This window comes from Dolichospermum planctonicum (genome assembly GCF_005402965.1).
GTDB classification, from domain to species: Bacteria; Cyanobacteriota; Cyanobacteriia; order Cyanobacteriales; family Nostocaceae; genus Dolichospermum; species Dolichospermum planctonicum.
This window is the reverse complement of sequence record NZ_BJCF01000007.1, coordinates 1-115,343: the sequence shown is the minus strand read 5'-3', so window position 1 is coordinate 115,343 and position 115,343 is coordinate 1. Positions and strand designations below refer to the sequence as shown.

The window sequence follows — 115,343 nt, the reverse complement described above, 5'->3', positions numbered from 1 at the left end:
AAAGGGTATTAGTAAAAATGATATTGAACAGGTTTTATTGGTGGGAGGAAGTTGTTTAATTCCCGCAGTTCAACAACTAATTATATCTTATTTTGGTAAAGCTAAGGTAAAACTAAATAAACCTTTTGATGCTGTCTCTCATGGTGCATTAGCAATAACACAAATTACTGAAATAGATGATTTTTTACGTCATAGTTACGCAATTCGTTTATGGGAAAGTTACAGCAAAAGTTATATTTATCATCATTTATTTACTAAAGGTGACAAATATCCTTGTCAACGTCAAGAATGGTTAACTTTACAAACAGCAAATAATGGACAAACAGAAATTCGTTTAGATATTGGTGAATTAGCTGATATGACACAAACGGAAATAGCTTTTGATGCTTGGGGAAGAATGACTTCTAGCACTCTTCAACATCAAGAAAGTTACCGTTCTCTAGATACTCAACATCAACAGGTATGTGTTGCTAAACTTAACCCACCAGGTGAGGCAGGTATTGATAGAATATCTGTGTTATTTGAGGTAGATTCTCGACGGACTTTATTAGCAACTGTGAAGGATTTATTGAGAGGAGAGATATTAGTTGATAGGGGAGAAATTTATAAATTGAGCTAAAATTATAAGAGAATTATATTCTCATTATACAGCGAGTAGCTTTGAGTGAGATACACTTTATGCGGGCAAGATGCCCGCACCACAAGAGTTTTATTATTAATATCTGTACTTCATAATACCGGGAACTGCTGTATATTAGCCACTGTATCTATCAAACCCTCCAAAACTTGTTGTAAATCACTCGTCAACTCAGCTACACATTGTTTAGCAGCAACTCGACTACTTTTATAAACAGGATAACGTTCAGAAACAGAAATTGGTTCACCCACAGTTATCTTCACCTGCTGCTTACCCAATTGGGGACGATTTAAGGTCATATTTCCCTTAATTTTATTAACCATATCCCATAAAAGTAAAGTTGTTTCTGCAAATCTTTCTACCGTTGGTTTTTCGCGGATATAAATCCCAGAAACAGCTACAAAACTCTCAACTAATCTCATGTGCCACATCCGAAAATTTGCTTCTTCAGCAATTCTATCTCCTAAACTTTTCTCAATGGTTGATAATAATTTAATATCCTTAAAATCTTCCCTAAATATGTAATTCCAACCGGCTTGTTCTACCCGTCTACATCTATCATTCCAATGACCTCTAGATGGTAAATCAAAATATTGTTCCGCAATAAATAAAGCAATATTCATCACAGATTGTAACCGATAAGCTAAAGCCTCATTTCTATCTGTAATTTCCCCATTGGTAATTTTTTCATCTGGTAATTTTTGATGATAGAACTTAGTGTAAAATTGCTCCATTATCCCTAACAAATGTTCGGCTAAACTTAATAATCGGGGATAAAGTACAGTAAAAGTAGCCTCTGTTTTTTCCTGATTTATCAATAAACCACTGGCTGCTTCTAATTCAGTTAATAAATTTGCTATATTATCCCAAGGCTCATTCACATAACTATATTTAATCCCAATTGGTAAAATTAAAACTTCCTCTTCTCTTCCGGCTTTTTGTAAATCCTCTACACACCAAAAACCCATCTGGGCTATACCCGGTTCTAAAGGACTAATAATCTCTGATAAACCATTTGTACCACCTTCCGGCGCAGCAGCCATGGGAAACCGACCATTAATATACAAATCTCGCGCAGAACGCAAACCAGTCCAGTCAGCTTTACCACGTTGAATGGGAGTTCCCCCTAAATGGGAAATGACCCAACCTACATGATCTCCTGCCCAGAGGGGAATGCCCCGATCATAGATAAAATGAGCATGAGGTGGATATTGTAGCTGTATACCCCCAACTCGTGCTACTTTAGGCAAGATTTGGGACAGTAAATAAGTTAAACAAAGCGGGTCTGCTGTTTGCGGATGACGAAATGCTAACATAAACCGGATTTTACCATCCTGAAATCGTTGATAGCAATTGGCTAAAGTTTCAACGTTGTTTGCTTCAATGTTGCTAATGGGTGTTTTCCACTGCATCCAGTTAGGTAAAACTAAATGTACCAATTTTAACAATAAAGGGTTAAAAGCTGGTGGGATAAATTCTAAAGGTGGTTGGGCTTGATATATTGCTTTGGACAAAGTAATTATCTCCTCAAGTTATAGCAGGTGACAGGTGACAGGGAACAGGTGACAGGTGCTACGCCATGGTGACCAAAAAATGCTTAAAAGTCCTTCTGTATCTGGGGTGGATTTTCACTGATTTGAAAAATTAGTAAGTAAAGGTAAAGGTAAAAAGAATGCGGTTATCACAAATGTTATTTGTTACACTAAGAGATGATCCGGCTGATGCGGAAATCCCTAGCCATAAATTACTACTCCGTGCTGGTTATATCCGTCGCATTGGTAGTGGGATTTATGCTTATCTTCCCCTAATGTGGCGAGTTTTGCAAAAGGTTTCTCAAATTGTGCGCGAAGAAATGAATGCTACTGGCGCACAAGAATGTTTATTACCGCAGTTACAACCGGCGGAATTATGGCAAGAGTCGGGAAGATGGGATACTTATACTAAGGCTGAAGGAATTATGTTTTCTTTGGTTGATAGAAGAGAACAACAATTAGGATTAGGTCCAACTCATGAGGAAGTAATTACTACTGTTGCTCGTGATATGATTCGTTCATATCGTCAATTACCTGTACATTTATATCAAATCCAAACTAAATTTCGTGATGAAATTCGTCCCCGGTTTGGTTTAATGCGCGGACGAGAATTTATTATGAAGGATGGTTATTCTTTTCATGCTGATGAGGAAAGTTTGCAGAAAACTTACCGGGAAATGTATACTGCTTATAGTAATATGTTGCGGCGTTCTGGTTTAGCTTTTCGGGCTGTGGAAGCTGATTCTGGCGCTATTGGTGGTTCTGGTTCGACGGAGTTTATGGTGTTAGCAGATGCAGGAGAAGACGAGGTTCTCTATACTCAAGATGGTAAATATGCAGCCAATGTAGAAAAAGCGGTTTCTTTACCAGCAGCAGCGGAAATTTCACCTTTTACAAGTTACGAGCAACGGGAAACTCCGGGAACTGATACTATTGAAAAACTTTGTAGTTTCTTGAAATGTTCTCCTACTCAAGTGGTCAAAAACGTTTTATATCAAACTGTTTATGATAATGGTTTAACGGTTTTGGTTTTGATTAGTATTCGTGGAGATCAGGAAATTAATGAAGTTAAGTTACAAAATGAATTAACTAAATTAGCTCCTGGATTTGGTGCTAAAACGATTCTGACTTTAACTGTACCAAATGTTGAAGCGCAAGCAACATGGCAAGCTAAATCTTTACCTTTAGGTTATATCGCTCCAGATATTAGTGATGATTATATTGGGGTTAATAAACAGGTAAATTCTCAGTTTGTCCGGTTGGTAGATAAAACTGCTGTGGAGTTAAAGAACTTTGTCACTGGTGCTAATACTGGCGGTTTCCACGTGGTTGGTGCAAATTGGGGTGAGCAATTTACATTACCTGCAATAACCGTAGATGTTCGTAAGGCTAGACCAGGCGATCGCTCTGTGCATGACCCAAACCAAAGCCTACAAACAGCTAGAGGTATCGAAGCTGGTCACATCTTCCAACTCGGTACAAAATACTCTCAAGCCATGGGTGCAACTTATACCAATGAACAAGGGGAAGAAAAGCCTTTAGTGATGGGTTGTTATGGTGTGGGTGTGTCACGGTTAGCACAATCAGCGGTAGAACAATCCTATGATCAAGATGGCATAATTTGGCCAATAGCGATCGCCCCCTATCACGCCATTATCACAATTCCTAACATTAAAGATGCCCAACAAATCGCCGTTGCTGAAAAACTTTACACAGAACTTAATCAAGCAGGAGTAGAAACCTTATTAGATGATAGAGATGAACGAGCGGGTGTTAAATTCAAAGATGCGGATTTAATTGGTATTCCCTTCAGAATTGTCACCGGTCGCGCCATTACAAATGGTAAAGTCGAAATAGTCAAACGCGCAACTCGTGAATCTCAAGAAATAGCCATTGAAGAAGTCGTTAATACATTACAACAATGGATTAAGGACGCAATAGCAGGTTAAGACTCAAACCTTGTGGGGTGGGCATCTTGCCCGCCATATCAAGTCAAGACTCAAACCTTGTGGGGTGGGCATCTTGCCCGCCCTTTGATAAATATGACGACTTGTGGTAATTTATTTTCATACCCATACAGGTAGTAAGTTTTATGTCAGAAGAAGCTGAATATCAAAAACTTCAGGGGGAAAATAGAAAACCATCTGGAAATTCTTCAGGGTCAAACCCACCTCCCATAAAACGCAGACAATTTTTAATTTATGCTGGTTTAGGAGGAACAGGTTTAGTTACCACTGTTGTATTTAGTCAGATTTTTCAGGTACAACCTAAATTATTAACATTTGAGTTTGAAACGGTAACAGTTGACAAAACAGGAAAAATAGTTAATCAAGAGAATCATCAAGCTAAATATTTTAAAGAAGATTTAGGTAATGGTATCACCCTGGAAATGGTACAAATCCCTGGTGGTTCTTTTATGATGGGTTCACCAGCATCAGAAAAAGGTCGGCGTGAAAGTGAAAGTCCACAACATCAGGTAAATGTACCTGGTTTTTCTATGGGTAAATTTGTTGTGACTCAAGAACAGTACCAACAAATCATGGGTAACAATCCCTCTAGTTTCTCAGGAGCAAAACGTCCTGTGGAACAAGTATCTTGGAATGATGCTGTAGAGTTTTGTCAAAAGTTGAGTCAAAAGACAGGACGGGAATATCGTCTACCCAGCGAAGCAGAATGGGAATATGCTTGTCGTGCGGGGACGACTACACCCTTTCATTTTGGGGAAACGATTACAACTGAGTTAGCTAATTATGATGGAACTGACACTTATGCTTCTGAGCCAAAAGGTAAATATCTTGAACGAACAACAGATGTAGGTAGTTTTCCCCCTAATGCTTTTGGATTATACGATATGCACGGCAATGTCTGGGAATGGTGTCAAGACGATTGGCATGATAATTATATAGATGCGCCTAAAGATGGTGGAGCTTGGACAAGTCGAAGCGGTGATATAAAGTTGCTGCGGGGCGGGTCTTGGGTCTACGATCCTCAAGACTGCCGTTCTGCGTCTCGCGACGTCAACTATGGGGACGTGCGCGGCTACATCTACGTCAATATTGGTTTTCGTGTTGTCTGTGGTGCTGCGTGGACTTAGTAGCCCTTTGCACTCTTGCGCTTTTGCTCTTTGCTCTTCTTCTTTTACCCTTGAGAGGGTAGTGGAACGAAGCGATCTAAAAATTTTTTTTGAGGATTATCCTTGGAAACAGAATCTAAGTAGGTGGGCGTTAAAAATTGTCGTTATGACAAGGGAACTCTTAACTGGGAACTCTTAACTGGGAACAGGGAAGAGGCTTCGCCGTGAGCGTCAGCCGAACGGTTTTGGGCAACTTTACTTTTCGTTACTTATGTCGGTTTTTTTTCCGTTCACCTACTTAGTTTAAACTTCAATTCCCGCATCTCGCAATCGTTTCTCCAACTCTGCTAAACGTTGTAAAGCAGCTTCCTTTTCTCGTCGTTCCTGCTCAACCGACTCAAACCCCCACAATAACAAATTACCCTGTTTATCCCACCACCGTAACCAGTAACCATCACGGTTTTCGCGCTTTCCTGACCACACACCAATAAATAATTCCATCTCCTCTAACCAATAACGGTTATTTTCATCAGGAGAACGTAATTCATATTTTCCCGAATTTTGTAACCGATGTACCTCCAAAATGCCCGTGTCAGGTGCAAAAATCAGGTAATTGGCAACTTTTAAAACTTCTTCATAAAAAAACCATTTACCGGGGGGAAAAGTCCGTTTACTGGAATATTCACTCCCATTTGTATCCGAAAGAAATTCCATCACCACAATCGGTATTTCACCCTGTTTGTGAGGAGTATAACTACGTTGTACTTCCTCTCTAGATACGGTAATTTTCGGTATATAAGCCCAATCAGGTGCTTTGATCACAATTTTGTTGTTAACTGTAGCACAGATGCCATAATTAGTCGTAGCCAGGGCTGTTTCTGGTAGTTTCCCCGCCAATTGTAGACTTTCGGTCAGCGCCGCAGCTAAAGAGGGTTGATTGACATTATCCACAGGTTCATCTTCTAAAACAAAATCTTCAGGTAAGAGTTCCCAGGTAATCTTGCAGGTCGAAGCAGTAACAACCATAGCCACCACATCAGAGGGATTCATGAATTATACTATAACTAATCAACTTATTTTTCAGGAAACCTGCAAAAATTACATTTCTTAAACTTTTACCCTAACTCTTACCCTCCGCGCCTCTGCGCCCCTGGGTGAAAAAAACATAAATTATACTTTTTCATCTGGTAAAATAACTAATATTTATCACCAACTGACTTGTACAAGTAAGTGAACGGAAAAAACCGACACAAGTAACGAAAAGTAAAGTTGCTCAAAACCTCTTCCCTGTTCCCTGTTCCCAGTTAAGAGTTCCCTGTTCCCAGTTAAGAGTTCCCTGTTCCCTTGTCATAACGACAATTTTTCACGCCAACCTACTTACCACATTTTGCCCAATTTTAATTTAAATCTTTTTTCAAGAAATCATGGAATTTAGATCAAGAGATAGGTGACAGACCCCAAAGGATAACTCTACAATTGGAGTGAAAAGGGGCAAAACCAGCAAGAGTAGTTTATGTATAAATCAAAGCCAAAGATTTGTACCAGAGATATAACCTCTATAAACAGGCTACTTATATACTTATATTACGAATACTATTTCAGTCCTTAGTCAACTAGGTTTTAGATATGAATGACCAACAAAGAACTAACAGTATTTCTTCCGGTCTAGTAGCAGCCATTTCGGTAGCAGTGGTAGCGGTAAGCGGTGGAGTAGCTTGGTTTTCTTCCCAGAGCGCCAATACTCCCACACCTACCAACCCCTCGGAAATCATTAAAAAGCCAATACAGGAATCGAACAGCCAACAGGGTAATGAACAAACTGCTAATATATATTGGCTCAGGTCTAAGGAAAATCGTTTTGATTTAGTTCCCCAACCTCTGAAAATTGCTGCTACCCAACCGGACCAAGTTTTAGAAACAGCATTTAAAACTTTATTAGCCGGACCTCCTCAAGGAACAGACTCTACTACTATTCCCCAGGGGACCAAACTACTGGGACTCAAAGCCGAAAATAATGATGTTCACGTCAACTTATCTGAAAACTTTACCACTGGTGGCGGTAGCAGTTCCATGATCGGAAGAATTGGACAAGTTGTATATACTGCTACTAGTTTAAACCCTCAAGCTAAAGTTTACATTGAAGTCAACGGTAAACCCTTGGAGGTTTTAGGTGGTGAAGGTGTGGAATTAGAACAACCACTCACCCGGGAAAGTTTTCAGAAAAATTATCCCCTTTAGTCAGTTTCCCTGTTCCCTGTTCCCAGTTAAGAGTTCCCTGTTCCCTGTTCCCTGTTCCCTATTTAATAATTAATCGGGGTTAATTCTCATCAAAGGTTGACCATATTCTACTGGTTCACCATTTTGAACTAAAATTTCCATCACCTGTCCAGAGACTTCGGCTTCAATTTCGTTCATAAGCTTCATTGCTTCAATAATACACACACTTTGACTAGATTTGACGCGATCGCCCACTTCCACAAAGGGACTTTCTCCTGGTGCTGGGGCGCGGTAAAATGTCCCCACCATAGGAGATAATACGTCAACCAATTTTTGATTAATGGGTGAAGGAGAAACAACAGGTTGAATTATGGAATTATCCACAACTTTATTTATGACCATTTCTGGTGAAGTTGTAGATCCCAAATGGGTTACACCAGCACTCACCACACCACTAACTATTCCTTGGGCATTATTGCTAAAACTGATAGCTTTGCGTACCGTTAATTCAAACTCATTATTTTTGAGTGTAACTTCCGCAATATCAGTTTGGGCAATAGTTACCAGTAGTTGGCGGATTTCATTAAAGTCTAATGTCACAATTATTTTACCTCGACCTAACCGTTAAATTAAAATTCTAAGTAAGGCAGGGATTTAATCCCTCTATAAAAAAGGGATTCAAATCATGATTACCAAGGGTTTTAGTCTTCACTACTCCCAGTTGGTATCAAAAAAATAGGAAAATTATTCCCTGCCTAAATACTTATCTTCTCTGGTATCAATCTTGATGCGCTCCCCTTGAGCAATAAACAAGGGAACCATGATAGTTGCTCCAGTTTCTAGAATTGCAGGTTTAGTACCACCTGTAGCAGTATCACCCTTAACACCAGGATCTGTTTGCACAATTTCCAAGACTACAGAATTAGGTAGTTCAACTTCTAGCACCTGTTCGCCCCAGCGAATCACATTCACTTCCATACCATCTTTGAGGTACTTGACGCGATCGCCAATTTGCGCTGAAGTTAATCTACCTTCTTCATAAGTCTCCATATCCATAAAGATAAACTCATCACCTTCTTTATAGGTATGTTGCATCGTTACCTTTTCCAGAGTAGCCTGGGGGACAGTTTCCCCAGCCCGAAAAGTTTTTTCTAATTGTTTCCCAGTTTGGACATTTTTCAGGGTTGTCCGCACGAAAGCAGAACCCTTACCTGGCTTAACATGAAGAAAATCTATCACGCGCCAGACCGAACCATCTAATACAATTGAAACACCAGGTCGAAAGTCGTTACTAGAGATCATGAAACTTTCAAATTTTGCAAGACAATCGGCATTCATTGTACCCTTCTAGGGTCATTAATGGTTAGTTATTCAAGAAGAGGTCATGGGTCATGGTAAATTCTCCCCTGCAACTCCTGTGCTTCACCTAATTCTTTTGCTTCCCCACTGTCTTCAATCTCCAGACTCCCAATGTGGGAAGATAATCAATAAGTTACTTCCAATCAACACTTTGATACTAAAGAAAGAGAAATTTGATGTTGAACTTATTAAAGTCCTGGGTGAAGAACAGTCTCAAACTAATATTGTTAATAACAATATTTTTAGGCATAAGTACGGCTGGGTGGACTCCCACTAGTAACGCCGGCTTACCAGCGGGAAACGCAATTACCGACGGAAAGGCCTTGTTACGCTATGCACTCCCGATAGATAATCAACCTGTACGTAAACTACAAGCCAGTTTAGAAGACATTTCTAACCAACTGCGAGCGAATAAGCGGTGGAGCGCGGTTAATAATGATCTCAAGCAAGCATCGCGGATACTCGATAAACCTTCCCAAATATTAGCAAGTATTCCGGAAGAACGCCAAGCTCAAGCTCAAGCTTGGATGACTGAATTGAAATCTGGGATAACAGAACTGCAAGAAATAGTTAAAACTAAGCGAAAGGAAGCAGTTCTTGAGGGAAGAGCCAAATTACTCGATCTTGTCAGCTTGTTAGAAGAATCAATGGTCAAGGAATTTCCCTTTGCAGTTCCGGCTGAGTACAGTAATTTACCCCAACTCAAAGGACGCGCTACCATTGCTTTTAAAACTAATAAAGGCGATCTTACCGTAGTGGTAGATGGCTATAGCGCCCCTGTCACTGCTGGTAATTTTGTAGATTTAGTACAACGCGGTTTTTATAATGGTTTAGAATTTACCCGTTCGGAAGAATCTTACTTTTTACAAACTGGAGATCCTGTTGGTCAAGAAGTTGGTTTTATTGACCCGGAAACTAGCAAATATCGGGCTATTCCTTTAGAGATTTTAGTCCAAGGTGAAAAAGAACCAACCTACGGTATTACGCTCGAAGAATCTGGACGTTATTTAGATATGCCAGTTTTACCTTTTTCTTCTTTTGGCGCTTTAGTTATGGCCCGGCCAGAAAATGAACCTAATGGTGGTTCTTCTCAAGTTTTCTTCTTTCTGTTTGAACCAGAACTTACCCCCGCAGGACGTAATCTTTTAGATGGTCGTTATGCTGTATTTGGTTATCTGACTGAAGGGAGAGAGATTTTAGATAAACTCAAAGCTGGTGACAAAATTGAATCTGCGACTGTTATTCAAGGTGTGGAAAATTTAGTTCAGCCGCAAGCAGTTTCATAAAAGATTAAAATCAAAAGGTAGGGATGTTTGAATTTGGTAAACATCTCTACTTTCTCAAAGCGACTTTAGCTCTTTCCGCTTGCGGTTAGTAGTAATAACGTCTTTCAATTAATTTTTGAGTCTATCCATTATTTTCCTTAATTTAGCTAGAACCTTTTTTTCTAAACTTGTAGACCAACGATAGTTATAATCTTTATGCTGGTATATACTAACCTTTTCCTTGAGGTTTTCTATATATTGGATCAGTTCTACCAAATCTTTTTCAGTTTTAACACCCCTAATAATACCAGCAGTCTTGAGGTAATAACTCGCTATTACATCTGCTTCTGCTTCTGAAGCATTATGATCTTTACGGTAATGGCGGATTTTACCATTCATTTCTTCAAAATACGAGGCTAGACTTCTGATAAGAGCAAAATCTAGTTCATCTAGTTTTTTAGGTTCATAATTAATTTTTTCCTGAACTGATTTAGGAGGAGTGTCTGGTTCATAAATAAAAGCAGAAGTTTGGATTGGATCTGAATTTTGAGACTCAGCATTACTAAAGATATACTCTAGAGTTTTTACGCAGTCCAAGAAAGATGAGATATTGCGGGCAATTACCTGTTTTGTGTGAGTAGTGATAATGGCATAGCCAGAACCTTCATTGACTACAGCATATTGCCCTTGTACTGTCACATAGGCGTTTGTGTCTATTCTTTTGGTGTCGCTCATTTGGGAAACTAAAAAGACAACTGTTTTTTAATATACTCTAATTGGAACATGATTTGGCATAACTAGATATTGAAACCAGGTGCAGATAAATTAAGCTATCATGGGTTCTCCTAATCGTTTTAAAATTTGTGGGTTTGATCTAAATTAATATGCGTAAGCGTTGCGCTCTGTAGGAATCACCTATTTTTGAAAATATAAATATTAAAACCTCAAATCCAGTCAGTGTAAGGTTTTTAGGGATATTTTACCGAAAATATCATCAAGGTATCGGTAGAGCCATTTATATTTTTAATATAAGCAAATTAAAATTAAACTTCCCAACCTTCAAACTGTAAACCATTTACCCGGCTAAATTCCTTGACATTATGCGTCACCAAAATCAAATTATTTGCGATCGCAATAGCTGCAATTTGTAAATCATAGGGACCAATTGGCGTACCACTAGCAGCTAATTCCGCCCTAATGCGCCCAAAAATACTAGCAGCAGCATCATCAAAAGGTAAAGACACAAAAAGCTTGAGAAATCTTTCCTGTCCAGCTAAAGTTTTAGATGGATTGTAGCATCAATATTTACCAGGTGATTGTTACAAGAGTAATCAGAAAATTTGATGCGTTCTTGGTTAGTTTTTAAGTATAGCGTTGATATCTGACATCCTTCCGAATTATATGGGGTCTCAACCTGAGTATCTAAAAGCTGGAACTCGGTAATTGAATTAGACCAAAATGCAGACAAACTACTATGTTCTAGCCGACAATTCACATATCCCTGCTTTACTCGGTGACAAGTGATAGTATCAGAAATACTAATTGGTGACCACCACATTATGTAACAAATAAATAATAAAAGTGTGACGCATCCAGAACAACCTGGAGATTTAGACAGATTTGTTAACTCCTGAATTAATCCTTTCAAACTTTTTCTAAATTGTGATTTGATGCTTTTCTGTAAAACACATAGCAGTACCTTTCTCGTAATAAGCAGCTTCATTGATAAAGACAGGATAAACCGTAGAGTTTCCTTGATAGCTAATTATCTGACCATCAAATGTTAAAAACATAGGATCACCGGGATGTAAAACTTCATAATCTTGAAACTGAAGATGAGGATGGATCATAGCTTGAATTTCTCCCTGTTCGTTTCTCGGATAATCAATTTTTTCTAGATATTCATAGCAGATTAGGTTATTTGAAAAAGATGGAACTTTTTCCTGGTTGTACAGTTCCAAATAATCTAAAATTGTGTATATTATGGCTTCAGTTTTCAGAAAAAACTCTGCATTTAAAACACCTTGAGGAACAGATCCCACCTCAATACAAATTCCAAATCTGCCAAGCGATCGCAGTGAATCATGACTGCGACCAGAGTTTCCCAAATTACAAACCTTGATTGCAGGATTAATATAATTAAGATAAGCGGCTAATTGCAAATTGAATGGTTCATCATTATCTACAATTATGGTTATGCCCATATTAGCAGTGGTACTATGTAAATCAACGATAAAATCAACAGGAGTTTTACCATTTTTTCCAAACAGATAGTTAATCTCTCTAGCTCGTAAATCCTCATAACTAGATAGTGTTAAATCTTCTAAATTGTGGCGCAGGAAGCAGCGATTCAAATCTTTGTTGATGTATCGTCTTACTGCTGTAAAGGCTTGAGGATTAGCCAACAAAGTCAGTGTTTCAAAACTGGATCTATTAATTAATTGCGGGAATTGCTCAAACTTTTTAATTAAGTATACTCCAGTAAACTCATTCCCGTGAGTTCCACCGACAATTAACACCCGACTGAGTTGATGATCATACTTCATTTTTGGTTCTCCAGTGACAAGTGGTTGTGTTGTTCTGAATATATCCGAGAAAACCATGATACAATCACCTTATTTATGCAACATTCCATGACTAAAATATCATAATGCTGAAAAAACAAGAATTTTTAACCATGATGACTAACAGCACACACCCCTATCATATCAGGTCTAATTGGGATGAAATAGAAATACGTCATCTCAATTATGCGATCGCTGTTAATGATAAGCAGGGATTTACCAACGCTGCTGCATATCTGGAAATTGATCAGGGATTTCTGAGTAAGCAAATAAAATGGCTGGAGAAAAAAATTGGATTTCAAATATTTGATCGTCACCAGCGCCCATTAAAATTAACAGATGCTGGCAATGAGTTTTTGCAAGCAGCCCGTCAAATTCTCCATCAGATTGAACAATCAATTGAATTAGGTCAACGATTAAGTCGGGGTGAAAAAGGAAGATTAAATATAGGAATCAATACCTCCATTGCTAATAGTAAACTAACCGACATTCTCAGAGCATTTCATGATAAATTTCCAGAAGTAGAATTGGTACTACAGGAGTTAGCTTCTTATGAGCAAATTGACAAATTGCGAAACCAAAAACTTGATTTAGGTTTCTTTCACCTCCATAATTTGCATATTATTAATAACGATAATGATCATGTTTTGACTTCTATCCCTGTTCTTCAGGAATCCCTAGTCATTGTTTTACCTGAAAACCATCGTTTTGCAAGACGAACTAGTATTTCACTTGCAGCACTAGCAAATGATCAGTTTATTCTTCCACCAAATAACCTGTTATATAATTTGCGTGAGCAAATTAATGATCTTTGTCTGGATGCAGGTTTTCAGCCAAAAGTTAAACAAGAAGCTGCATGGATATCAACTGTTCTCAGTTTAGTTGCGGGTGGAATGGGAATTTCGCTACTTCCAGCAAATGTACAAAATTTGCAACGACATGGTGTAATCTATCGTTCTATACAAGGAAAATCCCCATTATTAGAACTTGTTGCTGTTTGGAGAAGTGATAATGTGTCTATAATTTTGAAAAATTTCCTGGAAGTAATTTCTAATTTAGTCTAAATTATCATCATTAAGGCTAAATAAAATCTGACATTATTTGATCAATATTGAATTGATCAATATTTAACAATCGTAAATCGAAAATCCAAAATAGTAAAATTATGAATAGTGATTTATCTTCCCTGCAAATTCGAGATATTGGTGAACAAGGTCTTTTAGAAAGATTACAACGCTTTTGTCCACCAGGTATGATTGGTGATGATGGGGCAGTATTAGTAACGGAGTCTGATAAATGTTTAATAGTTACCACTGATATGCTCGTTGACGGCGTGCATTTTAGTGATGTTACCACCTCTGCTCAGGATGCTGGTTGGCGGGCTGCGGCGGCGAATTTATCTGATTTAGCAGCAATGGGGGCAACTCCCATGGGGATAACTGTGGGATTGGGTTTACCCGGAAATGTAACTGTAAGTTGGGTTGAGGGATTATATGCGGGCATGACAGAATGCTTGGCAAAGTATCATATTCCCATAGTTGGTGGTGATATTGTGCGATCGCCTATTACTACTTTAGCTATTACGGCATTTGGTCAAGCTCACCCTAATTTGATTATTCGTCGTGGCACTGCTCAGGTAGAAGATGCTATTGTCCTGACAGGGGTACATGGAGCGTCCCGTGGGGGCTTAGAATTACTTTTACATCCCGAAATAGGTCAAAATCTCAAAGCTGAAGCCAAGACGGCTTTAATTACCGCCCACCAGCGTCCCAACCCCCGGTTAGATGTCTTACCTATTTTGTGGGAAATTGTAGAATCCCAATGCAAAATCCCAAATCTCAAATCTCAAATTACCGTTGCTGGTATGGATAGCAGTGACGGTTTAGCAGATGCAATATTACAAATTTGTCGAGCCAGTCAGGTCGGTGCAGTGATAGAATCCAGTAAAATACCATTACCAGCAGCCTTTGGAGGATGGTTAACTGAGGAGAAATGCTTAGAATATGCCCTTTATGGTGGGGAAGATTTTGAATTAGTCCTGTGTTTACCAATAGAACCGGCATTAAAATTGGTAGAACAACTGGGAAATGGTGCGGCAATAATCGGTAAAATTACCCCAGGCTCAAAAGTAATTTTAGAAGATCAAAAAGGAGAAATACCCGACCGAGTTCTTAACCTCAGTCAGGGATTTCAACATTTTTAATTAGTTAGGGAATAGGGAATAGGGAATAGGTAATAGGTAATAGGTAATAGGGAATAGGTAATAGGTAATAGGTAATAGGTAATTTGCTTTTTTCTCTGTCCCCGTGGCGTAGCGCCTGTTCCCTGTTAAGAGTTCCCTCTCACCTGTCACCTCTGGCCTGTCACCTCTGGCCTGTCAACTATCACCTCTGGCCTGTCACCTGTCACCTCTGGCCTGTCACCTCTGGCCTGTCACCTCTGGCCTGTCACCTCTGGCCTGTTCCCTGTTCCCTGTTAAGAGTTCCCTGTTCCCTGTCACCTAAATTAAACCCATTTTTCAGCTACTAACTCAGCCAAATCGAGAACACGTTGGCTATAACCCCACTCATTGTCATACCATGCCATGACTTTCACGATGTCACTGCCCATAACGATAGTCAAATTGGCATCAACAATAGAAGATTCGTCTGTACCTTGATAGTCAGAAGAGACAAGTTCCAATTCGCTGTAACCCAAAATGCCTTTTAGAGGACCTTCAGCGGCAGCTTTAAGAGCTTGGTTAACTTCTTCAGCAATGGTGCGCTTCTCAGTTTGAACTACAAAATCCACCATAGAAACGTTAGGGGTAGGTACGCGCAAAGCCACACCATTGAGCTTACCCTTCAATTGAGGAAGAACCAAAGCCACCGCTTTTGCAGCACCAGTGGAGGTGGGTACAATATTGATAGCTGCTGCTCTTGCCCGACGCAAATCACGGTGAGAAGCGTCTAATAAACGCTGATCACCTGTGTAGCTGTGGGTAGTAGTCATTACGCCTTTGATGATACCAAATTTTTCATCTAATACCTTAGCGATGGGAGCCAAACAGTTGGTTGTACAACTAGCATTACTGATGATGTTATGGATGTTGTGGTCATAATCATGATGATTGACACCGACGACAAAAGTACCATCTTCATTTTTGCCAGGGGCGGTAATCAAAACCTTTTTAGCTCCAGCATTTACGTGCCTCATTGCCCCTTCTTTGCTGGTAAAAACCCCTGTTGATTCGATAATCAGGTCAATTTCCCATTCTTTCCAGGGTAAGTTATCTGGGTTGCGATCAGATACACATTTAATGGTTTTACCATTAAGAGTGATGGAATTATCATCAGCGGCAATGTCCACACCTTGTAATTTGCCTAGCATAGAGTCATATCTAAGCAGGTGAGCATTAGTTCTGGGATCAGATGTGTCATTAATAGCAACCAATTCGATCTTGCTATTTTCTCTGCCCACCCAGCAGCGTGCAAAGTTGCGTCCAATGCGCCCGAAACCGTTAATTGCAACTCTAATCACAGTGTGTTCCCCTCTGTATTTATGCCTATAAGTTGATATCGTTGACCATAATCATATCGCAAAGGGGGAATCTGTTTATAACGATAAAGTTTTAGATTCACAAAAAATTACAGAATTTATTTATAAATTGTTGGAGGTGAGGGAGCGGCTGGTAGATTTCTGACTTATGACTAATGACTAATGATGATTTCTCTAAATTGAATAATAGTTGCACTACCAATGTAATATTGTAGTCAATTCCGACAGAGGCTTTAGGCAAGTGATGCAAGTTGCTGTGCTTCAAGCTATTTTACTTAGTTTTAAAAAAGACACAATAAAATGTATTTAAATTTACACAATTTTCTTTCCCGATGTAGCAGAAATTTTCAGAATAATCTTATGAGCAGATTAGAATTGGTCAAAATGTTCGGATGGGGGATCATTTGGCTTAGGAGACAAAACCAAAACCAAAGTCAAAATTTAATCATTCAACAGGAATGAATATTTTGGATGGGATAGTTAGTTTCTGTAAAAATCAGAATCCTGTTATGATCCGCGTGTCTGATATGGTTCTGGTGTGGTGTAAGAGGAGAATAAAATGAGTAATTCTATAGATTTTAGTGGCAGACCATTTCATTTCATTGGCGTTGGAGGTATCGGAATGTCTGCTTTGGCTTATGTTTTAACCAAACGTCAATTACCAGTATCTGGTTCAGATTCGCGTCCTAATCATATTACGCACAAATTAGAATCTCTGGGTGTTCACATTTTTAGTAAACAAGAAGCCAACAATCTGGAGTTTTTTCTGCCTCAAGTAGCTAGTGATGAGGTATTATTAACTAGAGCAAAAACCAATTTGCCGCAGGTGATTTGTTCCACAGCTATTAATGCGAATAATTTGGAATATAAAGCTGCTTTGGAATTAGGTTGCCCGATTTTGCATCGTTCTGATGTTCTAGCTGCTTTAATTGCTGATTATTACAGTATTGCTGTAGCAGGCACTCATGGGAAAACCACCACCAGTAGCATGATTGGTTATATGCTATTGCAAGCTGGACTTGATCCGACGATTTTGGTTGGTGGGGAAGTCAAAGCTTGGGAAGGTAATGCGAGAATGGGGGAAAGCCGTTATTTAGTAGCAGAGGCTGATGAGTCTGATGGTTCTTTGGTGAAACACGCTCCTGAGATTGGAATTATCACTAATATTGAATTAGATCATCCTGATCATTACGAGACTTTAGAAGAAGTAGTTGATACCTTTCAAACCTTTGCTCGAGGTTGCAAAACCTTGGTAGGGAGCATTGATTGTGACACAGTGCGCCATCGCTTGAAACCAAGTATTAGCTATAGTCTTGACCCAGATCAAGGTGCTGACTATACCGTTAGTAATGTCAATTATCGGGCGGATGGGACAACAGCTTTGGTGTGGGAAAAAGGTCAAGCTTTAGGTGTATTAAATTTACAGCTATTGGGTCGTCATAACCTGAGCAATTCCTTAGCAGCAGTGGCGGTGGGTAGATTCTTAGGCTTAGAATTTGGGCAAATTGCTGAAGGTCTTGCGACTTTTGAAGGTGCAAGACGAAGGTTTGAGTTCCGAGGTGAAGCTGCTGGGGTGACTTTTATTGATGACTATGCCCATCATCCTAGTGAAATTCGTGCTACTCTAGCCGCAGCTAATCTTCAATCTAGACCTGGACAAAGGGTAGTGGCTATTTTTCAACCCCATCGTTATACTCGGACATTAACGTTTTTAGAAGAGTTTGCTGAGTCTTTTGCTCATGCTGATCTGGTTGTGCTAACTGATATTTACAGTGCTGGTGAACCTGATTTGGGTCAAGTCAGTGGAGAAGATTTAGCCACTGCAATTAGTAAACACAACCCTCAAGTAGTTTATCAACCAAATTTACCTTTAGTTAGTGAATTTTTACTGGAAAACCTGCGTTCAGGAGATTTAGCACTGTTTTTAGGTGCTGGTAATTTAAATCAGACTATTCCTGAATTGATTACCACCATGAGTAAACCAGCAAAAAGCTACATCTGAGAAAGATAACTGCATCTAGCAGTGGGGTGATAAGTTAACTGCAAGACCGGATTTTTACGGTAAATAAATCACATAAGTCAAAAATTCACCAATTGAAGTAAAGATGATAACTTCCCAGGAACTTGGCAAAATCTGTAATTTTTCTGATTTGACCCCGCAAAGACAAATTAAAGATCATGGGGATAATGGTAAATCAATTTACTTACCAGGGACTGATTGTTCTCTCAAGACTCATACTTCCTTGTCAGGGTTTACTTCTTATCGAGTTGGGGGGGAGGCTGAATACTATGTTTCTCCTCAGAATTTAGAGGCTTTAAAAGCAAGTATTGAGTTTGCCAAAGAGAATTATTTAGCGATAACAATCTTAGGCGCTGGTTCTAATTTGTTAGTGAGCGATCACGGTATACCTGGATTAGTCATTGCCACTCGTCATCTCCGCTCTAAATATTTTAACCCAGATACAGGTCAATTAACCGTATCTGCGGGAGAATCGATTCCTGCTTTAGCATGGGACGCTGCTGCTTTGGGATGGGAAGGATTAGAATGGGCTGTGGGTATCCCTGGAACGGTAGGGGGTGCGGTGGTGATGAATGCTGGGGCGCATAGTAGCTGTATTGCAGATATGTTAGTTAGCGCTCAAGTTCTTTGTCCTGATGGAACTTTGGTAACTCTCACCCCGGAGGAATTAGGCTATACATATCGGAGTTCACGGCTACAAGGTGGGAAATGGATTGTGACTCAAGCGACCTTGCAACTGCAACCAGGGGCAGATCCTGTGGTAGTGACAGATAGAACCAAAGACCATAAAAAACACCGACTCAGCACCCAACCATACAGCTACCCCAGTTGTGGTAGTGTGTTTAGAAATCCTCAACCCTATACTGCGGGTTGGTTAATTGAACAAACTGGACTCAAAGGCTATCAATTAGGGGGAGCGCAAGTTGCCCAACTCCATGCTAATTTTATTGTCAATCGGGGGGGAGCTAAAGCCAGCGACATTTTTTCTCTCATTCGTCATGTTCAAAATCAGGTGCAAGAACGCTGGTCAATTTGGTTAGAACCAGAGGTAAAAATGTTAGGTGAGTTTCCAGCGGTTTTCTAAAGGGAATAGGGAATAGGGAATAGGGAATAGGGTTTGAAACTGTAAGTTAAATTCTAGCCAGATATAGACAAACTTGCCGAAATCTACTATTTTAGATTAAATAGTAATCAAAACATTGGAGGTTTAACAATCCATCTATAATTGAATTTGATTTGTCAGTAATCGTACAGCGGATAACCAGTTATGACAGGAAAAGGACAGGGATTTGGCTTTGGCTTAGGCAAAATGAAAGAATTAGCCGAAGCTTTTAAAAAAGCGCAGCAAGTTCAAGAGGGTGCAAAACGTCTTCAAGAAGAATTAGAGGAAATGGAGATTCTGGGAGAATCTGGTGGTGGACTGGTTAGGGTGATTGTCAGTGGCAACCAAGAACCCAAACGAGTGGAAATTGCTCAATCTGCTTTAGAAGAAGGTGCAGAAGTGCTTTCTGATTTAGTCGCTGCGGCCATGAAAGATGCTTATAAAAAGTCTACCGAAACCATGCGGGAACGGATGGAAGATCTAACCAGTGGATTGGAGTTACCTGGATTGTAGTCAATAGCTAGTGGTCAGTGGTCAGTGGTATAAAGTAACTGGCAACTGACACAAAAAATCAAAATAGATGACTTATAAGTTACTGTTTGTCTGCCTTGGTAATATTTGTCGCTCACCGTCGGCTGAAAATATTATGAATCATCTGATTTCGCAAAGGGGTTTAACTAAAACAATTCTTTGCGATTCTGCAGGTACTGCTGGTTATCATATTGGTAACGCACCGGATAGACGCATGAGCGCCGCAGCAGAGAATAAGTTAGGATTTAAACTCCAAGGCCGAGCGCGTCAATTTCAAAGCTCCGATTTTCAAGAGTTTGATTTGATTTTGGCCATGGACCGTAGTAATTATGATGATATCCTAGCTCTTGATCCTTCTGGGCAATATCATTCTCAAGTTAGGCTGATGTGTGATTTTTGCTCTCAATATACCCTCAAGGAAGTTCCAGACCCTTATTATGGAGGAGTTGAGGGTTTTAATTTTGTGATTGATTTACTGATGGATGCCTGTGAAGGTTTACTAAAGTATATTACTGAGAAGTAATCCAAAGTATCATATTTCTTAGATCCTCGATTTATTGACAAAATCGGGGATTTAACTTTTGGATTTGGGGATTTGGGTTTTTTAGATTAACTAACCACAGAGGACACAGAGGACACGGAGTTAGGAAGAAAATACAGCTTTGATTCTCACTATTTCAAAGTTTAAAATTTTGTAAAATATTTTCTTTTTTTGTCGGGGTAGTTGACTTTCCCCCGTGGGCGTGATATTGTGATAATGGGAATGCGTCCCTCAATAAAAATTTTGCTCACACTCCATTATATTTATATGACTATAATACCACGCCGAAAGCGACTGAAACCCTAAAAATAAATTTTTTTTTAATTTTTTTCAAAAAAACTTATTTAAAATGGTGTTTAGATAAATAAAACTTATGAGTTGTGTAAAAGTTCAGTTTTTTGGTAGATATTGTAAATTCTGAGTCGGAAAATATCTGAAAATAAATAATTAATATTCAATATTCTAGTTGGCCATGAAAAGTGAAGATTGTCAACGGGTAGAAATATTTCTGCAAAAGTGGAAAGGTTCTCAGGGGAACGAGAGAGCAAATTATCAGGGTTTCTTTTTAGAACTTTGTGATGCTCTGGGGGTAGAGCGTCCATCACCTAAAGGCAGTATAGCAGGCGATCGCTATTGTTTTGATAAAGATATCAAAATTTTTAACAAAGATGGAGTTACCACAAACTTTGCAGACTTCTATAAAGAAGGACATTTTTTAATTGAAGCCAAACAAGGGGGAAACGCAAATAAACGGGGTACAGCCAAACGAGGGACAAAAACCTACGATATAGCCATGGAGAAGGCCTTTTATCAAGCACAAAGCTATACACCTTTTCTACCTAGTAAACCTCCCTTTTTAATTACCTGTGATATTGGTTCACATTTGGAAATTTGGATGAGTTTTAGTGGTAACTATGGTGGTTATGGAGCGCGGGAAAAAATTGATCTTGATCAGCTTTTACATGAGAAAGTATTTAATCGATTTGTTGCTATATTTAATGATCCGCAAAGTTTAAACCCGGAAAAATATCGAGCGCGGGTAACAAGAGAAGTTGCGGATACCTTAGCTAAATTAGCGCGGTGGTTAGAACAACAAGGACACGAACCGAAAGAAGTGGCAAATTTTCTCATGCGCTGCATTTTTACCATGTTTGCAGAAGATGTAAAATTATTGCCAGGAGAAGTTTTTACTAAAGCATTAAAAGAACGTTGGTTGGTTGAACCCAAGACATTTAAAACCCAGATTGAAAGACTGTGGAAAGTGATGAATACTGGGGGGGAATTTAACTTTGATGAAATTCCCCAATTTAACGGCAGCTTTTTTGCTCATGCAACAGCTTTTGATTTACCCAAAGAACAGTTAGAAGTGCTGTATGAAGCTGCAAATAAAGATTGGACTGAGGTAGAACCGGCGATTTTTGGCACATTATTAGAACGAGCTTTAGATAGTAAAGAACGGAAAAGTTTAGGAGCGCATTACACACCCCGATCCTATGTTGAGCGGTTAGTGCGTCCCGTAGTCATAGAACCTTTGCGGTCAGAATGGTTATTAGTGGAATCGGAAGTTAATCGCTTTTTAACTCTGAAAGAAACACAGCAAAAACCGACAAAGACACAAATAGAAAAAGCTGAAAATGAGATTCGGGGATTTTTAGAGAAATTACAACAAATTCGTATTCTTGATCCTGCTTGTGGTTCGGGTAATTTCTTATATGTAACATTAGATTTATTAAAGACATTGGAGCAAGAAGTACAGACGCGGTTACTGGATGTTTTGGGAGAGGTAACAACGAATTTATTAGAGGAATTTGATCCGCGTTTAGCAGGAAGAAAACAGGTAAATCCGTCGCAATTTTTAGGGATTGAAATTAATCCTAGAGCGGCTGCTATTGCAGAGTTAGTAATTTGGATTGGTTATTTACAATGGCATTTTAAACGCTATGGAAGTACACCACCACCAGAACCGATTTTACAGGATTTTCATAATGTTGAACATCGTGATGCGGTGTTAGATTATGATGGGAAGGAGTTAGATATTGATACTAAAACTGGTCAGGTAAAAACGCGCTGGGGTGGAAAAACGATCAAGCATCCTGTGACGGGGGAAGATGTTCCAGATTCGAGTGATCAAGTTCCTATTTATCGTTATCTTAATCCTCGTTCTGCTATATGGCCAGATGCAGATTATATTGTTTCTAATCCTCCTTTTATTGGTAATAAGAGGATGAGGGATAGATTAAGTGATGGTTACGTTGAAGCGCAACGAAAAGTTTATCAAGACATACCAGATACAGTTGATTTTGTCATGTATTGGTGGTATCATTCAGCTAAATTAGTTGTTGAAGGTAAACTAGAAAGTTTTGGTTTAATTACAACTAATAGTATTACTCAAACATTTAATAGAAAAGTTTTAGTTAAATATCTAGTAGGTAAAAGTCCAATATCTCTTACATTTGCAATTCCTGATCATCCTTGGATAGATACTACAGATGGTGCAGCAGTGAGAATTGCCATGACTGTGGTAAAATCTGGAAAACATGAGGGAGTTTTAGGAAAAGTAGTTAAAGAAGTGGAAAGTGATGATGGTGTAACTATTGTTGATTTAGCTATATCCAAAGGATTTATTAATGTAGATTTAAGCGTTGGTGTAGATGTGGTATCAGCATTTAAGTTAACAGCAAATTCTAGATTAAGTGGACAAGGTGTAATTGTTTTGGGTGAAGGTTTCCACCTAAATGAAGGAGAATATTTAAAACTTATTCAACAAGAACCGACAGCAATTCATTTAATTAAACGATATCGTAATGGTAGAGATATTACAGATAAATCTCGTAATTTACGAATTATTGATTTATATGGTCTAAATGAATCTCAGGTTATGCAATATCCATATATATATCAGAGAATTTATGAACTTGTTCGACCTAAACGTTTAGAAATGAAAGATAAAGCACGTCGGGAACAATGGTGGCTTTTTGGACGTTCTAACCAAGAAATTCGTAATGCAATAAATGGTTTAAAACGCTATATAGTTAGTTGTCGTACCGCAAAGCATCGAGTTTTTATGTTTGTAGAAAATGACATTTTACCTGATGCTAAATTAATTGCTTTCGGATTAGATGATGCTTTTTATCTTGGTGTTCTTTCATCAGTACCTCATATAATATGGTCATTAAAAACAGGTGCATGGCTTGGAGTTGGTAATGATTCTAATTATAACCATTCTGATTGTTTTGGAAAATTCCCTTTTCCAAATCCTACACCAGAACAAAAACAGAAAATCCGAGAATTAGGAGAAAGATTAGACTCCCACCGTAAACGAGTACAAACACAACATCCTGAAATCACAATTACGGGAATGTATAACCTGCTAGAAAAACTCCGCAAAGGAGAAACATTTACCGAAGCAGATAAAACATATAATAATAAAGCCTTAGTTTCCACCCTCAAACAAATTCATGATGAATTAGATCACGCCGTTTTTGATGCTTATGAATGGCAAGATTTAAAAGATAATCAAAAAACAAAAGCCGAAATTGAGGAAATAATTTTATCAAGATTAGTCGCGCTCAATGCTGAACGTGCAGAAGAAGAACGTAACGGAATAATTCGCTGGTTGCGTCCCGAATATCAAGCACCAAATGAAGTTACCCAACAACTACTAACGGAAGTTATGGAAACAGAAGAAACTGTGATTATTCCCACAGAACAAAAAACTTTTCCCAAACAACCAAAAGACCAACTTGCAACTATCCGCGATTTACTTCGCACCAATACCAACGAGTGGACTGTGGAACAAATTGCTGCTCAATTTAAAAATGGTGGAAAATATAAAAATACTATTACCGAAAATCTGGAGAGATTAGAATGGTTTGGGATTTTAATGTGTCGAGAAATAGGAGAAAGTAAATATTGGCAATATGTGGAAATATAGTAGAATGTCTGATAGCGAAGCGTGGCCTTAGCTATATCAGGATTTCCAGGATTTCAGGATTGACAGGATCTTTATTTGTGTTATAATTCTGTTATCCGAAACTTGATGGTCAGCGGTTCGAGTTTCCCAAAAATTTTAAAAAATTAAATAATTCTAAAAAAATTCTAAAAATTTTAAAAAAAATTTCTTTTTTTTGGTCTTAACCGATTGACTTGCGCTGCGCGGCATGATATTCTGATAATGGGAATGTGTCCCTCGATAAAAATTTTGCTTACACTCCATTATATTTATATGACTATAATAACACGCCGAAAGCGACCCGAACCCTAAAAATAAAAAATTTTTTTCAAAAAAACTTATTTAAAATAGAAAATCTATAACTTTAACTTATATATATCCCATATATTAATGGTTACAGAGGTTGGGGAGCTAATATTTTATTTGTCTAAATCAGGATTGACAGGATGCTTATTTGTGTTATAATTTTGTTATCTGAAACTTGATGGTGAGTGGTTCGAGTTTCCCGAAAAATTTGAAAAAATTAAAAAATTCTCAAAAAAATTCTAAAAATTTTAAAAAAAATTTCTTTTTTTTGGTCTTAACCGATTGACTTGTGCCGCGCGGCATGATATCCTGATAATGGGAATGCGTCCTTCAATAAAAATTTTGCTTACACTCCATTATATTTATATGACTATAATAACACGCCGAAAGCGACACGAACCCTAAAAATAAAAAATTTTTTTCAAAAAAACTTATTTAAAATAGAAAATCTATAACTTTAACTTATAAATTAGTCATAACATGAATATAAATTACCATTACAGCGGATTAATATAAGGGTGAGGTACACTTTTGGCGGGCAAGATGCCCGCACCACAAGAGTTTTATTATTAATATCTGTACTTCATAATATCGGAAACTGCTATACATCACCATTTTATTATTAACTGATTACAAGAAAAAGAAAAAATGTAACCGTGGTAAATTACCCAAATACATGAATAATTAATCACAGATTGAAAATGAAGAGGTAAAGAAATGCGGGCTTTTGTGACTGGTGGTACAGGGTTTATTGGTTCTCATGTGGTGCGATCGCTGTTACAATCAAAATACCAAGTTACAGCTTTAGTCCGTCCTCATAGTAACCTGAACAATTTACAGGGTTTGGCTGTAGATATTGTTAAAGGTGATGTAAACGACGCGAATATTTGGGAACAGATGCAGGGGTGTAATTACTTATTTCATGTTGCTGCCCATTATTCATTGTGGCAAAAAGACCGGGATTTGCTATATTTGAATAATGTACAAGGGACGCGCAATATTTTAGCAGCAGCGCAAAAAGCGGGAATTGAACGTACAGTTTATACTAGTTCCGTTGCGGCTATTGGTGTGGGAAAACCTGGGGAAATTGTGAATGAGACCCATCAAAGTCCGGTAGAAAAATTGGTGGGAGATTACAAAAAATCGAAGTTTTTAGCCGAACAAATAGCAATATCAGCAGCTAATCAAGGTCAGGATATTGTGATAGTAAATCCTAGTAGTCCCATTGGTCCATTAGATATTAAACCCACACCAACCGGGGATATTATTTTACGGTTTCTGCGGCGACAAATGCCCGCTTATGTAGACACAGGGTTAAATTTTATTGATGTGCGGGATGTAGCTAAGGGACATTTACTAGCATTAGAAAAAGGGAAAAAAGGCGATCGCTATATACTAGGTCATGAGAATCTTAGCTTCAAACAACTTCTAGAACAACTTGCCCAAATCACCGATTTACCTGCACCACAAACGTCTATACCAGCTTGGATACCTCTAACAGTCGGTTGGGTAGAAGAAAAAATCCTCGCACCTCTAGGGAAAACCCCAACAGTTCCCATAGATGGTGTTCGCATGGCACAACAACCAATGTATTATGATACTTTTAAGGCTATCCGCGAATTAGGTTTACCTCAGTCCCCCCTGAGTGTAGCGCTCAAGGATGCTGTAGATTGGTTCGTGTCTAATGGTTATGTGAATAGGTGACAGGTGATAGGTGACAGGTGACAGGGAACAGGTGATAGGTGATAGGTGATAGGGAACAGGTGATAGGGAACAGGTGATAGGTGATAGGTGATAGGTGACAGGTGACAGAAATTAACTACCAATTACCAATTACCAATTACCAATTACCCATTACCAATTACCCATTACCCATTACCAATTACCAATTACCAATTACCAATTACCCATTACCCATTACCCATTACCAAACAAATTGAGGAGTGTTAGTTTCATGGCGATTAATCTACAACAAGCAATAGATATAGGTAAGTATTTAGTTACACAACGCTTATTAGGGCGGAAACGGTTTCCCCTGGTATTAATGCTAGAACCGCTGTTCCGGTGTAATTTAGCCTGTACAGGTTGCGGTAAAATCCAGCATCCAGTGGAGATACTCAAGCAAAATCTCACCCCAGAACAGTGTTTTGCAGCGGTGGAAGAATGTGGCGCACCAGTTGTTTCCATTCCCGGAGGAGAACCATTATTACATCCCCAAATCAGGGAAATTGTTGAAGGTTTAATTAAACGCAAGAAATATATTTACTTGTGTACAAATGGTTTATTACTAGAAAAGAGTCTCGATAAATTTCAGCCTTCTCCCTATCTCACCTTTAGTGTACATTTAGATGGAATGCGAGAATGGCATGATAAATGTGTAGACAGAAAAGGGGTTTTTGATACTGCTGTCCAAGCAATTCGCGCCGCTAAAGCGAAGGGTTTTCGTGTCGCTACCAACACGACCATTTTTGAAGGTTGTAATGTTGAAGAAATGCAGGAGTTTTTCGATTTTCTGGAAACATTGGGAACTGACGGGATGATGATTTCTCCTGGTTATAGTTATGAATGGGCTCCAGATCAAGATCATTTTTTACAAAGAGAACAAACCCGCGCTTTATTCCGGGAAATTCTCATACCCTACACCTCTGGAAAGAAAAACTGGAACTTTAATCATAATCCTTTATTCTTAGATTTTCTCATTGGTGAAAAAGACTATGAATGCACTCCTTGGGGTAGTCCTAGTTACAGTGTTTTAGGTTGGCAAAAACCCTGTTATTTGTTGAATGAAGGCTATTATCAAACATTCCAAGAATTGTTAGATAAAACTGATTGGAGTCAATACGGACGCGCTAGTGGTAATCCCAAATGTGCTGATTGTATGGTACATTGTGGTTATGAACCCACAGCAGCAATGGACGCAATGCAGCCGAAAAATATTGCCCGTTCTCTAACTACTGTATTTGGGAAGTAACATTCTGAATCAGGATGTACAGGATTTGAGGATGTACAGGATTAAATAATAGTTAAGTGATATTTAATCTTGTTAAGATTCTCATCTAGAAAATCCTGATTCTGATTACTTTTTGAATAAATAAGATCCAAAATTAGAGAACAACGTCGTCGGATTAAAGAACATTTAGAAGAAAACCCTAGTTTAAAATCCTATCTATCAGAAGTAGTTATTTCTGCTTATCAAGATGGTGTAGATTTAGCAATTCAGGAAACTAATTTACCTGATACCACTTTTCCTAGTGAAAATCCTTATAGTATTTCTCAAATTCTTGATCCTGCTTTTTTAGTGAATCAAGAGGAATAATAACCAAATGGTAACTGAGAGTTTTGACATCAGTATGCAAAAAAAAAGTTGTCAAAATACTTGGCAAATAAAAGATCATCTGCTATATTAGTTTCATACCCAAAAACCTAATCCCCTAATCCCCTGTCCCTACGGGGATGTAGAGACGTTCCTCGGATCGTCTCTACTCTTTTATATTGAGATTGCAGGTTTCTGAAATTTTAGATATTGAATCTTTAACCTAAAACCCAAAATCCAAAATCCAAAATCCAGTTAGGCCCTATCTAATCAGCATTAAGAATTTTGGGAACTCGGAAAAAATCACCTTCCTGTTGAGGAGCGCTGTTGAGGATTGCTTCTCTGTCAGGATAAGGTTGGAGAATGTCCTCTCTGGTGACATTACTGACATCAATAGCTCTGGTTGTTGGTGCGACATTAGTAACATCCAGTTGATTTAGTTGTTGAATATAATCCAGAATACTACCCAATTGAGTGGTAAATTGTGTTTCTTCATCTGCTGTCAATTCTAAACGAGCGAGATTAGCAACTTTACGAACTAGTTGACTATCAATCATAATTTATCAGTTATCAGTTGTCAGTGGTCAGTTGTCAGTTATCAGTTATCAGTTATCAGTTATCAGTTGTGAGTTGTCAGTTGTCAGTTGTCATAAAACTAACAACCGACTCATGGCTAACTTAAAAGAATACGTCAATTTGCGATCGCCCGGTAGTTTTTAGCCAGTTTTGAGCTTCAATGTAATTATTGGGAGCCATGCGAATTGCTCGAATCCAATAATCCGCTGCTTGATCAAACAATGCCTCACCACCGTCATGATCCCCGCTTTCCTTAGCTCTTTCACCTTGAAAATGATAAATGACGGCGATATTATTTAAAGCTTGGGGTAATTGTGGATTTAACTCAATAGCCTGATGATAAAACTCTAAAGCCTTATTATGATCACCGTTACTGGCATAAATCAACCCCATATTATAGAGAATATAACCGCGATCATTGGGGTCATCTTCCATTTCCAAGGCTTCTGTATAATAGTCTAATGCTTCAGCATACTCACCTTCTGCTTGTGCGGACATTCCATCTCGGTAATAAACAAATGCCTCTTTAGCTTTTTTGTTGGTTGGCAATATCTTGAGGATGATATCTGCCATAACGGTAAAGGATTTGTCAACAAAGTTATCGTTTTTCTGTGTTCTTGGCATATAAACCTTTTTGGTTACTCAATTGCAGCATAAACCTAATACGGCTAATTTAACTGATTTGTGGGGGTTTGAGTTAGGGAGGGAGAAGGAGACACGAGTATTATATGCTATAATATAATAATTAACCGTAGATAAATGCAAGTGATTAGGGATGAATCATATTTATTTATATGTATTAATTTGTATTAATTTAAAGCTTGACAATATGATCACTATCTGTAAATAATCAATCAAACAAATTAGATCCAAAACTATTCCCATAAATTGATGATTAAGGCACTAAAACTACCCCAGAAATTAATGCTGCTTGGTTCAGGAGAACTAGGAAAGGAATTTGTAATCGCTGCTCAACGTTTAGGTAATTATGTGATTGCTGTTGACAGATATGCTAATGCTCCTGCTATGCAAGTAGCGGATTGTGCTGAAGTTATTTCTATGCTGAGTGCTGATGATTTAGAAGCAGTAGTAAATAAACATCAGCCTGATTTTATCATTCCCGAAATTGAAGCTATTAGAACTGAAAAGTTACAGGAATTTGAACAAAGGGGAATTACAGTTATTCCCACAGCAGCGGCCACTAACTACACCATGAACCGCGACAGAATTAGGGAATTAGCCCACAAGGAACTAGGAATTAGAACTGCTAAATATGGTTATGCTATCACCTTAGAAGAATTAATTACTGTTGCTGAAGAAATTGGTTTTCCTAATGTTGTTAAACCTGTGATGTCCTCTTCTGGAAAAGGTCAATCTGTAGTTAATGATAGAACTGAAGTAGAAAAAGCTTGGAATTATGCTATTTCTAATTCTCGTGGAGATAGTCAAAAGGTAATTGTCGAAGAATTTATTAATTTTGAAGTTGAGATTACCTTATTAACAATTAAACAATGGGATGCACCCACAATTTTCTGTTCTCCCATTGGCCACCGTCAAGAAAGAGGAGATTATCAAGAATCTTGGCAACCCGCAGCTATTTCTGAAGCTAAAATATTAGCATCTCAAGAAATTGCCAAAAAAGTTACTGATGCTTTGGGTGGTGCGGGAATTTTTGGGGTTGAATTTTTCATCACTAAAGACGAAGTGATTTTTTCCGAACTTTCTCCCAGACCCCATGATACAGGAATGGTGACATTAATTTCCCAGAATTTGAATGAATTTGAATTACATCTGCGAGCGATTTTAGGTTTACCAATTCCCCATATTCAACAGTTAGGATTTTCTGCAAGTGCGGTAATTTTAGCTTCAGAAAAATCTGATTCTATTGCTTTTACTGGTGTAGCTGAAGCTTTAGCAGAAAAAGATGTAGATATTAAATTATTTGGTAAACCTATTGCTCATCCCTATCGTCGCATGGGAGTGGCCTTAGCCAAAGGTGGAGATATTCAGGAAGCGAGAGAAAAGGCCACAAAAGCAGCTAGTCAGGTGAAAATAAGTAATATGTAAATTAGCTTGTTATTAACTTATACATAGCATTTTGTCAATAGTAAAAGTCCTGAACAAATGAGTATTATATTTTACACTCAATCGTCAGGACGATGATTTTGAGATAAATTTACAAGAATCTAACAGTGATGAAAGTTGACAGAATGGGAAAAAATGCCCCCGGTGTCAATCTTTGGTACTATTATTACCGAACTTATGCAATATTCATCACCTGGTAAAGCAGTTTGTTGACAAGATTATTTTTTGGGTGAAATCAGCATCATCATATTTCGCCCTTCTTTCTTTGGTGCTTGCTGTAGTTCACCAAAAGGCTCTAAATCTGTAGCCATCCGCTTAAGCAAGGTTTCTGCCAAGTCACTGTGTTGAATTTCCCGACCTCGGAACATTACAGTAGCCTTAACTTTATCGCCATCTTTGAGGAAGCGTTCGGCTTGCTTGACGCGCACATTATAGTCGTGTTCTTCTATTTTGTAGCGCATTTTTACTTCTTTCACATCAGCCGTGTGCTGCTTCTTCCGGGCTTCCCGCGCCTTCTTTTCTTGCTCAAACTTATATTTCCCATAGTCCATAATTCGACATACCGGCGGGTCAGCTTTGTCACTGATTAGCACCAAGTCCAATTCCTTCTCTTCGGCTAATTGTATGGCTTCTTGGGGGGTTATAATTCCCAGTTGTGCGCCATCAGTGTCAATTACCCGAATTTTCGGGAAGCGAATGCGTTCGTTAATTTGGGGAAGATCACGAGTTCTTTTTTTCTCAATCACAGGCATTATGATTAGTGGCAGCTCTTTAGTTAAGAATTTGGGTTGGTCTTGATTTAGTTAGCTTGGTTGAATATGCCGATTAAGGCAAAATACAAGAGTAACTCAGAATTGAAAAATGAATATCCATCTCCAGTGTAGCTAATTCATACACTAGTTGGCAGTCTCAACATATTTGTTATGCTATTGCTATACAGAACTTGACAAAAACCGGTTCAAAAAATTAATTAATGTAAATTACATGATATTTAACACCAATAACTATGGTTGCAATTTATCCTCATGAATACTTAGAAATCTAAGATATCTAGGGGATGCTTCTAGGATAACAAAATTAGGTATACAGTGGAGATAATCAAATATAATTTAACATATTAGGGAAAAAGAAACAAGGTTAATAATTGCTTAATCACAAAAGAGGGAAAAGTGACGACTGCAATACATTGGCGGCAACGGGTTGGTAATCAAAGAGACTGGGTATGGCGGGGCTGGCAGACTCGTTATACTTATATTCGTCCTGTCAAAGATTATCCAGGACAAACACCATTGATTTTACTACATGGCTTTGGTGCTTCCATTGGTCATTGGCGGCATAATTTAGAGGTATTAGGTAAACACAATACAGTTTATGCTATAGACATGATTGGATTTGGCGCATCTGAAAAAGCTGCAACTAATTACAATGTAGAATTATGGGTAGAACAAGTTTACGACTTTTGGAAAACCTTTATCGGTCAACCAGTTGTTTTAGTGGGTAATTCCATAGGTTCACTGATTTCTTTAGTGGCAGCGGCTACCCATGCTGACATGGTAAAGGGTATTGTGATGATCAGTTTACCAGATCCCAGCCTAGAACAAGAAATGATCCCGACTGCTTTCAAACCCGTGGTTAGGGGTATTAAAAGTATATTTACCTCCAGATTAATATTAAAACCGATATTCTATTTTGTGCGTCGTCCTAGCGTGCTGCGGCGTTGGGCGGGTTTAGCCTATGCTCATCCTGAAGCGATTAGTGATGAACTGATAGACATTTTAGCAGGACCTCCCCAGGACAGAGGATCTGCCCGTGCTTTTAGAGCCTTATTTAAGGCAACAACAGGGGCTAATTTTAGTCCTAGTGTCAAGAAAATTTTACCAAACTTAACAATTCCCATGTTATTAATTTGGGGGAAAAAAGATCGATTTGTTCCCCCAAAACTAGCGGATCAATTTCTGCGCTACAATGAGAAACTAGAACTAGTATATTTAGAAAATGTGGGTCATTGTCCCCATGATGAATCACCAGAACAGGTTAACGAAGCAATTTTAGATTGGATAGGTAGAATGGGTAACTGGTAATAGATAAGGAGATGATTAAGTTCTTGAGTAACGGTGGGAAGTTATTCAATATTGACTTCTGTAGTATCAATATCCGTACTTCCGTCAACACCATGAGCGATAGAAACCATTTTCGTGAGAATATGCTGACTAGGGACTTTACCTTTTAATACCACAGTGCTACCCGTTTGAGCAACCCAGAGAGTGTCAATATCATCAAGGTCAGGATCTTGATCAAATGCTAATGCTACGCGTTTTGCTAAACCACTTTGGTCATATTCTCCGTTTAATCCTATCCGTTCTGGGGGAGTTGTTTGTCTATTAGCATCAGTCGTGGGATTAACTTGAGTGCTTTCCGATTGTTCTAAACCAAAAAGTCTTTGTAACCAACCCATAAATACTGATCTCCTATCATAATTCACTTCTGATTATAATATAAGTCCTTAAAAGTAGATATATCTAACCAAGAAAATTTTGGACAAAATCCACTAGTAGTTAGATTTCTAGATAACTTTTCCAGAAGAACTGAATGATTGGAACTATTAAGTATAAAATAAGAATTAAGACCGACAATTCAGCGTGGTAGAAATTCGCTTCGCAGTCATGAGTGCCGGTCTGCGTTCATGCCATGCTTTTTTAGTTGCCGATGAAACATACGCTGTCAGTTATAGTTGAAGATGAAGCAGGAGTTCTATCCCGCATTGCTAGTTTATTTGCACGTCGGGGTTTTAATATTGAAAGCCTTGCTGTCGGTCCTGCGGAGCAGGGAGGAGTATCGCGGATTACAATGGTTGTGCCTGGTGATGATCGCATCATCGAACAACTTACCAAGCAACTGTATAAGTTAGTTAATGTTCTCAAAGTGCAAGATATTACAGAAATACCTTGCGTAGAAAGAGAATTGATGCTTTTGAAGGTAAATGCTAATAGCAGTAATCGTTCAGAAATAATTGAATTATCTCAGATTTTCCGGGCGCGAATTGTTGATGTGGCTGAAGATTCTTTGACTTTAGAAGTTGTGGGTGATCCTGGTAAAATGGTAGCGATAGTTCAAGTGCTACAAAAATTTGGACTGAGGGAAATTGCCCGTACAGGTAAAATTTCTTTAACTCGTGAATCAGGTGTAAATACTGAATTACTGAAGTCTTTACAGGTAAAAGTCTAGGGTGATTAAACGCGGATTAAACTTATAGTTAACAATCGAAGTTTCCCGTCCAATTAAGCAGCAGATATGGTGTAACTACTATGTCTGCTGCTATTATTTTGCTATTATTTTGATTTAATCAGGAATTATGTCAACCTGGCGTGACTTAATGAGTGAAAACTTGATAAAAAGTTTATAGTTCAAAGCAAAAAATAATAACCCATAGATTATGTTCATATTTGGTTAGTAAATATAAATTATATAGCACTCAAACATGACTAGTGAAAATTTATTCTTGTAAATTATCACCCCAGAGGCAGAAGACACAAACCGCAAGAATATATTTTCATTAATCAGCTATTGATGCTATGTGATTTGGGATAAATTCTCAAAAAATGATGAAGATATTGAGTAGATTCATTGATTATTAAATTTCCACCATTTTACCATTAAGATTTGTTTGTATTAATAACCAATTTAGAACTGGGCAGGTAATCCCTATGATTGATAATTGAATAGGGTTATTTCCATAAGTAGTTTTTTGAGGTTATTAATGAGAATTTCAGGTGTTTATCCAGTGAAAAAATTCTGTAGATTTTCCTGGAGATACTGATATGAATATCCTATTTTTTGTTTCTCACGTTACTATTCAGAGAACAATTAGAAAATTATCGAGTCAATTAAGTAAAATCAGGAATAGACATTGGTTTATTTGTGATATCACGGTTTTTGCAATGACACCATTGTTAGCATTAGGATTGCGTTTAGATGGTAATCTAAACTTGCAACAAGATATTTTCCAGTTGGGAATTGCGACAATTTTGTTTTTAGTAGTCAAACTAATTATCTTTTGGGGGGTTGGTTTTTATAGACGCTATTGGAAGTATGCAAGCATCGAAGAAGGGATTTATATAGTCACATTGATGATGGGTGTGGTAGTCATCCAAACGACCCTATTTAATTTATTGGAGATGCTATTAAGTGAACTTCCGCAATCACTGCCAATTTTGGAGGGAATACTATCTTGCATATTTGTGATTTTACTGCGGTTTAGTGTTCGAGTTGTAGAAAGGATAAGCCACAGACAAAAAATATCTAAAAATAGAGAAAGAGTGTTGATAATTGGTGCTGGTAGTGCGGGGGTTTCCCTTGTAGAAGATATGCAAAGAAATCCCCAATTTGGAGCTTATCCCGTAGGATTTATTGATGACGACATCAAAAAACAGAATATACATTTAAGGGGAATTCCCGTATTAGGAAATCGTCAGAAAATTTCTGAAGTTATCAAAACACTAAAAATCCATAAAGTTATCATTGCTATGCCTACAGTTCCTGGACAAACTATTAGAGAAATTGTAGATATTTGTCAAAACAATGGAGTGCAACCTAGTACCTTACCAGGAATCTATGAAATCCTGAATGGTCGTGTAAGAGTAGATAGTGTTAGAGACATCAAAATTGAGGATTTGCTCAGACGTGAACCCATTCAGACAGAACTGGAAAGAGTAGCCCAATTTATCAATAATAAGACAGTATTAATCACAGGTTCAGGAGGATCGATTGGTAGTGAACTATGCCGACAAATTTTACGTTGTTACCCAGCTAAAATTATCCTAATTGGCCATGGAGAAAATTCTGTTTTTAATATCCAACAAGAACTAGAAAAACTGATCCAAATACTGAAAAATAATCATAAATCAGCGACGGATGTTAATATACCGCAGATTTATACCTTCATTGCTGATATTAGAGTGCAGTCGAGATTAGAACACGCTTTTGAGAGATTTAAACCGGATGTAATTTTTCATGCTGCGGCTCATAAACACGTTCCTCTGATGGAATTAAATCCCGCAGAAGCAATTACTAATAATGTAATGGGAACGAGAAATTTACTACAAGTAGCATTGCAATATAATGTTGAACATTTTGTGATGATTTCCACAGATAAAGCAGTTAATCCTACTAATGTCATGGGTGCTAGTAAAAGAGTAGCGGAAATGTTAGTTTTACAAGCTGCAAAAGAAAGTGGTAAATCCTATGTAGCGGTGCGTTTTGGCAATGTTTTAGGAAGTCGTGGTAGCGTAGTTCCTACGTTCCAAAAACAGATTTTAGCAGGGGGACCAATTACAGTTACTCATCCCGATATTTGCCGATATTTCATGACCATACCGGAAGCAGTTCAACTAGTTTTGCAAGCATCTATTCTGGGTCGTAGTGGTGAAGTTTTAATGTTAAATATGGGTGAACCTGTGAAAATTGTAGATTTAGCAAAAGAATTAATTCATCTTTCAGGATATGAAGTTAACAAAGATATTGACATAGTATTTACAGGTTTAAGACCGGGGGAAAAGCTATTTGAGGAATTGTTTATTGAGGGGGAAGAGTATGAAAATACTGAACATGAAAAACTATTAGTTGTGAAAAATGCGAGTCGGATTATTCCTAATTCTTTGAATATTACTGTAGAAAAATTGCTAGGAGTAGCTGCCAGAAATGATACCAATTCTATTATCTTATTGCTATCGCAATTGGTAGCAGGTTACAAACCGAAATTCCCGGAAGAAAGCAGTTTATTAGATACCGCTAAATATGCCAATCAGACCTCCCATAGGCAGGTAAATATTTTAGCAAATATCGAGCCAACAAGTGCATAAGCATTCTTGATAGTTTAAATCAATCTCAATGAAAATTATGGAATTAAGTAATAGAGTTCAGATCAAAGATTTTCCTAAATCAAACTATTTATCTTCCCTCAAAAAAACAGTGAGAACTTTTGTGAGAAGAAAATGTGATTGGTCAATAGGAATTTATACAGGTGAATCACCTTTTCAATTAAGTTCTCCAGAGAATATCAAAAATCCGGTTTTGACGGCTAAAGATGTTACAGATATACCAGCAGACTTCGTTGCTGATCCATTTATGGTTCGTGAGAATGGAGTTTGGTATATGTTTTTCGAGGTACTAAATAGTTTGAATTTTAAAGGAGAGATAGGACTTGCAACTAGCAAAAATGGCTTGAGTTGGCGTTATGAACAAATCATAATTAGGGAGGATTTTCATTTATCTTATCCTTATGTATTCAAGTTCCAAAATGAATACTATATGATTCCAGAAAGCTATAAAGCTAATGCAATTAGGCTATATAAAGCAGTTGAATTTCCTACTAGATGGACATTAGTTAAAACCTTACTAGAAGGCAGCGATTATGTAGATTCTTCAATTTTCAATTTCCATGATCAATGGTGGATGTTTACGACATCTCCCCAGGGGAATATACTGCATCTTTACTATGCTGATGAATTAATGGGAAATTGGGTCAAGCATCCTCAAAGTCCTTTAATAGAAGGAAATTTTCATATATCCAGACCGGGAGGAAGGGTAATAGTATCTGATGGCAAGATTTTCCGATATACACAGGATGTGGTGGGTTTTTATGGTAATCAAGTTAGGGCTTATGAAATTACAAATTTGACAACTACTAACTATGAAGAAAAAGAGATCATCCATAATCCAGTGATTAAAGGAAGTGGTGAAGGTTGGAATAAAATTGGTATGCACAATATTGATCCACATCAACTTGATAATGGTAAATGGATAGCTTGTGTGGATGGTTATCAAATAGTTTTTGTATTTGGCATGGCAGAAAGAAAAAGAATTAAGATCATGACGAAAGCCAATGCCAAAAAATAAAGACATAACCCTACGTCGTAATTTTTCTTGGACTTTCATTGGTAATCTAATTTATTCAGGTTGCCAATGGGGAATGTTAGTAGTTTTAGCTAAACTTGGTAATCCAGAAATGGTAGGGACATTTACTTTAGGATTAGCAGTAACAGCCCCAGTAATGATGTTTAGTAATCTCCAATTACGAGATATTCAAACAACAGATGCTAAAAATCATTATCTTTTCAATGATTATTTAGGTTTAAGATTGATCACGACAGGGTTAGCATTACCAATAATCTTATGGATTACCTTAGCTACAGGATATAAAGGTGAGACAGCAATAGTCATAATTTTAATTGGTTTTGCTAAAGGATTAGAATCAATTAGCGATGTTTTTTATGGACTGCTTCAGAAACATGAAAAAATGGATCGCATGGCCGTATCTGTAATCATGAAAGGTCCTTTATCTTTACTGATGTTAAGTATAGGTACTTATATATCAGGTAGTATTGTTTGGGGAGTCGTTGGGTTAGTCATAGCTTGGGCTTGTATTTTATTGATCTGGGATATCCCTAGTTATCGGTGGTTGATTAATAAATTTACATTAGAAGGTGAAATTCCTGATTCTCTGGAGGGAAAGACAGCAAAACCTCGGTGGCAATTAGGAACTATCAGGAAGTTAATTTGGTTATCCTTACCTTTGGGTTTGGTAATGATGTTGATTTCCCTGAATGCTAATATTCCTCGCTATTTTCTAGAGCAGTCTTTAGGAAAAAAAGAACTCGGTGTATTTGCTGCCCTTGCGTACCTGATAGTGGCAGGAAACATGGTAGTCAGTGCATTAGGTAGCGCAGCCCGTCCTAGACTGGCAAAATACTACGCAGGGGGGAACGTTAGCGCGTACCAAAAACTTCTCCTCCAACTTGTTGCTATTGCTTGTCTGTTGGGGTTGTCCGGTATTTTAGTCGCTTGGGTTGCTGGTGGGCAAATCTTAACTATTGTTTACCAACCAGAATACGCCAAATATACTGAGCTTCTGATTTGGTTAATGGTGACAGCGGGAATTGGGTATGTTTCCTCTTTTCTCGGTGAAGGAATGACCGCTGCTAGATATTTTCGTACGCAAATTCCATTGTTCATTATAGTCACCAGTACATCTGCGATCGCTTCCTTCTGGTTTATTCCTAAAAATGGACTCAAAGGGGCAGCAATAGCACTGATGATAGCCGAAATAGTTCGCATAATTTTTACATTAGGAGTCATATTTCATGCCGTACATCGCATCCAAAGATATCAAACACACAGATAGAGAAATTACTCAAAAACCTCGACGCATTCTTCATGTTTTAGGGGGTATGAATCGGGGGGGAATTGAAACTTGGCTCATGCAAATTTTACAGCATATAGACCGCGATCGCTTCCAAATGGATTTTTTAGTCCATAGCACAGAACCCGGTGCTTATGACCAAGAAGCACGCGCTCTCAACAGTCAAATTATTACCTGTCCCTATCCCTCTCGACCCTGGATTTACGTTCCCAAATTTCGCCAGATTTTGCGTGAACATGAACCCTATGATATTATTCATAGTCACGTACATCTCTTCAGTGGCAATATTTTGCGTCTGGCTGCTCAAGCAGGTATACCCTGTCGTATTGCTCACTGTCACACAGATACATCAGCCATAGCCACGAAAGGGGGACTTGATCGCCGATTATATTATACCTGGATGAAATCTTGGATTAACCGCTATGCAACTATGGGTTTAGGAATCAACAACCAAGCGGTAGCAGCCTTATTTGGTTCGAGTGACAAATCTAACCCCCGTTGGCAAGCTATTAATTATGGTCTGGATATCACCCCTTATGCAGATAAAATTGATGCAGCCGCTCTCCGGGCTGAACTTGGTATCCCTACGGATACTTTTGTAATTGGTCACATAGGTAGATTTGTGGAAGTAAAAAACCATACCTTTATTCTTGATATTGCCGCAGCAGTAGTCAAAAGAGAACCGAAAATACGTCTTTTGTTAGTAGGAGAGGGTTCACTGCGATCGCAAATAGAACAAAAAGCTTCCCAATTAGGCTTAACGGATCATGTGATCTTTGCAGGTGTTCGTGCTGATGTTCCCCGATTAATGCGAGGTGCTATGGATGTATTCCTGTTTCCATCCCTTTTTGAAGGATTAGGAAATGTACGGTTAGAAGCACAGTGTGCGGGATTACCTGCCGTAATTTCCGACGTTGTTCCCGAGGAAGGTGATGTAATCAAACCCCTAGTGCAGCGACTTTCTCTAAGTGAATCAGCGGATACTTGGGCAGAAGCAATTTTAACTTGGAAAAATAAAGCACCAGCGATTAATCAAACTGACGCTTTAAAAATCATGAAAGATAGTAATTTCAACATTGACAAAGCCGTCAAACAATTAGAACAGATTTATCAAAATTAAATATCCAACAACATAGTTTTATGAATCAACAGCCCCTTCACAGGAAAACAATTTATCCTGATAGTTTAATAATTTCCGTTTTCCTTTGTCTCATCGTATTGCTAGGATTTCTGCCAACTACAAATCAATTTTTACACTGGTTTATTATTCCAGTAACATTGAGTGGAATTGTGATTGGTATTGACGCTGTGCAATGGTTTCGGGGGCGCTTGAATATCTTTTCTCCCGTAGGCGTTATGGGTTTATTAGGTGTTCATTTTTTCTTTTTAGCACCCCTACTTCATGTTAGTTGGAATAATTGGTTAAGTAGTGATTTAATACCACCCCCAGACTGGCGACCCTGGGTAGGTGGAATGGCAATTCTGAACTTATTAGGTATTTTACTTTATCGCATTTCTAGAAATATAGATTTCTCTGGGTTTTTCCAGGAAAAATCAATTAATCAAAAGAGAAATCAAAAAACAGTTTGGATGATTAATAAACAACGTTTTCCTTTAATTGTGGGGATAGGACTAATTGTTTGTTTAGTTTTACAAATATTAGTTTATAGCCAGTATGGAGGGTTAATTGGTTATATCAATGCTTTTGCAGATAAACAAACCGAAGCCGGAGTAGGACAAGGTTGGTTATTAATGATTTGTGAAAGTTTTCCCAATTTAGCAATGATGGCATTTGCAGTCTATGCTAAAGACAAAAAAAGATTACAAACATGGCCTGTATTGATTACAGTTCTGGTCATATTTTTTGTAATTAAATTACTATTTGGTGGCTTGCGGGGTAGTCGTAGTAATACAATATGGGCATTATTTTGGGCAGCGGGAATGATTCATTTTTGGCTGAAGAAAATTAATAAAAAACAAATCCTCATGGGCATGATATTCTTCATATTTTTCATGTACTTTTATGGATTTTTAAAATCAGGGGGAACTGAAGGATTTCAAACTGCCTTAGAGGGAGCAGAAGCCAGGGAAGAATACACAGCAGAAAATGGGAGAACTTGGGAGAACTTATTATTAGGAGATTTAGGCAGAACCGACGTTCATGCTTATATGCTATATAGATTAATGGACGATGATAGTGATTACCAATATGGTTGGGGGAGAACTTATTATTCAGCATTTACTATTTTAATTCCCCAACAACTTTGGCCTTTCCCCGAAAAACCGCCGAATAAATCCAAAGAAGGAACAGACCTGCTTTATGGTATGGGTTCTTATGTTCCTGGTGTGTGGGTATCCTCCAAAGTTTACGGAATTGCTGGAGAAATAATGCTAAATTTTGGACCTTTTGCTGTACCTTTTTCTTATATTTTTCTGGGGGTAGTTGTAGGATCTATTCAACGTTCTTTGGCGGGGTATTTAAAAGGAGATACTCGCTTACTGTTGCTACCAATGTTAATCAATTTCAGTTTTACAATTTTGATAGGTGACTTGGATAATCTTATATATTTTTTAATCACTGTCGGTGGTGTTCCTTCTCTAGTAATTTTTAGCAGTTCTGAAAGAAAAATACTCCTCCCTCACTCTCCTCTGATCAACGAGAGGGAAAAAACTCCCCTTTATCACTAAATGACCAATTACCCATTAGCAATTACCTATGTTAAAAATTCTTCATTTAATTAGCAGTTTAAATAGAGGTGGAATTGAAATGTGGCTACTTTCTATGCTGCGAGAAATTCCCAGAAACCAATATGAGATGGATTTCTGTTGTAAAGGACAAAATGTAGGTGCATTAGCAAATATTGCAGAAGAATTAGGTGCAAAAGTATTTCATTGTCAATTAAATTTTGCTCATTTTGGCTTTATTGACAACTTAAAACGGATTATCATAGAGGGAAATTACCAGATTCTCCATAACCATTTAGAAACTTATAGTGGTCTTGGCACTTGGCTAGGTAATGAATTAGGAATCCCCGTGATTACCTCCTTTCATAATACGAAATTTTTTACTCCCCAAACACCATTAACTCGTCGTTTTGTCATTCGACAATTACGGTCAATTTACGCAAAATTTAGTATTCGCTACGCATTGGAAAATTCTCATTTAGTCACAGGTTGTTCTCAAGGAGTAATTGATAGTTTGACGAGTTTTGATCAAAACATAAAAAATTCTGGTCTTGTTTTAAATTATGGTGTGAATATTCCCGATTTAGCAACACCTGAAAAATGCAAAGAGTTGCGTAATTCTTTTGGTTGGACTGAAGATACCCCGATTATTCTTCATGTAGGAAGATTAATAGAACAAAAAAATCATTTAGGATTACTTTCTATATTCCAAAAAGTTGTAGAAAAGATTCCTACAGCCAAACTTTTGTTAGTAGGAGAAGGTCCATTACGAGGATTAATTACAGAAAATATCACCAAACTTGGACTTATAAATGCAGTTAAGCTACTCGGACTGCGTGACGATATTCCGGCATTAATGACTTGTACTAACGTTTTTTTATTTCCCTCTTTTCATGAAGGATTACCAGTAGTTTCTCTTGAAGCCAATGCAGCGGGATTGCCAATTGTTGGTTCAAAAATACCCGGTTTAATAGAAGCGGTCAAAGATCGAGAAACAGGGATTTTACATGAAGTAGAAGACCTAGAAGGCATGGCTAAATCAACAATTGAAATCATCAATAATCGCCAATATGCTCAGGAACTTGCTCAGGCTGGAAGAACCTGGATAAAAAGTAAATATTCCACGGAAAATAGTACCAAAAAACTAATAGAAATTTACCATAATTGCCCAATCAAAATATAAAAATTAAGCCCAAAAAAATGGATGTATTAGTAACAGCCAGCGCCCGCTTTGCGATAACAAGTGATGGTATGCTGTGGACTCCAAATCAATCATTAGATTATCACTTCTGGTCTCGATATTTAGACGTATACGATGAAGTTAAAATCTTGGCACGAGCAAAATCGTATCAATTACCACCATCCGGCTGGAATCAAGCTTCAGGACAAGGAATCAAAGCGATACCCTTACCCGACTATCAAGGCGGATCAGGATTAGTAAAAAACTATACTTACATCAAAAAAACTGCGATCGCTGCGTTAGCAAATACGAAAGCCGTACAAATGCGTTTATCCTGTGATATTGGTGGAATTGTCTGGCGGTGTTTAGCATCTTCAAGACCTTATGGGATAGAAGTAGTTAATGATCCTTATGATGTTTTTGCCCCTGGTGCTTATAAGCATCCTTTAAGAGCAGTTTTTCGGAGATGGTCAACGTGGCAATTACAACGTCATACCGCCAATGCTACGGCTGCTGCTTATGTAACAGAATACTCATTACAAAAGCGATATCCGCCGAAAAATGGCGCATTTTCCACTTATTTTTCCAGTATTGATTTACCCAATTCAGCCTTTGCGGCTGCACCGCGAGAACCAAGAACAGGTATAAAATCATTTACGCTGGTTAGCGTAGGTACATTGGCTCAACTGTATAAAGCACCAGATATCTTAATTAAAGCCATTGCAGTTTGTGTACAAGAAGGGTTAGATCTACAACTAATTTGGGTAGGAGATGGTAAATACAAAAGAGAATTGCAAACATTAGCAGCGGAAAAAGGTATAAATAAGCGAGTCACATTTTGCGGATATTTATCAACCAGAGAGCAAGTAATTGAGCAATTGGATAAAGGGGATCTTTTCGTTCTCCCATCATACCAGGAAGGCTTACCAAAAGCCATGATCGAAGCCATGGCGCGGGGGCTACCTTGTATTGGCTCAAATGTAGGGGGTATTCCCGAATTATTACCAGAGGAGGATATGGTTAACCCTGGTTGTCACATAGCACTGGCACATAAAATCCGGGAAGTTGTCACCAACCCATACCGTTTAGGAAATATGTCAATTTCCAATTTAGAAAAAGCCAAAAATTACAGAGAAGATATTTTGCAAAAACGCCGAATTAAATTCTACAGTCATGTCAGAGAACAAACGCAGACATGGTTATCAAGCCAGACAAAATCCTTCTAAATTATCTATCAACCTCTAAACAAACTCTAAATAAAAATGAATAAAATTTTAATAGTAACAACAATTCCTAGCACTATTAATGCTTTTCTTTTACCTTTTGTTGAACATTTCCGCGCTCATGGTTGGAAAGTAGATGCAATGGCACGGGGAATCAGTGCAAATGCTCAATGTTTAGCAGCATTTGATCAAGTGTGGGATATAGAATGGTCAAGAAATCCCCTAAATCCATTGAATTTAATAGCTGCTCCTCAGATTATTCAGAAAATAGTTGAAAAAGAGAAATATGATATAGTTCATGTTCACACACCAGTAGCAGCTTTCGTGACTCGCTATGCTTTAAAAAAACTGAAAAAGCGACTTAATACAAAAGTCATTTATACAGCTCATGGTTTTCATTTCTACCAAGGAGGTAAAGCTTTAAAAAATGCTTTCTTTCTAGCTTTAGAAAAATTAGCTGGGTATTGGACGGACTATTTAGTAGTGATTAATCGTGAAGATCAAGCAGCGGCTCAAAAATACAAACTTGTCTCATCAGAACGGCTTAATTATATGCCAGGAATTGGCGTAAATTTGCAATATTATAAAGCTGATTCTATTTCTTTAGAAGATATTGAGAAATTACGTCAAGAATTAGGACTAACAGCAAACACTAAATTGCTGTTATCAGTAGCTGAATTTATTCCCCGAAAAAGATTGTCAGATATTTTAAAAGCATACTCTAATTTAAACAGACCTGAAACCTGTTTAGTTTTTGCTGGAGATGGAATATTAATGGAGGAAATGCAGCAGTTAGCAATGAAATTAAATATTCAAAATCAAGTCCGATTTTTAGGAATACGTCGAGATATTCCCATTTTAATGCGTACCGCAGCAGCCACCATTTTAGTTTCCGAACAAGAAGGTTTACCCAGATGTGTAATGGAAGCTATGTCCTTAGAAACTCCAGTAATTGGTACAAATATTCGCGGAACGAGAGACTTATTAGAAAATGGATGTGGTTTACTTGTAGAAGTGGGTGATATAGCAGGAATAACAAAAGCAATGACATGGATATTAGATCATCCAGAAAAAGCGATAATTATCAGTAAAAAAGGACGAGAAATAATAGCTAATTATGACATAAACCAAATTATTAACATGCACACAACCTTATACACCCAAGTTCAGACACCAAACTTATAGTGATTCACGAAGATTAGAAAATCTGCAATAATTATGAAGAAATATCCGGTATTATTAGCTATTGTTATCTGCATTTTTATAGTTTTCCAAAATGGAGTATTTCCACAAAACTTATCTGCGTTAGCAACAAGAAAAGTTATTAATAACGAAAGAGGATTTTACTATGTATTTCCTTATAATGATGATTGGTCAAAAGTTGGAGCTTATATAGGATTAGCTCATTATGATAGTTTTGAAGCCATGAATCAAGAAGCTATTAGAGGAATTCAGGGTCGTTTTCAACACTTTCATTCTCAAGATGAAAATAAATATGCTTATTTTCCCTATGCTGAATTAAAGGAATATGAAACTGACGAATTAAATCAAAATCATCCACCATTATGGATTACTGCTAGGTATAAAAATCAAAGAAAACCTGTAATTTTTGAATGGTTGTCAAAAGAAAAAGCTCAAGGTGTGAATTTTGCTGATGAGCGTTATATAAATTTCTTTATTAAAAAATATGTCCGTAATAAACTACAAAAAAATTCCTATCAAAATATTTGGTTAGGACTGGATAACTGCGCTTTTAATTACAGTTTATATGGTGTATTTGACGAAAAAAATAATTTTATAAATAACGTTAAATGGGAGAAACCATTTCCCCAAAATAATCAGGATTTTTTACAATCTGTCAAGTATTTTTTCAAACGAGTTAAAGAATTAGCACCCGATATTAAAATTATTTGTAATGAAGGGAGTATTGCTGATGAAACTCAGTATAATCAAATATTTGCGAATACAGATGGAGTTATTTTAGAAGATTTTCTTGGTGAGATATATAATCAAGATGGAAATTATGCTAGAGATAAAATTTATCAAATTTATTTGCGAATGAAAAATTTTGCGACCAACAAAGTACAAATTTATCAACCTCATACACACGACCGAGATGAACTTATTCATGATATGTACCTTGGGTATTTAATTTTTGGTGGAGAAAATCGATTTTTAAGTATGGATAATGATCAAAGTCAAGAGATTGATCCAAAACGATATATAGAAATTAAAAATGCTTTGGGTAATCCAACTTCTCCAGCAACAGACCAACAGGAAATAAATAAAAGTCAAGGATATCGTCTTTATTCAAGAAGTTATGAAGGAGGAATTATATATTTTAATCTCACGGGAAAAACGCAAACCATAAAATTAAAATCAGGGAAGAAATATTTTGACGAAGATCATCGTCCAGTAACAAGAATTGTCATTCAAGATAAAACAGCAAAATATGTAGTTTTTAGTCCACAAGTCAGAGCCGAGAAACCTGTGATTAGTCCAGTTCAAGAAGGGATGATCACGGGTGAAGTTCTTGTTAATATCGAGAGTAAAATACCCAATGCAACTATTAGATATACTCTTGATAATAGCGAACCAAATCAAAATTCTCGAATTTATATTAGTCCGATTAAACTAACTAAAAGTGCTATGGTAAAAGCTAAAGTGTTTACTCCAAATGGGTCTACAAGTTTGATATCAAGTACTTATTATAGTATGACCAATAAATTACCGCAAGTGGAATTTCATGTAAGTGCAGCAAGTGGAAGTGAATTTTTAAATATGGATTATCCCCTAGTAAAACTAAATTACATGAGTGGGAAAACGGTAACTGTTAATTATTCAGTTGTAGGGGGTACAGCCAAGAATGATGGTATAGATTATAAATTAGGAAATGGTCAGTTGACATTTAAAGCTGGAGAACAGTACAAATATTTACCAATACCAATTATTAATGATGATCAAAAAGAAAATAATGAGACTATCAAAATTAAGCTTTATCAGACAGTTAATGCCAAATTAGGGAATAAAAATTTATATACTTATACAATTAAGGATAATGATTAAAGGTATTGACAATATGGCTATATTATCTTTTGTATTTTCGCTATATTTTTAATAAGGGTTTTGTTTCGCGCAAATGTGCAAAGACGCAAAGAAGAATATAAATGTCTGAATCAGGATTTATAAGATTAACAGAGTAGAAAAACATGGGAAATAGCGAATCACAAACTAGGAATTATAATCAATCTTACCTAAGATGGATTAGCAGATTTATCAAATTAGTATTAGATAGATTTGTCGCTTTTATCGGCATAATTTTTCTTTTTCCTATTCTGATAATTGTAGCAGGTGCTATTTATTTGCGTATGGGGAGTCCAGTTTTATTTATCCAACCCCGTCCAGGTAAAAATGCGCGGATTTTTAACTTCTATAAATTCCGCACCATGACTAATGAAAAGGACGAAAAAGGTAATTTATTATCTGACGAAAAACGCTTAACATCCTTTGGTGATTTTATCCGCAAAACCAGCTTAGATGAACTTCCTCAATTGTGGAATGTTTTTAAGGGTGATATGAGTTTTGTGGGTCCACGTCCTTTGCGTGTGCAATATCTTGAACTTTATACTCCTGAACAAGCTCGTCGTCACGATGTTTTACCAGGAATCACAGGACTAGCCCAAATTAATGGTCGTAATGCTATTAGCTGGGAAACAAAGTTTAACTTGGATATTTGGTATATTGACAATTGGAATCTTTGGCTAGATTTGAAAATTCTTCTATTAACATTTTGGAAAGTCCTGAAGCGTGAAAATATCAGTCAGGAAGGATATGCAACTGCGCCGGATTTTAAAGGTCAGCAATAAATAAGTATTAAGTTTTTTTGGCAAATCAAGGATGGGAATTTTATGGACAAAGTTGTTATTTTTGGAAACGGTTTTTTTGCAGAAAGTATTTACTTTTATCTCAAGCATGATTCAGATCATCAATTAATCGCGTTTACGGTTGATGAATCTCACATTACATCAGAAAGTTTCCATGATTTACCAGTTGTGGCTTATGAAAAACTTGAAAAATATTATCCACCGACTGAATATAAGTTGTTTATTCCTCTCGGTTATGAAAGATTAAATAAGTTGCGGGCAGAAAAATACTATGATGCTAAAAAGAGAGGATATGGTTTTATTTCTTATATCAGTTCTAAAGCTGATAGCGAAGCGCGACCTAGGAATCATCATAATATATCTGTAGGTGAAAACTGCTTGATTTTAGAGAATAGTATCATAGAACCTCAAGTTATTATTGGTGATAATTGTATTCTCGCTGGTGGTAATCATATTGGACATCATTCGATAATTAATAATCATTGTTTTCTTGCTTCTCATGTTGTCCTTGGTGGAAGAGTAATGGTAGGAGAGTACAGTTTTATTGGCATGAATGCTACTATCAGAAATGCCATAAATATTGGCAAAGAAAATATTATTGGTGCAGGGTCAATAATTCTTACCAATACCGAAGATCAAGCAGTTTACTCCCCAGGAGAAACTCCAAAATTTCAAGTTCCTAGCAATCTTATCCATATTTAAGGGAGAGAATAATTTATGACCGGGTTTTCCTGTTTTGTTGTTGGTAATGGGACTCTATCTATCAATTGTTTAGAACTTTTATTGCTCAAAAATTGCCAATTATTAGGAGTATATTCGCCAGATAATTCATTACAAGCATGGTGTGAAAGTCATGGAATTGACTACATAAGTTCTCGCAATATTTTTCACAAAAGACTTATGAATGTTGAATATGACTATCTTTTTAGTATTAATAATGTTCAATGGATTATTCCCAAAAATGTAATTGCTAGAGCAAAAAAAGCGACTATCAATTATCATGATGCCCCACTACCAAAATACGCTGGTTTATACGCAACTTCCTGGGCATTACTAAACGGTGAAACCCAACACGCTGTCACTTGGCATCAAGTCGTTACCCAAGTTGATGCTGGTCCTATTTTTAAACAAAAAATAGTGCCAATTCGTCCAGATGATACCGCCTTTACTTTAAATATTAGTTGCTTTGATGCTGCGATCGCTTCTTTTGATGAACTCACAGCAGAATTAATCGCTGGTAATGTTGAACCAATACCCCAGGATTTATCCCAACGAACTTATTTTGGTTATGAACATCGTCCGGTTTCCCTAATATCTTATGATGTCAGCAGTAAAGATATTTGCAATTTAGTTAGGGCCCTGGATTTTGGTCCAGTATGGCTAGGCCAGGCAGGTTATCGCAATGAATTAGGTCAACCTAAAATCTGGCTACCAGGAGGGGTTGTCGTCGTCAGTTCTGCCCGGCCAATCATATCTGAACATGGAACGCCTGGACAAGTTCTGATTTTAAATGCGGAAGGAATTAGTATTGCTACTATAGACGGGGCAGTGCAATTTGGTAATTTAAAAACATTAAATGGAAAGGACATTTCTTTTCAAGAGTTGCAACAATATTATGGTGTGCGGGTTGGTGATGTTTTACCTGTAATTGACACGGAAACCAAAAAGGCAATTAGTCAGCGGAATATTGCTTTATCTCGTTATGAACAATTTTGGGTTGAAAGGTTGACAAGGTTTACGCCTTTTCAACATCCCTATTTAGGGCGAGAAATATCCCATCAATTACCAGAGTTTTCATCACCCCAGCTTCAACGTTATCATATTTTGTCCAATGCACCTGTAGAACCAAAAAATCTACTGGTGATGTTTGCAGCTTATTGTGTGCGATTAGCGACAGAATCAAGTGGGGAATTTGATTTAGGACTACAAACGGAATCTCAGCGCGGTATTGCTCCTGAATTGTTTTCGCAAATAGTTCCTTTGCGTGTGAAATTTGAAAAGGAAGAGTCTTTTAGTGATTTTCAAGGGCGATTATCAGCGGATTTAGATTACATAAATCACTTAGGTAGTTTTAGACATACACTATTAGGACGTTATCCTGAATTACAGGATACGGAATACGGGCGGAATCTTTTTTCTAGGGGGCGAACAGCCGTTTGCCCCTACCCGTGGTTGCCGAAAATCTTTCCTGTGGCGATCGCATCTGTTCCTGCTCCCGATGCTTTAAAAGATTTGGCTGACTGGGATTTTATGAATGCTTCTATGGCCTTTGTGGCTTATGAAGATGGGAGTTACAGTGAGTTGGTACATAAGGGGGAATTGAGTGATGCGGACTCTAGGCAAATTGTCCAACAACTTGAGGTTTTTATCTCTGCTTGTTTAGAACATCCCGAACAATCTTTAGATAATTTACCAATTCTTAACCTCAGCCAACAACAGCAGATTTTAGAAGAATGGAATCAGACTGCACAACCTTTCCCCGCAGATAAATGTATTCATGATTTATTTGCTCAACAAGTAGAGCGGACTCCTGATGCTATTGCTGTGGTTTTTCAAGAACAACAATTAACTTATCGGGAATTAAACACACAAGCTAACCAACTAGCGCATTACTTAATTTTACAGGGAGTTGGACCTGATGTGTTGGTGGGTTTGCTGATGGAGCGATCGCTAGAAATGATGATCGGCTTATTAGCAATTCATAAGGCTGGAGGGGCTTATCTTCCCCTAGACCCTGATTTTCCTCAAGAGCGTTTGGCTTTCATGGTAGAAGATTCCCAAGCACCCATCATCTTCACCAATTTAGCAGCAACTACGGTAAAAAGGGCAACTACGGAGGGTTGCGCTTACAGGATTATTTCCATTGATGCAATCAGGGCAGAAATTAGCCAACAACCGACGACGAATCCCCATACAGAAGTTAAACCAGAAAACCTCAGTTATGTCATCTACACCTCTGGTTCTACGGGAAAACCCAAGGGTGTGATGGTAGAACATAGAAATGTGCTTAATTTTTTCACGGGAATGGATGGGGTAATTAACCATGAACCACCAGGAGTATGGTTAGCTGTAACCAGTTTGTCTTTTGATATTTCAGTCCTAGAACTCTTTTGGACTCTGGCACGGGGATTTAAAGTAGTAATTTATAACCCCAAAGCAGAGCGAAAACCAGCTACTGCCGCCAGTTTAAAACGGCAAAATCGCTCTAAATCCATAGATTTTAGTCTTTTCTATTTTTCTAGCCATGAGAAGGGTGAAGATGCTGCGGACAAATATCGCTTATTACTAGAAGGGGCTAAATTTGCCGATGCTCATGGGTTTAAAGCAGTTTGGACTCCGGAACGTCATTTTCACGCTTTTGGTGGCTTATTCCCCAATCCGGTGGTCAGTAGTGCGGCGATCGCCACCATCACCAAAGATATCCAAATCCGGGCTGGTAGCTGTGTTTCTCCACTACATAACACAATTCGTCTGGCGGAAGATTGGTCTTTAGTAGATAATCTCTCCAATGGTCGAGTAGGCATATCTTTTGCGGCTGGTTGGCAACCCAACGATTTCGCGCTGTATCCTGATAGATTTGCCAACCGCAAGGAAATCATGTTTGAGCAAATAGAAGAGGTACAGGCACTTTGGCGGGGAGAAAGCCTTGAGCTTACGAACGGAAAGGGAGAAAGGTTTTTTGTGCAAACCCTACCTCGCCCCGTTCAACCGACACTGCCAATCTGGATCACAGCCGCAGGTAACCCAGAGACCTTTCGTGAGGCGGGAGCTAAGGGCTTTAATATTTTAACTCACTTACTGGGACAAAGTTTAGAAGAATTAGCGGCCAAAATTGCCATTTATCGTCAAGCTTATACAGAGAATGGACATACTGGCGAGGGAATTGTCAGCTTGATGATACATACTTATGTAGGGGAAAGTAAGGAAGAAGTGAAGGAACTTGTGCGGCAGCCAATGCGGCAATACTTGGCCAGTTCTTTGGATTTAATCAAGCTTGCGGCCTGGTCTTTCCCCACATTCAAGCAGAAAACCACGAATGAGAAGGGACAGTTTTCGGTGTCCCATTTGTCTGACCCAGATATGAGTGAGGTACTAGATTTCTCCTTTGAACGCTACTTTGAAACTAGTAGTTTATTTGGAACAGTGGATACCTGTGTACAGATGGTAGATCGAATTAAAGCCATCGGTGTTAACGAAATTTCTTGTCTGATTGATTATGGTGTGGATACGGATACGGTGCTATCTCAGTTACCGCTACTGGATGAATTGAAAACACGGGTCAATTATCAACCTACCACTGAATCCGTAGCCGATTTGATTAAGAGTCATCAGGTGACACATCTGCAATGTACTCCTTCTATGGCTAGTTTACTGATCGCAGACACCCCTAACCGCCAGGCTTTATCACAGTTATCTAATTTAATGATAGGTGGTGAGGCTTTTACCGAAGCTTTAGCAAAAGAACTTCAGCAGATAATTCCCGGACAGATTCATAATATGTATGGTCCAACAGAAACCACTGTTTGGTCTGCAACCCATACTTTAACTCAAGTCAATGGAGTTGTTCCCCTGGGTCGTCCTATTGCCAATACTGAGTTATACGTTCTGGACAATAATCAGCAACCTGTGCCTGTTGGTATGGCCGGTGAGCTATATATTGGCGGTCAAGGGGTGACGCGCGGATATTTAAACAGACCAGAGTTAACTCAGTCAAGATTTATCCCCCATCCTTTTAGTGGGGACACTAACGCCCGTTTATACCGAACTGGGGATTTAGTTCGCTACCGCAAAAATGGTAATCTAGACTTTTTAGGACGCATAGATTTTCAAGTAAAAATACGCGGACATCGGATTGAATTGGGAGAAATTGAGACAATTTTAAGCCGACATGAAGCAGTACAAGAAGCTGTAATTATTGTTCGTGAAGATATCCCAGGGGATAAGCGACTTGTAGCCTATATCCGTCCCCAACCAGGACAAAAACCATCTCATACAACTATTCGAGAATACTTACTTTCCCACTTACCTGAGTATATGGTTCCTTCTAACTTTGTTGTTCTGGAGACGTTTCCCCTGACTCCCAACCATAAAGTTGACCGCAAGGCCTTACCTGCTCCCATGTTAGCGCTTGTGACTGGGGATAGTGTAAGTACCATAATACCCCAAAATCATGTTGAACAAACTCTGATAGAAATCTGGCAAAAGGTGCTTCAGATTTCCACCGTGGGAACTCAAGATAACTTCTTTGATTTGGGAGGTAATTCCCTGGTTGCTGTGAGATTAATTGGGGAAATTCGTTCGGTATTTAATGTAGATTTACCCTTGATTACTTTGTTTCAATCTCCAACTATAATCGACATTTCTGGGCAGATTATGGCTAATTCCCCGAATCAGTTTACATCAATGGGTCAAATTTGTGCCAATAAATCCCGTTATATAAAAGTGGAGATGGTGGAAATATCCAGATAAATTATTGCCATTAATACAGGCTGATCATTTGATATTTTAGATTTTGGGTTGACTCCTCTTCAATCTAAAATCTAAAATCCGAATTTCTGAATTGACAAACTTATTTTTTTTGATTCTCGATATTCCTCAATATTCATTTATCAACATAGTGCCAAAGTGGCGAGAATATTTGAACGGATTTAGTATAGTTATTAATAACTGCTCATTTGCGTTTATTAAGTAACTGAAGTTGTTAGTTATCGGCTGGTAATGGGTAATTGGTCATTGGTGAGTAATTTTCTGTTTTAATCCTGTAAATCCTTTAATCTTGGAAATCCTGATATGACTCTGATCTGACTACGCTATCAGATATTTTCTTTAACTAGCAACTTACGTTAAGTAGATTAGTAAATAAATATAATTTAATAATTTAGGATGTATAAATATGCCAAATCGCCAAGAAATACTAGAAATCTTAGGTGAAGCGATGGAAATAAATAGTGCAGATATTACAGAAGAAACAGCACTAAAAAACTTAGGAGATGCCTGGGACTCAGTGGCTATATTATCGGTAATATCAATCATTGATAGTTATGCTCAGAAATCTATTCCTGTTAATGCTATAGTCGAGAGCAAAACAATTAAAGACCTCATTGATCTTGTCTATAAAAATGACAATCAAGTAATTAGTTATCAGTAATTTTAATAATCAAGGAGAATAAGATGTTAGAGATGAAGAGAGAAGAAGTTGTCAAAATCATCAAAAAGGCATTTGCAGAAGTTGGAGATAAGTCAAATATTAACTTGCCAAAAAAATTAGATGAAGAAACGAGAATTTTAGGAGGAAATTCGCCTTTTGATTCTATGCACGTTGTCAATATTATTGTTCTGATTGAAGATTATATTGCAGATACATTTAACCTGAATATTACCTTAGCTAATGAGCATACTATGTCTCAGGGTAAAAGTCCATTTTTATCTATTAGGACATTGACAGATTATATAGTAGGTAATCTAATCTAATCTTCAAACATGAAAAATCTTCAGAATAGTCTTTATCAAGACCGTATTGTTTTAATTACTGGCACAACTAAAGGTATTGGACTGCATTTAGCAAAACATTTTTTAGAACAAGAAGCTATTGTTTGTGGTTTCGCTCGTTCTGAATCATCTTTGCAACACAATCAATACTATCATTATCGAGGAGATGTTACTAATGTTAATGATGTTAAAGGAGTTATACAAGAAATCAGAAAAAAGTTTGATCATTTAGATATACTGATTAATAATGCAGGTATAGCGTCAATGAATCCTTCTATGTTGATGCCAGAAACTACTGCTAAAGAGATACTTGATATCAATATAATTGGTGTTTTTAATATGTCGCGGGAAAGCACTAAGTTGATGATGAAAAAAAACTATGGTAGAATTATCAACTTTAGTTCTGTTGCTGTTCCTATGCACATTGAAGGAGAGGCAATTTACGCATCTAGTAAAGCAGCTATTGAAGAATTTTCTCGGGTTTTTGCGAGAGAAGTTGCCAGATTTGGCATCACAGTTAACGTCATTGGACCTTCACCAATTATGACAGATTTGATTGCCAAAGTATCTCCAGAAAAAATCCAAAATCTTGTTAATAAAATGCCTTTAAGTCGTTTAGGTGAATTTAAGGATGTGGAAAATGTGATTGATTTTTTTGCTAGTGAAGCTAGTCAATACATTACAGGACAAGTTATTTATCTTGGAGGTGTTTCATGAATAATCTTGAGAGATTTTTCTCCTATTTCGCAGATTATGATCATAAAACTGCTTTAATCTTGAATAATCGAAATTATAGTTATAACTGGATTTTAGAACGAATAGAATACTGGTCTTATATTTTGTCAGAGGAAGGTATACAAAAATCTGTTGTTGGTTTTCAAGGAGATTATTCCCCGGAAATTATAGCCTTATTCTTCGCACTCATGCGGCTAAAAAATATCTTAGTCCCTTTAGGTGTAATTAATCAGCAAGAACAAAAGAGATATTTTGATATCGCTAATCTTAGGTATATTCTGTCAATTGATAAAGAAGAAAAGTTAGTAATTCAAGATTTGAAAACTATTGTAGATAATACTACTTTATCTCAATTCATCAAAGGGGAAACTGCGGGAATTATCTTATTTTCTTCTGGTTCTACTGGCACACCCAAAGGAATGCTTCATGATTGTGATAAATTATTATCAAAATACAATCATGGCAGAAAAACTCTTAATACTTTAGCATTTTTATCCCTGGATCATATTGGGGGAATCAACACTCTATTATATCAATTATCTAATGGGGGAATAACAGTATTAACGGATAATAGAAGACCTGAAAATATCTGCCAATTAATTGAAAGTTGTCATATAGAGTTATTGCCAGTCTCTCCTACTTTTCTGAATTTACTTTTGATGTCAGAGTCTTATAAAAATTATGATTTAAGTTCTTTAAAAATTATTAGTTATGGTACAGAAGTAATGCCAGAAAATACATTATTGGCTTTAGCTAATGCTTTTCCTGGGGTAAGTTTAAAACAGACTTATGGACTATCAGAATTGGGAATATTACCCACTAAAAGTGAAAGTTCTGAAAGTAAATGGGTTAAGTTAGGTGGGGAAGATTACCAAGTGAAAATAGTAGATAATATCCTCTGGATAAAAACTAATTCAGCTATGGTTAGTTATTTGAATGCTCCCTATCCTTATGATGATCAAGGTTGGTTAAATACAGGAGACGTGGTAGAAACAAAAGGGGATTATTTTAAAATACTTGGTCGTCAATCAGAAATGATTATTGTCGGTGGTTTAAAAGTCTTTCCCCAAGAAATAGAGAATATTTTAATCCAAATGCCGGAAATTGATCAAGTAACAGTTTTTGGTGAAGCGAATGCAATTACGGGAAATATAGTTGTTGCTGTAGTTAAACCCACAGATTTATCAATTGACGAACGGAAAATGAGACAACTGATTCAATCCTATTGTCAAGAAAAGTTACAAAGTTATAAAATTCCAGTTAAGGTTTATTTACACTCTAGTGAACATCACAATCATCGGTACAAAAAAATTCGTTCTCAAGTTAAGGAAATGCTATGAATCAAACAAGTATTCCTCTTATCAGTATGCGAGGTATTGCGATCGCTTTACCTGAAAAAATTGAATTTAATCATCAATTATCCGATGTGTTAGATGATGAAGACATAGAAAGAGTTAGTCAAACAATTGGTATTCACAGTAGAAAGGTTGCTGGTGAGGGAATTACAGCTTTTAATCTGATGTCCCAAGCTATAGAAAACCTTTTAAAAACTACAAATATTAGCATAAAAAATATAGATTGTTTGGTGTGTATTACCCAAACTCCAGATTATTTGATTCCGGGAAATTCTTTTCTATTATCTCATCAATTAGGACTAAAAACAAGTGTCTTAACACTAGATATAAATGCTGGTTGTGCCGGATTTACCCATGGTCTAATTGTCCTGGGAAAATTAATTAGTAATGGTGATATTAAATGTGGATTACTTGTAGTTGGAGATACACTTACAAAGCTAGTCAATCCTCAAGATAAAACTGAAAGGTTGTTATTTGGTGATGGAGCGGCTGCCTGTCTTTTAGAATTTGATGAAAAAGGCAAAGGACTAACAGCTTGCTGGAGAACTATTGCTAGTGATTATAATAAGTTAATAGTTCCTGCTGGTGGTATGAAAACACCAACTACAGAACATACGAAAATTGTCAAAATCCAAGAAGATGGTAGCTATAGAAGTGAAAATGATTTAATTATGGATGGTGCTGCCGTTTTCTCATTTTCAATTAAAGAAGTTCCTGAAGTTGTTAACTTAGCTTTAAAAAATTGTAATTTAAGCGATGAAGATATTGACTTATTTGTGTTTCACCAAGCTAATAAATTTATGGTTGATTATATCCGTAAGAAATTAAAGCTTGCTGAAGAAAAAGTTCCTATTTGTGTAGAAGGAATAGGTAATACCAGTAGTGCATCTATCCCCATTGCTATTAGTCGTTATGCCTTAAATCAAGGCATAAATAAAATTAGTGGTCGGCTGTGTTTAACTGGGTTTGGAGTAGGTTTATCTTTGAGTAGCGTCATTATTGAAGTAGAAGATTTAATTGTCACTTCCCTATAATTTCACAATGTTATGAAGAAACAAAGAGTAGTCGTAATTGGAGCAGGAGGTCATGCCAAAGTAGTAGCAAGTACGCTCATGGACGCAGGACACCAAGTAGTAGGTTTTTACGATGATGATCTGCAAAAGAGGGGAAAGCATATTTTTGGTATTCCCGTTGTTGGTCCACTGGGCGAGCTTAAATATAACGATTTTTCTCATGCAATCATTGGTATAGGTGAAAATGAGGTAAGAAAGCATTTAGTAGAAAAACTGAATCTTAATTGGATAACTGTGATTCATCCATTAGCTTATGTTCACCCCGAAGTTTATTTAGGCGTAGGTACTGTAGTTTGTGCTGGTGCTATAGTCCAGCCCTATTCTAGAATTGGCTCGCACGTAATTATTAATACTAAATCTAGCGTTGATCATGACTGCTGCGTTGGAGATTATGTACATCTAGCACTCTCCCACCTTGCAGGTGGTGCAACAGCTAATGAGGGAGCATTTATAGCCCTGGGAAGCATTGTATTTCCAAAGGTTACAATTGGTGCTTGGGCTACTGTCAGTGCTGGTTCAGTAGCAATGAAGGATGTGATGCCAAACAGCATAGTCGCAGGTGTGCCGGCTCGATTGATTAAAGAAGCTAATCTTAATTAACGCAAGAGGCAAAAGAAGATTAACATAAATACTGATAATTATCCCTACACATTCCCTATTCCCTATGAAAATTATTTCTCTCGGTCATGCAGGCCTCCAAGTAGAAACTCGAAATGCTAAAGTGCTGATTGATCCTTGGTTTTCACCAGAAGGGGCGTTTCTGGGTTCATGGTTTCAGTACCCAGATAACCAACATTTGATCACTTCTGCACTGCTGCAACCAACGGCCATCGCTATTTCTCATGAGCATTTAGATCACCTTGACCCTTGGTTTCTGTCCCAAATACCAGCAAATACATCTATTATTATTCCTCACTATCCCTCACCAGTCTTAAAAAGAAAAATTGCTGCTGCCGGTTTAAAGGAAATTATAGAATTGCCTCAGTGGCAACCAATAAAAATAGCTGAGAGCATTAGTATTTTCTTTGTATCAGAACAGTCACCAATGAACCATGACTCCGCAGTGGTTATTGTTGGTGATGGGCAGACTCTGCTTAATCTCAATGATGCTCGCTTGTCTGGATCTCAACTTAGCAGCATCCGTAACAAAGTAGGTGGAGTAATTGATGTGTTAGCACTGCAAGGAGCAGGAGCTTCTTGGTATCCCATCTGTTACGAGTACCCCGAAGAGCGTAAAAGAGAACTTTCCCAGAATAAGCGCCTAGCTAAATTTAAGTACATGGAACGGGCGATTACTATTGTTGAACCAGTAACAGTTATGCCCTGTGCTGGTCCTCCCTGTTTCCTTGATTCAGAACTGACTTGGGCAAATGCACAGATCGAAGCCGGAATTTTCCCAGATCAACAGCAGGTAGTAGACTGGCTAGGGCAGGAGGGAATTAAAAATACTATGATTTTGCTCCCAGGTGATGCTTTTGATGTGACTACAAATCAAAAAGCAGCTGATCCTATCTGGGATGATTTTCACTTTAGCAATCGCACCTCTTATGTACAAGACTATGCTGAATTGAGAACTGGTAATCTTCTGGCTTTAAAGGCTCGTTACCCTCAACCTACCGCATCTCTTTACTTACCATTTTGCGACTATTTCCAGCGTCTTTTAGGAATGAGTCCTTACTTCAACAGCAAAATCAAGATGCGAGTTGGCTTTGATATCACAGGACCTGGAGGGGGGAAATGGGCGGTTGATTTTCGACCCGGTTTAGAGGGGGTATATGAAGAGATGGGTGAATGTAGTTATGGTTACCGTTTTGCCTCAAGATGGCTTCCTTCTTTGTTAGATGGTTCCTTGTCTTGGGAAGACTTCTTTTTGTCCTTACGATTTCAGGTATGGCGAAATCCAGATATCTACAATGACCATCTTTTAGGACTCTTGAAATTTGCTTGTTCTCAGTCCCTACAAGCTGTAGAAGATTATGAAAACTCAGTGGATTTCCAAGAGCAAATTACAATCCATTGCGACGGAAGTAATTACTTGGTACAGCGCCATTGCCCCCATGCAGGTTTTGACTTACAGGAGGTAGGAGAGGTTTTACCTGGAGGGATTCTGCGCTGTCTAGGTCATCACTACGAGTTTGATTTAAATACCGGAAAATGCCTGAATGGCAAATCTAAATTACTCAGCAGCAAACGCACTATTTAGGTGAATTATGAATAAACCAATTCTGCTCTCAACTCCCCATATAGGATCTCAAGAATTAGCATTCGTAAAAGAAGCATTTGATACTAATTGGATCGCCCCAGTAGGTCCTCATGTTGATGCTTTTGAACAAGAATTTTGCCTTGGGACTGGCGCTAGTTATGCGGCTGCCGTCAGTTCGGGAACTGCGGCTTTACATTTAGCTTTACAATTAGTTGGCGTAGGGTCAGGGGATGAGGTTTTTTGTTCTACTTTAACCTTTGCTGCTACTGCTAATCCTATCATTTACTTAGGTGCAAAACCAGTTTTTATTGATAGCGATCGCATTTCCTGGAATATGAACCCAGAATTGTTGCAAGAAGCTTTACAAAAACGCGCCTATTTTGGTAAATTACCAAAAGCAGTTATCCTTGTACATTTGTATGGTCAAAGTGCAGATATTGAACCTATTCTCCAAGTTTGTAATCAATACAATATTCCCCTAATTGAAGATGCAGCCGAGGCTTTAGGTGCTACTTATAAAGGGCTTTGTCCTGGAACTTTTGGGCGAGTTGGTATTTACTCCTTCAATGGTAATAAAATCATCACTACTTCCGGTGGGGGAATGTTAGTTTCTGATGATGATAAATTAGTTATGAAAGCCAAATTTTTAGCAACTCAAGCCCGCGATCCTGCACCCCATTATCAACATTCAGAAATCGGTTATAACTATCGTCTGAGTAATGTTTTAGCAGGTATCGGTCGTGGTCAGTTACAGGTTTTAAATGAAAGAGTAGCAGCGAGACGACGCAATTTTGAAATTTATCAATCTGCTTTGGGAGATTTACCAGGAATCGAATTTATGCCCGAAGCTAATTTTGGACATTCTACGCGGTGGTTAACGGCTTTAACAGTCGCGACCGAGGCTTTTGGTGCAGATCGAGAATATATTCGTCTTCAACTTGCTAAAGAACAAATTGAAGCTCGTCCTGTATGGAAACCATTACACCTCCAACCTGTGTTTTCTGAATGTGAATGTATTGGTGGTGAAGTCGGGGAAGATTTATTTGTACGCGGTCTTTGTTTACCCTCTGGCTCTAATCTAACAGACGAAGATTTAGAAAGAGTAATTTCTGTTATTACAGCTATTTACTCAACAACTTAAAAATATCCAACTTTAATGATTATGGAACTACAAGAATCTTCTATATCACCGACAAAATATTGGACAATTCTCAAACGTCGTTGGTTGGCAACTTTATCTATTAGTATTGTTGTTTTTGGGATATCACAGTTAGCAACATCTTTGAAAAGACCTCTTTATGTGGCAGAAGGTAAGTTACGTTTTCAAAGAAATAATTCTACTTCTTCTATGACGGGATTAGGAACAGAAATAGGCAAATTAGTTCCTCTCATGGAACAAAGTAATCCCATGAACACAGAAGTAGAAATAATACGTTCTTTTCCGGTAATAGAGAAAACTATTAACCGTTTAGAACTCAAAGATGATAAAGGACTGGCTTTAAAAACTAGGCTATTTCTCAAAAACCTCACTATCAAAGAAGTTAAAGGTGCTGATGTTCTCCAAATTACCTACACAGATAGTAACCCAAAAACTGCAGCTCAAGTTGTAAATGAGCTAATGAAAGTTTATTTGGAGCAGAATTTATCTTCACGCAGAGCCGAAGCAGCCGCAGCTCGCAAATTCATAGAAAGACAACTACCAAAAGCCGAATTAGTTGTGCGTCGCTCTGAATCTGAATTAGCAGGTTTTAAAGAGAGAAATAAGATTGTTTCTTTACAGGAAGAAGCAACTCAGGCAGTGGAAATCATGGCTAATTTGCAATTAAGAATGAACGATACTCAATCTCAATTGGCTAATGTTAAATCCCAGTCTCAGGTAATAAGTCAACAATTGGGAATGAGTCCCGAACAGGCATTATTAATGACTTCTATCAGTCAAATCACTGGAATACAAGATATTCTTAAAGAAATCCAACAGCTACAATCAAAATTGGCAAATAGGCAAACTATTTTGGAGAATAGTCATCCAGAAATTATAGACATACGAGACAAAATAATCTCTTTAAACAGAGTTATTGATCAGAGGATAGCCCAAGCATTAGGTAAAAATAAACTACAAGCACAAGGTAACTTACAATTGAGTGCATTACAACAACAACTCTCTACTAGACTCGTAGAATTAGAATCTAACCGTCTAGGTTTAGCAAGTCAAGTCAATTCTTTATTAGATTTACAATTTGCTTATAAACAAAGATTAAATAACTTACCGAAATTGGAAGAACAACAGCGTCAGTTAGAACGTAAACTACAAGCAGCACAATCTACCTATTCCCTGTTACTTCAAAAGCTACAGGAAAGCAGAATAGCCGAAAATCAAAATTTAGGTAATGCTACTAAGATATCTGAAGCACAAATTCCTGATGAATCTACCTTCTCTGTTATGGGTTCTTATCTAAGTTCAGCCTTAATTAGTATATTGGCAGCCTTGATTACTATATATATTCTAGAACTCCAAGATAAATCTATTAAGACTGTTGATGAAGCTAAAGAATTACTGGAACTGACTTTATTGGGAGTTATTCCTACAGCCAGTAAGTGGAAAAGATCCTCTAGCAATCAGGATGAAAGTGATCCCTATAATCAAAGTATTATCATTCGAGATTTTCCCCGTTCTTCTATTAGTGAATCTTACCGAATGTTAAGGGCAAATCTCAATTTCATGAGTGCTGATAAAGAGCTAAAAGTTATTGTTGTCACCAGTTCTGTACCCAAAGAAGGTAAATCAACGGTAGCAGCCAATTTAGCTACAGCAATGGCACAAATGGACCGTCAAGTTTTACTAATAGATGGAGATTTGCACAGTCCAGTTCAGCATAAAATTTGGGATTTGATGAATAATCAAGGTTTAAGTAATTTAATTATTAAAGAAGAGGAAATCTCTGCTACTATCAAAAAAGTCATGCCTAACTTAGATATCTTAACTTCTGGCATAGTTCCTCCTAGTCCGGCTTCTCTTTTAGATTCTCAAAGAATGGCAACTTTAATGGCGAATTTTTCTGATAAATATGATTATGTAATTGTTGATACTCCAGCATTAAATGTTGCTGCTGATGCTGTTACTTTAGGACAAATGGCCGACGGTGTTTTATTAGTGGTTCGTCCTGGTATTGTTGATTCTGTTAATGCTACTTTTGCTAAGGAACTATTAGCAAAATCCGGACAAAATGTCTTAGGACAGGTGGTTAATAGTGTAATCGTTAAAAATGAACCCCATAGCTATTACTACTTCCAAAAAGAAGACTATTCACAAACAATTAATCAAGAGTCTCAAGAAACTGTAAAAATTTAGTTTAGTGAGGATTTACTGATAAGTATTGATTAATGTAGTGAGGACTTGAGTCCTCTTTTCCCCTTTTCCCCGTAGTCAGGACTTGAGTCCTCTTTTCTAGATACTACGCGAACAAAATCAAGGCTAAATCCCTGACTACAAAGGAAAAATTATAATTTTTACTGCCACCCTTGCGTCGCTCCTGTTCTGGAAGGAGTCGGGGATATGCTTTCTGCTTATACTTGTATTGAGAAAATTATTTTTTATTCTTTCTACCAACGTCAAATACTATGCGTTAGTTTATATTTAGTAATACTTTAGCTCTTACCCATACGCTACTAAATAAGAAACTAGGTAGGACGTATCTTTGCGTTAACGGGAAGCGCCCCATTATAGATAATCTTTTATTTAATAAGCTGTTTAGCATTTAAGTTTGACAAAATCAGTGATGTAAAATCTTATAGGTGGGCATACCTTTGAATATTTATACATATTTAATTTAGTGACGCTTTAACTTATCAATAACCACAAAAATAAGATAGCGGTTTACCAACCTGGTATCAATATAGCCTTGATCATTTTTGCCTACCGTCTGTCCTTTGCCTTTATGAGTCAGCTTAATCATTAAATTGGTGCAAAATATGGGATAAAATCTATGTTCATCCCAGAAAATAGAAGTATGTATCTTCTGGAATATCAAATTTAGATTACAGATTCGACATACTTCTTAATAAACCAACAGCGTCAACACAAAACGTTCTAATCTAAAAATTGAACTGGGTTAATTTACTGGGTTTTGCCAGCGTCATATTCACAAATACGCAAAAATGTCAAGCCTTAAAAATAAATAACTCAGGCTTAACACATAAACGATTATGATAGGAGTTTTAAAAAGCTAATGAGTGTTAAGGCAAGCGGTGGAAGCTCAGTTGCGCGTCCGCAACTATATCAAACCCTACCTGTGTCCACTATTTCCCAAGCGGAACAACAAGACCGCTTTTTAGGAAGAGGTGAACTAAGTGAACTGGTCAGTTATTTTGCCTCTGGGGCAAAACGTTTAGAAATCGCCCAAATTCTCACAGAAAATTCGGAAATCATCGTTTCTCGCGCTGCTAACCGGATTTTCGTCGGTGGTTCACCTATGGCTTTCTTAGAAAAGCCTCAAGAACGAGAATTGGCAATGGTCGGTGCTGGTGCTAGTCTGCAAGAGGGCATGAAATTAGGAACAGTCACCTACGTTGAAAGTCGTGGTGGTTTCTTGGAAAACCTGCGTTCTATTTTCAATACTTCTGCTGGCGGACCGACACCTCCGGGCTTTAGACCCATTAACGTCGCTCGTTATGGTCCGGGTAACATGGCCAAGAGCTTACGGGATTTATCCTGGTTCTTGCGCTATGCTACTTATGCCATTGTCGCTGGTGACCCTAATATCATCTCTGTGAATACCAGAGGTTTACGGGAAATTATTGAAAATGCCTGTTCTTCTGAAGCGACTATAGTGGCTTTACAGGAGATCAAGGTGGCTTCTTTATCCTATTTCCGCAAAGACGCGGCAGCTACAGAAATTGTGACTCAGTACATGGATGTATTGCTCACAGAATTTCAAGCGCCTACACCTTCCACAAAAGTTCGCCAACGTCCTACTGGTGATCAACAAGGGTTACAACTACCCCAAATTTACGCTAACGCGGCTGAGAATCGTCCCAAATACGCTATGAAGCCGGGTCTGTCTTCTAGCGAAAAGACAGAAGTGATCAAAGCGGCTTATCGTCAAGTATTTGAGCGCGATATTACCCGTGCTTATAGCTTGTCTATTTCTGATTTGGAATCAAAAGTTAAAAATGGCGAAATCTCCATGCGGGAGTTTATTCGTCGTCTTGCTAAGTCTCCCCTTTACCAAAAGCAATTTTACCAGCCTTTTATTAACAGTCGGGTAATTGAATTGGCTTTCCGTCATATTTTAGGACGGGGACCTTCCAGCCGCGAAGAAGTGCAAAAATACTTTGCTATTGTTTCTAAAGGCGGTTTAGCGGCCTTGGTGAATGCTTTGGTAGATTCTACCGAATACAGCGATTACTTTGGCGAAGAAACAGTACCCTATATTCGGGGTCTGGGTCAAGAAGCTCAAGAGTGTCGCAACTGGGGACCACAGCAAGACCTGTTTAAATACAGTGCGCCTTTCCGTAAAGTACCTCAATTTATTACAACTTTTGCGGCTTATGAACAGCCATTACCTGATCAACATCCTTATGGTTCTGGTAATGACCCCTTGGAAATTCAATTTGGGGCGATTTTCCCGAAAGAAACTCGCAACCCCAGCAGCAGCCCTGCACCTTTTAGTAAGGATACCCGCCGGATTTTGATTCACCAAGGACCTGGTATCAATAATCAACTTAGTAACCCTAAAGCCCGTGGTGTAGCTCCAGGGACTCTAGGGGCTAAAGTCTTCAAATTAGACCAATTACCAGGAACTATTGGCAAAAAAGCGGCTAAGGGAGCAAGTGTTAAGTTCTCTGAAAGTTCTACCCAAGCGGTAATTAAGGCTACATACTTACAAATTTTCGGTCGTGATGTTTATGAAGGTCAACGGCTGAAAGTTGCAGAAATTAAGCTGGAAAACGGCGAAATCACTGTCCGTGAGTTTGTACGGATATTGGCTAAGTCGGATTTATTCCGCAAGATGTATTGGACTTCTCTCTATGTGTGTAAAGCGATTGAGTATATTCACCGTCGCTTATTAGGTCGTCCTACCTATGGTCGGGAAGAGAACAATAAGTATTTTGACCTGGCGGCTAAGAAGGGTTTCTATGCTGTTGTTGATGCTATCATTGACAGTGATGAATACAGCCAAGCATTCAGTGAAGATACTGTTCCTTACGAACGCTATTTAACTCCTGCTGGTGTATCTTTACGTCAGTTGCGCGTAAGTACTATCCGCGAAGATTTGGCCAATGTTGAAAAACAAGAAACCCCGCGCTTTGTGGAATTGGGTGCAGTTACAGAAATGCGGACTGAACCAGATATTGATTTCCGCATTAATCAAGGTGTTACTAAGCAACGTGAGCAAACCAAGGTCTTTAAATTAACAGCAGTTGGTAATGATAAGGTTGCTGTTGATACTGTAATTAGCGGTGCTTATCGCCAGATTTTCGAGCGAGATATTGCTCCTTACATTTCTCTCAACGAGTTCACGAGTCTAGAAAGTAAGTTGGTGAATGGTGAAATTACGGTGAAGGAATTTATTCAAAGTTTGGGTTACTCTAACCTGTACTTGAAGGAGTTTTATACACCTTATCCCAACACGAAAGTAATTGAGTTGGGTACTAAGCATTTCTTGGGTCGGGCACCGATTGATCAAGCAGAAATCCGCAAATATAACCAAATTCTCGCTACTCAAGGTATTCGTGCCTTTATTAGCTCTATGGTGGAGAGTGTGGAATATCGTCAAGTCTTCGGTGAAGATACTGTTCCTTACCGTCGCTTCCCCACTTTACCTGCTGCTAACTTCCCCAATACTGAAAAGCTTTACAACCAGCTAACTAAGCAAAATGATGATTTGGTTGTTCCCAGCTTTAAAACAGTTAAGCCTCGGATTAAAACTGAGAATACACCAATTTTGGCGAAGGCGATCGCTGATTTAGCAGCCCAAAGTAAGAAAATGGACAAGACTAAACCCTTGTTTATTGAGTTGGGTCGTTCTTTCAATGATGGACGTGGACAGTCTGTAGAGGTAGGTGTAGGCACGAGCAGACGCAAGCCAATTCGGATTTATCGCGCTACTACTGGCACAAATTCCCCGGAAACCAATCAGGTAATTAATGCTATTTACTGTCAGGTAATGGATGTATTTAGTGGTCAAGTTCCTGGTTATTTCCGCCGTTCTGACTTAGATAGCAAATTACGTAATGGTGAAATTACCGTGCGTGAGTTTGTCCTGGAATTAGCTAGTTCCGAAATCTATCGCAAACGGTTCTATACTCCTTATCCCAATACCAAGGTAATTGAATTTTTATTCCGTCACCTGTTGGGACGCGCACCGGCTACCCAGAGCGAAATCCGTCAATATAACAAATTATTGGCTGATAGCGGTTTAAGGGCTGCTGTAGAGGGAATTGTCAATAGTCCTGAATATGCTCGTTATTTTGGTGAAGACGTAGTACCTTACAAACGCTATCCCTCTTTACCAGCGGGTAACTACTTGGGTAGTGTACAAGCTGAGGCTGATTTGGTGAAACAATCTTGGTCTAGCTTGTCTCCTGCTGTTTTAACAGGTCGTCCTAGCAATAGGTAGGTTAATGGGTAATGGGTAATGGGTAATGGGTAATGGGTAATGGGTAATGGGTAAAAAAGGTAATAACTCTACCTCCTTACCTGTTACCTGTTACCTGTTACCTGTTACCTGTTACCTGTTACCTGTTACCTGTTACCTATTCCCTGTTGCCTCAAAATGAGCAAATCTGAAAATTAATGTTACAAAATATTAAGAGCAGTAATAAATGCTCAACATAATACTGGACAATATTTTGCGGAAGGTATTTGAGTTTTCCATCTGGTTTACACCAAATCCAGTCAATCTGGTTAGAAATGTAAATCAAGATGTCGGGCTTGACTATCAACCATATAAAGTCGTACCAGTTTAATCAAACTCTGGTTACATTAGTTTTGGAGGAATCCATTAATGAGTATCGTCACGAAAGCTATCGTGAATGCTGATGCAGAAGCTCGCTACCTCAGCCCCGGTGAATTAGATAGAATCAAAGGTTTTGTTGCTGGTGGCGCACAACGCCTTCGCATCGCGCAAGTATTGACCGAAAACCGCGAGCGCATTGTTAAGCAAGCTGGTGACCAACTGTTCCAAAAACGTCCTGATGTTGTTTCCCCCGGTGGTAACGCTTACGGTCAAGAAATGACAGCTACTTGCTTGCGTGACTTAGACTACTACCTCCGCCTGGTTACCTACGGAATCGTTTCTGGTGATGTTACAGCCATCGAAGAAATCGGTATCGTTGGTGTTCGGGAAATGTACAAGTCTTTGGGTACTCCCATTGATGCAGTTGCTGGTGGCGTTGCCGCTATGAAGAACGTTGCTGCTACCTTGTTGTCTGCTGAAGACGCAGGTGAAGCTGGTTCTTACTTCGACTACGTTGTTGGTGCAATGCAGTAGGTTTTAGCTCTATTCTCGGCTAAAACTGATACTGTGACAATAAGGTTGGAAATAAGGAAAAAACAACAATGCAAGACGCAATTACCTCCGTTATCAATTCTTCAGACGTTCAAGGTAAATACCTTGATACCTCTGCTCTCGAAAAATTAAAAGGCTACTTCGCTACTGGTGAACTGCGCGTTCGTGCCGCAGGTACTATCAGTGCTAATGCTGCTGCGATCGTTAAAGAAGCTGTAGCTAAGTCCTTGTTGTACTCTGATGTTACCCGCCCCGGTGGTAATATGTACACTACCCGTCGTTACGCAGCTTGTATCCGTGACTTGGATTACTACTTGCGTTATGCTACCTATGCTATGCTCGCTGGTGATGCTTCCATTTTGGATGAGCGCGTATTAAATGGTTTGAAAGAAACCTACAATTCCTTGGGAGTACCCGTAGGCTCTACCGTTCAAGCTATCCAAGCTATGAAGGAAGTAACCGCTAGTTTGGTAGGTCCTGACGCTGGTAAAGAAATGGGCGTTTACTTCGACTATATCTCCTCTGGCTTGAGCTAGGAGTTAGGTTTGCACTTAGTAATATAGGTGCGAAACTGGTATTTTGGTCTGGAAATCAATCATGATTGCTAGAAGGTTCTCTTGCTAATTTGATTGTAAGTGTTATCAGTCTAGTGTTGATGGTTGATTTCCAGTCTGCGAAAGATTAATTAAAGATTTGCACTCAAAATTTTTGAGATAAAAAAGTTTCCACAAACAAATAGAGGAGATTTGAAAAAAATGGCTCGTTTATTTAAAGTAACTGCTTGTGTTCCTAGTCTATCTCGTACTCGCACCCAACGCGAATTACAAAACACTTACTTTACTAAGCTAGTTCCCTATGAAAATTGGTTCCGTGAACAACAACGGATTCAAAAAATGGGTGGCAAGATTGTTAAAGTGGAATTAGCAACTGGTAAACAAGGTACTAATGCTGGTTTGTCTTAATTTCTATACATAGCGAGCTTATTTTATTTCGATTTTGTTAGGGGTCTAAAAAGACCTCTTTTTTTGTTATATTTTCGCTGTTGCTGATTCAGATAATTTAGCTCACGCAGAAGCACTCCAGGCGCAGAGAGTGAGAGTAGTAAGAGTTTATCTTTTTTTCATTTGATATTCTTTTGTATCAAAAAGAAAGTTGCAAAGTGTTTTAGCTGAGTTTACTGCTAATCTTGCATGATGTTCTGATGGTTTAACTGGAAATTACATGAGAGTCACTCATTGTATTTCGTAATGTAGCCAAACCAGAAACTACACTTGTTAAACCTGAAAGGATTTAAAGTATTTTCCTATGTATGACAAAGTGGAAATCATGCCGACAAGTATTCATTGTAAGCGATCGCCTGTGGTGCGATGCGCCAATAATAAACTAGAATTAAATAACCCTAGCTAAAAATTCTCTCAACCATGGCAACTGCTACTAACATTGGTACGCTAGTAACCTGTTCTCCAGATATCAATAATGGTCGTCCCGTGATTACAGGGACTAAAACTTCTGTGAGTCGGGTGGTTGTTCTTTACAAACAAGGTGCAAATGCTGAAGAAATTGCCCGTCGGATAAGTCACCTCAACCTTGCCCAAGTTTATGCAGCTTTAGCTTACTACCACGTTAATCGTCATCAGATTGAAACTGAGTTAGCCCAAGCAGAAGCAGAATACTGGAATTTAGCAGAGTTACACAGCCAGAAAGATAAAAATACAGATGAATAAAATCCGGCTTTATATTGACGAAGACTCTATGGATGAAGATTTTGTTCAAGCCCTACGTTCGCGCAATGTAGATGTGTTAACAGTTGCAGATGTGGGAATGTTGTACAAATCAGATCGAGAACAGCTAAGTTGGGCTAAAGAAAATAACCGAGTTATATTTAGCTTTAATGCCAGGGACTTCTATTATATCCATACTACTTTACTCGAAGAAGAGTCATCTCACGCTGGAATAATTTTAGCACCTCAGCAAAGATACAGCATTGGCGAGTTAATGCGTGGAGTTTTGCGACTTATTAACACCAAATCAGCAGAAGATATGCAGGGACAAGTGGAGTTTTTAAGTAACTGGGTTTATTGATTATGCCAGCTTTTATAGTCAGTCATACAAAAATAGGCTGGGCTTTTATACCCACCCTTAGTTAATTTTTCTTATTTAAATGACTCAGAATTATTGGGGGTTGCGTTGTTGATGATGAAAACGCATTTCTCCCCGGAATTTCTTCATTTGTGCTTGCTGTTGGGGAGTTAATATAGCTTGCATTTTTTGTCTTTCCGAATCATGGATTTGTTTAATTTGATCTTTCTGTTTGTCCGTTAGATTCAAAGAATTAAAAATATCACCTTTTTTCTCATGTCCACTGTGATGTTGTCCTTGTCTTTGTTGACGTTCAGCTTTACGTTTTTCCATTGCAGTTTTTAACTGATTTTTTTGTTCTGTGGTCAAGATAGCGTCAACTTGAGCGCGGGTATTGGTGTGAATTTCCTTCATTTTCGCTTTTTGTTCACTGGTCAAATTCAAGTGTTTAAATAAACCTCTTTTTTGTAATTCTTGACCAGGTTGGGGTAAGGGTGGGTTGTTCTGCGCTTGCACTGCAAAGGGAGTTGCGATTAAAGTTAAGGCCAGAGTACCAGCAAGCAGTGATAATGTCTTCAGTTTCATATTTACCCTTTGGTTATTTGTAGTTATTTGTCGTTATTTCGGTTTTTTATGTTCCTATGATATTAACTTCTATCCAGAAATTAATCTAGAATTAACAACAACTTTAGCAACTTTAAAGTTGATAATTCAGGATAATGGTAAAGGTTTTGATTTAGGTGAAAATCCGACTGGATTTGGTTTACAAAGTATGCGCGATCGCATTTTAGCATTAGGAGGGGAATTTGAAATTAACACTCATCTAGGTGCAGGTTATCAAATTATTGTGCAAGTTCCTTTACTGAACTATTAAACTGTTTTACTCTCAAAATCATAGTTTTTAGAAAATTTATCTCGGAAAATAAAGTAAAGAAATATTAAAAATTCATGAATTTCACCACCTTCATCTTTAAAATGAATTATAATCATAAAGTGACCAGTTATTTAGTAGAGCTTACTAATTGGTAATTGGTAATATAATTCCTGGATATCCTGATTATGACGATGTATTTCAATAGTAACTTATCATTGATAACATCACATATTTATTTGAAAAACACAGAAAATATATGGACTTTAGACACTACTTACAACAACTGCAATCAAAACTAGAAAAAGGCAGTGAACGCACTCAATACTCCACATTATAAAATCTGATTAATAGTGTTATTTTAGGAATAAAATCCACCGTTGAAGAATTGGGAAATCAAGCAGGTATTCCTGATTTTACGGTGAGAAAGAATAATCAATTACTCAGTTATATTGAAGCCAAAAAAATCGGAGAAAACTTAGATAAAATTCAAAAAACTGAACAATTACAACGTTATTTAGAATCATCCATTTGTGAAAATCTTATCCTGACTAATTATCTTCAGTTTCATTGGTATCTTGATGGTAAACTGCAATTAAAAACCACCTTAGCTACAATTGAAAACAATCAAATAATTCCTGTTTCTAATATATTAGAAACAGAACAATTAATTAGATCATTTCTCAGCAAACAAGAAAAAACTATTAATAACTACTATGATTTAGCTAAGGAAATGGCCGCAGCAACTAAAGCTATTCGTTATAGTATTAATGAAGCCTTGAAAACCGAAGAACAAACAGGAGAATTAACTCAATTAAAATTATTATTCCAAGAGTTACTATTACCAGATTTAGATAATTATAATTTTGCTGATATGTATGCTCAAACCATAGCTTATGGTTTATTTACCGCTAGGGTAGGCCATTGTCATGGACAAACAACATATCAATTTAATCGTCAAAATGCGGGTATTTATATTAGTGACAAAATTCCCTTTTTACAAGGATTATTTAGTACAGTCATTTCCACAGATATCATCAGTAAAATTAATTGGACAATTGATAGTTTAGTGGAACTTTTAGCTAAAGTTGATATGAATAATATTCTAGAAAACTTTGGACAAGAAACGCGAAAACAAGATCCCATAGTCCACTTTTATGAAACATTTTTAGCAGCTTATGAAGCATCATTAAGAAAAAGTAGAGGAGTTTATTATACTCCTGAACCTGTAGTATCTTTCATTGTTAAAGCAGTTAATCATATTTTAGAAAATGATTTTAATTTAGATGATGGTTTGGGTAGTAAAAACGTCACAATTTTAGACCCAGCTACGGGAACAGGAACTTTTTTATATGAAGTCATTAAACAAATTTATTTTAACTTTGAAAAATATGGAGTTAACCGTTGGAATCAATTATTTAGAGATAAACAAGTTCTCAAACGTTTATATGGTTTTGAGTTATTAATGACTCCTTATACAATTGCACATTTAAAACTGGGATTATTATTAGAAAACTTAGGTTATGAATTTCAAGAAAAAGAAAGATTAAATATCTTTTTAACTAATGCTTTAAATGAAGGAGTGAAAAAATCAGAATTAATTTTAGGCCAGTATATCTCAGCAGAAGCAAACCAAGCAGCAGCAATTAAAACAGAAATCCCTAGTCATGTAGTTTTAGGAAATCCTCCCTATTCGGGACATTCAGAAAATAAAAATGAATGGATAGAAGGATTAGTTAAAGATTATTATCACATAGATGGATTATCTTTAGATGAAAAAAATCCCAAATGGTTACAAGATGATTATGTAAAATTTATTCGCTTTGGACAATGGAGAATTGATAAAACAGGAGTAGGAATTTTAGCTTTTGTTACCAATCATGGTTATTTAGATAACCCGACATTTAGAGGAATGCGTCAAAGTTTATTACAAAGTTTTAATCGGATTTATATTCTGAATTTACATGGTAATGCTAAGAAAAAAGAAGTTTCTCCAGATGGAAGTATAGATCAAAATGTCTTTGATATTCAACAGGGAGTAGCGATTTTAATTGCTGTTAAGGATATTCCTAAAAATCAGCTTATATTTAATCAACAAAATGCACTAGATAATGGCGTTTTTTATGCTGATTTATGGGGAACTCGTGAACATAAATATGAGTTATTGAAAGAATTAACGATGAAAACCGTAGCATGGGAAAAAATCAATCCTATTTCTCCTTTTTATTTGTTGACTCCTCAAGATGTTTATGCTTTAGCAGAATATAATCGAGGTTGGAAAATAACTGATATCATGCTTGTTAATTCTGTGGGAATTGTCACAGCACGAGATTCTTTAACAATTCAGAAAACTCGTGAAGACGTGGAAAAAATTGTTAATGATTTTGCATTTTTACCACCAGAAGAGGCAAGAGAAAAGTATAATTTAGGAAAGGATACAAGAGATTGGCAAGTTGCTTTAGCGCAAGATGATATTAAAAAAAGCAGAGTTAAACAAAATAAAAATAATACAATAAATAGAAATTCGATTAAACGGATTTTATATCGTCCTTTTGATATCAAATACACCTACTATACAGGTAAATCAAGGGGATTTATTTGTATGCCTCGAAATGATGTGATGAAAAATATGTTATTAGGTGATAATTTAGGATTAATTACCGTTAGACAACAATCTCAGTCTGGGGAATGGTCTTTAGTTGGTACTACTCAAGATATGATAGAATCTTGTGCTATTTCTAATAAGACCAAGGAAATTAATTATTTATTCCCTCTTTATATTTATCCAGAGAACGAAACAACCCAAGACAGAAAACCTAATTTCTCTCCAGAATTTCTGACTGTAATTAAGTCCAAATTAGGTTATATTCCCACAGCAGAAAATATCTTTTATTATATTTATGCTGTGTTTCATTCTCCTCAATATCGTCAACGATACTCCCAGTTTTTAAAGATTGATTTTCCGCGTCTTCCTTTAACTAGCAATAATGAATTATTTAATCAATTAGTTATCAAAGGAGAAAAGTTAGTTAATTTACATTTGATGAAAAATCTGCCCCCAACTCCCATTACTAAATCAGAAACTTCTACTACTGCTAATTTACCTTTATTTAATGGAGAAGAAAGAGGCGCTATTCATTATCAAGGTGATGGTAAAAATGAAATAAATCAAGTTAAATATAATACAAATAAACAGCAAATTTTGATTAATCAGAACTGTTATTTTTCGGGAGTTTCTCCAATAGTGTGGGAATTTAAAATTGGTGGTTATCAAGTATTAGATAAATGGTTAAAAGACCGAAAAAATGCTAACATAGATTTATCTGATGCGGAAATTACTCATTATCAACAAATCATTATTGTCGTCATAGAAACAATTAAATTAATGACAGAGATAGATGATATAATCCCTCAGTTTCCTATTATATAAATACCCCAAGATTCAGATTCCCGAATTATTAGAAAAGTCGGGAATCCAATTACCAATTACCAATTACCATGATCACAATTTTAATTGTAGATGACCAAGGTTTAATTCGTCAAGGTTTACGAGCGTTATTATAACTAGAATCAGATATAAAAATTGTCAAAGAAGTAGAAAATGGTCAAATTGCCATTAATTTAGTCAGAGAACTGCAACCAAATGTAATTTTAACGGATATCAGAATGCCCATTATAGATGGAGTTGCTGCGACTAAAGAAATTAATCATCAATTCCCTCATAGTAAAGTTTTAATTCTCACAGCTTTTGATGATGATGAATATGTAAAAGCAGGAATAAAAAATGGAGCAATGGGTTATTTACTCAAAGATACACCTTCAGAAGAGTTAGCAGTTGCTATTCGCGCGGTTAATAAGGGATATTCCCAATTATGACCAGGAATAGTCAAAAAACTTTTAACTCAATTTCCTGCAAATTCACCCCAAAACTTAACATCTGTACCAGCAAGTTTAGCAGAACTCACACCTAGAGAAAAAGAAGTTCTGCGATTAATTGCTATTGGTGATAATAATCGAGAAATTGCCGAAAAATTGTACCTTTCCGAAGGAACAGTCAAAAATCATATTACAAATATTTTAAATCGTCTAAATCTCAGAGACCGAACTCAAGCTGCTATTTTAGCTAATAGTTTTTTTACATATTTATAACAGGGTATTATAGTATGCTGTGTTTCAGGGTTTGGTGCGTTACACTGTCGCTAACACACCCTACTAGCCACTAACACAATTAAAATATATTATAGTATAATAAATCTAGATTACGATCGTTGATTCCTCATGCAAATTCCTCGCTTACATCCAGATACTATTGAAGAAGTTAAACTCCGCGCTGATATTGTTGATGTCATATCAGAGTATGTAGTTTTGCGAAAACGGGGTAAAGATTTTGTGGGTTTGTGTCCTTTTCATGATGAAAGAACTCCCAGCTTTACGGTTAGTCCTTATAAACAAATGTATTATTGTTTTGGCTGTCAAGCTGCGGGAAATGCAATTAAGTTTGTTATGGATTTGGGAAAACGTCAATTTGCGGAAGTGGTACTAGATTTAGCAAAACGTTATCAAGTCCCGGTTAAAACTTTAGAACCTGAACAAAGACAAGAATTACAACGTCAAATATCTTTACGTGACCAATTATATACTGTTCTCGCTTCCGCTGCTCAATTTTATCAACACACTTTAAGACAATCTCAAGGACAAAAAGCACGGGAATATTTAACAAAAATTCGTCAATTTAAAGAGGAAACTATTCAACAATTTGGTTTAGGTTATGCTCCTGCTGGTTGGGAAACTCTTTACCGTTATTTGGTGGAAAGTAAACATTATCCCCTACAATTGGTAGAACAAGCAGGATTAATTAAACCCCGAAAAGAAGGAGGAGGATATTATGATGTATTTCGTGATAGGTTAATGATTCCTATTCGTGATCTTCAAGGGAGAGTAATTGCTTTTGGAGGCAGAACTTTAACGGAAGAACCACCAAAATATCTCAATTCTCCGGAAACAGAATTATTTAGTAAAGGGAAAACTTTATTTGCTTTAGATGAAGCAAAAGACGCTATTTCTAAAGTTGATCAAGCGGTAGTTGTAGAGGGATATTTTGATGTGATTTCTCTCCATGCAGCCGGAATTAATAACGCTGTTGCTTCCTTGGGTACAGCATTAAGTATAGAACAAGTACGGCTATTATTACGTTATACAGAATCTAAGCAATTAACTCTCAATTTTGATGCAGATAAAGCTGGAATAAATGCTACGGAAAAAGCAATTGGTGAGATTGCTAATTTAGTTTATACAGGAGAAGTACAATTAAAAATTCTCAATTTACCTCATGGTAAAGATGCTGATGAATATTTACATGATCATACAGCATCCGATTATCAACAATTATTAACAAATGCGCCACTTTGGCTAGATTGGCAAATTCAAAATATTATTAAAAATCGAGATTTAAAACAAGCTACCGACTTTCAACAAGTTACCCAACAAATTATTAAATTATTGCAAAATATCGTTAATAGTGATACACTAAATTATTATGTCTCTTACTGTGCAGAAATTCTCAGTTTAGGAGATAGTAGACTTAAACCTTTAAGAGTTGAAAATCTCCTAACTCAGATTAAACCTAATAGTCTAAAATCTCTAAGTCCGCGTATAAATAAACCGCAACCTCAAAAACCAAAATTATCTTTAGTTAATACAGAACGCACTTTACTAGAACGGGCTGAGGCATTATTATTAATCATTTATCTTCATTCTTGCGAACAAAGACAAATAATTATTGAAGATTTAGAAACCCGCAACTTAGAATTTAGTCTTTCTCATCATCGTTTTTTATGGCAACAAATGTTAGAATTTTCATTAGATGAACTTGATTTAATTTCTAGTGTGCAAAATAGATATTTAGAATTATCAGAAGAATTAGACATAGTTTCCCATATATTTCATCTCAATGAAAAAAATAAAACAGAAATATTACGAACTCCTCACGTTATCCAAGCAGCATTAGCTTGCATGGAAAGAGTATTCCGAGAAAAACGCTATTATTACTTTAGGGAACAATGGGAAAAAATAGATCCTCAAACCGAACCAGAAAAATCTAAATATTATGCTGAAGCCATGTATATAGAAAAAATCCATTTACAAGACTTAGAGAAACAGCGACAATTTTCTATTAACGATTTAATTTAGGAAATTCTGTAGCTTGGGTTTAGTTCCTGACCCAACCTACATGGCTATAAGTCAATATTCAAAAAAAAAATTATCAACAACAAAATCCGCGACTTCTCTGAGAAGTCGCGGATCTAATTCTAGTTTATTAACTTATTAATTTACCTTCCTTCTGGGAAACCAATCATCTAAAATCGCGTAGAATACTGGCACAACAAATAAACTCAGAATAGTAGAACTGACCAAACCACCGGCAATAGATACAGCCATGGGAGACCGCAATTCTGAACCCGCACCCAAACCCAAAGCAATGGGAACCATCCCCAAAATAGTCGCTGCTGTAGTCATCATAATGGGGCGTAAACGTACAGGACCTGCTTTGAGAATTGCCTCAGTTTTTTCTATTCCAGAATCTCGTAATTGGTTAATGTAATCTACAATTAAAATCGCATTTTTATTAGTAATTCCCAGCAAAAACACAAAACCAATCAGAGATATCATGCCAAAATCACTTTTGGTAAAAAGTAGCGCCAACAACGCTCCCACAATTGCTAAAGGTAAAGAAAGACCAATAACTATGGGGTCTACCCAACTTTTAAACAGCCAAATCAGCACCACAATAATACAAAGCGCCGATAATCCTAAAGTTGTGCCAAAACTGCCAAAAACCTGATTTTGACGGGCAGAATCCCCACCTAAATTTAAAGAAACACCCGCAGGTATGACAGCCTGAGCCTCAGATACCACAATATCCGTTGCATTACCTAAAGTCAGATTTTGTCCCAGGTTAGCGCCAATATAAACCACTCGCTGATGATTTAACCTTTCAATTTGCAAAATTGTATCTTGTTGATGAGATTCACCTGTAATAGTTACATCAGCAAAACCAGATATTTTCTCAATTCGTGCTTTCACCGCTTTAGCTGCTGTAGTCAAAGCCTGGAGGTCTTTACCTTGTAAAGCTACTTGTAGAGGTTTTTGTCCACCGGTGTCTACAAATTGAATATCTTCTACACTTGTGGTGACACCCGCCAATTTTGGCAAAGTAGCACGGAGTTGGTCTTGGACTTGAGCCGTTTTCACTTTTCGTTCTGCTTTTAGCTTAACGTACAGCGTCCCTTTGTTTGGTTCACCTTCACGAGAACCGACAGTAGTAAAAACCGTGGCCACATCCGGGGAATTTCTCACCACTTTTTCCAGTTTCTTAGCAACATCCAAGGAATCGTTTAAAAGATTAGAAATGGAAATAGGAGATGGGTGAGCAGATAAATCCACAGCAACAGACAAAGACGAACTTCCTAATTTATCTTTTCGTCCCCTTTGTGTTTCCCGTCCTCCTGGTTGTCCTCCTCCTCCTGGCACCTCTTGTCCAAGAGCCGCAGGAAGACTAGGTACTAGGGAAGTATAGACAATATTAAATTCTCCTCGGTCAAGTTTGGGAATAAAGCCTTTGGGAATTAGGGGAATTAGGGCAATGCCAGCAATTAAACTAACTACAGCTAACCCCACAACTATCAAACGGTGCTGTAAAGACCAAGCTAACAAATTGCGGTAAGCTTGCTCAAATCCCAGCCAAATCCTACCCTGCTTCTGGGGAGAACTAGATGATTTAGGCTTGAGCCAGTAAATAGCTAAGACTGGTGATAAAGTCCGGGCTACTAATAAAGATGTCAGCATAGCCGCAGAAACAGTAATCCCAAAGGGTTTAAAAAACTGCCCAATGACTCCACCCATCAAACCGATAGGTAAAAATACCGCCACCGCTGTTAAAGTGGCTGCGGTGACAGTTAAACCGATTTCATTAGTAGCTATCAGGGCGGCTTCCCGTGGGGTTTTTCCGTTTTCAATATGCCGCATGATGTTTTCGACATCAACTATGGCATCATCCACTATTGAGCCAATTACCAAAGCTAATGCTAACAGGGTAATGGTTTCTAAATTAAAGCCATATATCGCCATGACGATAAATGTCCCTAACAAAGATATGGGAATAGCTAAAGCAGAAATCAGGGTAGCTTGCCAATTCCATAAAAAAGGAAAAATTACAACCACCGAGAGAATGATAGCTTCTATCAGGGCATCTATAGTAGAATGGGTAGCATTACGGATATATTCCGCTTGGGTAGCAGCTAAAGTCAAAGTGACATCTTTTAAAGTAGCCCTTAGTTGTTGTACTTCCTTTTCTACTCCACTGACCAATTCTAGGGTATTAGCATCACCTTTTTTAATCACCTGAAAAGCCAAAGCATCTTGACCATTAAACCTAACTAAAGTTCCAGTGGGTGGCTGGAGTCCATTGGTTACTGTAGTCAGTTGGGGTTTTAATGTTCCACCCCCTAACAGAGACACTTTCAGCACCCCTGGTAATTTAGCGATCGCCGGAACAATTTTATCTTTTGCCAGTTGTCGTAAATTATCAATATCCCGGACGGAACTTTCAACGGCATAGCTAACAGTCGCTGATTCGTTCAGATTCAAAGGGATGATTTTTTTATTTGTATCCTTGGGTAGATTTAACTGATTAACTATTTGGGAAATTTTGTTAGTCGCAGTTTCTAAACTTGTACCGACAACAAAAGAGGAAACCACCGCAGTTTGACCCGGATAAGTTGATGAACGAATATCCTCAAGTCCTACCAATGATTTTAGACCTTCCTCTATGGGTTTAGTCAGTTTTTCCTCTGTATCTAGGGTACTGCTTAGGGGCGCTTGGACAGTTACCACCACCACTGGAAAAGTGATATCTGGAAATAAAGCATATTTGAGAGAACTGAATGCCAGAACCCCAGCTACCGTTACACCTATCCAAAAACACACTGTTAACCAAGAAAATTTAATTGCTAATCTGGAAATATTAAAGCTTTCGCGCGCGTGTTTGGATGTTTGGGTTGTTTTGGTCTGTACCATCTGATAAAATTATCATCTTAGTCATTGGTTATTGGTCATTGGAAAGAATTTTTTATCCATTGACTTCTACCCATTATCTATTACCCATTAGCCATTACGAAATGTCAACTCTGATCTTAGTCCCCCAGGGAGCAGAATATCAAGCCGTCTGTCGCGGATTAAGTCCCGTCCCTTTGGGGAAGCACGGGGGCGCTACCCCTACTCCACATCAGGTATTAGCCATACCCATGGGAATCGCACCAGTGCAGCAGTATTTACAAAAATTAACCCAAAAATTAACCCAAAAATTAACCCACATCCGTGAAAACTCAATCTTAATGATGGGTTTATGTGGTAGCTTGACCAGAAAATATCAGGTTGGAGATATTGTTTTATATCAAAACTGCCTTTATCAAGGAAATCTAGAAGAATGTAATAATTATTTCACCACAGATATATATACCCGACTGGGTGATCATGTATCTTTAGTCAGAGGATTAACAAGCGATCGCATTGTATGTACAGCCGCAGAAAAACACCACTTACATCAACAATACGGTGCTGATGTTGTGGATATGGAAGGATATCCCTGCCTAGAATTTTTCCGCCAATTCCCAGACAAACAAGTGGCTATATTGCGAGTAGTCAGCGATGATTCTCACCATGATATCCCCAATATCACATCCGCGATTAGTGAAAACGGTTCTTTGCGACCTTTCCCCTTAGCTTGGGAATTAATCCGTCAACCACAGTCAGCTAGGCGATTAATTACTGGTTCATTGAAAGGACTCCAGGTTTTAACAGCAGTGACTCAATTATTATTTACGCCAGATCCCTGACTTTTCTAAAAAGTCGGGGATCTGAATATCTCAGCCGAATTAAATTAAACAATTTCTGGGGCTGAGAAAATTCCTCTAAACTACGGGTGTCAAATTCACCTTAACAATTATATCATTAAAGTCCTTGTCACCACTATCACTCATATCTTCAAAACCAAAGGTATTATCACCTAACATCCGCACGTGGTCAACACCATCTGAGTTAGCACCCAAGAAGGTGAAGTAAATATCTGGATCATTATTAGAATTACTATCAAGTAAGGCATCAGGTGTACCATTAACAATTAAAAATGGCACCACGATAGAACCACTGGGAAGAGTTGCGCTAGAAGAGGCTGTACCACCGTCGTTCACCGATAAATTAATATCGGAAATCCGTTTATTAATGGCTGCTTGAATATAACCAGCTTCTCCTGGTAGGATATCAGCCTGACCATCACCATTAGTGTCAATACCGCCATTCTCACCAGTGACTTGATAGAAACCAACGAAGTTGTTGTAATTTGCTTCTCGGTAAACCGTAAAATCAGCTTTTACATCACCTGTGATATTCCGCAGATATAATGATTCCCCTTGTGGTTGGCTTTGCAGGTTTGTACCTAGAGCGATCGCTTGATCAGTTACTCCAATGTTCACCCGCAAATCCTCAAACCCATTCGGATCACCAGAACCATCTTCCCACTCCAGAGAAAAATTATCAGATCCTAAGTCTGTAATTTTGAGGTTAGAAGAGTTGGCAATGAGAACATTTTCCATGGGAGTGGTTTTATTTAGTACAGAGTCCGTTGAACCATCTTTTACTAAATAAAATCTCAAATTGTCATTAGTGTTAAATAATAATAATCTTTTCAGGCTATTATCATCAAACCCAGAAGGAGAATTAGTCAGGGTAGAGAAAATTACCTGACCTCTTGCCAAGGCTTTTTCTGTATAACCCTGTTCCCCGGTCGCAATACCATCTATTTTACCACTAGCATCATCAACGGTAAATACTCCTATTTCATTGACACCATCAGAATTACTTCCCGTCAATGTGAATTCTAGTGTCGCATTACCATTACTATTATTATCTTCAATCTTAAAGACATCACCACTAATTAGTGTCAGGAAACTGTTTGAATCCGTTTCATTGATATCATTAATATTCACAGTCAAAGCTTTTTCATAAGTCAGCCCAGCCGCGTCTTGTGTCTTGACGCGAATCTTGTAACTGGACTTAGTTTCAAAGTCTGGAGATAAATTAATTTTAAGTTGATCTCCGTCAATAGTAAAAGCAGAATTATCATCATCACCTTCACCAGTAACTAGGCTATATGTAAAACTATCCTCCGTATCTGGATCTGTGGTTATCAATGAACCAACAACTGTATTGTCTGGGACATTTTCATTCACTCTGTCATTACTGAGACTTAAACCTGTAGGTGCTTCGTTCACAGGAGTTCCAAACACGACATAAGCTGCTCCAGCACCAGAATTAGCAAAGGGAGCGCTAATAATGAAATCGTTAACACCGTCACCGTTGACATCTCCTGCACCGCTAACTGAGTGACCTAAGTTACCATTTACAGCAATACCACTAATGATAAAGCCATTTGTACCGTCGAGATTGGAGAGTTCAAAGGTAGAACTAAAGCCGTCCTTGCTACCATAGATGACATAGCTTTGTCCATAACTATTATTAGCATTATTCGCCCCAATAATGATGTCATCAATTCCATCATCGTTAATATCCCCTAAATTACTGACAGACCAGCCAGCGTTGTCAAAGGCAGCAATACCGTTGATAGTAAACCCATTACTGCCATTAAGATCGGAAAGGTTAAAATTGTCACCTATGTCGCCTTCTTTACAAAAGACTACATAGGCTCTGCCCGCAAATTCTTTATTGTTGGGATTTCCATTTCTTGCACCGATAATTAGGTCTGCAATCCCATCTCCGTTAATATCTCCGGCTTTACTAACAAAGAAGCCTGATTGATCTTTATCTTGCCCATTGATGGTAAAGCCAGTAAAATCATTATTACTATCAAGGAGGGAGACATTGATGGTATTGTCAGTAATCGGATTTTCCGTGTCAATCCTCCGTCCATAAATGACATAACTGCTGCCAGAATTATTACCATTGGGATCTGCATAAGGCGCACCAATAATTAGATCATCTATTCCATCCTTATTGATGTCTCCAGCATCACTGACAGAATAGCCCAGATTATTGAGGTCATCACTAATGATTTTCAAACCGTCATTTAGCCCAATATTAGACAAGTCTATGGTTGAACTGAAACCACCTTCCTTGCCAAAGATGACATAGCTTTCACCGTCAATGCCGTTTTCATTATCACTAGGATTGGTTGCACCAATTAATAAGTCCTTGGTACCATCACCATTAAAATCGCCGGCACTACTAACAGCCCAACCTGCATTATGACCCGAATTACTGCCTTTGATAGTCAATCCTTTGCTACCAAGGTCGGAAAGTTCAATGGGATTACTAAAATAATCGGATTGTTTGCTACCAAAGATAATATAAGCAGCCCCGGAATTATCCCCATTGATACCAGAAAAAGGTGCGCCAATGGCTAAGTCATCAACACCATCACCGTTAATATCCCCAATGTTACTAACGGAACGGCCTGATTGATCACCGGCTTGAGCCCCGTTAATCACAAAGCCTTTAGTACCGAGAGTAGAAGGATTTAAGGTTAGATCAAATCCCTCTTTGCTACCAAAAATTACATAAGTTACCCCTGCATTACTTTTATCATCAGGATCACTCAAAGGTGAGCCAATAACTAGATCCCCAATACCATCACCGTTAATATCACCAGCATCGCTGACTGAATAACCTAAGTTATCGTCTCTTTCAGCTGAGATAATAAAGCCGTTCTTGCCGTCGAGTGTGGAGAGGTCAAAAAATTGCGCGCTCATAGTGGTATTGTTGGTTTTCTGAATGTTTGATAAATTTCGGTTAGGACTTAAGCAAAAACTTTCCTAAACCTTTATTTCTGTCTTCATTGCTATGGGTTACAGATGGCTAAAGTGACTCGTGTTTCGGTCCTATCGGTGACAGCAAAGCAGGTGTAATAGGTAGTCAATCGGGTGGTCAATCGGGTGAGCCACCCTAGTTACACAAATTCATGCGATAAATCTGCATTAACATAAGTCTCTAGGCTTCGGTAGCTAGAGTAAGTATTAATGCTTTAACGCTAATATTACCGAAGTTTTCTGAAACTTACGCATCAGTGTTCCCATAGCGTCTTGAAGAGAAGACTAAAATCCTGACTGTAATGTCAGGTATTATACCAGTTGCATGGGTCTTATTTCACATAAATGGGTTACATAAACGTGACAAGATAGCCTAAGCTGGAGTTAAGTAGCTTGAGTTACTTTTAATGGCAGTAGAGAAATAGTAGTTAATGCCCCGTCTTATGGAAACTTTTCTTGGACAGTTGAGTATCCAGATTTGGTATAGATACTTTTTAGGTTTTGATTCTAGGATTTTCTACCCACTTTCTTATGACCATAATTTTCACCTCTGATCATCAAATTCAGGACTATTTAAGATTTGGGGTTTTACGTAGGACATCCTAAAAAAACAAAGATGCTAAAATTGACGGCTGATTTGATTGAACGGCTTTCGATTTTTCACTAACAATAAAGTTTACTTGAATTGCCCAAAAACAATATATCCCACTTATGGCACTATTAATTATGAAGTTCATGAAGTCTTTGTAAACTTTAGGTAAAGATGAATAATATAGCATTTCCTAGTCCACTGAGGTACAGATTTATCCCTAATTTTGTGAAAATATAGCGGATTACCATAGCGGGCATTTTGCCCGCACCACAAGATTTTGATCATTAATATCCGTACCTCATAATATCGGAAACTGCTGTAATTCCTTTTTTGGTTATCAACCCTTAGACTAAAAATGGGAATTTTTGGCAAAAATATCTGATCTACTACTTTTTGTCCCAGGGGTAAACTCTACCTTTCCATTCACCCCCACGTCCTTGCCAATGACGCAATGCTGAATCTACTGTCATCAGAGTATATAAAAAAGCAATGATTGGTAAACTAAAAGCAAAAATTGCGGGACATTTATAAAAGCGAATAATTGGCAAATAAGCAAAAGTCATGAGTAGATATGCTGTGAAAGATACTAGGGTAATTTGCCAATTTCCTAATAACACTCCTAAAATAATTCCTATTGGTGGTAATAAATAAACTAAAGTCATTCCTAATAAACTACCCACTAGTAGTACAGGGGAATAATTAAGTTGTGTATAAGCACTTCTAGCTACCATATCCCAAATTGTTTTCAGGGAATCATAAGGGCGTAAACTGATTGTTGAAGTGCTTAGTCCTAACCAGATTTTGCCATGATTTGATTTGACGGCCTTTGCTAAGGAACAATCATCAATTAAGGCTTGACGAATTATTTGCAACCCACCAATTCTATTTAGGGCCTCTCTGTGAATTAAAATACAGCCTCCCGCTGCGGCTGCTGTGGTTTTTTTGGGGTTATTTACCCAGGAAAAGGGGTAGAGTTTTTGGAAGAAAAAGACGAAAGCGGGAATTAATAGTTTTTCCCAAAAGCTTTGACACCGCAAGCGCACCATGATAGATACCAGGTCTAAATTCTGGGACTCGGCTTTGGCTACTAAGCGCCGTAAGTTACTAATATCATGTTGTATATCCGCATCTGTTAGTAAAAAATAGTCTGGTGTCAATTCACTCGCTTTTTCTACTCCTTGTGCCATTGCCCACAGTTTACCCGTCCAACCTGTAGGTAATGATGCGCTGGAGACAATCTGCAATTTATCAGTTTTATCAAGGGCGTAAGCTACTCCCTGGGCAAAATTGGCTGTACCATCGCTACTTTGATCGTCTACTAAGAAGATGGTGAAATTACCAGTATAGTCTTGCAAGAGGAGCGATCGCAAACTAATAGGAATAACATTCGCTTCGTTACGTGCTGGTACTATTACACACACCGTCGGTAACGATTTTTCTATAACGCTTTTATTTGTTTCTAATTGGTGATTAACTCGCCAAAATTGTCCCCAAAATAAGAGTAAAAATAACCAAGTTATCAGGGATATAAAGGTTAAGGTTAATACAATTGTTATCATAATTTTCCCTTGACTGCAATTCAAAATTTAATTATTACTGATTTGGATAGAATACAATCTTTGCTGATTTTGGGGAAGAATTTTCTCTGATTTCGGTTATGTTATTAATTATTATTGGCTGTTGAAGAAGTATTTTATGCAAACACAAGATAGAATAAAAGTCAAGCAAGTAGTAGATGCGATTACAGCTAGTCAAAAATATCTGCTTTCGATGCAAAATAGAGATGGTTATTGGTGGGCTGAGTTAGAATCTAATGTTACCATTACTTCTGAGGCTGTTTTGCTGCATAAGATTTGGGGAACGGATAAAAATAGACCTTTAGATAAAGTTGAAAATTATCTCCGTTCTCAACAGCGAGAACATGGAGGTTGGGAATTGTTTTATGGAGATGGTGGGGATTTAAACACAACTGTAGAGGCTTATATGGCTTTGAGGTTGTTGGGTGTACCCGCTACAGACAACGCACTAATAAAAGCGAAATCCCTAATTTTGGCTAAAGGTGGTATTAGCAAAACTCGCATTTTTACCAAGTTACATCTAGCTTTAATTGGCTGTTATAATTGGCGCGGACTTCCTTCTTTACCACCTTGGGTGATGTTGCTACCCGATAATTTTCCTTTCAATATTTATGAACTTTCTAGTTGGGCGCGTTCTAGCACTGTACCATTATTAATTGTCTTTGATCGTAAACCCATCTTTAAAATTGATCAACCCATTAATTTAGATGAATTATATGCTGAAGGTGTAAATAATGTCCGATGGGAATTACCAAAAAATGGTGATTGGTCGGATATATTTAACATCCTCGATGATGGTTTCAAATTAGCAGAAAGTCTGAATTTTGTTCCTTTGAGAGATGAAGGTATTCAAGCCGCAGAAAAGTGGATTTTAGAACGTCAAGAAGTTACCGGAGATTGGGGGGGAATTATTCCCGCGATGTTAAATTCTCTGTTAGCTCTAAAATGTCTAGATTATGATGTGAATGACCCAATTATCCAGCGAGGTTTAAAAGCAGTTGATAATTTTGCTATGGAAACAGAAAATAGTTACTGTGTACAACCTTGTGTTTCTCCTGTATGGGATACAGCTTGGGCGATTCGGGCTTTAATTGATTCAGGTTTTCCCGCAGATCATCCCGCTATTGTTAAAGCAGGAGAATGGTTAATAGAGAAACAAATTCTCAATTATGGTGATTGGAATGTCAAAAATAAGCAAGGGAAACCCGGTGCTTGGGCGTTTGAATTTGACAATCGTTTTTATCCAGATGTGGATGATTCGGCTGTAGTTGTTATGGCTTTACATCAAGCTAAATTACCAAATGAAGAATTGAAAAAACAAGCTATTAATCGGGCTTTAAATTGGATTATAACTATGCAATGTAAACCAGGGGGTTGGGCGGCTTTTGATCTTGATAATGATCAAGAATGGCTTAATTCTATCCCCTATGGTGATTTGAAAGCTATGATTGATCCAAATACGGCTGATGTCACTGCTAGAGTCTTAGAAATGTTGGGGGCTTGTAATTTATCAATTCCAGCAAATAATTTAGAAAAGTCTTTAAATTATCTTTTGGAAGAACAAGAAATAGAGGGTTGTTGGTTTGGTCGTTGGGGTGTGAATTACATTTATGGAACTAGCGGCGTTTTATCGGCTTTAGCTTTAATAAATCCTCTAAAATATGGTGAAAATATCGCCAAAGGTACAGCTTGGTTGGTCAAAGTTCAAAATAATGATGGTGGTTGGGGAGAAACTTGTTTTAGTTACAATGATCCTAGTTTGAAAGGACAAGGAGAAAGCACTGCTTCCCAAACAGCATGGGCTTTAATTGGCTTGATTTCCGCCGGTGAAGCAACTGGTAAATTCGCTATTGATAGTATGGAAAAGGGGATTAATTACCTGTTAACAACACAGAAATTAGATGGTACTTGGGAAGAAAAATACTTCACTGGAACTGGTTTTCCTTGTCATTTTTATTTGAAGTATCACTTCTATCAACAGTATTTTCCTTTAATGGCTTTGGGACGATATCAAGCAATAAGTTAATCACAGACAGTAGGGATAATTCATCAATTGTCCCTCACCCTAACCTAAAAATATACCCAATCTCTTTAATGAACTTTAATGAAATTTAGAAATATCGCTATAGATATACCTCTATCTACTTCTTTAGGATGAAGTTAAGTCAATAATTAAGATTTAGACTAAAGTGAGTTTACTATTCAATTCAAATTATGAGTTATATCAAATTAAGATGAGGCTACTGAGAATAAGATATCAAGAATAATTGACCGCAGATAAACGCAGATAAATGCAGATAAATTGAGACAAGTTTTTGAGTAGAGATTCAGCATAGTATTCATATCCCCAACTTCTAGCAAGAAATCATAATTTATTCACAGGATTAAATAAAATAAAGAAGTCGGGAATATTACTCAAAATATTGATGAAAATACTGGAGATAAAAAATGAAATATAATGAGTTTATAATCCATGTCCAAAGTCTAGCACAATCAGAATCTCTTGAGGAAGCTGAGGTCGCTACTCGTGCTACTTTGGAAATTATTAAACAAATTGTTCCTAGTGCTGAAAGAGAGGAATTAGCAACACAAATACCCCAGGAATTAGGGGAATATTTACGTGGAGGTGAAGCAGAACCTATTGAAGCTTTTAATTTACAGGAGTTTATTGAACGTATTAGTGAAAAAGAAAATGTGAAACCTACTATCTCAATTATTCATGTCCGCGCTGTTTTTGCTGTTTTACAAAGTGCTATCTCTCCAGATAAATTTCGCAAGTTTTATGACTATTTTTCCCGTGACTATGAGGAATTATTTAGCATTTTATTAATAAATCAAGCCTCCGCTTAATTAGCATTAATTAGCAGAAATTTCTCCGTCGAAAATTATAGTTAACCCTATTATATACCTGATTTCTTGGAGAAGTTGGGTATATTTTTGTTTATTTTGTCTATTTTGTTTATAATGGCTAAAGTTCAATATCAAGTTGATTTAAATTATGCTGACTTTTACCCAACGTCAACCACTTAATATTCCCACTACAGTTAATATTACTCTTTCACTGACTGCGGAAGAACGGACTCGCAGCCGTTATAAATTTATATTAGCAGATGGTCAGGAGATTCTTTTGCGTTTACCTAGAGGGACAATATTAAATGATGGTGATATACTTATTGATGAAAACCACAGTATTTATATGAAAATTATTGCTAAACCTGAACCTGTTTTAACTGCTTACGCGGAAATTCCTTTATTATTAAGGGCTGCGTATCATTTAGGAAATCGTCATGTACCCGTGGAAATTACTCCCACTTATTTACGCTTATCTCCAGATCCAGTTTTACAGGCTATGTTGACCCAATTGGGTTTAGAAATTCAAGCGGAAATTGTCCCTTTTCAACCAGAATTAGGTGCTTATGGAAATCACTCTCACGCATAACAATTTTTTGGCGATTTTACAATTAGCAAGTCCTGCTTTACCTGTAGGTGCTTATGGTTATTCGGAAGGTTTGGAAATGTTAGTAGAAAATGGGACTATTACTAATGCTGATAACCTCAAATTTTGGCTAAAATCTGAATTAATTTATGGTTCAATTTGTCTAGATGCTGGGGTAATTGTTAGGGCTTTTCATGCTGTAAAAACCGATGATATAGAGGCTTTAAAACGCTGGAATTTATGGTTATCGGCCGCCAGAGATACGGAGGAATTACGGGCTGCTAGTTGGCAAATGGGACGTTCTCTGATGCAATTATTAAGTAAGCTAGAACCGGAAATTTTACCTTTAGTCCATGCTGTGGGTTATCCTAGTAATTATGCGATCGCTTTTGCTATAGCTTGCGCTTATTGGGATATAAATATTCAGGCCTGTTTATTAGCTTATTTACACAGTTGGGCTAATAATTTAATTACGGCTGGGATCAAACTTATTCCTCTGGGACAAACTGCGGGACAAGAATTATTACTGGGTTTACAACCTTTATTAACCACTACTGTGGAGGAAATTTTGCTCATGGATGATGATGATTTAGGATGTTGTAATTGGGGTTTATCTTTAGCAAGTATGCAGCACGAAACCCAGTATACTAGATTATTTAGGAGTTAAAAACTATGACTGCTTTGAGAATAGGGGTTGCAGGTCCAGTCGGTTCAGGAAAAACAGCTTTAGTAGATGCTTTATGTAAGAATTTACGGGAAAAATATCAGTTAGCAGTAGTGACAAATGATATCTATACTCAAGAAGATGCTCAATTTTTAGTTCGTTCTCAAGCTTTAGAAAGCGATCGCATTTTAGGAGTAGAAACGGGAGGTTGTCCCCATACTGCTATCCGTGAAGATGCTTCTATGAATTTAGCCGCAATTGAACAATTAGAAGAGAAATTTACCAATTTAGATTTAGTCTTTTTAGAGAGTGGTGGAGATAATTTAGCTGCTACTTTTAGTCCTGAATTAGTGGATTTAACCATTTATGTCATTGATGTGGCTGCTGGTGATAAAATCCCCCGTAAAGGTGGTCCAGGTATCACTAAATCTGATTTATTAGTGATTAATAAAACCGATCTTGCTCCCTATGTGGGTGCTGATTTGAATGTGATGGAAAGAGATGCAAAAAAAATGCGTGGTGATAAGCCTTTTGTTTTTACAAACCTGAAAACTCAAGTTGGTTTAGGAGATGTAATTCAGTTTGTGAATGCAGCTATTTGTTAATTGTCTGGTAGCGTAGCCATATCAGGATTTATAAAAGGTAATACCATTTAAAAAAATCTGTGCTATGTTTGTATGGCATTATAAAAATGCTATTAATTTTTAATTTCCTGATCATACACAATCAACCGATTCAAGGATAAACTAAAAATATGGTAAATAATATCTCATTCATGGTTATGAGTAAAAATATTGATATAATCAAAGATACAAGAGTAAATTGTTACTCTGTGATGACAAGATAGTTATCAAGGTAGTTATCATTGATATTAAGGTTTTTTCTTTCCTTCCCCTGATAAATTTTCTTGTAAAAATCAAACTGAATTACTATATGTATAATTACAAACAAACCATTTTATCATTATTTCTAGTAGTGTTCTGCACTGTTATTAGCAGTTGTGATACTAACAATACCGCTAATAACCCAACTCCAGAAACCACACCCAATAACAAAATTAACCCCATTCCTGAAAAAGAACCACAAAAGTCTCCTATTCCCGCAATTGAGCCATTTTCCACCAATTCCCATAGTAAAGCTATCTCCGGGAAAACTACCAACGTTACCCTATACATAAGTGATGATCAATGTCAAGAGTTAATTGCTAAAAAAGCCGAGGTTTCCGCAGTAGAACCTATGAATGAGTCCATAGGTAAAATATTCAAAGAACAAAATACAGCAGATTTTAGCGTATCTGGTTATCGTGTAAATGTGAAAAATGGTGTTGCTACTGTTGATATTCGAGTATCACCAGAATCAAAAAGACAATTATCGTCCCTTTCTAGTTGTGAACAGTTTGCATTGTTTAGTAGTGTTCGCAAAACCTTAATTAGTAATTCTGAGTGGAAAATTAAAGATGTCCGCTTTACCGAGCGTGGAGAAGATATTACCCTCTAAGGAACGTGAATTTATTAACTTACAATTCTTGGTAACGACTGTCTAACCCAAGGACAGATTACATCCATCAAGAGTTGCACCTTATTTATACTCAAAACGGTTGGAACCTGGACTTGTGTAAAATCACGAAAAACCTAGATTTGTAGGGGTTTAGCACTGCTAAACCCCTATCCGCTTAAATCAAATAATTAAGCCGTGTTGAGTATAATCCTCATTCCTACTGGAACAGGGGTAAGTGATACAGCAATTCCCGGTGTTATGAGGTACATATCTAGCGGGCAAGATGCCCGCACCACAAGAGTTTCATGATTCAACTTTGTACCTCATCAGAGCGGAAAACACTGTAAATAGAGTGATAAAGTGAACACCCCTATGACTACTTATTAAATTTGTTATCGAGCAATATGGCAGTAAGCTGTTGCGAGTAAAGTCTTGATGAATCGTCATTGCCCCTTGATCGTGCATCGTCTGCAAGCTCTATAATTTGATTTATTGCCTCTTTCCGCCCACACATGAATCGTTCATGCTCTTGTTCATTTCTAAGTCGATCTTTTTCAATTTCAGCGAGACGAATATCTCGATCAGAAGATATCTTTGCGCGCTGTGTTTCATTCTCCTCTACTACACGAACCATCTCCGACTGAGCAGAGATAAATGCTTTAGTACAATCCACGAAGAACGATTGCATCCTCAAGCTATTTAAAAACTCTACATCGAATAGGTCTGCTAGGCGTGGCGCAATTGCTTCTACTATTGGCTTGATAATAAGTGAATTTTCAGGCGTTCCCATAGTTACGTTCCTTTTTATGTTATGTACTGATCAAAATCTCAATTTGGTAAGCTGAATCAAACAATTTAGCGTCTATACTGTTCAAATAGTGTTACCGCATCAGAGCATAGCTCTCCATTCTCATTTAATACTGTTGCTCTCGATAATACAGCAGCTAAACAGCAAGCAGAATTCAAAAGCATTCTCAATAGCTGAACATCCCTAAAATCGTCTTTCGGATCTCCAATGTTGAAATACTTATGAGCAAAATCCTGAATCGTAAACAGGAGATCGTTGAGAAACTTTAATACTATATTGCCCTTCAAAGTGTTAGTAGCTCTATTCCTGCGATGCTCAGGTAAGGCATTAAAGTCTACTAAATTTGCTTTAAGCAACTCTGTCATCGAACCTACACCATTATTTAACTCTAATAATCGCGCTTCTACGAGAGATAACTGATCCCGAAAGCAATCAATACGTGCTATTTCAACATCAATATTGGCTTCGTATTCTAAGGCTTCCGTAAGAATGCTTTCGGAATCAGCAGAAAACTTAGTAGCCATGATTGCCAGCGCTGGCGGTAGTATAGCCCCAAAAGCACTACCCACAGCAAGACCTGAAGTAGATGCAGCGAAGAGCTTGATAGTAGTTGCTTTTGTGCCGTATAAAGCAAAGGATTTCAAAATACGTTGAATTCCCATCCTGGAGATTCCTTGCAGTAGGCTAGATGCTGAGAGATTAATTGCCGCTTTTGTTACCGCCCCTGCTTCACTGTATACAATTTTACCAGAGTCTACAGAGCGCATCTCATAATTAACCTCTTGATCAAATGAAAGAGTGAAAGACTGAAGAATTTTTGGGGACTCTAATAATGCGTAAACTTTATTGATCGTACTGACTGCGTGCAGTTGAGTCTTTCCATACTGTTCAGCCAGTAATCCAAGCTGCTGCACATCCCATTTTAGTTGTAAACAAACATTATTGTATTTTTCTTCAGCAGTTTTGCCTATGGACTGTGCCTTGCTTAAATTAGATAGTGCAACTCCTGTGTGACTAACAGCCTTGCCGATACAAGCTCCAGTCACTAATGAAACAGCTATTTGACCCAGAATCATTAAAATCAGGAATGGCATAATTTATCAGCTGATATTTTAAGCAGTTACTATCCCCCCTTGGGGGGCTAGGGGGGAACGGCCATTTTTGCCAAAGAGGATTTTTAATACATCCTCTTACGTTAGTTTGCGGCTGATGGTCTCACCAGTTCAATAGCAGCCTGAACAACTACTCCGGTGACACAACCTAAAAGCGGAGTAACTGGGGCAACAAGTAACCCTGATATGGCGCCTGTAACGCAAGCAGTAGCGATATTCTGAGATGCTGTCTGCGCTTGACTAGGGCTAGACTGTTCATTGCTTGATTCCATAGATCAACCTTCTTCTAAATTTAATTGGAGACTGTGTAATGGTGTCAGCTTTATATTGCCACGAAATTATCTACGTGACAATTCGTTTGTTCTATCTGAAACGTTCGTATTTATAAAATGCGTATAATCGTTGTCCAGCAAGCATTCCAAAAATAAAATTCGTTTTTTTGTATCTCAAACGTTCGTTTTTTGTACCTATAATTAGATATTGAGTATAAACTTTATTCAGTAAGGATTTCAAAAATAAGGTGCGTTTGCCTTGCACATTTATTTATATAAATGTGTCCTGTATGCGTATACAAAATTTAATAATTATCTTTTTAAAATTAAGCCGAAATTTCCCTTAAATTTAGTTTTTGTGCAAAAATATGTTTCAATAAATATTGAACTCAGTATTCATCCTGGTACTACTGAATGAAAAGGAAAACAAATAGTTACTATTTTGACAAAGACAGTAGAGATAAAATAATACAAGCAATGAAGAATCTAAAGGATGAAGGAATAACGAAAGAACAATTCCTCATTAAATATCTATCAGGTTCTCCCTCGCTTTCAAGAACTACTTTTTACAGAGTAACGTCTGACCAAACTGTATCTATGGCAACAATAAAAGCAGTAGAGTATGCTTTAAATAAATCTAAATATCTAAAAGATGGAGAAAAGCTGGGATACATACATGAGTCTGAAAGGAAAGCGGAACAAGAGAATAAAAATTGCAAAGTCAACAATACTATTAATGAAGATAATCAAGACCTTTTAACTACAAGCGAACCGAGTAACTCACAATCTTTAGTCTCAACTGTCAACTTTAATGGTCGAAATGATCATGAAAGCGATGATTTGTGTGCTACAACCCAAAAAATTCAAAAAACCATAGAACAGAGAATTAAGGAGAAATGCGGCAAAATAAGAATTCTGAAAATGCGAGAACCAATATCAACTTTAGAACTCTATGTAAACATTGATATTTACATTGATATTTGTAGCCAACAAAATAAACAAAGACTGCATCTAGATAATATTTTCACCAAAGAGCTTGTTAAGATTGATAATGAGAATCAACCACACAGCCAAAGACTCATAGTTATTGGCAGCACAGGTAGTGGTAAAACAATGCTACTTCGGAGGTTAGCTCTGAGTTGTTTTCAAGAAAACAGCTTTTTAAAGGAGAAAAAACATTTTCCAATTTATATCCGCTTCAGGGAATACACAGAGAACAAAGAAAAAATTCAGGATCTTGAGCAGTACATTGTTAGTGAGTATAATATTGATATTTCGGACATTAACTTATTATCGAAGACAGGTCAGTTACTCATACTCCTTGATGGATTTGACTCAATAGAGTCAGATCATAAAAAATTTGTTCATGATCAGATAAATAGATTTATTGATAGATTTCCAAATAATGATTATATCATTGCTTGCAGAACTGAAGACCTTATTTTTGAAAGGTTGGAAAAAGTTGAGTTAAGTCCTCTAGATTATCAGCAAATTCGTACTCTTGTAGAGAATAGAATAAAAGTAAATTCTCCCGACCTATCTGAAGATCAGAAAAATGAACTACTATCACAAATACAGAATGACCTAGGGTTGTTGTTAATTGCTAAAAATCCACTTTTGCTGGTCTTAATTTGCCTGATTTGTGCAGAACGTGGAATTGAAGGAGTAAAGAAACAGAAGTAGAAAGTTATTTATGAAGCCATTTTTGTCCTTTTAGAAGGATGGGATAGAGAACAAGGAATAACTTATGAAACGCAAACAAACTTTAGTAAAACAGATAAAGCTAAGTTTCTATCATTTGTTGCATTTCGTTTAACTCAACTGGGAAGAGACTGCTTGGATCAGCAAATACTCGAAGAGTATATATCAGAGTATATTGAAAATATGCTCTCTACTCACCCCAGCTTGAACCTCCAAAAGCTATATAATGTGCAAGATATTCTTACTTCATTGGAATCTGAAAACACGCTCTTCATTAAGAGAAGCGACTGGAGATACGAATTTCCTAACCAGATATTTAAAGATTTTTTCACAATGTTTTTCATTAGAAGAGAATTTAAATCTCTGGACAGATTTAAGTCACAAGATATTTTTCGCCAACATCGTACCAAATGGGAGAGATTTTTGAAAGTGGCTGAGAGTGCATATCCTATAATTTTTGACGAGGAAGTTAATTAATATTAAGAATGATCGCTGATCGAGATTTGCTGTGAAATAAAATCTAAGAAGATATATCTTATTTTCCTAACAAGTTAAAGAATGTTTCTTTATCAATACCAACATCTTGAATCATTCCTGTTAAAGTACCTTGTTTAATATCTTTTCCTGAATGAATAGGAATAACAACTCTACGCCCATCATTATGCTTGTAAATGGCGTGACTCCCTTTTTGGCGATCAAAATAAAAACCTAATTTTTCAACAACTTTAATAAAGTCTTTAGCTTTGACGCTGGGAAAAATACTCATACTAAAACACTTAATGGCTTAACAATATAATCTTCTTTAGGGATAGGTTGATGATCAGCCATTAGACTTTCAAGATATAATTCTACAGCTTCTGTTATATTGGCGATCGCTTCTTCAAAAGTATCTCCTTGGGAATGACAACCCTTAAGAAGAGGACAAAAAGCGTGATAACCTCCGTCTTCTTCCCTTTCGAGAATGACGGTGTAATTGTAAACTTTTTTATCGTTGTTATTCATATACCGTAAGTTTCTCACCAAAATCTATTTCATTATAAACTGTTTTGATAAATTCGCTAAAGGTTGCAGATTTTAGTGTATCTGGTTATCGTGTAAATGTAAAAAATAATGATGTATAGATTTGAAAAACTCAGTTTAAGGGAGGTTCAAGCAATGCTAGGAATTTCATTAGAAAAAAGTCGCGCTTACCAGGAAATTAAACAAGAGGCACGGGAAGAAGGAAGACAAGAAGGAAGACAAGAAGGACTACAACAAGCAACTTTAAATTTAGTAATTCGACTGTTAACTAAACGGTTTGGAGAATTACCAGCAGATGCACATGATTCCATTTCTGTTTTACCATTACCTGTACTAGTAAGTCTCAGCGAGGCATTATTGGATTTTACCAGTCTCCATGATTTGCAGGTTTGGTTAGATCAGGTAAAGCAGTAAAGTATTTCTGATGGCAATTTTTCGGTTATGGTAGGGGTTTAGCAATGCTGAACCCTCATAAAAATGACCACAATCACAATATAGCACCCTGTGTATTTAGGTATCTTCAGAATAAACTCAGCATGGTAAAGATTTTCTGCTGATTTTACCCAAAAGCAAAAACACTCTATTAAGATATAAAGGTCTTGAGTCAACGGTCAAAAATCTATGGATGTCAAGCTGATTTTAGTGGTTTTAACTGTTATATTTACGGTTTCGTGCTTATTCTTTGGTACGAAAAATGGCTTCTATGATTCCAAAAACTATCACGGTAATGGTTCTGCACATTAACAGGAGTAATAATTTACGTTTCCAACTTTCACAACTCTACTGAAGAATATTGCTAACAGCCAATTTTCTCAGCTATTAGTTTGATTGAGGGGAGGATCATGATCAATAATATATCAATTGATGCTGAAGAAACCGCCAATGAGTTAGAATGTTTACCCTACAGCGTTCAGCATCAAAATGAAGGGGTGTGTCTACTAGTCAGAATGGGTCCCCACCGAATTCTGCTGGATTTTGGCCTGGCAAATATTTTACCTGTAACTAAGGACTTGACTAAATCACCACAATGTGCTATTCCATCTACACCAGCGGATTTAGTGATAGTTAGTCATGCTCATCCAGATCATGCTAGAGGTTTATTTGCGCTACATCAAGCTTTCCCAGCGTTACCTATATATGCTAGTGAGGTGACAACGAAGTTATTACCACTAAATTGGAAAGAAGCAGAACTAGGGAACATTCCCTCATTTTGTCAAGCCTTACCATTGCGATCGCCTATAGAAATTAAAGCAGGTTTAATAGTAGAATTATTCCCCGCAGGACATTTACCCGGCGCTGTGGCTATTCTCTTAACCTACCACACCCCCAACAGAGATTATAAATTACTTTATACTGGTGATTTTTTCCTCTCTAATTCCCGATTAGTCGAAGGATTGCGACTCGATGAATTACGAGGTTTAAATTTAGACGTGCTGTTAATTGAAGGTAGTTATGGCACATCTCGTCATCCCCATCGTCGTCACCAAGAAAATCAACTAGCAGAAAGGATTCATCGCGCTATCAGTTCCAGCGGACTAGGGGAGAACTCTTCAGTAATTTTACCAACCCCAGTATTAGGTTTAGGTCAAGAATTACTCATGTTGTTACGTTCCCATCATCACTTTACAGGTAGAGATTTAGACATTTGGGTAGATGGTGAGGTAGGGACTGGTTGCGATGCTTATTTAGAAATTTTAACCCATCTTCCCGCTTCAGTACAAAACTTTGCGCGTCATCAACCTTTATTTTGGGATGAACGGGTAAAACCCCGTGTCAGAAGATTAAAGCCGGAAAATTTAGCAACTTTAGGTACATCTCCCTGTATTGTTATTACAGATTATTCGGCAGATTTACGTAAGTATGCCCAACCAAACAGCGGTAATTGGCTGATTCTTGTCCCGGAAAAGACTAATCTGCTTAATCAGCAATATTTAGCACCAACAAAAATTGAAACCTACCTGTTAGCGCAACATAGTGATGGACCTGGAACAACCCAGCTAATTCATAATTTACGACCTCAGCACGTTATTTTTGTGCATGGTTCTCCTAGTTACCTAGCGGACTTAACTTGTTTAGAAGAATTACAAAACCGCTATCATGTTCATTCACCCGCCGCCGGAACTTTGGTAGAATTACCGATTGGAGAGACGTTTTTACAACCAGATGCTCCAGAAACTAATTATGGGGGGGAATTGACGGAACTGGGAACTGTGATTACTATTACGCTTCCAGATACCTTAACAACCGATCCTCGCTGGCGACAATTTGCTGATACGGGTTTAATAGCAGCCCGTTGGCAAGGTGAAGATTTGGTATTACGGGGGTTATCCCCACGAGAATTATTAAACTCAAATAGCCTTCGTCCTCATGCTGGTGATGTTGACTGCTGCGGTAATTGCATACACCAAAGGGGACAACGGTGTTGGAATTCCGCCGCCCCCTTATATAATTTCAAAGTTACCCTTGACGGATACTGTCCTGCTTTTGAACGCTTGACGTGAATTTAATTTAGAAGCGTTTAATCTGGATTTAGGTCAGTATAAGGGTTATGAATGCGCTCGGCTTCTGGACAGTCATCAGTTGTCAGCGGTTCTATATTACCGCGTTGTACTGAAGATAATTTTTGAGTGACAGATCCGATGCTTTCGAGACGAACCATTTCCTCCCAAGAACAAACTTCATCTTCCTCGTCTGTTTCATAGCGTAAAGTCACTAAATCACCCTCGATATCAATAATGCGGGCCCGCTCTATCCAGCGCTGTTGATCCCGCAAAAAAACACATACCTCCCGCCCGTCGCAACACAGTTGATAAATCTTGCGGTGTAGCATGTAGTGCTTCTGCCTTTTTATACAACGTAGTTAAACCTGTCAGATTTGGGTTTGATGCCGGGAATATCAACCTTTAACAGGTGAAGTTCACGGTCAGAAACCAGGAAACCAGTAAGTTTAGTGACTCAATTTTACCACTTATTTTTAGTCATTAGTGCTAGATGAAAGTTTGGGTCTTAATTTTCAGTTTACCGCATTAGTAGAACGGTTGTACAAACTGTCAACACAGATATTTTTCCTTGACTTGATGTTTCCAGCGAGAAGGTTAGCTATTCCCGACAAAAACATTATTTTTACCCATGATAACATTATTTCCTATTTCTTGGCAGAATTTTAACATTATTTGCGATCTGGTGTGTATAATTTACATTGGTCTAATTTAGGCTAAAAACTGCCGGAAATCTTCATCTTGCTCGCTCAATTGCACCCAATCTAAGTTAAGGGCTTGAAATTTCTCGACTAGGCGATGGCAGGCGGGACGTTCTGTGGCATAATGGCCAGCATCAATTAAAATTATACCCAGATCACGGCTTTCTTGGAATTGATGAAATTTACAATCAGAAGTTAAGTAAACTTGGGCATTAGTTTTGACCACTGCTGAAATAAAGCCCGCCCCAGAACCCCCTAAAACCGCTACACGAGAAATTTTCTGTTTTAAATCCGCTGTGGGTGAAAAAATCAAATGGGGTGAATTTAGTTGGATTTGAATATGATGAAGTAACTCTTGTAATGTTAACGTAGATTCTAGCATTCCTACACGCCCATAACCTAAACCCGATTGAGTAGGGATAATGGGTGATACTTGTTGAAGTTGGAGAATTTGCGCTAAAACATCAGCAGTTCCATCTGCTACTTGGTCAAAATTAGTATGCGCGGTGTAAATACCAATATTGTGGGTAAAAGCTAACCGCATGATTTCCGTTAAAGCTTCCCCAGTGCGGAAAGATTTGGGGGGATGAAAAATCAGGGGATGATGGGCGAAAATAAGATTAGCATGGAGAGCGATCGCTTCTTGGATAACTGCTAAAGTTGGAGTTAGACAGACTAAAACCCGTGCTTCTTGGTCTAAAATACCGGGTTCAACTTGCCAACCGCAATTATCCCAACTTTCGCACCAAGAAGGATTTGCCCATGTTTCAAACCAGATAATTAAATCAGCAACTTTCATTAAATTCAAATAAATCAATAGTAGATTAAACGTATTTAATTATAATCCCATTGGGGAAGATAACCTAAAAAACTGCTTTTTGATCCAGAAAGATACACTGACTAAACTAATTAAGACTGGAACTTCTACCAAAGGTCCAATTACAGCAGCAAAAGCCACACCAGATTTAATTCCAAATACAGAAATAGCCACAGCTATCGCTAATTCAAAATTATTACCAGCAGCGGTAAATGCCACACTAGCAGCTTTTGCATAGTCGGCTTTAATTTTCCATGCCAGATAAAAACTACTCAAAAACATGAATAGGAAATAGATAATCAAGGGAATGGCAATGCGGACAACATCTAGAGGAATCTGCACAATTAAATTACCCTTTAAACTAAACATTACCACAATGGTAAATAAGAGAGCAATTAGAGTAATGGGACTAATTTTGGGAATAAACTGATGATGATACCACTGCTTACCTTTAGCTTTTACTAAAATACAGCGAGTCGTAAATCCAGCTAAGAAAGGAATGCCTAAATAGATAAAAACGCTGTTGGCAATTTCTCCAATACTGATATTTATAATACTTCCTTGTAAGCCAAATAAAGGCGGTAAAATAGAAAGAAAAAACCAGGCATAAAGGCTGTAAAATAAAACTTGAAAAATACTGTTAAAAGCAACAAGTGCGGCCGTATATTCAGTATCTCCTTTAGCTAAATCACTCCAGACAATTACCATAGCAATACAAGGGGATAATCCAATTAGGATTAAACCAGTCATATATTCAGGTTGATCGCGTAGGAAAAGAATAGCAAGTATAAACATCACCATTGGGGCAATTATCCAAGTTAGGGATAATGATAGTCCGAGAATTTTCCTATTACGAAATACATCACCTAACTCTTCATATTTTACCTTTGCCAATGGGGGGTACATCATTAAAATTAAACCAATGGCAATCGGGATGTTAGTTGTTCCCAGTTGGAAATGATTGATAAAAACTTCTATAGTGGGGAAAAAATATCCTAAACCAACTCCAATAACCATTGCCAGAAATATCCACAATGTCAAAAAGCGATCAAGAAAAGAAAGGCGTTTGATGGTGTCTTTTTTAATTATATATTCCACTTAATTTACCTGTATAATTTTAGTTTTATATCTCCGACTTATTGGAGAATTTGGGGATCTTATTGTGATGATAAAATGCGTATTTATTGTAAATTAATATTTAGGCAAGAGGCAAAAACTGTCACCAAATTGCCCATTACCAAATTTAAAGTCAAATAAATTTTGGAGTCATCCAACTAGGGTAGGATATACCTGTTTCCATAGCATATCTTTATGCTGAGAAATATCAGTCTCCATCTCCAGCTTTCCAAGCTATAGCTTTACTGGGTTGAGGATTAGGTAACTTCAGAGAAACTAAACCTGCTGCTAATACGAAAAACATTGATGTCCATAGACAACCAACCAGTCCAAATATTTGATAAACCAAACCTGATAACACAGTACCCACAAGACGACCACCGGAGTTTGCCATATAGTAAAAACCGACATTTAAAGCAACTTTATCATCATCAGTAAATGCCAAAACTAGATAGGAGTGAACAGCAGAATTAAAAGCAAATACCACACCAAAAACCAGAAGTCCAGCAATAATAACCAGATTAGCAGGTAAACCTAATTGTAATGCCAGAGCGATCGCACCGGGAACAGCGGTTAATGTAAATGTCCAAAATCGAATAGTTTGAGATTGGGGTGGACGGCCAGAACCAAAACGCTGCATGAGTGTTGGTGCTAAAAACTGAATCATGCCATAACCAATCACCCAACAAGCCAAAAATCCTCCTACCTGATAAAACGACCAGCCTAAAGTCCCCCGTAAAAAAACTGGTAAAGCCACAACAAACCATACATCTCTAGACCCAAACAAAAAGAATCGTGCAGCCGAGAGAATATTGATTTCCGGGCTTTTAGAAAAAAGTTGACTAAATTTGACCTTTTTCTTGATTTTGCCCATGGCTTTAGGCAACATTAACCCAGAAAACATAATTACAGCCAGTCCCCCAGCCATAATCCACAGAGAACTAATAAAGCCAACTGAACTCAGCAGGGCGCTACCAAGAAAGAATCCCACTCCTTTTAAAGCATTTTTAGAACCCGTTAGTACAGCCACCCATTTAAACAAAGATGATTGGGCTTCTTGAGGCACAACCAAGCGAATAGCACTTTTAGAACTCATTTTCGTTAAGTCCTTAGCAATTCCCGAAAATGCCTGTGCTACCATCACATAGAGAACCGCGAACCACTGCACCCAAGCTGGATTGAGAAAAGACAGCATCATCAAAGAAAACACCTGTAACCCAATACCAGTGTAAAGAGTCACCTTTAAACCAAACTGAGAACCAATCCAACCGCCGAGAAAGTTTGTAACAACTCCAAATACCTCATAGAACAGGAATAAAAAAGCAATTTGGATGGGTGTATAACCGATTTGATTAAAATAGAGTAACACCAACATTCGCAAAGCCCCATCGGTCAAAGTGAAGCCCCAATATGCCAGTGTTACCAGAATGTAATTCTTGAAATTAGAATTAGAAGCTGTAGTAGAAGCCATGATTAAAAATTCAAAGTTGTCAATATAGTACGAGTTAAAAGTTAGAGAAATGGGGTAAATTAAATACCCCAAAATCTTGACAAAAAACCATTATTACTACAAACTTAAAGCCACCTTTCGTGCTAATTCCATCATGCGGTTAACATAACCCCATTCATTGTCATACCAAGCCAATATCTTGACTTGAGTTTCATTGACAACCATTGTCGACAGGGCATCAATAATCGCAGAACGAGGATCATCTTTATAATCAATAGACACTAAAGGACGTTCTTCATAACCCAAAATTCCTATTAATGGTTCTTGGGTTGATGCAGTTTTTAATAAACTATTAACTTCCGCAACTGTGGTAGGACGAACTACTTCAAATACACAATCTGTGAGGGAAGCATTTAACAAAGGCACACGCACAGCTAAACCATTTAATTTACCATTCAATTCTGGATAAATTAAACCAATAGCTGTAGCTGAACCGGTGCTAGTGGGAATTAATGACATACTTGTAGCCCTAGCCCGACGCAAATCTTTATGAGGTGCATCTACAATAGTTTGGGTATTAGTATTATCGTGAATTGTGGTAATTACTCCATGTTTAATTCCCAAGCCTTCATGAATTACTTTTACTACTGGGGCTAAACAATTAGTAGTACAAGAAGCTGCTGTTAATAAATGATGTTTTTCAGGTTCATAAAGATGATCATTCACTCCCATGACAATATTTAAAGCCTCTTCTTTAACAGGTGCAGCGACAATTACTTTTTGCACACCTCTTTGAAAATAAGGGTCAAGGGTAGCAGGTGTTCTAAACTTACCAGAACATTCTAAAACTATATCAACAACAAGGTCTTCCCAAGGAACTTCACCCGGTTGGGAATGTTCAGTAAAACGTAGGTATTTACCATCAATAATAACCTGGTTTTCTCCAGATTCTACTTCTGGTGTCCAACGCCCATGTACAGAGTCAAATTTGAGTAAATGTGCTGCTGCTTTTGTTCCACCTTTGGTTTCATTAATGTGGACAAATTCTATTTCTGGCCAATTCCAAGCAGCACGAACGGATAACCTTCCCATGCGCCCAAATCCATTAATTCCTACTCTAATTGTCATGATTTTTATTAATCCTTAAAATTGCTTTTGTTTGCGTAATAATTCCCCAAGGGTGAGGTTAAATTCTGACTTACCACCAAATACTGTTCCGACTTTACCTTTGTACAAGTGAACATAATCAAGTTTGTAAGCTTCCTCTGATAAAGGAACATAGCCCACAGAATTAGCTATTTTTGCAGCGTTTTTAATGTAGAAATCGGCAAATTTATAAACCACAGTTTTGTTTTTACTAGACCAAAGATTCACATATATAAATAAAGGTCGAGAAAGTGGTTGATATTTAGCTTTTTCTACTGTTTCTGGTGATGGTAAAATAGCACCTTTGCCACTATTAACTGCTACGACTTTTAACTTATCTTTGTTTTCTGCATAGTAAGCATAACCAAAGTACCCTAAAGCTTCAGGTTCTTTACTGATACCTGCCACTAAAACTTCATCATCTTCAGTAGCTATGTAATCTTTGCGACTGGATCTGGCTTTACCAACAATTGCTGCGGTAAAATAGTCAAAAGTCCCAGACTTATCACCAGCGCCGTATAATTTGATTGGACGGTCTGGCCAAGAAGCGCGTACTTGATTCCATTTTGTAATTTTTCCTTCAGCGCTGGGTTCCCAGATTTTTTTTAATTCGGCTATTGTGATATCTTTTGCCCAGGTGTTCTGGGGGTTAACAGCGATAGTTAAGGCATCAAAAGCTATGGGTAATTCCATGTAGCTTACGCCATTTTTTTTACAAGCTGCCATCTCCGACTGGTTAATTGGCCGCGAAGCATTATTGATATCTATTTTTCCTTGACAAAATTTTTCAAAACCACCGCTAGTACCGGAAATACTTACTTTAACCTGACTATTGTTTTCGGAATTAGCCTGATATGCTTTGACTACAGCCTGGGTAATAGGATATACTGTACTAGAACCATCTACTTTGATAGCCGCCTTCTCGGTGGAGTTAGGCTGAATATTATCGGTAGAATTAGACGTAGTTGTACAACTAGTTGTCAATATTAGCATTCCCAGAGCTAGGACTAATTTTTTTGCTGTTTTCTTCACTGATTTAACCTGTATAATTAGTGAGTAGATTATTAAGCCTGTTTGCTTCTCATTTCAAAAAAAATTGATATGTCAAGGTTTACTCTACCATGAAGATGTAAAAATTCATCAAAAAAAATTGATATACTGTTTATAAGCATCAGAAAGAATGTTTTTAACCCGTTGCTAGTTTCTAGGACAAAAAGACGTTTGTTCACCAACGGCAATCCGAGTGGTAGATTTTGAACTAAAGTGAAGTAGAAGCCTTTTCCTGGCGTGGAGAATCACAAATTGTGAAGTTACAGCGACCAATATTAGTGGGAGGACTAGGACTATCGTTCTCCCTGTGGATGTTAGACAGTTGGCATGATTCAATAGTTCAAGTAGGAGAGTTGGGAATTTTGACTGCTTTGGCTGTTGGTGGGGGTTTATGGTTATTGCGGAAAAATCAGCCCCCATTAGGTGAACAGCCTTGGGATATACTTGTAGATCCCAGGGCTGTAGTCAAGGCGATCGCCCAAACAAATGTAATAATTAATCAAATTGCTCAAGAATCAGCTGATCATCCTTCTTTAGCAATTCTCCGCGAAAATCTCGCTAAATTGCCTTTAGAATTGGCAAGAAAGGAAATTACCGTGGCGGTTACTGGCGGCAAATACGTAGGTAAAAGTACGATTATCAAAGTTCTGAAAAATACCTCAATTTCCACAGGAATGTCTTTACATTTTACGGAAACAGTGGCTTTATTTTCGGCACTTGGTGAAAATTCTGATGTCGTTACTTTATCAGAAATTCAGAAATCTGATGTTGTCTTATTTCTGACTAATGGTGATCTGACCGATTCAGAATTTCAGGTTTGGGAACAATTAAAAACCGCAAAACAGCCCATATTGCTGGTTTTCAACAAACAAGATCAATATCAACCTTCAGAACGCGCTACAGTTTTACAATCATTAAAACAGCGCCTGGGTGTAAATGTAGTTGGGACTGCGGCCTGTCCGGTAGCTGTGAAAGTGCGAAAACATCAAGAAGATGGTTCTTTCCAGGAATGGATAGAACAACCAACCCCAGATATCCAGCAGTTAACACAACAGTTAGAACTGATTGGACAACAAGGGGAGCAACTAGTTTGTAATACCACACATCGTCAAGTATTATTGCTGAAGAGTCAAGCTAAAAATTGTTTAAATGTTCTGAGACGCGATCGCTCCGTACCGATTATAGAACAATACCAATGGATTGCAGCGGCAGCGAACTTTGCTAACCCTGTCCCAGGGTTGGATCTTCTCGCCACTGCGGCCATTAATGCTCAAATGGTGATAGACCTGGGTAATATTTATCAGCAGAAAATTTCCTGGGAACAAGGACAACAAATAGCCAGAACCATGGGAAGTTTAATGTTGAAATTAGGTTTGGTGGAACTTTCAACTAAAGCTGTAACGGGTATTCTAAAAACTAATGTTGCTACATTTGTCGCTGGGGGAATGGTAGAGGGAGTTAGTGCTGCTTACCTAACCAGAGTAGCAGGATTAAGTTTAATAGAATATTTCCAAGAGCAAGAAATTGCTTTAGAATCGGGAGATGCCTTAAATCTGGAGAAATTACGTCAAGTTTTACCAACAGTATTCCAACAAAACCAGAAAATGGCTATTTTGGAAGCCTTTGTCAAGCAAGGTGTGAAACGCTTATTACCGGAAGTAAAACCAGCGGAAGTTGTAGTTTAACCTTTCATATCCCGGACTTCTTAAAGAATTCCGGGATCTGGGTCATGATATAATCATCAGCATAAATGATGAGAATATACTTAAATTAATCTCTGCTGTATCTACCACCACCCAGCTATGAACCAGATATGCTGTCTCAACCCGGAGTGTCATAACCCACCCCTTCCTGAACAGACCAAATTTTGTACCAACTGCGGAGTTCCCTTAGTAGTGTTGAGAAACCGCTATCAACCAGTTAAACCCTTGGGTGGTGGAGGATTTGCTAAAACTTATTTAGCGGTAGATATTGACAAATTAAACGAAAAGTGCGTAGTTAAACAACTGGCACCCCAAACCCAGGGAACAGCGGGACTAAAAAAAGCTACAGAATTATTTTTACAAGAAGCACAGCAATTACAACAACTCGGTGAACATCCCCAAATTCCCGCCTTACTAGCCTATTTTACAGAAAATAGTCGCCTGTATTTGGTACAACAATTTATTGATGGTGAGAATTTACTCACAGAATTAGAAAATCAGGGAATATTCAACGAGTCAAAAATCCGCACTTTATTACAGGATTTATTGCCAGTTCTCACAGTATTTCATAACCAAGGTATTATTCACCGGGATATTAAACCAGAAAATATCATGAGTCGTCGCAGTGATGGCAAATTTATATTAATTGATTTTGGCGCATCCAAGCAATTACAGGGAACGGTGAAAACAGGCACATCAATTGGTACTTTTGGATACGCGCCTTTAGAGCAGATGCAGGGTGGTAAAGTATATCCTGCTAGTGATTTGTATAGTATTGGTGTAACTTGTTTTCATTTGTTAACAGGAGTTCACCCTTGGCAACTTTGGCAGGAAGATGGTTATAAATGGGTAAAAGAATGGCGTAATCATTTACAATCACCCCTGAGTTCAGAATTAGGGCAAATTTTAGATCAGCTATTACAAAAAGAAGCTCAACAGCGTTATCAGTCTGCTGAAAAAGTTTTACAGGATCTAAACCCCCTCCCCGCAAGGGAAGTAAGAACCCCACCCCCTAACCCCCTCCCCGCAAGGGAAGTAAGAACCCCACCCCCTAACCCCCTCCCCGCAAGCAAGGAGGGGGAACTAAAATCATCCTGTGGAATGGACTACAGGAAACTGCGTGACTACCTCGCACAAGGAAAATGGAAAGAAGCAGACAAGGAAACAGCACGGGTAATGTTAGCAGTTGCGAAGCGGGAAAAGGAAGGTTGGTTAGATGATAAAAGTATTGATAATTTTCCCTGTGCAGACCTCCGTACCATTGACCAGTTGTGGGTAAAATACAGTGGTGGTAAATTTGGGTTTTCAGTGCAGAAACGAATTTATCAAAGTTTCGGTGGAACGAGAAAATATAATTTGGAAATATGGGAGAAGTTCGGGGACAAGGTAGGATGGAGAAAGGGAGGCTACTGGTTGTACTACAAAGATATTACTTATGACAAGAAAGCACCAGAAGGCCACCTCCCGGTGAGACCTGGTAAGGCGCGGAACGTGGGTTGGTTGTGGGGGGTGGGGTGGGAGGTCGTGCTGTCTTCTCTTTGCGGGTCTGGTGCTGTCTTCTCTCGCGTTGAGACTTGTAAGTTGAGATGGTTACTATTACGAATTATAAACAGGTAATTTTCCACAAAGTCTTGCCGGTTCTGGGTTTTCGATACCTGGTACTTGAGAATAGTCAAAAAATCAGAAAAGATGTAGTACAGTTTGTGGGGTGCATTAGGAGCGCGAAAAGATGAGAAAATATACAAATAAATTAACTACGCGACGTAACGCACCATTAATATTGTCACAAATCAGGATACCCCAGGATTTCAGGATTTACAGGATTTTATTTTGTGGTTAAAGTTACCCGATTTCTCAGATAATTAATGTTAGTAAATGATAAGATTAATAAAACAAGTCGGAGATCTGAATCTCTCAATTGTTAGAATCATTATCCAATATTTACCCAACTTCTAAAAGCCTTTAATGTCGCATTTCTGCCTATAGTTCGACTTTTTTCTAAATATTGAGGAATAACTGCAATTAAAGGTAAATTAGGAAAATTTAAACTAGATTTAGATTCCACATAAACACCATCTTGTAAAATATTAATTTGCAAAATTCCGTTTTCAAACCGCCATACTTCAGGAACTTTTAAACCTTGATATATATTCAAATGGGTACGGGAAGTAATATCAATTTCTAAAGCTAAATCTGGAGGAGGGTCAATTGTTAAATCCAATCTTTTTTTCCCCCGAATTACAGCCTCATTTTGAATATAAAAACATTGATCAGGTTCTATACCTTGTGCCATAAATTGATTTTTAAATGTCGTAGAACCAAGACTAATAAATTCAACATCTAACTGTTCTAACAATGCTTTGACTAAATCACTAATAATTTCTTTATCAAATTCATGTTCTGGTAAAGGACTCATAATTTCTAATATTCCCCTATCATAAGCAATTCGCGCAGCCCGATGTTCTCCCAATTCTTCAATAATTGTTTCTAATTCTTTCCAAGTCACATTTTCTAATATAACCCTTTGTCCTGGTGGTACATGAATGCGCTTTAATTCTAACAACATCATTGCCACTCCTTATAATTTGAATTTTTTAACATTATAACATCCGATATCCCCAACTTCTTGAAGATGTCGGGGATCTAACCAACGCCATGATATTATTACCACGATATAATTGAATTAATCTTCACCATATCTACAAGGGTATGATTATTTGGCAACCAGGGCAACAAATTAATAACGGTAGATTTATCATTCAAGGTAAACCCTTGGGTAGTGGTGGTTTTGGGACTACTTATAAAGCCTTAGAACCCAGCACGGGTAAATTATACGCCATTAAAACCCTCAATCAGCAAATGCAATTGCGAGAGGACTTTGCAGAACAACAGGTTAAGTTTATTAACGAAGCCTTGACAATTAAAGGTTTTGATCATCAGCATATTCTCAAAGTCCATGAAGTCATTCAATCAGGTGAGCTTTTTGGCGTAGTGATGGAATATATTGATGGAGTAACTTTATTTCAATATATTAGACAAAAGGATATTAGACAAAAGGGACAACTTACCGAAAGCGAAGCACTATTATATATAGATCAAATTGGTCAGGCTTTAGAATATGTTCACGCTAAAGGTAGTTTACACCGGGACATTAAACCTGCAAATATTCTCTTACGCCAAAATAAACAAGAAGCGGTTTTAATTGATTTTGGTTTAACTCGCAGTATTGCTACTAAAAGCATGACAGCTTCTTTAACAGAAGGTTATGCACCTATTGAACAATATCGTCGCAAAGGGAGTTTTGGACCCCATACCGATGTTTATGCTTTAGCTGCTACTTTATATTATCTGCTCACGGCTGACGGACTCAACCAAGAGGGTGAATTTAGTCCCGTACCCGCACAAAACCGGAAATATGATGATGAACCTTTACCAGCGCCAAGACATTATAATTCTCGCATTAGTCAAAGGGTGAATGATGCTATTTTAGCCGGGATGGAAATAGAACCGGAAAAGCGGACTCCGACAGTGTTGGAGTTTCGGGAAAATTTGGGTTTGGTAAGAACCCCACCCCCTCACCCCCTCCCCGCAAGGGAAGTAAGAACCCCACCCCCTCACCCCCTCCCCGCAAGCGAGGAGGGGGGACTAAAATCATCCTGTGGAATGGACTACAGCAAACTGCGTGACTACCTCGCACAAGGGAAATGGAAAGAAGCAAACGAGGAAACAAAGCGGGTAATGTTAGCAGTTGCGAAACGGGAAAAAGAAGGTTGGTTAAATGAAGGAAATATTGATAATTTTCCCTGTGAAGACCTTCGTACCATTGACCAGTTGTGGGTAAAATACAGTGATGGTAAATTTGGTTTTTCTGTGCAGAAACGAATTTATCAAGGTTTTGGTGGAACGAGAGAATATAACTCAGACATCTGGGAAAAGTTTGGGGATAAGGTAGGATGGAGAAAAGGAGGGAACTGGTTGTACTACAAAGATAAGAATGAGAGATGGTTGTACTACAAAGATATTACTTTTGACAAGAAAGCACCAGAAGGCCACCTCCCAATGTTGTTTAAATGTAGGCGGGAATTGTGGGAAATGAATATTTTGTATTTGTGGGTGTGGGGATTGTATGGTGGTGGGATTGGGTTCTTCTCTCGCGTCGAGACTTGTAAACTGTAACATTTAAGGGTTACAGAAAATTATTAAGTCTGAATCAGGATAACCAGGATTAAAAGATTAACAGGATGGTAATTTATAGATGGTTTGTTTGGTGATGAAAGTTGTATTTGTCACAAATCAGGATAACCAGGATTAAAGGATTGACAGGATGGTAATTTATAGATGGTTTGTTTGGTGATGAAAATTGCATTTGTCACAAATCAGGATAACCAGGATTAAAAGATTAACAGGATGGTAATTTATAGATGGTTTAAATTATTCAAAAACAATCATTCAAAAACATCCTGAAAAATCACCAACTCCCCACCAAAAATCATCCAAAAACATCCTGTAAATCCTCAAATCCTGGACATCCTGATATGGCTAACGCCACACTTCGCTATCAGACAAATAAATTAAATCCTAAATAACTATGTCAGCAAGAGATTTATTTCATCAAGCAGTTGTCAACGCATTATTAAAAGAACAATGGTTAATTACTCATGATCCTTTAGAAATTCAGCTTGAGGAAACAAAACTTAAAATTGATTTAGGTGCAGAAAGACTAATAGCAGCAGACAAAGGAGAGGAAAAAATTGCTATAGAAATCAAGAGTTTTGCAAGCAATTCTCCCGTAAGTGATTTTCATACAGCATTAGGACAATTTCTCAATTATCAAATTATTTTAGAAGAAACTCAATCAGAACGAGAATTATATTTAGCAGTTCCCAATGATACTTATATCTCCTTCTTTCAAACTCGACTTGCTAAAATAGCAGTAGAAAAATATAACATTAAAATTATAGTATATGATCCAATAGCGGAGGTAATTGTCAAATGGCAAATTTAGAACATTATCGTCAATGTATTCAAACCATTCTCAAAGAACATGGCAAATACAAACCAAAATATGATGAAATAGATAATGAATTAATTTTTGATACAAATAATGATCATTATCAATTAATGTATGTAGGATGGAATGGATTCCAAAGAATTTATTACAGCATCATTCATTTTGACATTAAGAATAACAAAATCTGGATTCAACAAAATACCACAGAAACAGATTTAGCTCAAGAATTAGTTAATATGGGAGTACCAAAAGAGGATATTGTTTTTGGTTTACAACCACCATACAAACGTCCTTATACTGGTTATGGGGTAGCTTAATTTCTATTTCTCAAGAAGTCGGGAATCTAACCAACGCCATGATATAACTACCATGATATAATTCAATTAATCTTTACCATATCTACAAGGGTATGATTATTTGGCAACCAGGGCAACAAATTAATAACGGTAGATTTATCATTCAAGGTAAACCCTTGGGTAGTGGTGGTTTTGGAACTACCTACAAAGCCTTAGAACCTAGCACGGGTAAATTATACGCCATTAAAACCCTCAATCAGCAAATGCAATTGCAAGAGGACTTTGCAGAACAACAGGTTAAGTTTATTAACGAAGCCTTGACAATTAAAGGTTTTGATCATCAGCATATTCTCAAAGTCCATGAAGTCATTCAAGCAGGTGAGCTTTTTGGCGTGGTGATGGAATATATTGATGGAGTAACTTTATTTCAATATATTAGACAAAAGGGACAACTTACCGAAAGCGAAGCACTATTATATATAGATCAAATTGGTCAGGCTTTAGAATATATTCACGCTAAAAGCAGTTTACACCGGGACATTAAACCTGCAAATATTCTCTTACGCCAAAATAAACAAGAAGCGGTTTTAATTGATTTTGGTTTAACTCGCAGTATTGCTACTAAAAGCATGACAGCTTCTTTAACAGAAGGTTATGCACCTATTGAACAATATCGTCGCAAAGGGAGTTTTGGACCCCATACCGATGTTTATGCTTTAGCTGCTACTTTATATTATCTGCTCACGGCTGACGGACTCAACCAAGAGGGTGAATTTAGTCCCGTACCCGCACAAAACCGGAAATATGATGATGAACCTTTACCAGCGCCAAGACATTATAATTCTCGCATTAGTCAAAGGGTGAATGATGCTATTTTAGCCGGGATGGAAATAGAACCGGAAAAGCGGACTCCGACAGTGTTGGAGTTTCGGGAAAATTTGGGTTTGGTAAGAACCCCACCCCCTCACCCCCTCCCCGCAAGGGAAGTAAGAACCCCACCCCCTAACCCCCTCCCCGCAAGCGAGGAGGGGGGACTAAAATCATCCTGTGGAATGGACTACAGCAAACTGCGTGACTACCTCGCACAAGGGAAATGGAAAGAAGCAGACGAGGAAACAGCACGGGTAATGTTAGTGGTTGCGAAGCGGGAAAAAGAAGGTTGGTTAGATGATAAAAGTATTGATAATTTTCCCTGTGCAGACCTCCGCACCATTGACCAGTTGTGGGTAAAATACAGTGATGGTAAGTTTGGTTTTTCTGTGCAGAAACGAATTTATCAAGGTTTTGGTGGAACGAGAGAATATAATAGGGAAATATGGGAGAAGTTCGGGGACAAGGTAGGATGGAGAAAAGGAGGGGACTGGTTGTACTACACAGATATTACTTTTGACAAGAAAGCACCAGAAGGCCACCTCCCCCGATTTGCTGGGATTGTTATTTGGGGTTATGGTGGGGTTTTGTTTTGTGGTTCTTCTCTCGCGTCGAGACTTGTAGACTGTAACATTTAAGGGGTACAGAAAATTATTAAGTCTGAATCAGGATAGCCAGGATTAAAGGATTAACAGGATGGTAATTTATAGATGGTTTGTTTGGTGATGAAATTTGCATTTGTCTGAATCAGGATATCCAGGATTAAAGGATTAACAGGATGGTAATTTATAGATGGTTTAAATTATTCAAAAGCAATCATTCAAAAACATCCTAAAAAATCCCCAACTCCCCACCAAAAATCATCCAACAACATCCTGTACATCCTCAAATCCTGGACATCCTGATATGGCTAACGCCACGCTTCGCTATCAGACAAATTAAAATCATCAACTCCCCACCAAAAATCATCCAATCACATCCTGTAAATCCTCAAATCCTGGACATCCTGATATGGCTAACGCCACGCTTCGCTATCAGACAAATTAAAATATTAGTACATCACAGATAAAATCAATATCCCGAATAACTCAGACAAAAAATTATGACAATAGCTGACCAAATTTACGCAATTGTAAAAACCCTACCCCCAGCACAAGCTGAAGAAATTCTCAACTTTGCAGAATTTATCCGTAATAAACACCTCAACACTAATCAAAATATCAATAACTCTCAAAATCTCTCTTGGGAAGAATTAGTTTATTCACTAGCTGGAACTTGGAAAGATGATTTTCCCAGTTTAGAAGAAATTCGCAGCAGTACAGGAGAAGATGTTTTAAGGGAGAGTTTCTAAAATGTATGTTTTAGATACCAACACTTTAATTTACTATTTTAAAGGTCAGGGACAAGTTGCTGCAAATTTCGCTAAAATACCAAACCAAGAAATTTTAATTCCTACAATTGTTCTCTTTGAATTACAAGTAGGAATTGCTAAATCAAATTCACCCGCAAAACGCACCCAACAACTGCAACAACTTTTAAACCGCATTAATTTAGTTGATTTTGATAGAGATGCTGCTTTTGCTGCTGCTAAAATTCGCGCTGACTTAGAACAAAAAGGAACTCCTATAGGTCCAATGGATGTTTTAATTGCTGGAATAGCTGTCACATTACAAGCAACTCTAGTTACTCACAATGTGAATGAATTTTCCAAAGTTTCAGGAATGACAATTGTGGACTGGTATTAACTATAATCAAGTTTAAAATTAGGTAACAGAAATATGAAATGCGACATTTGTAATAGCGAAGGTGTACATATCCGCAACGTTACCAGAACTTATGGGAAAGGAGAAGAATTACTAATAATTGAAAATCTACCTATTATTAGTTGTCCTCATTGCGGTGAAAGTTACAGCACTTCCCGGTGTTATGAGGTACAGTAACAACAATTAGTGAACCAATTTTTTAAATGTTGAGGATTCATCAAATCGAGAGCAACAGAAATAACTTTATCAACTATTTCAGTGGTAGTTGGAG

Annotated in this window: 94 protein-coding genes and 6 pseudogenes (1 of these 100 running past the window's edge); 72 read left to right on the top strand and 28 right to left on the bottom strand. The window is 37.6% G+C overall.

Annotated elements, in window-relative coordinates; genetic code table 11:
* Positions 1-619, top strand: partial view of an Hsp70 family protein gene (locus FFO06_RS05460; protein WP_137907116.1) — the 3' end only. Its footprint begins 968 nt before the window's first position; 619 of the gene's 1,587 nt are visible here — the last part of the coding sequence; its start codon lies beyond the left edge, outside the window; the stop codon is at positions 617-619.
* A 110-nt stretch (positions 620-729) separates the two neighbouring features.
* Here FFO06_RS05460 and FFO06_RS05455 read toward each other — a convergent pair whose 3' ends face one another.
* On the bottom strand, positions 730-2,151 hold the full coding sequence (locus tag FFO06_RS05455; RefSeq protein ID WP_137907115.1) for a 1-acyl-sn-glycerol-3-phosphate acyltransferase: 1,422 nt from the start codon (positions 2,149-2,151) through the stop codon (positions 730-732).
* 158 nt (positions 2,152-2,309) lie between these two features.
* Between FFO06_RS05455 and FFO06_RS05450 the strand changes: the two genes are divergently transcribed.
* Together FFO06_RS05450 and FFO06_RS05445 are read left to right on the top strand one after the other, a co-directional pair.
* Complete coding sequence (locus tag FFO06_RS05450; RefSeq protein WP_137907114.1) at positions 2,310-4,118, top strand: proline--tRNA ligase; 1,809 nt, start codon at positions 2,310-2,312, stop codon at positions 4,116-4,118.
* 323 nt (positions 4,119-4,441) lie between these two features.
* Positions 4,442-5,263, top strand: a pseudogene (locus tag FFO06_RS05445) (formylglycine-generating enzyme family protein); the annotation flags it as partial.
* Positions 5,264-5,545: 282 nt separating this feature from the next.
* Here the strand turns inward: FFO06_RS05445 and FFO06_RS05440 are convergent.
* Positions 5,546-6,268, bottom strand: a complete 723-nt coding sequence (locus tag FFO06_RS05440) for a Uma2 family endonuclease (RefSeq protein WP_201275430.1) — start codon at positions 6,266-6,268, stop codon at positions 5,546-5,548.
* A gap of 600 nt (positions 6,269-6,868) precedes the next feature.
* Here FFO06_RS05440 and FFO06_RS05435 point away from each other — a divergent pair.
* Complete coding sequence (locus FFO06_RS05435) at positions 6,869-7,480, top strand: GerMN domain-containing protein (RefSeq protein WP_137907111.1); 612 nt, start codon at positions 6,869-6,871, stop codon at positions 7,478-7,480.
* 69 nt (positions 7,481-7,549) lie between these two features.
* Here FFO06_RS05435 and accB read toward each other — a convergent pair whose 3' ends face one another.
* Entirely contained in the window at positions 7,550-8,059 is a 510-nt protein-coding gene (gene accB, locus FFO06_RS05430; protein WP_137907110.1) for an acetyl-CoA carboxylase biotin carboxyl carrier protein, read from the bottom strand.
* A gap of 144 nt (positions 8,060-8,203) precedes the next feature.
* Positions 8,204-8,761, bottom strand: a complete 558-nt coding sequence (efp, locus tag FFO06_RS05425) for an elongation factor P (RefSeq protein WP_137907109.1) — start codon at positions 8,759-8,761, stop codon at positions 8,204-8,206.
* A 233-nt stretch (positions 8,762-8,994) separates the two neighbouring features.
* Here efp and FFO06_RS05420 point away from each other — a divergent pair, with 233 nt between their 5' ends.
* Positions 8,995-10,104, top strand: coding sequence for a peptidylprolyl isomerase (locus tag FFO06_RS05420; RefSeq protein WP_137907108.1), 1,110 nt, complete (start codon positions 8,995-8,997; stop codon positions 10,102-10,104).
* Positions 10,105-10,212: 108 nt separating this feature from the next.
* Here the strand turns inward: FFO06_RS05420 and FFO06_RS05415 are convergent, their stop codons facing one another.
* The 3 genes and pseudogenes from FFO06_RS05415 to FFO06_RS05405 form a co-directional block, all read right to left on the bottom strand.
* Positions 10,213-10,818, bottom strand: coding sequence for a hypothetical protein (locus FFO06_RS05415; protein WP_137907107.1), 606 nt, complete (start codon positions 10,816-10,818; stop codon positions 10,213-10,215).
* Between the two features lie 308 nt (positions 10,819-11,126).
* Positions 11,127-11,375 (bottom strand): annotated as a pseudogene (locus FFO06_RS05410) (PIN domain-containing protein); the annotation flags it as partial.
* A gap of 363 nt (positions 11,376-11,738) precedes the next feature.
* Positions 11,739-12,629 carry an aspartoacylase gene (locus tag FFO06_RS05405; protein ID WP_137907141.1) on the bottom strand — a complete coding sequence of 297 codons (891 nt, stop codon included), beginning with the start codon at positions 12,627-12,629 and terminating at the stop codon, positions 11,739-11,741.
* Positions 12,630-12,733: 104 nt separating this feature from the next.
* Here FFO06_RS05405 and FFO06_RS05400 point away from each other — a divergent pair, with 104 nt between their 5' ends.
* A complete protein-coding gene (locus tag FFO06_RS05400) occupies positions 12,734-13,711 on the top strand; it encodes a LysR family transcriptional regulator (protein WP_236097072.1) in 978 nt (325 codons plus the stop codon).
* A gap of 101 nt (positions 13,712-13,812) precedes the next feature.
* Entirely contained in the window at positions 13,813-14,850 is a 1,038-nt protein-coding gene (gene thiL, locus FFO06_RS05395) for a thiamine-phosphate kinase (protein ID WP_137907106.1), read from the top strand.
* Between the two features lie 302 nt (positions 14,851-15,152).
* Here the strand turns inward: thiL and FFO06_RS05390 are convergent, their stop codons facing one another.
* Positions 15,153-16,166, bottom strand: coding sequence for a type I glyceraldehyde-3-phosphate dehydrogenase (locus tag FFO06_RS05390; protein ID WP_137907105.1), 1,014 nt, complete (start codon positions 16,164-16,166; stop codon positions 15,153-15,155).
* Between the two features lie 577 nt (positions 16,167-16,743).
* Here FFO06_RS05390 and murC point away from each other — a divergent pair.
* The 9 genes from murC (at position 16,744) to FFO06_RS05345 (ending at position 27,952) form a co-directional block, all read left to right on the top strand.
* Complete coding sequence (murC, locus tag FFO06_RS05385) at positions 16,744-18,186, top strand: UDP-N-acetylmuramate--L-alanine ligase (protein WP_137907104.1); 1,443 nt, start codon at positions 16,744-16,746, stop codon at positions 18,184-18,186.
* 103 nt (positions 18,187-18,289) lie between these two features.
* Positions 18,290-19,288 (top strand): UDP-N-acetylmuramate dehydrogenase, encoded by a 999-nt coding sequence (murB, locus tag FFO06_RS05380; protein ID WP_137907103.1) that lies wholly within the window; start codon positions 18,290-18,292, stop codon positions 19,286-19,288.
* 183 nt (positions 19,289-19,471) lie between these two features.
* On the top strand, positions 19,472-19,819 hold the full coding sequence (locus tag FFO06_RS05375; RefSeq protein ID WP_137907102.1) for a YbaB/EbfC family nucleoid-associated protein: 348 nt from the start codon (positions 19,472-19,474) through the stop codon (positions 19,817-19,819).
* Between the two features lie 67 nt (positions 19,820-19,886).
* Entirely contained in the window at positions 19,887-20,360 is a 474-nt protein-coding gene (locus tag FFO06_RS05370; RefSeq protein ID WP_137907101.1) for a low molecular weight protein-tyrosine-phosphatase, read from the top strand.
* Positions 20,361-20,850: 490 nt separating this feature from the next.
* The gene (locus FFO06_RS21860; RefSeq protein WP_137907100.1) at positions 20,851-24,312 is read left to right on the top strand and encodes a class I SAM-dependent DNA methyltransferase; all 3,462 of its coding nucleotides are present in this window, start codon (positions 20,851-20,853) and stop codon (positions 24,310-24,312) included.
* 1,041 nt (positions 24,313-25,353) lie between these two features.
* A complete protein-coding gene (gene hpnA, locus FFO06_RS05360; protein ID WP_137907099.1) occupies positions 25,354-26,340 on the top strand; it encodes a hopanoid-associated sugar epimerase in 987 nt (328 codons plus the stop codon).
* 101 nt (positions 26,341-26,441) lie between these two features.
* Positions 26,442-26,576: an alpha/beta hydrolase gene (locus tag FFO06_RS05355; protein WP_137907098.1), complete on the top strand. Its 135-nt coding sequence runs from the start codon at positions 26,442-26,444 to the stop codon at positions 26,574-26,576.
* A 14-nt stretch (positions 26,577-26,590) separates the two neighbouring features.
* On the top strand, positions 26,591-27,607 hold the full coding sequence (hpnH, locus tag FFO06_RS05350) for an adenosyl-hopene transferase HpnH (RefSeq protein WP_137907097.1): 1,017 nt from the start codon (positions 26,591-26,593) through the stop codon (positions 27,605-27,607).
* Positions 27,608-27,727: 120 nt separating this feature from the next.
* On the top strand, positions 27,728-27,952 hold the full coding sequence (locus tag FFO06_RS05345) for a DUF29 domain-containing protein (protein WP_306420181.1): 225 nt from the start codon (positions 27,728-27,730) through the stop codon (positions 27,950-27,952).
* Positions 27,953-28,215: 263 nt separating this feature from the next.
* On the opposite strand, the gene gatC is transcribed toward FFO06_RS05345, so the two are convergent.
* Positions 28,216-28,506: an Asp-tRNA(Asn)/Glu-tRNA(Gln) amidotransferase subunit GatC gene (gatC, locus tag FFO06_RS05340; protein ID WP_137907096.1), complete on the bottom strand. Its 291-nt coding sequence runs from the start codon at positions 28,504-28,506 to the stop codon at positions 28,216-28,218.
* 121 nt (positions 28,507-28,627) lie between these two features.
* Positions 28,628-29,149 carry a photosystem I assembly protein Ycf3 gene (locus FFO06_RS05335; protein WP_137907095.1) on the bottom strand — a complete coding sequence of 174 codons (522 nt, stop codon included), beginning with the start codon at positions 29,147-29,149 and terminating at the stop codon, positions 28,628-28,630.
* Between the two features lie 267 nt (positions 29,150-29,416).
* Between FFO06_RS05335 and purT the strand changes: the two genes are divergently transcribed.
* Positions 29,417-30,592 (top strand): formate-dependent phosphoribosylglycinamide formyltransferase, encoded by a 1,176-nt coding sequence (purT, locus tag FFO06_RS05330; protein ID WP_137907094.1) that lies wholly within the window; start codon positions 29,417-29,419, stop codon positions 30,590-30,592.
* A 236-nt stretch (positions 30,593-30,828) separates the two neighbouring features.
* Here purT and infC read toward each other — a convergent pair whose 3' ends face one another.
* Entirely contained in the window at positions 30,829-31,362 is a 534-nt protein-coding gene (gene infC / locus FFO06_RS05325; protein WP_015083285.1) for a translation initiation factor IF-3, read from the bottom strand.
* A gap of 417 nt (positions 31,363-31,779) precedes the next feature.
* Here infC and FFO06_RS05320 point away from each other — a divergent pair, with 417 nt between their 5' ends.
* Positions 31,780-32,691 (top strand): alpha/beta fold hydrolase, encoded by a 912-nt coding sequence (locus FFO06_RS05320; RefSeq protein ID WP_137907093.1) that lies wholly within the window; start codon positions 31,780-31,782, stop codon positions 32,689-32,691.
* A gap of 41 nt (positions 32,692-32,732) precedes the next feature.
* On the opposite strand, the gene FFO06_RS05315 is transcribed toward FFO06_RS05320, so the two are convergent.
* Complete coding sequence (locus FFO06_RS05315; RefSeq protein WP_137907092.1) at positions 32,733-33,065, bottom strand: BON domain-containing protein; 333 nt, start codon at positions 33,063-33,065, stop codon at positions 32,733-32,735.
* A gap of 251 nt (positions 33,066-33,316) precedes the next feature.
* Here FFO06_RS05315 and ilvN point away from each other — a divergent pair, with 251 nt between their 5' ends.
* The 30 genes and pseudogenes from ilvN (at position 33,317) to FFO06_RS05170 (ending at position 70,226) form a co-directional block, all read left to right on the top strand.
* Positions 33,317-33,835 (top strand): acetolactate synthase small subunit, encoded by a 519-nt coding sequence (gene ilvN / locus FFO06_RS05310; protein WP_028084672.1) that lies wholly within the window; start codon positions 33,317-33,319, stop codon positions 33,833-33,835.
* 593 nt (positions 33,836-34,428) lie between these two features.
* Positions 34,429-36,468 carry a polysaccharide biosynthesis protein gene (locus FFO06_RS05305; RefSeq protein ID WP_137907091.1) on the top strand — a complete coding sequence of 680 codons (2,040 nt, stop codon included), beginning with the start codon at positions 34,429-34,431 and terminating at the stop codon, positions 36,466-36,468.
* A gap of 28 nt (positions 36,469-36,496) precedes the next feature.
* Positions 36,497-37,504 carry a glucosamine inositolphosphorylceramide transferase family protein gene (locus tag FFO06_RS05300; protein WP_137907090.1) on the top strand — a complete coding sequence of 336 codons (1,008 nt, stop codon included), beginning with the start codon at positions 36,497-36,499 and terminating at the stop codon, positions 37,502-37,504.
* Entirely contained in the window at positions 37,491-38,789 is a 1,299-nt protein-coding gene (locus FFO06_RS05295; protein WP_137907089.1) for a lipopolysaccharide biosynthesis protein, read from the top strand. The genes FFO06_RS05300 and FFO06_RS05295 overlap by 14 nt, the downstream gene beginning before the upstream one ends.
* A complete protein-coding gene (locus tag FFO06_RS05290; RefSeq protein WP_137907088.1) occupies positions 38,749-39,927 on the top strand; it encodes a glycosyltransferase family 1 protein in 1,179 nt (392 codons plus the stop codon). Before FFO06_RS05295 ends, FFO06_RS05290 begins: the two co-directional genes overlap by 41 nt.
* A 20-nt stretch (positions 39,928-39,947) precedes the next feature.
* Positions 39,948-41,495 carry a hypothetical protein gene (locus tag FFO06_RS05285; protein WP_137907087.1) on the top strand — a complete coding sequence of 516 codons (1,548 nt, stop codon included), beginning with the start codon at positions 39,948-39,950 and terminating at the stop codon, positions 41,493-41,495.
* A 28-nt stretch (positions 41,496-41,523) separates the two neighbouring features.
* The gene (locus tag FFO06_RS05280) at positions 41,524-42,675 is read left to right on the top strand and encodes a glycosyltransferase (protein ID WP_137907086.1); all 1,152 of its coding nucleotides are present in this window, start codon (positions 41,524-41,526) and stop codon (positions 42,673-42,675) included.
* Between the two features lie 17 nt (positions 42,676-42,692).
* Entirely contained in the window at positions 42,693-43,898 is a 1,206-nt protein-coding gene (locus FFO06_RS05275) for a glycosyltransferase family 4 protein (protein ID WP_137907085.1), read from the top strand.
* Positions 43,899-43,934: 36 nt separating this feature from the next.
* On the top strand, positions 43,935-45,080 hold the full coding sequence (locus FFO06_RS05270; protein ID WP_137907084.1) for a glycosyltransferase family 4 protein: 1,146 nt from the start codon (positions 43,935-43,937) through the stop codon (positions 45,078-45,080).
* Between the two features lie 33 nt (positions 45,081-45,113).
* Positions 45,114-46,961: a Calx-beta domain-containing protein gene (locus tag FFO06_RS05265; protein ID WP_137907083.1), complete on the top strand. Its 1,848-nt coding sequence runs from the start codon at positions 45,114-45,116 to the stop codon at positions 46,959-46,961.
* A gap of 143 nt (positions 46,962-47,104) precedes the next feature.
* Positions 47,105-47,761, top strand: coding sequence for a sugar transferase (locus FFO06_RS05260; RefSeq protein ID WP_137907082.1), 657 nt, complete (start codon positions 47,105-47,107; stop codon positions 47,759-47,761).
* A gap of 42 nt (positions 47,762-47,803) precedes the next feature.
* On the top strand, positions 47,804-48,481 hold the full coding sequence (locus FFO06_RS05255; RefSeq protein ID WP_137907081.1) for an acetyltransferase: 678 nt from the start codon (positions 47,804-47,806) through the stop codon (positions 48,479-48,481).
* 15 nt (positions 48,482-48,496) lie between these two features.
* Positions 48,497-48,946, top strand: a pseudogene (locus FFO06_RS22660) (formyltransferase family protein); the annotation flags it as partial.
* Between the two features lie 1,260 nt (positions 48,947-50,206).
* Positions 50,207-50,899: pseudogene (locus FFO06_RS22655) on the top strand (AMP-binding protein); the annotation flags it as partial.
* Complete coding sequence (locus FFO06_RS22650; RefSeq protein WP_442341968.1) at positions 50,897-53,248, top strand: MupA/Atu3671 family FMN-dependent luciferase-like monooxygenase; 2,352 nt, start codon at positions 50,897-50,899, stop codon at positions 53,246-53,248. The pseudogene FFO06_RS22655 and the gene FFO06_RS22650, both read left to right, overlap by 3 nt.
* Before the next feature lie 424 nt (positions 53,249-53,672).
* Positions 53,673-53,927, top strand: coding sequence for an acyl carrier protein (locus tag FFO06_RS05245; RefSeq protein ID WP_137907079.1), 255 nt, complete (start codon positions 53,673-53,675; stop codon positions 53,925-53,927).
* Between the two features lie 23 nt (positions 53,928-53,950).
* Complete coding sequence (locus FFO06_RS05240) at positions 53,951-54,250, top strand: hypothetical protein (RefSeq protein ID WP_137907078.1); 300 nt, start codon at positions 53,951-53,953, stop codon at positions 54,248-54,250.
* 9 nt (positions 54,251-54,259) lie between these two features.
* Positions 54,260-54,985: an SDR family NAD(P)-dependent oxidoreductase gene (locus FFO06_RS05235; protein WP_137907077.1), complete on the top strand. Its 726-nt coding sequence runs from the start codon at positions 54,260-54,262 to the stop codon at positions 54,983-54,985.
* Positions 54,982-56,343: an ANL family adenylate-forming protein gene (locus FFO06_RS05230; RefSeq protein WP_137907076.1), complete on the top strand. Its 1,362-nt coding sequence runs from the start codon at positions 54,982-54,984 to the stop codon at positions 56,341-56,343. The genes FFO06_RS05235 and FFO06_RS05230 overlap by 4 nt, the downstream gene beginning before the upstream one ends.
* Complete coding sequence (locus tag FFO06_RS05225) at positions 56,340-57,392, top strand: 3-oxoacyl-ACP synthase III family protein (RefSeq protein WP_137907075.1); 1,053 nt, start codon at positions 56,340-56,342, stop codon at positions 57,390-57,392. Before FFO06_RS05230 ends, FFO06_RS05225 begins: the two co-directional genes overlap by 4 nt.
* A 12-nt stretch (positions 57,393-57,404) precedes the next feature.
* Positions 57,405-58,031, top strand: coding sequence for an acetyltransferase (locus FFO06_RS05220; RefSeq protein WP_137907074.1), 627 nt, complete (start codon positions 57,405-57,407; stop codon positions 58,029-58,031).
* A 64-nt stretch (positions 58,032-58,095) separates the two neighbouring features.
* A complete protein-coding gene (locus FFO06_RS05215) occupies positions 58,096-59,634 on the top strand; it encodes an MBL fold metallo-hydrolase (protein ID WP_137907073.1) in 1,539 nt (512 codons plus the stop codon).
* 7 nt (positions 59,635-59,641) lie between these two features.
* The gene (locus FFO06_RS05210; protein ID WP_137907072.1) at positions 59,642-60,775 is read left to right on the top strand and encodes a DegT/DnrJ/EryC1/StrS family aminotransferase; all 1,134 of its coding nucleotides are present in this window, start codon (positions 59,642-59,644) and stop codon (positions 60,773-60,775) included.
* 21 nt (positions 60,776-60,796) lie between these two features.
* On the top strand, positions 60,797-62,983 hold the full coding sequence (locus FFO06_RS05205) for a GumC family protein (RefSeq protein ID WP_201275425.1): 2,187 nt from the start codon (positions 60,797-60,799) through the stop codon (positions 62,981-62,983).
* 877 nt (positions 62,984-63,860) lie between these two features.
* A complete protein-coding gene (locus FFO06_RS05200; RefSeq protein WP_137907071.1) occupies positions 63,861-67,253 on the top strand; it encodes a phycobilisome rod-core linker polypeptide in 3,393 nt (1,130 codons plus the stop codon).
* Between the two features lie 387 nt (positions 67,254-67,640).
* Positions 67,641-68,126, top strand: coding sequence for an allophycocyanin subunit alpha (gene apcA / locus FFO06_RS05195; protein WP_028084653.1), 486 nt, complete (start codon positions 67,641-67,643; stop codon positions 68,124-68,126).
* Positions 68,127-68,194: 68 nt separating this feature from the next.
* Positions 68,195-68,680 carry an allophycocyanin subunit beta gene (gene apcB, locus FFO06_RS05190; RefSeq protein ID WP_028084652.1) on the top strand — a complete coding sequence of 162 codons (486 nt, stop codon included), beginning with the start codon at positions 68,195-68,197 and terminating at the stop codon, positions 68,678-68,680.
* Positions 68,681-68,899: 219 nt separating this feature from the next.
* Complete coding sequence (locus tag FFO06_RS05185) at positions 68,900-69,106, top strand: phycobilisome linker polypeptide (RefSeq protein ID WP_027402734.1); 207 nt, start codon at positions 68,900-68,902, stop codon at positions 69,104-69,106.
* Positions 69,107-69,565: 459 nt separating this feature from the next.
* Entirely contained in the window at positions 69,566-69,868 is a 303-nt protein-coding gene (locus FFO06_RS05175) for a DUF433 domain-containing protein (RefSeq protein WP_137907070.1), read from the top strand.
* Positions 69,861-70,226, top strand: a complete 366-nt coding sequence (locus tag FFO06_RS05170; RefSeq protein ID WP_137907069.1) for a DUF5615 family PIN-like protein — start codon at positions 69,861-69,863, stop codon at positions 70,224-70,226. The genes FFO06_RS05175 and FFO06_RS05170 overlap by 8 nt, the downstream gene beginning before the upstream one ends.
* A gap of 90 nt (positions 70,227-70,316) precedes the next feature.
* Here the strand turns inward: FFO06_RS05170 and FFO06_RS05165 are convergent, their stop codons facing one another.
* A complete protein-coding gene (locus FFO06_RS05165) occupies positions 70,317-70,808 on the bottom strand; it encodes a Spy/CpxP family protein refolding chaperone (protein WP_137907068.1) in 492 nt (163 codons plus the stop codon).
* A gap of 76 nt (positions 70,809-70,884) precedes the next feature.
* On the opposite strand from FFO06_RS05165, the pseudogene FFO06_RS05160 reads away from it, so the two are divergent.
* The 4 genes and pseudogenes from FFO06_RS05160 to dnaG form a co-directional block, all read left to right on the top strand.
* Positions 70,885-71,097, top strand: a pseudogene (locus FFO06_RS05160) (sensor histidine kinase); the annotation flags it as partial.
* A 385-nt stretch (positions 71,098-71,482) separates the two neighbouring features.
* Positions 71,483-74,524, top strand: coding sequence for a type ISP restriction/modification enzyme (locus tag FFO06_RS05155; RefSeq protein ID WP_236097071.1), 3,042 nt, complete (start codon positions 71,483-71,485; stop codon positions 74,522-74,524).
* 68 nt (positions 74,525-74,592) lie between these two features.
* Positions 74,593-75,243: pseudogene (locus FFO06_RS05150) on the top strand (response regulator).
* Positions 75,244-75,372: 129 nt separating this feature from the next.
* A complete protein-coding gene (gene dnaG / locus FFO06_RS05145; protein ID WP_137907067.1) occupies positions 75,373-77,283 on the top strand; it encodes a DNA primase in 1,911 nt (636 codons plus the stop codon).
* Between the two features lie 135 nt (positions 77,284-77,418).
* Here dnaG and FFO06_RS05140 read toward each other — a convergent pair whose 3' ends face one another.
* Positions 77,419-80,169: an efflux RND transporter permease subunit gene (locus FFO06_RS05140; RefSeq protein WP_137907066.1), complete on the bottom strand. Its 2,751-nt coding sequence runs from the start codon at positions 80,167-80,169 to the stop codon at positions 77,419-77,421.
* On the opposite strand from FFO06_RS05140, the gene FFO06_RS05135 reads away from it, so the two are divergent.
* Complete coding sequence (locus tag FFO06_RS05135) at positions 80,142-80,987, top strand: 5'-methylthioadenosine/S-adenosylhomocysteine nucleosidase family protein (RefSeq protein ID WP_306420180.1); 846 nt, start codon at positions 80,142-80,144, stop codon at positions 80,985-80,987. The genes FFO06_RS05140 and FFO06_RS05135 overlap by 28 nt on opposite strands.
* 75 nt (positions 80,988-81,062) lie before the next feature.
* Here the strand turns inward: FFO06_RS05135 and FFO06_RS05130 are convergent, their stop codons facing one another.
* Together FFO06_RS05130 and FFO06_RS05125 are read right to left on the bottom strand one after the other, a co-directional pair.
* A complete protein-coding gene (locus tag FFO06_RS05130) occupies positions 81,063-83,915 on the bottom strand; it encodes a DUF4114 domain-containing protein (RefSeq protein WP_137907065.1) in 2,853 nt (950 codons plus the stop codon).
* Between the two features lie 1,035 nt (positions 83,916-84,950).
* A complete protein-coding gene (locus FFO06_RS05125; protein WP_137907064.1) occupies positions 84,951-86,123 on the bottom strand; it encodes a glycosyltransferase in 1,173 nt (390 codons plus the stop codon).
* A 136-nt stretch (positions 86,124-86,259) separates the two neighbouring features.
* On the opposite strand from FFO06_RS05125, the gene shc reads away from it, so the two are divergent.
* From shc to FFO06_RS05095, 6 genes are all read left to right on the top strand, one after another.
* Complete coding sequence (gene shc / locus FFO06_RS05120; protein ID WP_137907063.1) at positions 86,260-88,167, top strand: squalene--hopene cyclase; 1,908 nt, start codon at positions 86,260-86,262, stop codon at positions 88,165-88,167.
* Between the two features lie 422 nt (positions 88,168-88,589).
* Entirely contained in the window at positions 88,590-88,991 is a 402-nt protein-coding gene (locus tag FFO06_RS05115) for a DUF2267 domain-containing protein (RefSeq protein WP_137907062.1), read from the top strand.
* Between the two features lie 148 nt (positions 88,992-89,139).
* The gene (gene ureE / locus FFO06_RS05110) at positions 89,140-89,580 is read left to right on the top strand and encodes an urease accessory protein UreE (protein WP_137907061.1); all 441 of its coding nucleotides are present in this window, start codon (positions 89,140-89,142) and stop codon (positions 89,578-89,580) included.
* A complete protein-coding gene (locus tag FFO06_RS05105) occupies positions 89,558-90,244 on the top strand; it encodes an urease accessory protein UreF (protein WP_137907060.1) in 687 nt (228 codons plus the stop codon). The genes ureE and FFO06_RS05105 overlap by 23 nt, the downstream gene beginning before the upstream one ends.
* A 5-nt stretch (positions 90,245-90,249) precedes the next feature.
* A complete protein-coding gene (gene ureG, locus FFO06_RS05100) occupies positions 90,250-90,846 on the top strand; it encodes an urease accessory protein UreG (protein WP_137907059.1) in 597 nt (198 codons plus the stop codon).
* A 328-nt stretch (positions 90,847-91,174) separates the two neighbouring features.
* A complete protein-coding gene (locus FFO06_RS05095) occupies positions 91,175-91,738 on the top strand; it encodes a sporulation/spore germination protein (protein ID WP_137907058.1) in 564 nt (187 codons plus the stop codon).
* Between the two features lie 376 nt (positions 91,739-92,114).
* Here FFO06_RS05095 and FFO06_RS05090 read toward each other — a convergent pair whose 3' ends face one another.
* The 3 genes from FFO06_RS05090 to FFO06_RS05080 all read right to left on the bottom strand — a co-directional run bounded on the left by FFO06_RS05090 (position 92,115) and on the right by FFO06_RS05080 (position 93,930).
* Positions 92,115-92,528 (bottom strand): hypothetical protein, encoded by a 414-nt coding sequence (locus FFO06_RS05090; RefSeq protein WP_137907057.1) that lies wholly within the window; start codon positions 92,526-92,528, stop codon positions 92,115-92,117.
* 65 nt (positions 92,529-92,593) lie between these two features.
* Positions 92,594-93,640: a hypothetical protein gene (locus tag FFO06_RS05085; protein ID WP_137907056.1), complete on the bottom strand. Its 1,047-nt coding sequence runs from the start codon at positions 93,638-93,640 to the stop codon at positions 92,594-92,596.
* 101 nt (positions 93,641-93,741) lie between these two features.
* The gene (locus FFO06_RS05080; protein WP_137907055.1) at positions 93,742-93,930 is read right to left on the bottom strand and encodes a hypothetical protein; all 189 of its coding nucleotides are present in this window, start codon (positions 93,928-93,930) and stop codon (positions 93,742-93,744) included.
* A gap of 414 nt (positions 93,931-94,344) precedes the next feature.
* Between FFO06_RS05080 and FFO06_RS05075 the strand changes: the two genes are divergently transcribed.
* A complete protein-coding gene (locus tag FFO06_RS05075; protein ID WP_137907054.1) occupies positions 94,345-95,613 on the top strand; it encodes an NACHT domain-containing protein in 1,269 nt (422 codons plus the stop codon).
* A gap of 553 nt (positions 95,614-96,166) precedes the next feature.
* Here the strand turns inward: FFO06_RS05075 and FFO06_RS05070 are convergent.
* Positions 96,167-96,397 carry a type II toxin-antitoxin system HicA family toxin gene (locus FFO06_RS05070; protein ID WP_027403881.1) on the bottom strand — a complete coding sequence of 77 codons (231 nt, stop codon included), beginning with the start codon at positions 96,395-96,397 and terminating at the stop codon, positions 96,167-96,169.
* Positions 96,394-96,633 carry a type II toxin-antitoxin system HicB family antitoxin gene (locus FFO06_RS05065; protein WP_137907053.1) on the bottom strand — a complete coding sequence of 80 codons (240 nt, stop codon included), beginning with the start codon at positions 96,631-96,633 and terminating at the stop codon, positions 96,394-96,396. The genes FFO06_RS05070 and FFO06_RS05065 overlap by 4 nt, the downstream gene beginning before the upstream one ends.
* A gap of 153 nt (positions 96,634-96,786) precedes the next feature.
* Between FFO06_RS05065 and FFO06_RS05060 the strand changes: the two genes are divergently transcribed.
* From FFO06_RS05060 to FFO06_RS05055, 3 genes are all read left to right on the top strand, one after another.
* Positions 96,787-97,065 (top strand): DUF4351 domain-containing protein, encoded by a 279-nt coding sequence (locus tag FFO06_RS05060; RefSeq protein WP_306420179.1) that lies wholly within the window; start codon positions 96,787-96,789, stop codon positions 97,063-97,065.
* 207 nt (positions 97,066-97,272) lie between these two features.
* The gene (locus FFO06_RS22685) at positions 97,273-97,395 is read left to right on the top strand and encodes a DUF8629 family protein (RefSeq protein ID WP_035368162.1); all 123 of its coding nucleotides are present in this window, start codon (positions 97,273-97,275) and stop codon (positions 97,393-97,395) included.
* 98 nt (positions 97,396-97,493) lie between these two features.
* Positions 97,494-99,152 carry an MBL fold metallo-hydrolase gene (locus tag FFO06_RS05055; RefSeq protein WP_137907051.1) on the top strand — a complete coding sequence of 553 codons (1,659 nt, stop codon included), beginning with the start codon at positions 97,494-97,496 and terminating at the stop codon, positions 99,150-99,152.
* Between the two features lie 17 nt (positions 99,153-99,169).
* Here the strand turns inward: FFO06_RS05055 and FFO06_RS05050 are convergent, their stop codons facing one another.
* From FFO06_RS05050 to FFO06_RS05025, 6 genes are all read right to left on the bottom strand, one after another.
* A complete protein-coding gene (locus tag FFO06_RS05050; RefSeq protein WP_028084636.1) occupies positions 99,170-99,481 on the bottom strand; it encodes a DUF6679 family protein in 312 nt (103 codons plus the stop codon).
* Between the two features lie 379 nt (positions 99,482-99,860).
* Positions 99,861-100,649: a Nif3-like dinuclear metal center hexameric protein gene (locus FFO06_RS05045; RefSeq protein WP_137907050.1), complete on the bottom strand. Its 789-nt coding sequence runs from the start codon at positions 100,647-100,649 to the stop codon at positions 99,861-99,863.
* A 39-nt stretch (positions 100,650-100,688) separates the two neighbouring features.
* A complete protein-coding gene (gene arsB, locus FFO06_RS05040; RefSeq protein ID WP_306420178.1) occupies positions 100,689-101,765 on the bottom strand; it encodes an ACR3 family arsenite efflux transporter in 1,077 nt (358 codons plus the stop codon).
* 226 nt (positions 101,766-101,991) lie between these two features.
* Positions 101,992-103,254, bottom strand: coding sequence for an organoarsenical effux MFS transporter ArsJ (arsJ, locus tag FFO06_RS05035; RefSeq protein WP_137907049.1), 1,263 nt, complete (start codon positions 103,252-103,254; stop codon positions 101,992-101,994).
* Between the two features lie 96 nt (positions 103,255-103,350).
* Complete coding sequence (locus FFO06_RS05030) at positions 103,351-104,361, bottom strand: ArsJ-associated glyceraldehyde-3-phosphate dehydrogenase (RefSeq protein WP_137907048.1); 1,011 nt, start codon at positions 104,359-104,361, stop codon at positions 103,351-103,353.
* A gap of 15 nt (positions 104,362-104,376) precedes the next feature.
* A complete protein-coding gene (locus FFO06_RS05025) occupies positions 104,377-105,411 on the bottom strand; it encodes a PstS family phosphate ABC transporter substrate-binding protein (RefSeq protein ID WP_137907047.1) in 1,035 nt (344 codons plus the stop codon).
* Positions 105,412-105,683: 272 nt separating this feature from the next.
* Here FFO06_RS05025 and FFO06_RS05020 point away from each other — a divergent pair, with 272 nt between their 5' ends.
* Complete coding sequence (locus FFO06_RS05020; protein ID WP_236097070.1) at positions 105,684-107,114, top strand: slr1306 family protein; 1,431 nt, start codon at positions 105,684-105,686, stop codon at positions 107,112-107,114.
* A 117-nt stretch (positions 107,115-107,231) separates the two neighbouring features.
* Positions 107,232-108,749, top strand: a complete 1,518-nt coding sequence (locus tag FFO06_RS05015; protein WP_137907046.1) for a serine/threonine-protein kinase — start codon at positions 107,232-107,234, stop codon at positions 108,747-108,749.
* Between the two features lie 313 nt (positions 108,750-109,062).
* Here FFO06_RS05015 and FFO06_RS05010 read toward each other — a convergent pair whose 3' ends face one another.
* Positions 109,063-109,698, bottom strand: coding sequence for a Uma2 family endonuclease (locus FFO06_RS05010; RefSeq protein WP_137907135.1), 636 nt, complete (start codon positions 109,696-109,698; stop codon positions 109,063-109,065).
* 143 nt (positions 109,699-109,841) lie between these two features.
* On the opposite strand from FFO06_RS05010, the gene FFO06_RS05005 reads away from it, so the two are divergent.
* From FFO06_RS05005 to FFO06_RS04975, 7 genes are all read left to right on the top strand, one after another.
* The gene (locus FFO06_RS05005; RefSeq protein ID WP_137907045.1) at positions 109,842-111,308 is read left to right on the top strand and encodes a serine/threonine-protein kinase; all 1,467 of its coding nucleotides are present in this window, start codon (positions 109,842-109,844) and stop codon (positions 111,306-111,308) included.
* A gap of 412 nt (positions 111,309-111,720) precedes the next feature.
* On the top strand, positions 111,721-112,137 hold the full coding sequence (locus tag FFO06_RS05000) for a XisH family protein (protein WP_137907044.1): 417 nt from the start codon (positions 111,721-111,723) through the stop codon (positions 112,135-112,137).
* The gene (locus FFO06_RS04995; protein ID WP_137907043.1) at positions 112,125-112,460 is read left to right on the top strand and encodes a XisI protein; all 336 of its coding nucleotides are present in this window, start codon (positions 112,125-112,127) and stop codon (positions 112,458-112,460) included. Before FFO06_RS05000 ends, FFO06_RS04995 begins: the two co-directional genes overlap by 13 nt.
* Positions 112,461-112,552: 92 nt before the next feature.
* Complete coding sequence (locus FFO06_RS04990; RefSeq protein WP_137907042.1) at positions 112,553-113,947, top strand: serine/threonine-protein kinase; 1,395 nt, start codon at positions 112,553-112,555, stop codon at positions 113,945-113,947.
* Positions 113,948-114,411: 464 nt separating this feature from the next.
* A complete protein-coding gene (locus FFO06_RS04985) occupies positions 114,412-114,660 on the top strand; it encodes a DUF2281 domain-containing protein (RefSeq protein WP_137907041.1) in 249 nt (82 codons plus the stop codon).
* 1 nt (position 114,661) lies between these two features.
* Positions 114,662-115,054 (top strand): type II toxin-antitoxin system VapC family toxin, encoded by a 393-nt coding sequence (locus tag FFO06_RS04980; RefSeq protein WP_137907040.1) that lies wholly within the window; start codon positions 114,662-114,664, stop codon positions 115,052-115,054.
* A 33-nt stretch (positions 115,055-115,087) separates the two neighbouring features.
* Positions 115,088-115,249, top strand: coding sequence for a YgiT-type zinc finger protein (locus tag FFO06_RS04975; RefSeq protein ID WP_137907039.1), 162 nt, complete (start codon positions 115,088-115,090; stop codon positions 115,247-115,249).
* Positions 115,250-115,343: the final 94 nt, after the last annotated feature.

Bases quoted from the DNA above. Each gene is read 5' to 3' on its own strand.
- FFO06_RS05165 (WP_137907068.1), bottom strand. From the start codon at position 70,808: ATGAAACTGAAGACATTATCACTGCTTGCTGGTACTCTGGCCTTAACT.
- FFO06_RS05450 (WP_137907114.1), top strand. From the start codon at position 2,310: ATGCGGTTATCACAAATGTTATTTGTTACACTAAGAGATGATCCGGCT.
- murC (WP_137907104.1), top strand. From the start codon at position 16,744: ATGAGTAATTCTATAGATTTTAGTGGCAGACCATTTCATTTCATTGGC.
- FFO06_RS05045 (WP_137907050.1), bottom strand. From the start codon at position 100,649: ATGAAAGTTGCTGATTTAATTATCTGGTTTGAAACATGGGCAAATCCT.
- FFO06_RS05005 (WP_137907045.1), top strand. From the start codon at position 109,842: ATGATTATTTGGCAACCAGGGCAACAAATTAATAACGGTAGATTTATC.
- FFO06_RS05140 (WP_137907066.1), bottom strand. From the start codon at position 80,169: ATGGTACAGACCAAAACAACCCAAACATCCAAACACGCGCGCGAAAGC.
- FFO06_RS05440 (WP_201275430.1), bottom strand. From the start codon at position 6,268: ATGGTTGTTACTGCTTCGACCTGCAAGATTACCTGGGAACTCTTACCT.
- FFO06_RS05050 (WP_028084636.1), bottom strand. From the start codon at position 99,481: ATGCTACACCGCAAGATTTATCAACTGTGTTGCGACGGGCGGGAGGTA.
- FFO06_RS05115 (WP_137907062.1), top strand. From the start codon at position 88,590: ATGAAATATAATGAGTTTATAATCCATGTCCAAAGTCTAGCACAATCA.
- FFO06_RS05270 (WP_137907084.1), top strand. From the start codon at position 43,935: ATGAATAAAATTTTAATAGTAACAACAATTCCTAGCACTATTAATGCT.
- FFO06_RS05245 (WP_137907079.1), top strand. From the start codon at position 53,673: ATGCCAAATCGCCAAGAAATACTAGAAATCTTAGGTGAAGCGATGGAA.
- FFO06_RS05235 (WP_137907077.1), top strand. From the start codon at position 54,260: ATGAAAAATCTTCAGAATAGTCTTTATCAAGACCGTATTGTTTTAATT.
- FFO06_RS05255 (WP_137907081.1), top strand. From the start codon at position 47,804: ATGGACAAAGTTGTTATTTTTGGAAACGGTTTTTTTGCAGAAAGTATT.
- FFO06_RS04990 (WP_137907042.1), top strand. From the start codon at position 112,553: ATGATTATTTGGCAACCAGGGCAACAAATTAATAACGGTAGATTTATC.
- FFO06_RS05090 (WP_137907057.1), bottom strand. From the start codon at position 92,528: ATGGGAACGCCTGAAAATTCACTTATTATCAAGCCAATAGTAGAAGCA.
- FFO06_RS05075 (WP_137907054.1), top strand. From the start codon at position 94,345: ATGAAAAGGAAAACAAATAGTTACTATTTTGACAAAGACAGTAGAGAT.
- FFO06_RS05010 (WP_137907135.1), bottom strand. From the start codon at position 109,698: ATGTTGTTAGAATTAAAGCGCATTCATGTACCACCAGGACAAAGGGTT.
- FFO06_RS05000 (WP_137907044.1), top strand. From the start codon at position 111,721: ATGTCAGCAAGAGATTTATTTCATCAAGCAGTTGTCAACGCATTATTA.
- arsJ (WP_137907049.1), bottom strand. From the start codon at position 103,254: ATGGCTTCTACTACAGCTTCTAATTCTAATTTCAAGAATTACATTCTG.
- purT (WP_137907094.1), top strand. From the start codon at position 29,417: ATGATTAAGGCACTAAAACTACCCCAGAAATTAATGCTGCTTGGTTCA.
- FFO06_RS05260 (WP_137907082.1), top strand. From the start codon at position 47,105: ATGGGAAATAGCGAATCACAAACTAGGAATTATAATCAATCTTACCTA.
- FFO06_RS05170 (WP_137907069.1), top strand. From the start codon at position 69,861: ATGAATAAAATCCGGCTTTATATTGACGAAGACTCTATGGATGAAGAT.
- murB (WP_137907103.1), top strand. From the start codon at position 18,290: ATGATAACTTCCCAGGAACTTGGCAAAATCTGTAATTTTTCTGATTTG.
- FFO06_RS05230 (WP_137907076.1), top strand. From the start codon at position 54,982: ATGAATAATCTTGAGAGATTTTTCTCCTATTTCGCAGATTATGATCAT.
- FFO06_RS05225 (WP_137907075.1), top strand. From the start codon at position 56,340: ATGAATCAAACAAGTATTCCTCTTATCAGTATGCGAGGTATTGCGATC.
- FFO06_RS05175 (WP_137907070.1), top strand. From the start codon at position 69,566: ATGGCAACTGCTACTAACATTGGTACGCTAGTAACCTGTTCTCCAGAT.
- FFO06_RS05200 (WP_137907071.1), top strand. From the start codon at position 63,861: ATGAGTGTTAAGGCAAGCGGTGGAAGCTCAGTTGCGCGTCCGCAACTA.
- FFO06_RS05210 (WP_137907072.1), top strand. From the start codon at position 59,642: ATGAATAAACCAATTCTGCTCTCAACTCCCCATATAGGATCTCAAGAA.
- FFO06_RS05265 (WP_137907083.1), top strand. From the start codon at position 45,114: ATGAAGAAATATCCGGTATTATTAGCTATTGTTATCTGCATTTTTATA.
- FFO06_RS05130 (WP_137907065.1), bottom strand. From the start codon at position 83,915: ATGAGCGCGCAATTTTTTGACCTCTCCACACTCGACGGCAAGAACGGC.
- thiL (WP_137907106.1), top strand. From the start codon at position 13,813: ATGAATAGTGATTTATCTTCCCTGCAAATTCGAGATATTGGTGAACAA.
- FFO06_RS04975 (WP_137907039.1), top strand. From the start codon at position 115,088: ATGAAATGCGACATTTGTAATAGCGAAGGTGTACATATCCGCAACGTT.
- FFO06_RS05335 (WP_137907095.1), bottom strand. From the start codon at position 29,149: ATGCCAAGAACACAGAAAAACGATAACTTTGTTGACAAATCCTTTACC.
- FFO06_RS05080 (WP_137907055.1), bottom strand. From the start codon at position 93,930: ATGGAATCAAGCAATGAACAGTCTAGCCCTAGTCAAGCGCAGACAGCA.
- FFO06_RS05280 (WP_137907086.1), top strand. From the start codon at position 41,524: ATGTTAAAAATTCTTCATTTAATTAGCAGTTTAAATAGAGGTGGAATT.
- gatC (WP_137907096.1), bottom strand. From the start codon at position 28,506: ATGATTGATAGTCAACTAGTTCGTAAAGTTGCTAATCTCGCTCGTTTA.
- FFO06_RS04980 (WP_137907040.1), top strand. From the start codon at position 114,662: ATGTATGTTTTAGATACCAACACTTTAATTTACTATTTTAAAGGTCAG.
- FFO06_RS05400 (WP_236097072.1), top strand. From the start codon at position 12,734: ATGCTGAAAAAACAAGAATTTTTAACCATGATGACTAACAGCACACAC.
- ilvN (WP_028084672.1), top strand. From the start codon at position 33,317: ATGAAACATACGCTGTCAGTTATAGTTGAAGATGAAGCAGGAGTTCTA.
- FFO06_RS05420 (WP_137907108.1), top strand. From the start codon at position 8,995: ATGTTGAACTTATTAAAGTCCTGGGTGAAGAACAGTCTCAAACTAATA.
- FFO06_RS05205 (WP_201275425.1), top strand. From the start codon at position 60,797: ATGGAACTACAAGAATCTTCTATATCACCGACAAAATATTGGACAATT.
- FFO06_RS05435 (WP_137907111.1), top strand. From the start codon at position 6,869: ATGAATGACCAACAAAGAACTAACAGTATTTCTTCCGGTCTAGTAGCA.
- FFO06_RS05375 (WP_137907102.1), top strand. From the start codon at position 19,472: ATGACAGGAAAAGGACAGGGATTTGGCTTTGGCTTAGGCAAAATGAAA.
- ureG (WP_137907059.1), top strand. From the start codon at position 90,250: ATGACTGCTTTGAGAATAGGGGTTGCAGGTCCAGTCGGTTCAGGAAAA.
- FFO06_RS05370 (WP_137907101.1), top strand. From the start codon at position 19,887: ATGACTTATAAGTTACTGTTTGTCTGCCTTGGTAATATTTGTCGCTCA.
- FFO06_RS05060 (WP_306420179.1), top strand. From the start codon at position 96,787: ATGCTAGGAATTTCATTAGAAAAAAGTCGCGCTTACCAGGAAATTAAA.
- FFO06_RS05015 (WP_137907046.1), top strand. From the start codon at position 107,232: ATGAACCAGATATGCTGTCTCAACCCGGAGTGTCATAACCCACCCCTT.
- FFO06_RS05285 (WP_137907087.1), top strand. From the start codon at position 39,948: ATGAATCAACAGCCCCTTCACAGGAAAACAATTTATCCTGATAGTTTA.
- FFO06_RS05065 (WP_137907053.1), bottom strand. From the start codon at position 96,633: ATGAATAACAACGATAAAAAAGTTTACAATTACACCGTCATTCTCGAA.
- FFO06_RS05070 (WP_027403881.1), bottom strand. From the start codon at position 96,397: ATGAGTATTTTTCCCAGCGTCAAAGCTAAAGACTTTATTAAAGTTGTT.
- FFO06_RS05095 (WP_137907058.1), top strand. From the start codon at position 91,175: ATGTATAATTACAAACAAACCATTTTATCATTATTTCTAGTAGTGTTC.
- FFO06_RS05030 (WP_137907048.1), bottom strand. From the start codon at position 104,361: ATGACAATTAGAGTAGGAATTAATGGATTTGGGCGCATGGGAAGGTTA.
- FFO06_RS21860 (WP_137907100.1), top strand. From the start codon at position 20,851: ATGAAAAGTGAAGATTGTCAACGGGTAGAAATATTTCTGCAAAAGTGG.
- dnaG (WP_137907067.1), top strand. From the start codon at position 75,373: ATGCAAATTCCTCGCTTACATCCAGATACTATTGAAGAAGTTAAACTC.
- FFO06_RS05220 (WP_137907074.1), top strand. From the start codon at position 57,405: ATGAAGAAACAAAGAGTAGTCGTAATTGGAGCAGGAGGTCATGCCAAA.
- FFO06_RS05300 (WP_137907090.1), top strand. From the start codon at position 36,497: ATGAAAATTATGGAATTAAGTAATAGAGTTCAGATCAAAGATTTTCCT.
- FFO06_RS05125 (WP_137907064.1), bottom strand. From the start codon at position 86,123: ATGATAACAATTGTATTAACCTTAACCTTTATATCCCTGATAACTTGG.
- FFO06_RS05085 (WP_137907056.1), bottom strand. From the start codon at position 93,640: ATGCCATTCCTGATTTTAATGATTCTGGGTCAAATAGCTGTTTCATTA.
- hpnA (WP_137907099.1), top strand. From the start codon at position 25,354: ATGCGGGCTTTTGTGACTGGTGGTACAGGGTTTATTGGTTCTCATGTG.
- FFO06_RS22685 (WP_035368162.1), top strand. From the start codon at position 97,273: ATGGATGTCAAGCTGATTTTAGTGGTTTTAACTGTTATATTTACGGTT.
- ureE (WP_137907061.1), top strand. From the start codon at position 89,140: ATGCTGACTTTTACCCAACGTCAACCACTTAATATTCCCACTACAGTT.
- FFO06_RS05290 (WP_137907088.1), top strand. From the start codon at position 38,749: ATGCCGTACATCGCATCCAAAGATATCAAACACACAGATAGAGAAATT.
- FFO06_RS05405 (WP_137907141.1), bottom strand. From the start codon at position 12,629: ATGAAGTATGATCATCAACTCAGTCGGGTGTTAATTGTCGGTGGAACT.
- FFO06_RS05240 (WP_137907078.1), top strand. From the start codon at position 53,951: ATGTTAGAGATGAAGAGAGAAGAAGTTGTCAAAATCATCAAAAAGGCA.
- efp (WP_137907109.1), bottom strand. From the start codon at position 8,761: ATGATCTCTAGTAACGACTTTCGACCTGGTGTTTCAATTGTATTAGAT.
- FFO06_RS05275 (WP_137907085.1), top strand. From the start codon at position 42,693: ATGGATGTATTAGTAACAGCCAGCGCCCGCTTTGCGATAACAAGTGAT.
- shc (WP_137907063.1), top strand. From the start codon at position 86,260: ATGCAAACACAAGATAGAATAAAAGTCAAGCAAGTAGTAGATGCGATT.
- FFO06_RS05185 (WP_027402734.1), top strand. From the start codon at position 68,900: ATGGCTCGTTTATTTAAAGTAACTGCTTGTGTTCCTAGTCTATCTCGT.
- infC (WP_015083285.1), bottom strand. From the start codon at position 31,362: ATGCCTGTGATTGAGAAAAAAAGAACTCGTGATCTTCCCCAAATTAAC.
- apcB (WP_028084652.1), top strand. From the start codon at position 68,195: ATGCAAGACGCAATTACCTCCGTTATCAATTCTTCAGACGTTCAAGGT.
- FFO06_RS04985 (WP_137907041.1), top strand. From the start codon at position 114,412: ATGACAATAGCTGACCAAATTTACGCAATTGTAAAAACCCTACCCCCA.
- FFO06_RS05135 (WP_306420180.1), top strand. From the start codon at position 80,142: ATGTTTGGGTTGTTTTGGTCTGTACCATCTGATAAAATTATCATCTTA.
- hpnH (WP_137907097.1), top strand. From the start codon at position 26,591: ATGGCGATTAATCTACAACAAGCAATAGATATAGGTAAGTATTTAGTT.
- apcA (WP_028084653.1), top strand. From the start codon at position 67,641: ATGAGTATCGTCACGAAAGCTATCGTGAATGCTGATGCAGAAGCTCGC.
- FFO06_RS05305 (WP_137907091.1), top strand. From the start codon at position 34,429: ATGAATATCCTATTTTTTGTTTCTCACGTTACTATTCAGAGAACAATT.
- FFO06_RS05295 (WP_137907089.1), top strand. From the start codon at position 37,491: ATGCCAAAAAATAAAGACATAACCCTACGTCGTAATTTTTCTTGGACT.
- FFO06_RS05105 (WP_137907060.1), top strand. From the start codon at position 89,558: ATGGAAATCACTCTCACGCATAACAATTTTTTGGCGATTTTACAATTA.
- FFO06_RS05415 (WP_137907107.1), bottom strand. From the start codon at position 10,818: ATGAGCGACACCAAAAGAATAGACACAAACGCCTATGTGACAGTACAA.
- FFO06_RS05315 (WP_137907092.1), bottom strand. From the start codon at position 33,065: ATGGGTTGGTTACAAAGACTTTTTGGTTTAGAACAATCGGAAAGCACT.
- FFO06_RS05055 (WP_137907051.1), top strand. From the start codon at position 97,494: ATGATCAATAATATATCAATTGATGCTGAAGAAACCGCCAATGAGTTA.
- FFO06_RS05215 (WP_137907073.1), top strand. From the start codon at position 58,096: ATGAAAATTATTTCTCTCGGTCATGCAGGCCTCCAAGTAGAAACTCGA.
- FFO06_RS04995 (WP_137907043.1), top strand. From the start codon at position 112,125: ATGGCAAATTTAGAACATTATCGTCAATGTATTCAAACCATTCTCAAA.